Genomic DNA, 115343 nt, shown 5'->3' with positions numbered 1-115343 from the left:
ACTCTCATATCGATAAGATGTACAACAAACTGTAGCCTCTGTAGGTCCATATCCATTTAATATTTGGAGGTTCCCCCTAAATAGATGATCGTATTTTGCGAGTAATTCTGTTTTAATGGGTTCTACTCCCACAAGTAGCTTATTTAACACTATCTTCTGGTTATCTCTAACAAAATAATCATATATTTCATTTAATAAAGTAGGTGGAATATATGATAATGTAACCTGTTCTTCAAGAATGACTTGTACAAGTTTTGATACATCAAACTTCTCACCTTGATAAATAGTCATTCTTGCGCCATATATCAATGGGACAAATATCTCAAAAATAGTAACATCAAAAGAGATACTACTAGAGAATAGAACGTTATCAGTTATCCCTATATCTTGAGAGAAATCTTCATACATTGCACACAAAAAATTAGTCAAGGATCGATGTTCAATCATTACTCCTTTAGGTTGTCCTGTAGAACCTGATGTATAAATAACATACGCTAAGTTGTGAGGTTCTATCATCATTTGCATGTCTTCTCCTGGTTCTTCTTCAAAAGACATATCCATTAGATCTATTACATTACCTTGAAATTCTATCCCCTTTATAATAGAGTTTTGATGTACTAATACATGTGAGCACCCACTGTCTGTCAGCATATATTCCACTCTTCGTTTTGGTAAGTCGGTATCAATTGGTAAATACGCCCCACCTGCTTTTAAGACACCTAATATACCTATAACCATCTCGATGGAGCGTTCCATCATCACTCCAACAATGGTTTCTCTTTTAACTCCTTGGTCTAATAACCTTCTCGCCAACTGATTAGCTTTTATATTTAATTTATTATATGTAATTCCTTTTTCATTACATACAACGGCTATTTGATTAGGGTTCCGTTTTACTTGTTCTTCAAACATTTTATGCACTAATAAATGATTAGAATTTGAATTCTCTTTTTTGTTAAATTCATTCATTATACAATGTTCTTCTTCTACAGATAACATATTAATATTACGCAATCGTACTCTAGGGTTATTAGTTACTTCCTCAACTATATTTGTAAAATGTACCATTAACCTTTCTATCGTCTCCGCTTTAAATAACTTAGTACTATATTCTACTTTTAAATGAATGTTATTATCTATTTCCGTTGCTATTAATGACAAATCAAATTTTGAAACTGACTGCTTAAACGGATACGGTGTAAATTCTAATTCACCAATAGATATTGGATTCATATCCATGTTTTGAAAAACAAACATTGTATCAAATAATGGATTTCTACTTGTATCCCTATGCAAGTCTAAATCTTCTAGTACTTCTTCAAAAGGATAGTCTTGATTTTCATAAGCTTCTAATGTATTGAGTTTTAATCTACTCAAAAACTCAATAAACTCATCGTCATTTTCTAGATAATTTCTCATTACCAAAGTATTAATAAACATACCAATCATATGATTAGTATCAGAATGAGACCTTCCAGCAATAGGTGAGCCTACAATAATGTCTTCTTGACCTGTGTATCTAGATAAAAGTATGTTATAAATGGCCAATAAAATCATATATGGCGTTGTACCAGTTTCAGTTGCTAGTTTATTTACTTTAAAAGTTAAATCTGTTCCCAAATTAAAGGAACAAACCTTACCTTTAAAGCTTTGTATAGTGGGTCTTTGAAAATCGGTTGGAAAATTTAAAACCGGAAGTTCTCCTTTTAAAGTTGTTAACCAATAATTCTTTTGTTCACTAATTAGATTCTTGTAGTAAGGTCCATTTTGCCACATTACAAAGTCTTTGTACTGCACTCTCAATTTTGGAAGTTCATTTCCTTTATACAATTCTACAAACTCTTTTATTAATATCCCCATTGATAAACCATCAGATATTATATGATGCATATCTACTAAAAGGATATGCCTTTCTTCTGCTATCCTTAAAAGCAACACCCTTAATAATGGAGCTTTTGATAAGTCAAATGGACTTATAAACTCATGTATTAAATAGTCCATATCTTTTTCATTTACATGAACGTATTCAATATTGAATTCTACATTAGGCTCAATTTTTTGCACTAATTCCCCATCTAAAATTTGAAAAGAAGTTCTTAATATTTCATGTCTCTGAATTAAAGATTGAAATATATTTTCAAACTTATCTTTACAAATATCCCCTTCTACTTTAAGTATTGTGGGCATATTATAAGTTGTATTTGTACCATCTTCGAATTGATCTACTATAAACATTCTCTTTTGTGACGTAGAAGCTAAATAATACTCTTGTTGTTTTACAGGTTCTATGGAAATATAATCACTTTTTTCCATTTCTAATATACATTTTGAAAAATCAACCAAAACAGGAAACTTAAATAGGGATTTAATAGATAATTGCACATTAAATTCTTTATTAACGATAGAAATTAACTTAGCAGCCTTTAATGAATGACCACCTATCTCAAAAAAGTTATCCTGTATTCCTACCCTTTGAATTCCTAAAACCTCTTTCCAAATCTCAACTAATTTTCTTTCTGTAGAATTTGTCGGCTCTATATGACTTGATTTTAAATTATAAGTAGGTTGAGGTAATTTTTTTCTATCTATTTTTCCGTTTTGTGTTAACGGTATGTTTTGAATGGGTATGATCTGTTGAGGTATCATATAATATGGTAACTTTGTTGCTAAATATGCTCTTACCTCTGGAATAGGAATATCTTTTTCGGTAACTACATACGCACATAAATACTTTTCTCCACTTTCATCTTCTCGCTGCATTACTACGGCGGTTTTGATTGTCTCATATTTTAACAAACTTGCTTCTATCTCACCTAGTTCTATTCGATATCCCCTTATTTTTACTTGATGATCGACTCGGCCCAAGTATTCAATGTTACCATCAGGTAGCCATCTCGCTATATCTCCTGTTTTATATAATTTCTCACCAGGTTCAAATGGATGATCAATAAATTTATCTGCTGTTAATTCTTTTCGATTGATGTATCCCCTAGCTAACCCTATGCCAGAAATACATATTTCTCCTGGAACACCTATAGGTTGTATCCTGTGAAATGAATCCAATATATAAATTTTAGTATTTAACAATGGCGAACCTATCGGTACGTTTTGTGTTGTAATTTCTTTATCCGTCTCATATTGATAAGATGTACAACAGACTGTAGCCTCTGTAGGTCCGTATAAATTTAATATTTGGAGGTTCCCCTCAAATAGATGATCGTATTTTGCGAGTAATTTTGTTTTAATTGGTTCTACTCCCACGAAAAGTTTATTTAACAATATCTTCTGATTCGCCCTTACAAAATAATCATATATTTCATTTAATAAAGTAGGTGGAATATATGCTAACGTGACCTGTTCCTCAAGAATGACTTGTACAAGTTTTGGTACATCAAACTTCTCACCTTTATAAATAGTCATTCTTGCGCCATATACCAATGGGACAAATATTTCAAATATAGTAACATCAAAAGAGATGCTACTAGAGAATAGAACATTATCAGTTATCCCTATATCTTGAGAGAAGTCCTCATACATTGCACACAAAAAATTAGTTAAGGAACGATGTTCAATCATTACCCCTTTGGGCTGGCCTGTAGAACCTGATGTATAAATAACATATGCCAAGTTGTGAGGTTCCATCGTTATCTGCAAATCTTCTACTTGTTCTTCTTCAAAAGGAATATCCATTAGATTTATTACACTACCTTGGAATGCTACTCCCTTTATAATAGAGTTTTGATATGTTAGTACATGTGAACACCCACTGTCTGTCAGCATGTATTCCACTCTTTGTTTTGGTAAATCGGTATCAATCGGTAAATACGCCCCACCCGTTTTTAAGATACCTAATATGCCTACAATCATCTCAATAGAGCGTTCCATCATCACACCAACAATGGATTCTCTTTTAACTCCCTGGTCTAATAACCTTCTCGCTAACTGATTAGCTTTTATATTTAATTGCTTATATGTGATTTCTTTTTCATTACATACAATCGCTATTTGATTAGGATTCTGTTTTACCTGCTCTTCAAATAATTGAGGAGCTGTTACAGTCTCACAAAGTAATGTTTTATGAACTCTAGTCGTATGATTGAAATCATATAATATTTGATTCTTTTCTGTTTTAGACATTACATCTAGATCCATTGCAGATTTATTTGGATCTTTCATTAATATATCTAAAATATTATATAAATGATTAACTATTCTACTAACTAATCCTTCACTATATAAAGTAGAATTGTAATCTACTTGAACCTTTAACTGTTCTTCATTTTTCATAAACCTAATAACCATATCAGAGTTTATTTTATCTGTACTCTCATAACAATGAATATCATCTAACATTACTATTGTATTTAATAAGGGAAGATTATTACTCTCTCCATCTAGACTTAATAATTGAGTAAGTTTATTAAAAGGAAAATGACAATGTTCATTTGACTCTAAAATTGTTTCTTTAATTTTATATATTATTTCTTTGAAATTATCTTCTTGATTTATTTGAGTACGTAATAATAAAAAGTTGTTTTGAAAAACCGTCTCTTCTTGACCTTGTTTAAAAACTGGCATTCCAATTACTACATCATCCTTATCGGTATATCTACTTAAGAGATATTTCACACCTGATAATAAAATAGTGTACAGTAACATATCAGAATTATTGCTAATTGCTACAGCTCTCTTCGCAATATCCGATGGGAATTGACAATAATAACTTTCTTTAGAAACCTGAATATTATTTAAAGACAGACAATCACAAGGAAATCTACTTAACTCAACATCACCTGATAACTTGTCTAACCAATATTCTTTTTCTTTTTTAAATTTTTCACTAGATAATAAAACCTGCTGGGTAAATTTATCAAGCATTTTTTCTTCCCACCATTCTCTATGATATTGATACTAAATACTACATATTTAGTGGTTATGTCCCTCATAGACCCATCCGTTTTATCATGAGGGGGCACAATCATACTCGTCATTGGGAGTTTTCTTCCTCGGTAATAAAACTCTCCCAATGACGACCAATTGGATTGCTACTTTAGCGATAGAAGTTTCAGCATAAAGCATAGAAATACACTTTTCTCTTACTCAGATACATCTCTTAATTTTTTTACTTCACAGATTTTACCCTATCTAGTATTTTCATAATTAACTCGCCCACGATGTCAGCTTGATGTAGTAAAAACATATGACCACCATTAACTATTAGAAAATGAACCTCATTGCCCCATTCTACCCACTTCTTAGCCCCTTTTACTGTATAATTAGAGTCTGTTGTTCCACTAATAATGTATAGGGGCGCTTTCAACAATGTTGTGTCATTATTTATATAATTCTCAATGGCGCGAAAGTCTGATCGAATGACTGGAAGGATATAGTTTAAAAGCTCCTGATGTTGTAATACTTCATCCGGTAATCCTCCCAAAGACTTTATATAATCTATAAAGTCTTTATCATCTAAATGATTTGTTTTTCTTCTTATTTCCGGTGGATTCATAGCTGAGATAATAACATTTTTAGGATTTATACCTTTACTTTCTAAAATTTGAGCCATACGGTGAACTATAATTCCTCCCATGCTATGGCCAAATAATGTAACTTCTCCCTCTAAAATTGGTTGCATCTCCATTAAATATAAATTAACAAGATCATCTATGTTATCAACTAGTGGAGAAAGATTAGGACCATGGCCTGGAGGATCAAATGAAATAAGTTTTATATCTTTCGGTAAATAATTCTTTAAAGGTAAAAAAGAATTCGAATAGCCCCCAGCATAAGGAACACAAACCAAATATTTGTTACTATTCAATCCTGGCGATAAATCTTTCATTAATTTTCTCAAGTGACTTCTCCTTTATTAAATAAAATTTTCATCAAATAGTTGTTTAGTCAAACAAATTATCAATTTCTTCATCACTAAGGTTTAAGGTTTCAAAATCTGATGAAGTAAATTCTTTTGTTTGCATTTGACAACAGGATTGGATATATGTCTGCAGTCGTTCTAGATAATCTGAAAATAAATTTTCTACAAAATTCTTTTGAAAATGACTTGTACTAAATGTCACATGAATTTCTAACCTTTTATTTTTAACCATGGCCACAATATCTAATAATGCAGTAATATGATTATCTTTTGATTGTTCACTGCCACTTTGATAATCAACAATAGTAAACCATCCATCCCCGAGAGAATTATCTATCTCTCCTAAATAGTTAAAACGAATTGTATTTTGAGTTAAATCTTTGCAAGAAGGAAACTTCTCTTTAAGAATTCCATATCCAATTCCCTTATTAGGTCTTTTACGAACCTCTTCTTTAACACTCTTTATTTGATTAGCAATATTATGCGAAACTTGTAATACAATTGGATACATTGTCGTAAACCACCCTACTGTACGTGAAATATCAAGATGCTCAAATAATTCCTCTCGACCATGACCTTCTAACTCAAATTTAATTTGATCTTGGTTTGTATATTTACCTAAATTTTCTGTCAACACAGCGAGTAACAACTCCATTGGCTGTGTATTGTAAGGCACATTTGCAGTAGTTAATAGTTTTCTTGTATCATCTGCATTCAATGTAAAGGTAAGAGTAGTACAACTTTCAACAGTACTATTTTCTTTTTCTCTATTAATTTGAAAATTATTATCTAGCGTGTTATCTATGGATTCCCAATAATCTAATTCAGCACGTACTAAATTAACTCCTCGACTATTTAAAGCTTCAGACCAATCTTGGAAAGAGTTAGTTTTTAATGGTAGCGATGGAACTTCTCCTAAATACAAGCTATTCAAACATCGGTTTGCATCTTCAATTAAAATACGCCAGGACACAGCATCAACAATAAGATGGTGTGCAGTTAATAACAACAACTGTTGATCATTTGAAAGCTGGAATAAGGCCCCTTTAAATAATGGTCCTACATTCAAATTTAAACTTCCTTTTAACTCTTCACCTTTTATATGAACTTGATTCAAAGCCATTTCAATTGGAATTTCAGACAAATCAAACATGGTAACCTTAGAATCAGCAATGGACATATCTTCGTCATAATAGAAGTAATCCTGTTTATCCTCATACCTTAGCCGTAACAAATCATGATGATGCATGATCGTATTTAACATCTTATTAATATATTCTTCTTTAACCGGCCTCTTTAAAGACAGTAATACCGATTGATTCCAATGATGCGGGTTCTTAAACTGTTGATCAAGGAACCAACGCATAATAGGAGTAGGCTCTACCTTTCCTGTTACCAATGTTTGTGAGACTGTAACATCTTTTTGTTTAACTAACATTGCTGCCAATTCACTTACAACTGGATAATTTAGTACATCTTTAACTCTAACTTTCCATCCCAGTTCTTGTAATCTAGCGCTCACTTGGATCGCTTTAATAGAATCTCCACCTAAATGATAAAAATTACTATGCAATTCGATTCTATCAGTCTGTAATATTTCCTTGAGAACTTCACTAACCATTCCAGTAACATCTTCATCTACTTCTTCTAAATGAGTATGATTAGAACCGTTATTTAACATCGGATCTGGCAACGCTTGACGATCTACCTTTCCATTGATAGTAAGCGGTAGCTGATCCATATAGATAAAAAATGAAGGAATCATATAACTTGGTAGCATATGCGAAATAAAACTGCGTATTTCTATATTTTGAACACTGTCTTTCAAAACAATGTAAGCAACTAGATGATTTGAATTATCCTCACCTTGCCAATTCACCACTACTACATCTTTAACAGACTTGTGTTGTAACAGTGCATTCTCAACTTCCCCTATTTCAATACGATATCCTTTAACTTTCACTTGAGAATCCATCCGTCCTTGATACTCGATTAATCCATTTGGCAACATGACAGCTAAGTCACCACTTCGATACATCTTCTCACTCGAAATAAATGGATTGGATAAAAAACGTTGCGCTGTTAAATCCGGACGATTTAAATAACCTTTAGCTACCCCATCACCCGATATATAAATTTCTCCTTTTACACCAATAGGAACCGGCTGAAGATTCTTATCCAATAAATATATTTGAACATTATCAGCTGGTGTACCAATTGGTACGGATGCTCTTCGATCTAGATCTGGATCATAACGATGAATCATACATCCAACCACAGTTTCAGTTGGTCCATATTCATTAATTATTTCAACTTTACCGCTAAAAAGATCATATATCTTTTCGGCTACTGAGGTTTTCAAATCCTCTCCACCCACAATCAACCTGCGAAGAGATGAAACTCTTGGGGGTGAATAGTTATTTAACAATGCTAAATGTGAAGGCGTAACTTTCAACACTGTTACTACATTTTCCTTTAGGATTTTTGACAAAATAAACTCATCTTCCTTATCATGATATATTACTAACAATAAACCACTTATTAAAGGAGTGAATATTGAAGTTACTGTCAAATCAAAAGAAACGGATGAATATAATGCAAAAACATCATTTTCACTACTAATATAGTTCTTTTTAGCCCAGGAAATATAGTTAACCAATCCACGTTGAGTAATTACAGTTCCTTTAGGATTCCCCGTGGTTCCAGAGGTATAAATTATATATATTGGATCATTTGGTGCAGTTACTAGGGTTAGATTGGCATTATCTCCTTCATAAAGTTTCTGATCACATATATTAATTTTCTCACCTAAATATTCTAAATTACCCTCATTTGTATAGTCAGTTAAAAGTAATGTTGTGCCGCTATCATTCAAAATATAACGAATTCGGTCCTCTGGGTAGGAATGATCTATAGGCAAATATGTACCTCCAGCCTTAATAACTCCCCAAATTGCAATTACTATCTCAAGTGAATGTTTAGCTAGTATACCCACGACTTGACCATTCTCGACTCCTTTTTCTCGTAACTTTCTTGCTAACTGATTAGATTTCTTATTTAATTCAAGATAAGTCATTGATCTATCAGCATGTTGGATTGCTATTTTTTCTGGTGTCTGTTTTACTTGTTCTTCAAATAATTCTTGAATAGTTTTTTCTTTCGGATACACAAAAGCCGTATTGTTAAATTTCTCTAACATAAACTTTTGTTCTTCATCCGATAACAAAGATAATTCTTTTATCGATTGATCTTCATTACGTAAAACTTGTTCTATTAAAGCTAAAAACCTCTCATGCATACAATTGATTTGATCTTCTTCAAAATCCGCGACTTTATAATCATATTGAATTTCTAAACCTTCATCTGCCCATTCCTTAATAACTAACTGCAATGAATAGGCTTGGTAGCCACTATAAAACTCCACGTTTTCTAAAGAAAATCCATCGATAGTATTTTTAAGTTTTGTATTATAGTAATTCACACTATATTGAAATAAACCATCGTATCCTTTACTAGTCAATTGCAAGTCTTTTACCAATAAGTTATAAGGATAACGCTGGTGAAATAGACATTGTTTTATTTCATGATTTACTCTTTTAATGAAAGATAGAACACTCTCATCTTCATCCACATTTAACCGTAACGGCATTGTGCTAGTAAACATACCTACTATTTTCTTTTCTAGTACACCGGAACGATTTAGTACAGGAGATCCAATGATAATGTCTGATTGATCATACATTTTATGAATATAAATAAGCATAAAGGTTGAAAATAATGTATTCATAGATATTCTATGTTTTTGTATAAAAGACTGTAGAGCAACCGATTTTTCTTTTTCAATTAAAAATATCTTTCGTTTCCCTTCTAGAGAATGAGATGTTTTTGATAAAAAGAAATCTGGCAGATTCATAAATTTCTCATTCCAATAATTCTTATTTTTTACGTATCGAGGGGATTCCAGATATTTCTCCTCTGCTTGTAAATAAGACAGATAAGTAGATTCAACCGTATCATTTATATGCTCATCATTCTTTAACTTAGAGTAAAAATCGATAATTTGACTCGTCATAAGTTGGATTGTCCAACCATCAGCTATAATATGATGAAACTTAACAAAATAGGAGCTTTCTACATCACTTATTTTCAAGAGCACAAATTCAAACAGAGGGCCTCCTTCAAGTGGAATTTGTTTTTGAAATTCATCCTGGGCCCATTTTCTAGCTTCTAAACTTGGATTATGATGATTAGAAAAATCAATTAAACGTATTGGTGTAGGTTCAAATGGTGATATATATTGGTGGGGTTCTCTATGTTGTTGAAAAATCCGTAGACGTAAACCATCATTTTTCTTAATGAATAATTGAATTGCTTTTTCTAAAATTGTAAAATTAATTTCCCCATTAATAAGAACCATCCCTCCGATATTATACATAGATGTGTTTGGATAAATTTGTTCATTATACCAAACTCTTTTTTGTGGATGCGTAAGAGAATGCTTTACAATTGTTTGTTGCATATTTCCACTTCCCCTCTATCCACATCCGTTGGTGTTTCCGGAAATTGTATATTAATATAGTGAGGATAAGGATTTATATTCTCAAGATTATGTTCTAAAATTAATATTCCATTTTCGTTGCTAGTTTCCTTAAATCCAGCTAATCGGTACGTAACAAACATCATACGGTTACGGTCAGTCTGTCGAAACTCAGCCAAAAAGCGTTTACCTGCCTGTTTTGTTCTTTCCATTAGATATGTGAGGAGTATAGTACCAACGCCACGGGACATTACACGACAAGACATGAGAAGAAGTTTTAGGCAGTCGGCTTCCTCCGTCCTTTTTACAAGTGTTAAACCAATCTTCCCATAGGAGCCATATTTATCTGATAACTCACAAACTAATAATAAATAATCTGGATGATTACGATAATAGTTTAATTCATCATAATCATAGGTAATACCAGTCGAATTTAATTGATTCGTACGTACTGTTAACTCCTCTGCACGCTGCAAATCTTCCTCACGAGCCTCACTAATCACAAAATTCATCCCAAGTGAAGCTAAAAATTCTTCTTTTGGGCCTTCATATTCTTCTTCATCCTTCGTTCTCTTAAGATTTTCTAAATACATCAGTCTTCGACGACGCGAATCTTCTGTAATTCTTTTTGGTTGTAGTCGTGGCAAGTCTAATAAGGACTTATATTCATTTACATGTATACACAGAATATCATTATGAACACTCTGTACTTCTTCTAATTCAAAAGGTTGGTCATCAATGAACGCAAAAGTATCAATACCTATGTTTAAATTTTTTCTAATTTTCTCAATGGAACTAGATTTAGAGTTCCAATGAATCTCCGGATATAAAAAATACTCTTCTATTCCAAATTCCCGTAATTTAGCTATTGCATCTTCGTAGTTATTTTTACTAGCAACTGATTGCAGTATTCCACGTCGATCTAATTCACATATAATTTCATAAATTCCAGGTTTTAAAGTAACTGTACCACTCTCTAATAAAACACCATCCCAAATTGTACAATCTAAGTCCCAAACAACACATTTAATTTCCTTACTCATGATAATGCCTCCTTTGTTTTATTCATTTTCACAGTTCCCATCTCCATCACTATAAGCTTATCTGCCAAATGAAAATATTGATCGTCGTGAGTAATAGCAATAATACATTTACCCTTCGCTCGCATTTGAGGTAACAATTCTTCATAAAAGAAGCGTCTATAACCAGGATCTTGATCCGCTGCCCATTCATCAAATAAAAGTATAGGTCGATCTTCCAAATACGTAACCAGCAATGCCAACCTTTTCTTTTGTCCAGTTGATAGTTGCGTAGTAGTAAAACGCCCATTATCAATGCCAACCTTGTCACTCAGTTGGAGAAGTTCTAAATAATGATTGATTTCTGCTTTCATTCCTTCTGTATTAATTCCATATAGCCTATCAAAAACATGAAAATCACTAAGGATAGCTGAATAGTATTGATTCAATTCCTCTGGAGCTATTTCTTTTCCATTTAATAAAACGTTACCTTCATTAGGTTCATATAACCCAGTAATCAGTTTTGATAAAGTAGATTTTCCACTCCCATTACCACCAGCAATAAAGACTATTTCTCCAGAATTAAACTCCATGTCTATTGGACCAATACCAAAACCAGTAAAATCTCCATCTTTATTCTTATACTTATAACTTACATTTTGTAGCTGCAAACAAATTGGCACATCTAAGTACTCTTTTGTTGTCGCGATTTGCTCATTTGCCTTTATATGATCTACACTCTTCACCATTTGTTGAATACGTTGCCAAGAAATACGCACATTTACGAGCTGAGGGATACCGCCCAGTATTTCATTAACTGGACCTGTCATATACAGAAAAACGATTACATAGTTACTTATCGTCTCTTTCGGCATATTAACAAAAATTTCTGGAAATACGAAAACTACAATACCAATAACAAAAATGAATAATAGTTCTCCCAGAACAAACACATTTGCAAATTTAATATCTCCTATCGTTCGTTTAACACGATAATTATTACAGCTTTCATTCATAACTTCTCGAAAATCGTTTCGTTTTCCAGTATGAAGCCTAAGCTCTTTGAAACCATGCCTTAGATCACCAATCAAACGAAAATATACATTCTGAATATCTCTTGTTTCATTCCAAACTTTATCTGCTTGTCGTCCGATCAAAGAATATACCCCTGCAGTAATAAAGATGATACACAAGGATAGTAAAAAGGCATACATATTCATTACACCAAGATAGAGAAAACAAAATAGTAACGTTAATAAACTTGTTCCAGCAGTAACTAATAGATTGAGAGAACGAGAGATAACTTCCGTATCGTTATTTAATGTCGCCTCTATTCGGCCATTCTCAATCAACTCCAATTTGTAATAAGGAGTCTGTAACAACTTATCTGTTAATTCCATCCTTTTTTCATAAACTAGCTCGTTTGTATACGATACAATGCTAGTTCTAATAATACGTTGTGAAAAGATATACATAACGATTCCAAGTACAAAGTAAAACAACAAGCCATTTTCCAAATTATTTGATCTAACAAACGTTTCATTAATCACAAAAATGAGAAAGGCATTACCAAATCCTGATATTAATCCCAAAACAATTAAAGTCAAAAGCGATTTTCCCTTTTGTCTTGGAAAACAAAGATTTAAGAATGTATGGATAACATAGGCCAAACCCACCCCAGCAATTGCATATATTGCAAATACAACAGTTGAAGGAGCCCAAACTTTTATAAATGCCCACGGAAGCCCTCCAAACAAGAGATTTGGTAGTTGATAAAGTGCATAAATCATTAGCCCATATATCGCAACAACTAATACCATATGTAACCATGTTTTTCCCGTTGGTAATATAAACTTTCTTTTTCTAAAAATAATCTCCCTGATTAAATGAAATAACATGACCAATAACGTTAGTAAACACAAAGATGAGATCACAAATAAGGCTGTTCCTATTTGATCCGTTTTCTTATATTCATCATAGAGTAACGGTTTAACTTCTTTATCTATCATCATATTTAAAAGACTGCTACCGATATAGTAAGTGTAATTACTATTTAGATTTGCTAGTACTACGACCCCTATCTGTTCCTCATCACGGAAACCAATATACGATGAATAATTTGGGTTACTTCCACCATGTGAAATTTCCCCTCCACCACTTTGATAGACCTCCCATCCAGCTGCATATGAAGCTCCATTGCTATCTGGGGCAACCTTTCTATTCGCTTTATGAGAATCGTTAATCAATTCCTCCGGAAACATCCTAGGCTTTTCAACCCCAAGCTGTAATTTTAACCATCTTTCCATATCATTTATATTTGAAATAAAATATCCAGCCGGTGTATTCCCCCTATAATTAGGAGCGTCATAGGGTAATGATTGTAAGAAATTACGCTTGTAACCTTGGGCCATGTTATCTAATGGGGCCATCTCACGTCCAGCGTATGTACTCAATAAATCCAACTTTGATAGCACATGATCTTGAACATATCTTTCAAATGATTGATTAGTTGCCTTCTCGATTACTAAGCCTAATAGATCGTAGTTAACCGTAGAATATTCAAAACTGCTACCCGGCTCTCGGTTTAGTCCTATTGGCATAACATTTCTAATCGTTTTCTCAATAGAATCTTTGCCATTGGTTATAGGAATATATCCAATGGCCTTTTCCGGTATTCCACTAGTATGGTGTAATAAGTCATAAAGTGTAATTTCATAAGGTTTTCCTTTATACTCCATTTCAAACCATGAAACATATTTAGTTAAAGAATCACTAAGTTTAATTTTCCCTTCTTTTTCTAGCTGCAATACAGCTAATGCCGTAAAAGCTTTTGAAGTAGAACCTAGCTCGAAAAGCGTCTCATTCGTAACTTGACGTTTTTTGTCTGTATTGGCATAGCCATAATTCTTCTTATAAATCGTTTCGTTTCCTTTTACAATTACTACTGAAAGTCCAGGAATACCCGCTTGAGATATTTGTTCTTCTATATGCTTCTGTATTTTCTTCTCATTAAACTGTACCGTTTCCTGTGCTTCCACCTGTCGATAAGGGAGTACTATTAAAGTCATTAAAATGATAAACTTCAACCATATGTTTAACTTCATATTTTTAGCCCTCTTTTAGTTAACTTGGATTAACTTTTCAATTTTCTTTTTAAATGGTTGCACAACATTTTGACCAATACGTTCAATTTCATGCTCACTAATCTGAGAAGTAATAAGAAAATAATTTGCCCCTATTTCCCAAAAATCAGTTAACGTCGAGATAACTTCCTCATAGCTACCAACAATAGAAATTGAATTAGATGGGTTAACTAAACTTAGACCTCCCCAAAGATGATCATCTATCCACATACTATCTTTTGTAATTAAATCTTTGTATCGGCGAAGTCCAACAGAATCTGCATTATCTAAAAATAGCTTAGTCATCCGCTTTAAGGCTGCTGGTGTTCTCTCAAGTAATTCATATGCTTCTTCATATGCTTCTTCCGAAGTCTCACGAGCAATGATGTCTACTAAAATAGCACCTGGAATTTTCTCGCGCCCATATTGCTTAGCATAATTATTAACTGTTTGATAGTGTTCTCTAAGACTTTTGCGGTCTGTTGCATAAAGTATATAAGCATCACCATACTCTGCAGCTATTCTCATTGCCTCCTCGGAGGACCCCGCTACAAAGTAGCGGGCACTTCGAGAGAGATCTTCCTTTGGATAAATATCACTATTTTCTACTTGATAAAACTCACCTTTATAGCTAGTTACTCCTCGTCTTAATTGTTGTAACAGCTCAATATATTCTTTTGTCCTAGCATATCGAACATGGTGCGGTTCTGGTAATCCATCACGCGCAAGGACAAGCGAGGCACTACCAGTTACAATGTTAATATCTGCACGATTACCAATTAAACTATTTAAAGTATTCAATGCTTTTGCTGTTACGGTAGGAAGCATCTGGTTTGTATTTTGCGCAACCAAAATCTTTACAAACTCCGTATTCATTCCAATCATAGACGCTGCTATCATTGGATCAACAGATGTTGGTGCAATCGAAACCAATACCGAGTCAAAGTTATTATTCTCAGCTCTTTTAGCTTGATTAACATATTCCTCTAGAAGTTCTTTTGTTTGTGGTGTTGGAATAACAGGTAATCCCCAGCAAAACTCAACTTTTGACGGAACTACTTCTTTATTAATCATGTTGTTCCCCTCCCTTTACTACTTTCTACTTTTTAAAGCAGATAATGTATTTTTCATAACCGATTTCGCTTTCAATAACTCTTTTTTATTTGTTAAATTGTTATTTACTTCTTGATTACTTAAATATTTAGCAAGAGATTTAATTGACGTATGCTCATAAAGAACAACTATAGGTAAGTCTCGTTTAAAGGCCTCTTTTAATTTCACATTAATACGAACAAGATCTAAAGAACTCATTCCTAGATCGAAGAAATTATCGTAAATTCCTATTTCTTCGATTCCAAACATATCTTTTAATAATTCGTATAATTGTTGTTCAATTTCATTAGTTGGTGGTCTATACGTTGTGGAAACATCTGAACGATTCTGCTTTAATCTATTCTTACTTCCTTTTTCCAATAGTTCATTATAATAGTTGGCACCATTTAAAAGTTTCCAATGTAAATCTATTGGAGAAACCACGACTTGTTGTTGATTTCTATTGATGATACTACGGAATACTTTTAAACCCTCTTCTACAGTTACACCATCATGTAATACACTTTCCATATCCATATTAAATTGCTTTGCCCATATTTCAGCCGACTTAAGTGACATACCCACCTCTTGCCAATCTGGCCAATTAATAGCTACAGTGAACACTCCATCATGAGCCCGCTTATAAAACGCAAATGCATCTAAAAATTCATTCGCTGCATTATAACCACTCTGACCAAATTTCATATGATACGCCACATTACCAATTGATGAACATAATACGAAGAAATCAATTGGTTCATCTTTTAATAAAGCATCGAGTACTAGTGTACCTTTAATTTTCGGAGCTAAAATTTTATTATTAGATTCTTTTTCACGATTCATCATAATACCTAGATAATCAGCGACACCTGCTGCATGAATTACGCCATTAATAGAACCAAAACGAGATTTAGCCTTATCAATTGCCTGTTTCATATCATCTTGATTGGAAACATCAGAACTTAGGATCATGTATTCTGCACCTTGAGACTCCATTGTCAACAAATCAGAAATAACTCGGCTTACACGCTCGTCTTTATTTTCTAAGTACTGTTCCCATTGATTACGAGGTGGGAACTCTGAGCGGCCAATCAATATAAGTTTGACATTTGGTACTCTATTAGCTAAATCTTTTGCAATTTCAAATCCAATTCCACCAAGTCCACCAGTAATTAAATAAACGCCACCCTCTCGTAATCTATCAATTTCTACATCTTCTTCCTCAAAAGGACTTTGAATAATCGTTTGCGCCCATCGATGACGTCCTCGATAAGCTACAACTATATCAGTAGAATCCACAAAACTCTCCATTAAACCCGCTTCTTCAAACATTTGTTGAGAATCTGTATCCATATCAATGGTACGACATTTTATATTTTGAAACTCAAGATTGCATATTTTTGAAAAGCCTAGAATTGTAGCTTGCTCTGGCTTTAAGTTCAGCTCTGTACCTGTAACTTCAAACATACGGTCAGTAAAAATGTTTAACTGTAATGCTCCCTCATAATTAATTTTCCCAATTGCTTGTGCAATATAAAGTAACGAATAATATCCTTCATCCATTGATCGTTCAATTCTCTCTTGATCGAGAATAACCTCATTAACTGGATTAAAGCTCCAAGCATGTATAATCTTATTTGGTAATAAATCTTTTTGTTCTAATTCTGAAAATAGCATTTCATAATGCATTTTTTGAGATGGACATATCGTATATAAACCGTCGGATTTTTCAGAGAAAACACCACCTGTTTTAACTTCAATTACATCATGACCTTCTCTTTTTAATTTTTCTATCAGTCGATTGAATCGATTTAGATGATCATTGAAAATAAGCCATTTATATTTTTGTTCTTTCTTTATTTGTATAGATTTTAATGTTTTGCGTTCCCAAGAAGGCAAATAAAACCAGTCTTTAATATTAGCCTGTTTATTATGGCCTCTTGTTTCCTGAGTTAAACTCTGAGATTGAGTATTAAAAAATGGATCAGCTTTAAATCGTTTTTTCATGAAAGGATACGTTGGTAAATCTAATAACCTTTTATTCTCACTGTTATTAAAAGTATTCCAATTTATAGTTCCACCTTGCATCCATAACCGTCCCATTTGCTTGCATAAATGCTCGAAGTCATTTGATTTATCCAGAGGATGACGTAACATGTTTAAAGCCAATTGATCTTTACTTCTATTTAAATGTTTTAATACAAAAGTTGATAATGCATTACCTGGGCCAATCTCAAGGCAAATTACATTTTTCAAATGAAAAATTTCAGATAATCCCTTTGAAAATTGAACAGTACTTCGTAGATGCTGTGCCCAATAAGAAGGTGATGTGGCTTGATTTGCTGTAATCATTTCACCTGTAACATTAGATATATAAGGTATTTTAGGACTTGATAATTTTATATTTCCTACAGCTTGCTCAAATGCATCTAGAACTTCATCCATCATTCGAGAATGGAAAGCATGCGAAGTAAATAGACGCGTTGTCTTTACTCCATGATTTAAAAGTAATTCCTCAATCTTATTGATTGAAAGTACAGTACCAGAAATTACTGAATGTTGAGAGGAATTTACAGCTGCTATATCTACATCATCTGTTATATAGGTTTTTAATTCTTCAACAGATAAATTTACACTTAGCATAGCGCCTTCTGGTGCGCTATTCATTAACTTCCCTCTAATCATTACTAAATGTAATGCATCTTCATAAGACATTACTTCTGCTAAACAAGCTGCTACAAACTCACCAATACTATGGCCAAACATGACCCTTGGATAAACTCCCCAATTCATTAGAAGCTTGGCTAATGCATATTCAATAGTGAATAGTAGAGGTTGCGTCATTGAAGTTCTATTTAACTGTTCAGTTGCTTTATCCTCTGTCTCCTTTGTAGGATACAAAATATTTTTCATGTCTATTTCTAACCAATTTGAGAGTAAGGCTAAACCTTGATCAACGTGTTCACGAAATACAGGTTCATTTTCATATAAATCTCTACCCATATTGATATACTGTGATCCTTGACCTGAAAAAAGAAAGGCTAAAGGTCTACTCTCCATTGCGTTTGTTTTCACTAGTCCCGTATCACCAAGTTTTTCTATGGCATCCTCTATTCCATTAGCAACTACAGCAGTTCTATATGGAAATTCACGACGACCTTTTTGTAATGTATAAGCTGTATCAGATAGTGATATCTCTGGATTCTCCTTCAAATGCAATAATAGATCGTTAGTAGCTTTATCTAAGGATTCCTCTGTTTTTGCTGAAACAGTTAATAAGTTCCAAGATTGTTTTTCAAAATTCTTAGCATTGTCAGGAACAGACTCTAACACTATATGTGCATTAGTTCCACCCATCCCAAACGAACTAACACCCGCTCTTCTTACCTCTTCTTTCCATGGGATAAGTTCCGTATTTACACGAAACGGATTTTTTCCAAAATCAATGCTAGGGTTTGGGTTATTATAATGAAGGCTCGGCGGAATTTTCTTGTTTTTTAAAGCTAAGACCGTCTTTATAAATCCTCCAACTCCTGCTGCAGCATCTAAATGTCCAATGTTCGTCTTCACTGATCCAATTAAAACTCTACCTGGTTCTTGCTTACCAAAAGCTAACTTCAATGCTTCTACTTCTATAGGATCACCTAGTTGCGTACCAGTACCATGAGTTTCTATATATGAGATTTCTTCAGGCTTAACGCCAGCTATTTCATGAGCCGATTTTATAACAGCAGCTTGTCCATCAACCCCTGGCGCTGTAAATCCAGCCTTATTGGACCCATCATTGTTTACTGCAGCCCCCTTAATAACTCCATGTATTAAATTCCCATCTCGAAGAGCGTCCTCTAACCTTTTCAGTACTACAATACCAGCACCATTTCCACCCACTGTTCCTTGAGCATCCTTATCAAAAGCTCGACAATGACCATCTGGTGAGAAAATCATACCATCTTCATATAAATATCCTGTTTTTGTTGGATAAGTTATACTTACTCCCCCGGCCAAGGCTATGTCGCATCGTCCATCGATAAGATCTGCCCATGCGTTTTGAATAGCAACTAAGGAGGTAGAACAAGCTGTTTGTACTGTAATCGCTGGTCCTTTTAGATTTAATTTATAAGCCAATCGAGTAGCAAAGAAATCTTTTTCGTTTAACAACATTGCTTGGAAATCTTCTAATGTATTAGAAAATTCACTAGCAATAGAACGAAGCCAGTGGAAATTTGGTGATCCTCCAACATAAACTCCTGTATCCATATGAGAAGAATTAACCTCACCTGCTTGTTCTAGTGCTTCCCATGCGCATTCATGAAGTATTCGCAGTTGTGGATCCATCATTTCAGCTTCTTTTAGACTGTAATCAAAAAATTCATTATCAAATGCATCTACATCTTCTAAATACCCTTTAGATTTTATATAATTTGGTTTTTGAATCACTTCTTTTGGTATGCCCATCTCACTAAGTTCTTCATCTGTAAATGTACGAATGGATTCTATCCCTTGTTCTAAATTTGACCAGAATTGCTTAAGATTAGAAGCGCCTGGCATACGAACCGCCATACCAACCACTGCTACATCATTTTTATTCATAGATAAAAGATTTTCTTTCTTAACTTCTTCAGGTTGGTGTTCCATAGCATTATCACTTCTAAAGTAGGAAGCTTGATCATGAACCGTTGGGTATCGGAATAACATAGGCATTGTAAGTTCTTTTTCAAACTTGCTTCGTAAACGAGAGAACAATCGAACCATTTTTAAGGAGTTCCCTCCAACATCAAAGAAATTATCATACAACCCTACTTTTTCTACCCCCAAAACTTCCTTCCAAACATCAGCTACCGTTGTTTCAAGCTCATCTAGTAAATCATTTGGTTGTACTAACTTAGTAGGCTTAGGTAAAGCACGACGATTAACTTTTCCATTCGTAGTTAATGGCATTTCACTTAAAAGTACAAAATACATAGGTATCATATACGAAGGTATTTTGTCAGTAAGATAATAACGTAATTCATTTTGAGATATATCTTGATCAGTTAGTATATAAGCACACAGTTCTTGTTCCTCTCCAAAAGCAATAGATAAAACTACCGCTTCCTTCACATCCGCATGCTGTTGTAAATGATGTTCTATTTCTCCTGTTTCAATTCGATAACCACGTATCTTCACTTGATGATCACTACGACCTATATACTCCATTTCGCCATTTTCAAGAATACGGACTAAATCTCCTGATCTATATAATCTTTCACTTGGATTATAAGGATTCTGTATAAAACGTTCACTGTTTAGTTCAGGACGATTTAGATATCCCCGCGCAACTCCATACCCTCCAACATAAAGTTCCCCTTGCATTCCCTTAGGTGTAGGATTCATATGTTTGTCAAATACATAGCACGAATACGTAGGAAGAGGCACGCCTATAGCACTAAGATTACTGTGCATTTCTTTTTCTCCAATTTCCTTATAAGTAACATGTACTGTTGTCTCAGTTATTCCATACATATTTACTATGACCGTATTAGGTGAACGCTTAAACCAACTTTGCAGTAAACCTGGCTTCAGCATTTCCCCTCCAAATGTAATTAACCTAATTTTAAAAGCAAGTTTAGGCATCTCTTCAACTACTTGTTGAAAAACATAGAATGCAGATGGAGTTTGATTCAATACCGTTACTCCCTCATCTGCAATCAACTGAGCAAGTTTATACGTATCACGGATTGTTTCTTTTGTTGCCAGGACAAGACGTCCACCATAAGTAAGTGATCCAAATATCTCCCAAACTGACATATCAAAACAGAAAGAATGAAATAGTAACCACACATCATTACTAGAGAATTTAAAACTATTTGGTTGATGCATGACAAGTTGTATTACATTACTATGTTCAATCATAACCCCTTTAGGACGTCCTGTTGTTCCAGAAGTATAAATGACATATGCTAAATTATTTGGGGCAACATCTACTCTGTCGAAATCTTGCATCGGTGTCTTATTAAGTTCTTCAATAAAAAGTATTGTGCTATCAAATTTAACTTTATCCTCAAATAAATTTGAGGTTATTATTACATTTGAACCACTATCTTGAAGAATAAAATCAATGCGTTCCTGCGGATAATCAGGATCAATTGGAACATAAGCCCCACCTGCTTTTAAAATACCAAGTAGAGAGATAATCATATTAAATGAGTAATCCAACATTACAGCTACTGGCGAATCTAAAGTTACACCTTCTTTTAGAAGAGCAAATGCCACTTTATCCGCACGCTCATTCAATTCTCCATAAGTCATCTCACTATTCTCAAATGTAAGTGCCACTCTCTCAGGATGCTTTTCAGCTTGCATCTCAATTAATTGATGAAGTGTTGTGTGTGGGAATGTAGCACTTTGATTTTGACCACCTTGAAGCAAAAACTTTTCTTCTGCCTCATCTAACATCTTAAGAGTTTGTATTGGTTGTCCTTCATCTAAAAGCATTGAATCTAATAGTTGTATAAAATGGTTAGTTATACTGGTAATAATGGATTCATCAAATAGATCTTCAGGCCACATCATTGCAAGTTTAATAGAATCGAAACACTCTATTGAGACGGTTAAATCATAGTTGGTCATTTCATTTACTTCATAACCTGAAATTCTTACACTTTCATCAATTTCTTTCAGCTTTTCTATATTAAGAGGATAATTCTCAACTACCATAATAGTGTCAAATGACACGTTTAAATCAACAATTGGAGTCGTTTCATATTCAGTTCTTCTTTGGACATCACTTTGAATTCTTTGTAAAAGATCTGAAACAGTCATTCTCCCATCAGCACTTACACGAAGTGGTGGTGTATTTATAAATAAACCTACCATTTCATTCAGACCGTGCATTGGAATTGAACGCCCGGATACTGTTGTACCGAATATTACGTCCTCTGAATTTTTGTACCTTTGTAATAATAGACCCCAGGCTGTATAGAATAATGTAGCCAATGTTACACCTTGATTACTTGCAAAACTTCGAAATCTATCACTTTGCTCTTTATCTATCTCTTTTACATATGTTTTTGCTTTTTTTAGTTGATTAGAATTTTTATTGGATAAATTTATTTGTTCAGTTAATTCATTTAAATATTGTTCCCAAAAAAGCTTTTGTTTTGATTTATCTTGTTTTTGTTGCCATAGTATATATTCTTTAAATTTCTTTTTATTTATAGATGATGGTACATCTCCCTTTATTAACTCTCGATATACCTTAATAAACTCTTGTAAAATAATACCATTACTCCAACCATCAAACAAAATATGATGATGACGTAAAACCATTTCATATTCGCCTTCGTTCAAATGGCACAGTTCGATAGAAAAGGGAACTGTTTGTAAATCAAAGCTTTCTGTATCATTAGATACTTTGCCATCACTATAAATAATGTTCGGAGTATGCTCTTTTAGTATAAGTTGTACAGGTTGTTTAACTTTTTCCCATCGAAAAATTGTACGCAGCATTTCATTTTCCCGCGTTACATAATTCCACGCCTCTTCAAACTTTGGAATATTAATTTTTCCAGTTAAGCAAAGTCGAAGTTCTTCATGATATAGCTTTCCTTCGGGTTCTTTCAAATAATGATAAAGAATACCTTCCTGCACTGGTGTAAGGGCGATTACATCTTCAATATCTTCTTTATGAATCTTTACTGCTTTCCTCATTAACAGAACCTCCTACAAGTGTGGTATGGTGTGAATATTTATCGGAACCTAATAAGGCAAGTGCTTTTCTATCTATCTTTCCGCTATCCGTTAATGGCATTTCATTTGCACGTACAAAACGGTTAGGTATCATATAATCTGGTAAAAATAAGCGAAGATATTTTTTTAACCTCTCTAACTCAATATCATTTTCTGACTCATAGAAAGCTATTAACTTAACTACCATCTCTGATTCTTGTCTTACAATTACCGCACATTGTAAAACTCCTTCACAAGACATTAAACACGATTCTATTTCCCCTAACTCAATACGAAGCCCATTAACTTTAACTTGAAAATCAATTCTTCCATGAAACTCAATATTCCCATCCGATCTTATTAAAGCTAAGTCACCAGTTTTATATATACGGGTATCAAGGGAATATTGTACAAACTTTTCTGCCGTTAATTGCGGCCTATTTACATATCCACGTGCTAATCCTATACCTGAGATACATAATTCTCCTATATGGCCTTCCGGAAGTTTATTACCATATTTATCAACAACAAACATCTCAATATTCTTAATTGGTCGCCCTATTGGAACGCTCCCTTCTGTAATCTCATGTGTCGGACAATCATAAGCAGTCACATCAATGGTTGCTTCAGTAGGTCCGTACAGATTAGTAAGAAGTGTACCATTAGAGAAATTTAGCAACTTATTAAAACGGTTTACATGTTGAGACAGTAGTGCCTCACCACTAACAAATACTTGTTTCAACGATTTTATTCGGTTAGTTTCACCTGTCACATCAAGATAGTGTAAAAATGCACTTAACATAGATGGTACAAAATGCATAATTGTCACGTCATTACTTTCAGTTGTCTCAATAATAGCCTGTGGAAACTTCTCCATCCCCGGCGCAAGAATACATACTTTGGCTCCAACTATGGCCCACCAGAACATCTCCCATACGGATACATCAAATGTATAAGGGGTCTTTTGTAATATAGTATCCTTTGAACTAATTGGATAAGCCTCTTGCATCCACTCAATTCGATTTATTAAGGCCGAATGCTCAATCATAACACCCTTAGGTTTCCCGGTTGAACCGGAAGTGTATATTACGTACACAAGATCAGAGGGTTTGTTAATACACTCTAGATTTTCACTCTTTCCTTCATAGGAAATCGAATCTAAAGCCAACATATCAGCTTTCAAACTATCTTGAAATCGATGTAGGATTTGCTTTTGCGTAAGTATTAATTTAGCACCGCTATCTTCTATAATGAATTGTAATCGTGATGATGGATGATTCGGGGAAAGCGGAAGATATGCTCCGCCCGCTTTCAATATCCCGAAAATTCCGACAACCATTTCGATAGATCGCTCTACCATAATACCTACAACTGTATCTGGACCAACTCCACCTTCACGTAAAAGACGAGCTAATTGGTTACTTTTTTCATTTAATTCCTTATAGGTTAATGTTTCTTTTTTAAAAATAACAGCAACCTCATCTGGCGTACGGACTACTTGTTCTTCAAACAGCTTCTGTATACATGTACTCATCCGGGTTGTATCACTCCTTTTGTTACAGGTATTTTTTCAATGGCACGTTTCGCTTTTTTAGCAAATCCCTTACCAAGTAATAGCTGATGAATCTGATTACTCCCCTCAACGATCTCCATTGTTTTAGAATCTCTAAAGCACCTTGATATTGAATAATTATCATTACAACCAAGTGCTCCCATAATCTGTACAGCATTCGTTGAATGCCTTGTACCTGAGCGCGATGCAAAATATTTTGCAATCATAATCTTTTCAGTAGCATCAGCTCGATGCTCATTTTTGGCCTTACAAGCTTCTAAACTAAGTAGTATAGAAGCTTCTAAATCTACTCCCATATCCGTAATCATATGTGAAATCATGCCATGATCAATTAGAGAGTTACCAAATGAACTTCTATGTAATACATGATTCCCACAGATTTCTAAACAAGTACGTAATACACCAAGAGCAGCAAAGGCAATTGAAATACGCCCAAATTCTAAAGCATACGGTGCAAGGTAAGTAAAAGCAAATCCTGGTCTACCAATGATATTTTCTAAAGGTATTTCTACATTATTGAATTCAATTTCTGCCAAATATGCAGCTTTAAATCCAAGCATGTCTCTTATATGAGTAACATTTACACCCGCACTATCTTTTGGTACTAAACAGGCAACTGGTTGTTCACCATTTAGTTTTCCAAATACCAAAAACACATCAGCAGCTGCACCAAAAGTGATCCACTTCTTCACTCCATTAAGTATTAATTTATCCCCGTGTTGATCGAAGTTCGTTTTAATCATATTTAAATCTGATCCTGCTCCAGGTTCAGTAAGGGCTAATGCAGCTATTTGATTACCAGATGCAAGTAATGGTAACCACTGATTTTTTTGATTTTCTGTTCCCCATTTTAAAATCGTTTCTGTTACCATCGTATGGACATTAAATAATCCCGAAAGAGAGACACTGCCTCTTGCTATTGCTTCAGTAAATAACCCATACGTTACATAATCCCATTCTAATCCACCATACTCTGCTGGAAGTGTTCCACCTAAATAACCATTTTTAGCACAAGTCTTTATTATGTCTGATGGAATGCCCTGTTCAATCTCCCAACTATTAGCGTAAGGTTCTATATTTTCACAAACAAAATCCAAAAAATTCTGATACATTTTATATTGAGATGGCTCTAAGTATTGTTTCATGTCCATTACCGAACCATTTGCTTATTTCTTATAAAATTACCAATAGAATTTACAGACTTATAGTTATCCATATCTAAGTCATCCATAGTTACCTTTATGGCAAATTCTTTTTCAAGAAAAGTCATCAATTGGATTGCAAATAAAGAATTAACTAATCCTTCTTCAAAAATCTCAGTATCATCATTAAATTCAATACCTACATGATCTTGAATATACATATGAATAATTTGTTCTAAGTTTTTATCTTGCATTTTATACACCCCTATTTGTAATTTTTAATTTTAATAAGCGTAAAAACCTTTACCACTCTTTCTACCACATTCACCTGCATCCACCATCTTTTTAAGTAATGGACAACATCTAAACTTTGGATCTTGATATTCCTCATAAAGTACATTTAATGAATGTAATACTGTATCTAACCCAATTAAATCTGCTGTTTCTAATGGACCCATTGTGTGTCCAAAGCATTTTTTAAATATATCGTCTACCTGTTTAGGTGTTGCTACACCATCCATTACGACCCAAGCCGATTCATTCATGAATAAGTGGGAGATACGGTTAGAAACAAACCCAGTCTGATCATTAACCACAATTGCATCTTTATCTAATTGTTTGAGGAAAGATTGAGCTTTTTCGACCGTTTCATCTGAAGTTAAATACCCTCTAATAACTTCTATAGATGGTTTCATATATACCGGATTCATAAAATGCATTCCTATTATTTTATCTGGACGCTTTGTTACTCCTCCTACTTTTGTTATTGAGATACAAGACGTATTGACTCCAAAAATTGTATCCTTTTTACATATCTCATCTAATCTTCTATAGATCGGCTCTTTAATTTGCCAGTTTTCTGGAACATTTTCTACTATATAATCACATTCAGCCACTTCATCAAGATTAGTAGAGCTACTTATTAACGAAAGTACTTCTTCCTTATGCATTCTAGGAAATGCTTTATTAATTAGAGGAGCAAAGCGAACTGTCTCTAATATTTTCTCTTCCGCTATTTCTAACTGCTCTTCTGTAACATCAATTAATACCGTTTCTAGACCATGCAGTACTAAATCTACTGCCATGCCGATCCCCATTGTTCCAGCACCTACAATACCAATTTTCTTGAACATTTATCCATCATCGCTCCCTTAATATATTTATAATTTATATCTAAAAACTTTTACATTGAAGAACTCTTTGCAGGTAACGTTTTTGTTCTCTCTCTTTAATCTGTTTTTCAGTAAGTGCTGTTTTCATCATTTGGATTGCTTCTTCTACATCACTTTTCTCCACTGAATACCCCGAATTAATTTTTTCTTCCAATTGACTTTGGACCTTTTGAAATGGGAGTACTACCTTTTTCTGATAATCACTTAAATCTGTATTATAATTTTTTGTACTTACAACTACAGTTAAACACCCTGATATAACTTCTTCATAATCAGATTCTTGTAATGTAAAAGAATTTTTTGTATTTAGGATATCTTTCTCCCTTTCATAATTAAATGTCGATATAGCAGGGTTAATAGCTTGCAGAAGATACTTCAAGACTTCCTTTGGTCCCATTTCAATAGCTTTCATAGACCCTTGATTCATTAGATAGTGAATCATGTCCAACCATTTCACAGGCTTTATTAATTGTAAGTAAAGGTTTTCTCTTATATTTTCTACACCTTTATACATTGAACTATCATGATTCGCTATGACAGGTACTAATGGCTGTTTCATATCTATATTTTCTAGTACACTCTTATATTTTTCAGCAGCAGGTTGCATCATAGGAGAATGAAATGGCCCACTTAATTTAAGGGGGATTGCAATTCCCCCATGCTCTACTACCATTTCACAAGCTAACTGAACCGCAGAGTTTGTACCAGAAATTGATGTTTTATTTGGAGTGTCATAAGCCGATATATATACTTCCTGTCCCTTGGTTGACAATTCTGAACAAATACCTTCAACAATTTCTGGAGCAAGATTGTTAACCCATGCCATAGTTCCATCTATAGTCAATGCATAGCTACTCAAAATCGTACTACGTTCTTGTACTAATTTTAAGGTATCTGAAAATGCAATTGCTCCAGAAGCACATAGAGCTGTATATTCTCCCAAAGAATATCCAATCATTGCCTCTGGTTTATTGCCTATTTCCTGTTCAAAAACTCGAAAAGCTGCCATGCTAGTTGTTACTAAAGCAGTCTGTGAATTTTGTAACTTTTCAAGGTCAGCTTTGTATATCTTCTCCATACAAAGGGAAGCCATGTCTATTTTTAGAGTGTCACTTGCTTCTTCAAATATCTCACGTGCTACAGGGAAGTTTTCATAAAGGTACTTACCCATTCCAGAATAATGGGATCCTACGCCAGGAAACATAAATACAATATTCATCTTTTTATCTCCCTTTTTTTCATCTTAAGCTATCTTCAACTCTATCTAATAAAGCTCGTCCCTCTTCAGTTTTTCTTAAATTCACTAAATCAACTACATAGCGAATATCTGATACATCATTCCATCCTAAATCCAGTGCAAGATTCATATGCTTTAACGAAAGATCAATTCTATCAATTAATGAATAACCACATGAAAGTAAAAAGTGATGCCATGCATTTAAATCTCCTACAGTACGAGCTTTTTGTACAAACTCACTAGCTTTATTAAAATCTGAATAGTATCTTAGTTGATGGTATGCGGTAAAAACAAAATTATCTAATTCGTTATAAGGAAACACATAAGCTGTATAGGTTTGAAGATTTGTGAATCCAACTTTTCCCGCTAGTTTAATAGATGGAATACGAAAATCCTCTGTCTTCCAATGTGGTGTTCTTCCTTGTTTTAAACAGTCATCCAAGAATGCTCTTGCAGCCAACCAAGCATACCCTTTACCTCGCTGGAATAAATCATAAGTGTTAATTCCAATTTCCACATCAGTATCTGTCGAAAAAACCGATAAGCAACTAGTTACAACTTGTTCATGTACCATTACTACATAACCAAATCCATTTCGAATGAAATCCTGAGTTGACTCCCAAAAATCAACAATATCATCCCGTACCATTGCGAACTTTTTATCTGATAACATGTCGATTGTAATACGTTCCACCGTTACCTCATCAGGCATATTAGGTTTAGATAACTTATTATAAGACTCCGGATCAAAAGTAAATGTTACTCGAGTGTAAGGTTTAGGAATAAACATTTGCAATTGTTCCTCGACAACCTGTTTCCATTTTGATTCGGGTAATAATTCAACCTGAAAAAAGTCATCCCCTATCTGCTGAGCCTCAGGTGCAATTACTTCTTTAATAAAAGTTGGTAGACTTGAAACAAAATTACTTGTAGGATCACCTAATAAATAAAAAATTTCTTGTTCTGCCCATACAAGTGCACATCTAGGGTTATTAGGATTATCCACATAAATATGTCCCTTATTGTAACCATGAGCTATACCATTAAGTATTGGATGGTTCTTATAATCAACGAGAAGTGGAGATATTTGTTTGAATTCATCCTTTTCTTTTACCAATTCATAAATCATATTCTTAAAAGTCCTCCCTTTTGAGAACAAGTGTGAAGTGCATGCTGCGCAATAATTGGCTGAAGTACCTGCGAGGTACCTTCAATAATTTCTAAAACCTTTGCTTCCCTAAATAAACGCTCAACAGGATATTCTCTTGAAAACCCGTTTCCACCAAACACTTGGACAGCGTCTGTGGCTACCTTCATAGCCATCTTTGAGGCAAAATATTTTGCAATGGTTGTTTCAATTACAGCATCAGTATGTCTATCCTGACGCTTTTTCCCAGCCTCTTGGCATAACGAACGAGCTGCTTTTATATTTACACTTGCTTCTGCTAAAATTGTTTGAATTGCTTCATATTCACATATATATTTATTTCCTTGTTTTCTTCTTCTTGAATAAGCTACCATTGCTTCTAGTGCTTCTTGAGCAATGGCTACTCCCGCCCAGGCAATACTATATCTACCATGATCAAGAGCTGTGTTAACTACATAACTCCATCCACCCCCAATTGGTCCTAACAAATTTTCAGCTGGTACCTTTACATCTTGCAAATGAATCTCAGCTATATGCGAGGAATTACTTGCTAACAGTTTACTCATTTTATTTGTAGAAACACCCGTCATTGACCGTTCAACAATAAAAGCGCTAACTTTTCCCTCACTAGACGCAAAAACTAAAAAACAATCCGCAATGTCAGCAAAAGAAATCCATTTTTTGTGCCCATTAAGAATAAAATGATCATTAACTTGTTTATAGGAAGTTCCAACCGCTTTTGCATCAGAACCAACCTCTGGCTCAGTTAGGGCAAATGAAAATAATACGTTCCCCTTTGCCATCTCAGGTAACCATTTTCTCTTTTGCTCTTCAGTCCCCCACCTTTTAATTGACTCCCCTACTAAAGATACATGAACTGTAAGTAATTCACGAACCGAATTACAAGCTTTACCAATGATTTCAGTAAGACGACCATAATCTAAAGAATCAAGAGAAAGCCCACCATATTCTTTTGGTATCGTTGCACCCAATACACCATAACTTGAGATTTCTTGTATCACATCATAAGGAAGCTCTTCATTACTTTCAAACTCACTTGCTCGAGGCCGAAGCTTCTTTTCCGCAAACTCATCAACTACTCCCAGAATCTCTTCTGCATTACTCATACTGTGAAATTCCCATTCTTCTTTTTGTTAATTAGATCAACCATATTATTAATAGTAGAAAAGTTAATAATATCAAGTTCATCATTATCTACTACTATATCAAACTCTGTTTCTATGAAATTTAACATTTGCATAGCAAAGAGCGAATTTACATAACCTTTTTCAAATATGTTGTCATCATTAGCAACAATAGTTTCCTCTGCATTAAAAATAATAAGATTTTTTTTAATGTATTGACGTATTTTTTCATGATTATCCATGTAATTACTCCTTCTGAGACCTGGGAAATCAATTAACCTATATCCCAATTAAAATCAGTCTCTATTTTTATTTTTTCTTTCTCCTGAGTCGCAGATAAAACAAGTTCTTTTTCCTCACTTGTTAACATTTGAATATCTTTTAGACTAACATTAGGATGAGTTGTTATTTCTTCTAATAGAAGCTTAAATCGCCGTCCAAATTCTACTATTGTTGATTTATCAAATAAAGATGTAGCATATTCAAAAGTGAATTCATATATATCTTTATTTTCTTCAGCAATAAGAGTTAAATCAAACTTACTTGTTAGTGTATCTGTGTTTGTTTCCGTGCTAATTTCTAATCCATCCACAACTGTATGTTTTTCATCAGAATTTTGTAATACAAACATGACATCAAATAAAGCACTTCGGCTTAAGTCTCTAGAAAGATCTAATTTTTCCACTAACTGATCAAATGGATACACCTGATGTTCGAAAGCTTCTAACGTATCGTTTTTCACTTTTTTCAAGTGATTAATAAAAGATTGATCTGGATTTATTTGATAACGTAATGCAATTGTATTTACAAACAGCCCCATAAGAGGTAACAGATCAGCATGCGGCCTACCTGCAACTGGTGATCCTATAATGACATCCTTTTGTTCCCCATGCTTGTACAGAAAAATAGTGAAGGTAGCCATAAGTAACATAAAAGGTGTCGTATCAGTTTCTAGTGCTATTTTTTTTATTTTTCGAGTAATTTCCTTGTTTACTTGGAAATTATATTGTTCACCCTCAAAACTCTTTACAGGTGGTCGACCTCGATCATATGGTAATTCAAGAACTGGTATATCCCCTGAGAATAATTCTTCCCAGTATTTCTCATGGATATCAAATTCTTTAGAAGATAATAATTTTTGTTCCCACACAGCATAATCTTTATATTGCAAACGATTTTCCGGCAATGTTTCCCCAGCATATAGGGCCTTAAAATCATGCATAAAGATACTTAAAGACACGCCATCTGTTATGATGTGATGAAGGTCAATTACAAGTAAATAACTATGATCTTTTAACTCCTTTAGTCCAGCCCGCATTAACGGAACCTTAGAAAGATTAAATGGTTGTAACCATTCTTTATAATCTCCCTTTATCATTTCTAGCTCAAATGTTACCTGTTCTAATACTCTCTGTACTAACTGATCCCCCTGCCACTCAAACTGTGTTCTGAGTATTTCATGGCGTTTAATAAGCTTTTCAAAGACTAATTCTATCCTTTTCCGGTCCACCGTTCCTTTAAGAATAAAACAACTTGGTACATTGTATGTCATCTGTGCCCCATCCATCTCTTGTAATAACATCATTCTTTTTTGAGTCGATGAAACCGGGTATACCTCAGATTCCGGTACTATTTCTATATCTTGCAACCTATTTTCTTTTGAATTTTTAATAAAATGACTTAAAGTGCTTATTGTTGGATACTCAAAAAGATTTGCCAATGATAATTGTACGTTAAATTCTTTCCATATTTTAGCGTTGATTACAGTAGCATGAAGGGAATGACCACCAAGTGCGAAAAAATTATCTTCCACACCAATACAAGGATTACCTATAACTTCTTTCCATATATCAACTAGCTTTCTCTCCATATTATCGAGTGGTTTTACATAATTAGTAGTCTCCATCGATGGAGAAGAATCTATAATTACATTCTTTGTATTACCTTCTATAACAGAAAAAAGAAATGTCATTATTTGTTCAGCTAAATTTTGCTCGTATTCTGCAGCCTGGTGAATTTTATCTGAAATGTTTACTATTCCTTCTTTAGTTACTGATTTTGTTAAGTGCATTTTTATCAATGATCCACGAATTACTCCCCAATTGGCAGCTGCTGTCTTCATAGATTCAGCGATAGTTTGGAAGTCCGAGTGATAACGCTCACCAAGAAACGAAAGCATTTTTGAAAACTTCACTCGGCCATCTACAACTTGACCTAAATGTGAGAATAACGGGACATCATTAAAGTCTAAATATCCATCTGTCTCTTTATTTAAATCAAACCTACTTATTAGTTTCGTAGCAAAAAGGTGCATTTGTGAAAAAATATGTTTTTCATCTTTTATATGTTTTATCCAATTTGACAAATCGGTTGTAATCGATTGTATGTCTGTGATTTCATCTTCAGTAACTTTTAAAGTACTTACTTTTTGATAACCCTTATGAAAAAGTTCTGTTGAAAATTGTGCATTTTTAACCATAAAATATGGATCGGTAATAATTAAACAGTCTTCTTCGGGCTCATATCCTACAATAACAAATGAATGAACAATATGATTTTTTAGATAATTCTCATCCCAAGGAAGCCAGTATGCATTCATGGTTACCACCACAGGAAATCCCGAGTATAATTGTTCTAATATAATTTCAAATCCTTCATCGGATGAATCTGTATCAAATATAGTACTTTTTATACCATGATATTTTTCTAAATCACTTACAAAATAACCAGACTCTGTATATAAACCATCCCCTAGATTTCCATTATCGACAGGAGAAAAACCAAAATCCCATAATCTAGCGTACATTAAATAATGTTTACGCTTAAACCAATTAGCTAACGTAGCAATTACATCATCAATACAATTCTGTTCAGAACTTTTACAAGGCTCTACATCATATAAGATTGAAGAAGTATAATTTCCCATTTACTCACCTCTATATTTTTACCCACAGGAAAAACTATTGTAATTTGGTTATTTCTCTATACTAAGTTGACAGAGATATGTATATATTCTTTAAAAAGCTATCAATTATTATTAACGCATTTCATATAAAGAATCTTATTTCTCGAATCACTTTTTTATTTTAATCATTCTATAATAGGGAGGAGAATTCCCTAACTCATAGTCACCAGAATAAACACTAACATTCTAGAAAGCTAAGAGGGAAAGCTCCTTTAATCCCACAGTATAGCAAGTGTAAATTTAAACTCTTAAAAGTCGTGTTTACAATATGAAGTAATACTAATTATTTTTCTTTTCTGCTATATAAGCAGCTAGTTGTTTAATATTGCGTTTTGTATATGCGACTAAGTCGTCCGTATTAAGATTCTCGTTTTCTAAAGCAAGATCAAGCTCAATAGCTAGTAGAGAATTTCCTCCTAAGTCAAAGAAATCATCCTCTACACCGACAGCTTCAATCTTCAATATACTTTTCCATATTTCAACCAAACGAGATTCTAACTCATTACTAGGAGACATCATACTCTCCTCCTCATTCTTAGGTAAAGATCTAGGTGAAGGTAAGGAATGTCGATCAACCTTTCCACTTGGTGTTAATGGTATGTTTTCAACTTCAACAAAGAAAGTAGGTATCATATAACTCGGAACTAATTTCGCAAGATGCAATTTCAAATCAGAAATGGATACAGGTGATTTTGCTACGAAATAAGCTACAAGTTTTTTCTGCCCATCTTCATCTTGAATGTCTACTATCACTGCTTCTTTAATTGCATGATGTGAAGATAAAGCATCTAAAATTTCCCCTGGCTCAATTCGATATCCTCTAATTTTTAATTGTTCATCATTTCTACCGAGGAATTCTATATTCCCATCAGGTAACCAGCGTGAAAGATCTCCTGTCCTGTACATTTTCTCCCCTTTTACAAATGGGTCTGGTAAAAACTTTTCTTCAGTTAATCTCATTTGATTTACATATCCTCTTGCAAGCCCTTCTCCCGCAATATACAGCTCTCCTACCGCGCCAATAGGCTGAAGTCTCTGTTTTTGATTAAGTATATAAAGCCTTACATTCGGAATAGGCTTTCCAATAGGAATAGTATTATAGTTTTCACTTTCTTGAAGTGAAAATGTACTTGCGATAACCGTCGCCTCAGTAGGACCATACATATTTTCTATTTGAGTCGATAGTCGATGCTTTTTAAATTTATTAACCACCTCATGTGTCAAAGCTTCACCCGCAAGTAATATATACTTTACTTTATTTAAAACCTGGCAATTTTCATTATTAAGTGTATTTACGAATGCCCTAAACATAGACGGTACAAAATTTAATAATTTTACATCATATTTATCTATAGTTCTTAAAATTGCCCTTGGGTTTCGATGTTCCCCATTTTCCATTATTACTAATTTACTACCTACTATGGTCCACCCAAACAACTCTAAAACAGATACATCAAATATATAAGGCGTCTTCAGTAAATACGTATCTGATTCATCCATAGGATATAAATGAGTCATTGAAAATAAGAAATTCACAATACTACAATGTTCAATCATGACTCCTTTTGGTCTACCTGTAGAACCTGAGGTATATAAAATATAAGCTAAGTTATTTGGTTTTCCAGTAACCTCCAGGTTACTTGTATCACCAACGTACAAATTTTCTTGCTTTAAATCAATAATCTCTCCTACAAATGGAATTTCACCTACGTATTTAGATTCTGTAAGTACAAATTGAGGATTACAATCCCCTAAAATATGTTCCATTCGACGCTTTGGATATTCAGGATCAATTGGTACATATGCAGCTCCAGATTTTAGCGCAGCAAATATAGCTATAATCATTTCTACGGATCTTTCCACAACGATACCAATTTTAGTTTCCTGATCTACACCTTTTTGTCTAAGAATACGAGCAAGCTGATTTGCTCGATTATTGATATACGAATAACTGTACGGTATATCATTTGAAATAACTGCGATTTCTTCTGGTTTACTTTCAACCTGATCCTCAAAAAATTGATGAACTAATTTACCCTGAGTAAAATCTAATTTTGTATTATTAAGTTCATTTAACATCCTTGTGGATTCACTTTTACTTAAAACATTAACGTCTTCAATTTTCGCTTCAGGATTAGCTACCATCCACTCTAGCGTATTTATAAAATGCATCATAAACCGCTCTATAGTTTGCGGATAATATAGTCCTGTCGCGTATTCCAATTCTAATCGCAGACCCTCTTCTTCCGGAAATACTTCTATACTCATATCTACCTTTGAAGCTTGATGCTTAATTTCGTATGATTTAAATGTAATATCTTTTATTTTTTCTGATGTTCTTCCGATATTCTGCATTACTAACATGACATCAAATACAGGATTTCGATTAGTATGATAAGCCATGTCTAACTTATTTACTAACTCATCAAATGGGTATTCTTGATATTGAAATGCTTCTAGCGCATTTTCTTTTACTTCATTTAAGAATTGAATTATCGTCTTTTCCGCTTTAGGATGATTTCTCATAGGTAGAGTATTTACAAACATACCTATGAGAGGCTCAAGATCATGATGAATTCTTCCTGCAATTGGAGAACCTACTATAATATCTTCCTGTTGCGTATACACATGCAATACTATATTTAGTGACGAAAGAAGTACCATATATAAAGTAGCTTCTCTTTCATCCGCAAAGGATTTTAATTTATTAGAAAGTTCAGGTGTTAAATGGAATACTAATCTATCACCTTCAAAAGTTTGATTTAGCCCACGTGGCTTATCGGTTGGGAACATAAGAATTGGTAACTCACCTTTAAACTTCTCTACCCAATACTCTTCAATTTCTTTCAGCCCTTCATCATGTAAACGATTGGTTTGCCAATTGGCATAATCTTTGTATTGTATTTTAATAGGCTCTAAGGTTTTGCCTGAATATAAATCTATAAACTCTTTTTCTAACTTCGCTAAAGATACTCCATCTGCTATTATGTGATGAAGATCAAATAGTAACAGATATTGATTGAATTCTAATTTCATTAAACCGATGCGCATAAGTGGAGCCCTATCTAACTGAAAAGGACGAACAAATTCCTGTATTAGCTCTTCAATTGTTGATCTATCAGATTTATATAAATGTTCAATTCTAATATCTAAACTATCATGAATAAATTGAACTGGTTCACCTTTAATAAATTGGAATGAAGTTCTTAATGATTCATGACGTTCTACTAATTCTTTGACACATTGTTCTGCCTTTATAAAATCAAACTCACCTTCTATTAACATTGCACCTGGTATATTGTAGGCAGTTCCTATTCCAGCAAAGCGGTTTAATATATATAATCTTTTTTGTGAAGAAGAAGCTTGATAAAATTCTCTATCAGGTACGATCTCAATTTGAGAATAATTTTTCTTCCCTTCATATTTCTCTATATACTCCGCTAATAGCATAATTGTAGGCCTTTGAAACATTTCACGTATAGGTACATCTACACCTAAACGTTTATATATGTGTGAAACAACAGAAGTAATTTGTAACGAATTACCTCCTAATTCGAAAAAGTTATCATTCACACCTATTTTCTCTATTCCAAGTACTACTTTCCATATCTCAGAGAGCATTTGTTCAATTTCATTACGTGGTTCAATAAATAAAGCTGTGGATTGCTCCCAAATTGGATCTGGAAGAGCTTTCCGATCTATTTTACCGTTTGATGAGATTGGAAACTGCTCAATCGGGATGATGTATGCAGGAATCATATAAAAAGGTAAATACTCTCTAAGGAATTGGCGTACCTCTTCTACTTTAGCTGAAGAATTCATAACAACATATGCACATAAAACCGGAGCATCTTCTCCCTCTTTTTTACGTGTAATTACAATAGCTTCACCAATTTCAGGATAACGTAATAGTTGCTTTTCTATTTCTCCTAATTCAATTCGTAATCCACGAATTTTGACTTGATCATCCATACGACCTAAATATTCAAGGTTTCCATCTGGTAACCAGCGAGCTAAGTCTCCAGTACGATATACCTTGTCATCTATAATAGAAGAACCCTCTTTGTTGATTTGTATAGGAACAAATTTCTCCATAGTTAACTTAGGTTGATTTAAATAACCTCTTGCTAATCCTTCTCCTGAAATACACAATTCCCCAGGAATTCCAACGGGTTGTAATTGTTGATTATCACCCATAATATAAACTTTTTGATTAGCTAGAGGTCTTCCTATTGGTAATTGATTCATAAATTCTAACTCAGCGTGCTGAACATGATAACATGTAGAATCTACAGTTGTCTCTGTAGGTCCATAAGCATTTGTTAAATTTGGTCGGCAGTTTTCATTAAATAAACCAAGGAACTTCCGTGCTAATTTCGGTGGTAATTCCTCTCCAGCAATAATAAAATGTTTAAATGAATATTCTACCTCTTCATCTATAAAATTAGTTAATAATCGAAGATGCATCGGCGTTCCATCAGCAATATTTATTTGCTTTTCTTGATAAAAATTAATTAACTCCTGCCCATCAGTTCTTGCTTCCTCAGGTACTATAAATAAACTATTTCCTAATAGAAGCGCACCAAACATGTTTTGTACTGAAGCGTCAAACTCAAAAGGTGAAACTAACCCGATTCGCATAGAAGAACTATATTTATCATATATTTCATTTTTTAACCCAAATATTAAATTTACAACACTACGATTTTCAACCATAATTCCTTTAGGATTACCTGTAGTTCCAGAGGTGAAAATAACATATGCCAAATCGTAAGGTGTACTTACTGAAGGGAAACTAATCAACTCTGTTTCAAGTAGTTCATTAAAACTCACCATACTACAATCCTGGATTTCTCTTGTAAAATCTTCACTAATAACCTCTGGTTTTACTATACAAAGTGGAGATTTACATTCTTTTAGCATCGCCTCTATCCGTTTATACGGCAAATATATGTTAATAGGTAAATAAGCAGCCCCACTTTTTAAAATACCTAGCATTGCAATGACTGCATCAATGGATCGATCCATCATAAGACCAACAATGTGTCCTTTTCCAATTCCTTTTTTATGTAGAGAACTGGCAACCAGATCTACCTTTTCTTTTAATTTAGCGTATGTTATTTCTCTTTTGTCATCAGAAACAGCAAGTTTATTTGGATTATGCATGACTTGTTCTTCAAATAACTGTATCACCGTTAAATGATGCGGGTAATCTAACTCAGTTTGATTAAATGTCATTAACTCTCTTATATCATTATCACTAACCCAATCTAAATCTATATGCGGCGTATTCGGTTGTAGTAAAACTTGCTCTAACAAGTCTATAAAATGATGACCAAATCGCGTAACAGTAGATGTTTTGTATAGATGCTCATTAAAATACATATCACCTTCTATACACCCATTTACTTGACGGAAAGAGAATATAATCTCAGCATTGCTCTCACTTAAATAATTTAAATCTTGAATTTCCTCTAGCAAAATTGCAGTACGGAATGGATAATTACGCCCCTCTGGAAGGTAGTTACTCAAAACTGGTTGTAAACTTTCCAATGGGAAATTTTGATGTTCTAAAGCACTAACCATTACTGTACTAACATGCTGGAGAATTTGTCTAAATGTCATATGTTCCTCAAGACCATGTCTTAAAACTAACAAAGTATTAATAAGGTTAGTATCATTGTCTTGTTTTAAAACAGGTGTACCAATGGATATATCTTGCAATCTAGTATATTTATTTAACAGCAAAGTAAGTCCAGCAGTAAGAATCATGTGCAATTGAAGATCTGATCCATTTGCTAACTTTAAAATCTTCTCGGACAATTCCTCTTTTAGTTTTATGCTAACATTTGATAAATTCACCTGTTTGTTTGATGTCCGGTAATCATAAGGGAAATGGCAGTCAGCCAGTTCCCCTGATAAGTTTTCTAACCAAAATTCTCTTTCCTTTATTCGTTCATTTGCGGCAATTACTTTATCTTTATTCGCTATTCGTTCAACCATAGTTACTCACTCCTGACAATAATCAATTAAAAGTTAAAATCCCCAAAATCTACTGATACCTTAACTGGTTGCAGTTCTTGAATTTCTTGTTTAAATGAAATATCTTTTAATAAAATTTCAGGATGATCTACAATTTGTTCAAAAATCTCAACATAACGCTCACATAACTTTTGAACCGTGTCCCTAGTATATAAAGAGGTTGCATATTCCATAGTCAGTTCAATTGTATCTTCCAATTCAACCACTCTTAGCAATAAATCCATTTGCGCGCGCTTAAAGTCGTGATCATATGTCTTTAGTTCTAAACCATCGATAAACATATGATCTGCATCCATATTTTGCATAACAAATGAAACATCGAAAAGTGGGTTCCTATTATACGTTCCTTGAAGTCCTAATTGATTAACCAGGTCCTCATATTGACATTTTTGATGTTCAAACGCTTGTAAGACCTGTTCTTTTACTTCGAATAGGAATTGAGTAAACCTTTGTTCAGCTCTTGGATAGTTCCTTATCCCTAACATGTTTACAAATACTCCTATAATATCTTGTAAATCCGCATGCGGGCGACCAGTAATTGGTGAACCAATAACAACATCCTCTTGGCCAGTATATTTACCTAGCAAAATATTATATACAGAGAGCATTAGCGTATATAATGTAGTTTCTTCTTTTGCTAATAAACGCTTAATTTTCTTGGTAACATTTGAATCAATAGTAAAGGATATTTTACTACCTTTCAGATCTAATATTTCAGGTCTTGTATAATCAGTAGGCATATTCAAGACAGGTACACCATCTTTAAATTGCTCTAGCCAATACTGTTCATGTTTGAGAGCAATTTCTTTTTCTTTTTCACTCTGCTGCCATTCTGAGTAATCCTTATACTGTATTTTTAAGTTTGGTAATTTCTCTCCTGAGTAAAGCGCAAATAGATCTCTAACAAAAATATCATAGGAAACTCCATCGGTTACTATATGATGTAAATCAATAATTAAAATATGTTTTTGTTCTTCCAATCTAATTAATCCTACACGGAAATATGGAGCATTATTAAAATTAAATGGGCGAATAAATTCATTAATTATTTGTTCCACTTCAGATTCAAAGCCCTCAATTTGAGTAATATGGAAATCAGCATGATCATGAATAATTTGTACCGGTTTATCATTTTTCATTTCAATAGTAGTTCTAAATATCTCATGACGCTTAATTAATTGAGTGAACGCCTTTTCTAAACGTTCAATGTTTAATTTTCCATTTAAAAGAATAACGGAAGTATCATTATAAGCTGTACTTTCTGGATACAATCGGTGTAATACATAAAATCTCTTCTGAGCTGAAGAAAGCTGATAATGAGATTTAGGTTCAGCTGGAACAATAACATCAAATTCACTCTTATCTGCCCTTGAAATATAATTTGCTAGTTTCTCAATATTTGATAGAGTAAAGAGTTCTTTAATAGGAACTTCAACATTAAACTCTTTATGAATTTTTGAAACAATAGTAATAGCCTTAAGTGAATCTCCACCTAGTTCCAGAAGATCATCATGAACACCAACTTCTGAAACTTTAAATATATTTCTCCAAATTTTTGAAAGCTTTTCTTCTACCTCATTGCGAGGTGCTACATATTCAGTCAAGAGTTGTGGTCTAGAATGGTATAACGTAGAATCTAATTCTTCTTCCTTCTCATCATTGAAAGAATTTAATAACACCCATTGATCAATACGCGCTTGCAGTTCCCCTGGAGAATGAATCAGTACTTCCCCTTGTTTCCATGACAGTGCTATATTAAAGGCCTGAACTCCCTCTTCAGGTGTCATAGATAATTCATGTACACTTGCACCTATTTGCATATCTTTTTCTTCATCTTCCCAGTATTTCCAGTCACTCCAATTGACACTTATCCAAGGCAGTTTGGAATAACGATTTATATATTGTGCAAAAACATCCATGTATATATTTGAAGCAGCATATGAAACATAACCTAATCCACCTAAGACCGCTGAAATTGAAGACATTAGAACACAAAAATCTAAGTCTTTATTTCGTAAGCACTCTTCTAAATTGAGAAGACCATAAATTTTTGCAGAAAATTGCTCCTCACAGTCCTCTTTTTCAAGTTCCTGAATCAAATTAAAAGTCTTTCCACCGAGAATACCTGCACCATGAATTACACCATTAATCTTTCCAAATTTTTGTTCTGCCTTATGAATTGCTTCGTATAGTTGTGATTGATCTGTAACATCAGCAGCAAGTACATAAACTTTAGATCCCGTTTCTTCTATCTCTAAAACTTTACGAATTCTGTCCGAATACATCGTATTTTCCTTCAAATGCATATCCCACTCATCACGATTTGGCAGACCTGTACGTGTAAGAAGAACTAAGTTGGCTTGTACAGTTTGAGCCAAGTGTTTCGCAAGAATTGTACCAATACTTCCGAGTCCTCCTGTAATAAGGTAAACTCCATTTTTTCGTAAAGGCAGTTTCTCTTTAGCTGGCTGTTCTAGTTGTAAAGGCTCGTAAGTTTGAACAAATCTTTTATTTCCTCGATAAGCAATCATCTTATCATTCGTATTTGAAAGACATTCTTCTACTAATTGATTTATTAACCTGCTCTTCCATTCTTTGTTTAGAGGTAAAACAACATCAACACTTGAACAAGAAAGATAAGAATACTCTTGTGGAACAACTAATGACGTTCCAAGTACAGTTGATTTTTCTGGAATTAATTCTTCATCACCAATCACTTGTTGAACACCATTTGTAATAATTCGAATTGAGATTGAATCAGAGATATTCTTGTCTCCTAGTGCCTGAGTTAAGTAAAAAATTGAATAGAATCCTAAATTTTGTTTACAATTTACATATTCAATTGAGGCTTGTCTTTCCTCATCCGTAATTCCCCACATATGAACTATTCTTGTAGGTAAACCACATATTTCTTGTACTTCATCCAATAACTTAACGTAATCTGTACGTTCTTCAGGATTTATAATGAAGCGATCGTTATTCTCCTTATTAAAAGCAAAGCCAGGTTCTACTGTAACTACTCTCTCCCCTTTATTTAATAAGTCCTTAACTAGTTCATTACCTAATCCTTCTTGATCTACAAAAACAATCCATGTCTCATTCACATCATGATTTGGTTCAAACAATGTAGAACTTTTCCATTGCGGTGTATAGAACCATTCAGAAATGTTGTTATTCTTACTAATTTTAGATTGCTTACTATTAAGCTTTTGACCTAAATCATACGGATTACCTTGTAATTTATAAGATATTTTATTGAAAGAATACATTGGTAATGGGATACGTCTTCTCTTCTCATCTTTATAAAATTGTTCCCAATCTATAGAAATACCTGTTACCCACATTCGAGTGATGTGACTAAATAAGAAATACATATCTGATACATCTTGTTGAACAGATCGAACCGTATTAAATATTCTTTCATTAGCATTTTCATAGTCTAAAAGGCGACTAGTAAGCCTACTAAGGTCATTTCCAGGACCAATCTCTATGAATAGACTTGTATTGTCGCTATTCAACTCTTGAATTCCATCAGAGAATCGAACAGTTCCACGCATATGTTTTACCCAATAAACTGGGTTTGTTGCTTCTTCAGGTCGTATCCAAGTACCAGTCAAGTTTGATAAATAAGGTATTTTAGGTTCCCTGAGTGTTAATGTACTCACATAGGAAGCATACTCGTCCAGAATTGAATCCAGTTCGTGTGAATGTGCTGCTCCTTCTATTGTTACTCGCATACACATTAAACGCTTTTTCTTTAATTCATTTTCAAAATCTACAATTGCTTCTTCTGTCCCAGAAACTATACAAGCTGGACCATTAACTACCGCTAAAGAAATGGTATGTTGATATTCTTTTTCAAAAGAATTAATTAAATGAATTAATTCCTCTTCTGGAAGCGGAACACTAAGCATTACCCCTGCAGGGAGACTACTCATTAGCTGACCTCTTTTTACAACTAATTTAAATGCATCTTCCAAAGTAAATACTTCTGCTAAACAAGCAGCCACATATTCGCCAAATGAATATCCAATCATTGCTTCAGGTTTAATTCCCCAACCCATTAATAGTTTCGCAACTGAGTATTCAAACGCGAAAAGAATTGGTTGACTAAATTCCATTCTTTTCAATTTTTCCGTTGCCTCATCAATACTGAAAGTAGTTGGGTATAACACTTCTTTCATGTTTACATTCGTAACAGATTGAAGGATTGCAAAGCATTCATCCATAGCTTCACGGAAAATTGCCTCTTGTTCGTATAATTCTAACCCCATGTTTACATATTGCGATCCGTTCCCAGAGAACAGGAAGTTGATTTTAGGATGTTCCTCTTTTACATTTGCATATTGTACTCTTCTTCCGTCTGGCTGGTTTAATTGTTCAATTCCTTCTTGAGTACTGGAACAAACTAAAGCTCTCCTATGCTTGAATTCCTTACGTCCAATTTGCAATGTATAACTAGCGTCTGCCAAATTCAAATGAGGATTCTGTTCAAGGTGATTTCCTAAATTCAAAGTCATACGATCCAAAGCATCTTTCGATTTTGCCGAAATCATTAACATCTGGTATGGTCTACTATTTGAGGTTGCTTCAAGCTTTGGTGCCTCCTCCAAAATAATATGTGCATTTGTACCACCAATACCAAATGAACTAACACCTGCACGTAATGGTTTATTATCCTCTTTCCACTCATTTAATTGTTGATTTACATAAAAAGGTGTCTTTTCAAATCCAATTTGCGTGTTTGGTTTTGTGAAATTCACACTTGGCGGAAGAACCTGATCTTTCATCGCAAAGACCGTTTTAATTAGACCAGCAACACCAGACGCTGCATTTAGATGGCCTACATTTGCTTTAACAGATCCAATTGGTACAGATTGTTTTTCATTAGAGTTAAACACTTCACTAAGCGCCTTGATCTCAATGGTATCTCCTAGTTTAGTAGCAGTTCCGTGTGTTTCAATATAGGAAATGGACTCAGGTTCTACATTTGCTTCATGTTGCGCCATTTTAATAACTTCTACTTGGCCATCTACACTAGGTGCAGTGTAACCAATTTTCCGATTCCCATCATTATTAATCGCCGTTCCTTTTATTACTGCATGTATAGTATCCCCATCATTTATAGCTTCCTGTAAAGGCTTCAGAACAACAATCCCAACACCGTCTCCAAAAAGCATTCCATTTGCATTTTCATCAAAAGGACGACAATGACCATCTGAAGAAAATAGCATTCCTTCTTGGTAGGTATAACCTGCTTTTTCAGGTTGAGTTAATGTAATTCCTCCAGCTATAGCAATATCACAATGCCCCTGTAATAATGCTTGGCTTGCATTATGAATAGCCACCAATGATGTTGAACATCCCGTAAAGATATTCATACTTGGTCCTTTAAGGTTAAATTTGTAAGAAATTTGAGTACTAAGCGAGTCTTTGTCGTTAAGTAATGAAATTAAAAATTGCCCAGCTGGTTCATTTGCCTCTGATAGAGTAGATAACACTTGCCAATATAAGTTAGGAGATGCCCCACTATATACACCAATTAGGCCCGGGTAGGTCTCAATATTATATCCAGCATGTTCAAGGGCAGACCACGCACATTCATGGAATACTCGTAGTTGTGGATCCATTAATGATGCATCTTGAGGTGTATAATCAAAGAATGGAGCATCAAAATTATCAGTACCCTCCAAATACCCTTTCGCTTTAACATAATTAGGGCTTTTTACTTCCATAGGATTCACACCAGATTCAATTAACTCTTCATCTGTAAAAAATTGAATAGACTCTGTACCAGACTTTATATTATTCCAGAATTCATTTACATTCTGTGCTCCAGGAAAACGTCCATCTATTCCTATAATTGCAATATCGTTATCTTCTTTCGTTTTTCGATTAAAACGTTTTGTATGTTTAACTTGATTCTTTTGCTTATCTCCACTTAAGTATCTCGCTAAAGAACGAATACTTGGATACTCAAACATAACTCCAATTGAAATCTGTTTTTCTAATCTATTAATTAATCTCTCATGAATTTGAATTATATGAAGTGAAGTTGCACCAAGATCAAAGAAATTTTCATTTACATTTACAGTATCAACACTGTAAAACTCTTTCCAAATTCCTATAATTATTTCCTCTACTTCATCTTGAGTTCTGAACTTATCTCTCATTTTCGTTTGAGTTTCCAATTCAGAAATTCGTTTACGAGAATTCAGATTAATCCATTGATCAAAACGTTTATTTAAATCTCCTGAAGAAATAATTACCTGATTTAAACCACTTAAACCAAGCACACATTGGAATGTTTTTTGTCCTTCCTCAGATGTCATTTCAAGTGCTTCTATACTTTGAGCATTGAATATTTTATTAACCTGTTGAGCTCCCGTATACTGCCAATCTCCCCAGTTAATACTGGTCCATCGATTATTAGATGTATTACTCACTTTGTCTGAAAAACTATCTAAGTAAAGGTTTGCTGCTGAATAGGCTACAAAACCTAATCCACCCAAAATAGGTGAAAGTGATGAAACAAGATAACAAAAATCAAGATCATAATTACTCAATAACTTATCAAGAACTAGCACACCATGTACTTTAGGAAGAAATTGCTCTTCACATTCAATCCTACTTATCTTTTCCATTGGACACTGAGCTGATTTAACACGTAAGACACCTGCAGCATGAATTACCCCATTTATGCGACCAAAATTAGCCTCAGCCTGATGAATCACGTTTCTCATCTGCTCTTCATCAGCTACATCTGCAACAGCTGTCATTACTTTTGCTCCCAATGACTCCAACTTCTGAATATGGTTAATACGTTGACATAATTGTTCATTTTCAATCTGTGATTGAAGAATTTGATCCCATTCTTCACGATCAGGAAGAGCTGTTCTACTAACTAATATTAGTTTAGCCTTTACTGTACGCGCCAAATATTCTGCTAATTTAAGACCTACTCCTCCCATTCCACCAGTAATTAAATAAACCCCTTCCGATCGAATATTCGGGATTTTTGAAGCTAATTCATTTTCATTTATTACTAGCATTTCACTTACTTTTTCATCAGGTATAGGCTCATAGATTCGAATGTAACGAGTGTTATTTCGAATTGCTATTACAGTGTCAATAATGTCCGTTTGAATCTCAGAATATAAGTTTGATATTAATGCTTCTTCATTATCAGACAACATAAAATCTACACTACGGCATCTAATATTTGGATACTCTTGCGGAAATACTTTTATAGGAGCCAAAAGAGTAGATTTTTCTGCAATAATAGACTCGTCTCCTACTACCTTTTGCATATTATTCGTCATAACGTTTATATTGATAGGATAAAGTAAATTAAATTTACTAATTGTCTTTGCAAGTGATATTAATGAATAGAATCCAGTATCTAAGGTCTCGATACCTAAATCCTTATTATCCACATTCCATAGGTGAACAATCTCTTCTGGTAAACACTCTTGTTTTTGTAGCTCATTAAATAACTGATAATAATCTTCTTGTTTAGTAGGGCATATTGTAAATTCATTTAAACTAATCTTTTTATATGAAGGACCCACACCGACTGTTATAACACGATGTCCATCTCTTTCAAGCTTTTCTTTAAGAGCTAAGCCTATATGCTCATTGTCTAAAAATAACAACCAACTTTTAGTAGATTCTTTAGTTACATCTACAATTTCTTTTTCCATCCAACCTGGAGTATAGAACCACTCAGCTATATTAGAACGTTTCTTTATCGATGTTTCTTCACTATTAGTTATATTTTGCTGTTCAGCTGGATCTATCCAATATCGTTTTTTCTCAAAAGGATAAGTTGGTAAGGCAATACGTAATCTATATTCCTCTTCATACAGTTTACTCCAATTAATTTCTACCCCTAACTCCCACGCTTGTCCCAATACCTCTAACAAGTCGTTCTGTAAAATAATCTGATTATTATTATTTTCAGAATTTAATAACTCTCCAATATGTACAATCACAAAATTAGGATCTACATCCTTAACTTGTGTTAGAAGTTCTACTTTTTCTCCATGCGTCCATTCTGTCTGTAACTCTACATAGTTCTCAACTAATGGATTCAGGACATCTTCTGGCTTAAGAGATTTATTATAAATATCTGAAACCATTCCAGCTAAGCCTGTACCAATAATGTTAGAAGGACGTACATCACATTCAATTAATACATCAATAATCGATTGCAAGCAGACGAAGAAGGTTAAATCTTCAACCAAGCTATCATCTGTTCCTTTAAAGAATGCTTCTTTCAATGCTTTTCCAGTATACATTTGGGCATCAGTCATATTACGCTCAAATACTTGTAAGAATAATGGTTCCTTTTGGTATAGTTCTTTTACATTCTCAATAATTGATGAGTATTCGCTAGGTAACACAAATACCAAATCTGGATTTTCTTGCATTTTTACGTGAAAATCTTTAACTGTTTTTAAATTGTCTATGGCACTATCTATATCTTTACATAAGACCGCTCTTCTATACGGAAATGGTCGACGGCCAGTTTGCAATGTGTATGCTACATCTGCTAATTCAACATCTTTATTAGATTCCAGATATTGAACCATATTTACCGAAGCATTATTTAAAGCTTCTTTTGATCTAGCAGAAAGAACCATTAGTTTTTTCTCTCTAGTAGAAGCAGAACTTTTAACTTTAGGGGCTTCTTCTAATACAATATGAACGTTAGTTCCACCATATCCGAAAGCACTCACACCTGCTCGAAGAAGATCATTATCTTCACTTTGCCAATTTACCAAATCAGTATTGATATAAAATGGGCTATCTATAAAATCAATTTTCGAGTTAGGGCGCTTCACATTTAAAGTTGGCGGGAGTTGTTTATGTCTCATAGATAAAACTGTCTTTATAAGTCCGGTCACCCCTGCAGCTGTATCTAAATGACCTACATTACTCTTAACAGAACCAATTGCACAAAAAGATTTCTTGTCCACATCTTGAAACGCTCTCTTTAGTGCCTCTACTTCAATAGAGTCCCCTAATGGCGTTGCCGTCCCATGCGTTTCTATATAACTAATAGTAGAAGGATCAACTTCAGCAAAACTATGAGCTGCTTGAATTACTTCAGCCTGTCCCTCAACACTCGGTGCAGTATAGCCTACTTTTCGACCTCCATCATTATTTGCTGCTGAACCCTTAATTACACCATATATCGTATCTCCATCAGCAAGCGCATCTTCTAATCTCTTTAGTATTACCATACCTACACCATCACTAAAAACTGCACCCTGGGCTTCTGCATCAAAAGTACGAACTTTGCCATCCGGTGAACTTGTCATTCCTTCATGGTATTTATAACCATTCTTTTTAGGATACGTTATAGATACCCCACCTGCGGCTGCAATAGAGCATTCTCCAGTTAACAATGATCTACATGCAAGATGAATGCTCAAAAGAGATGTAGAGCATGCTGTATATAATGTAAAACTCGGTCCCTTAAGTCCCAGCTTATAGGATGTAAGCGTTGAAATTGCATCTTTATAGGAAAGAGTACCTGCCTCTGAAAACTCAACCACACTATCACTGTTTAATAATGGCGTGTGCTTCATCCAATTAAAATTAGTAGATGCTCCTACATATAACCCTATTAATCCTTCATAATCAAATGGATTATAGCCTGCCATCTCTAATGCTTCCCATGTCGTTTCCTGTAACATACGGATTTGGGGATCCATTATTTTCGCTTCCCTAGGTGTATAAGCAAAAAAGGATTCATCAAAATATTCTACTTCCTCCAAATACCCTTTTGCTTTCACAAAATTAGGATGTTGTAAAACATCTAAATTAACACCTTCTTTAATTAACTCATCTTCAGTAAATGTAGAAATTGAATCAACACCATTTTTTAGGTTATCCCAGAATTGGTTTATTTCATTTGCACCTGGAAATTTACCTGCCATTCCAATAATCGCTATTTCCAAACCAGTTTTACTATCATCTTGATGCTTCATTTTCACTTTCCTCCTATTTTGTTTAATTCGGATTTTCTATGCTTTACATACTCTTAGCTACAATACTTAGAGCTAATACTCCTATTTCATAAACTTAAGCAAAAGAAAAAACACATGAAATTACCCATAAAGTAGCTAAAGTGATTTACATACCTGACAGAAAACAAAAAATTTTAATTACGATTTCTATTCCTGGATTTCAATGATATTTTGAGCACTCATTTTTCATTCTAAAAACCTGATACTTTGGTAATAATTCTGTTAATATTACACTTTATGTAGTTAGTAACATATTCACAAGAAGTTTTCTTTAAGAAATTAATTTGTAGAGTAATAATTTTGTAGGGGATTTATGTTATAAAATTAAGCATACTTTTTCCAATATCATATAGAAAAAAACAAAAAAGTGACATACAGTGAATATTGAGAAATAAAATTCATTTATTCCATATCTAACCAAAATAGAACGAATTTTCAATTTTAAATTAGATTTTCTTGCATTTATAATTGCATTCTCTATAAATCATCAACGGTGAGCTTTTAAACTTTAAACATAAATGAAGTTATATACGAAATTTTTTGTCTAGATGAGGATCTATAAGTGAATTTATTCAAGAGGAATTATATATGCTACAGATTTAATATTCTTCATAAAGTTATATACATAAACTAAATTCCTTCAAACGTTTTAAGAAAATATTGAGTATGAACATCGTTAGTGGAACGGTTCCTACCGAAGCCAAACTTATTTCTAGGATTGCTGACTTACAATTATGCATTGTACGACTCCTAAGACAGCAAAATAAGTTCCATATGCTACAGTACTGTTTATCCTTCCGTTATGTTTCGCTATGCACATACAATATTTTCATCTTATACCCATAACTAATGTCCTGCAGACGCTTTATATTATCTTCAAACCCACTATTTCACTAAACTGTAAAATTAAAACCGTTAAATTTCCGAATAAACTGAAAACTCATGAGAAATTGACAAGAAATCTCAATAAGATCTTTTCAATATATCTTAACTTCAATCTCATGGAATCAGGACTCAATAATGATGCTATACAGGGGAGTATTCTATTAAGTAGAATTACAGAAACGATTCTGCTTATGCAGGATAAATTAAAAATTTTCCATTTGATCCTTTAACCTTTGTAAAAATCAGGTATTTAAATGTTATAAACAAAAAACGTAGGAATATTTAATTCCTACGTTTTTCATAAATAAATTTAATTTATTTATACAATTCCTCAAATTCGTCAATCTCAGCTTTACGCTTTAAAAATAGTTCCATATCTTTATTTTCTCTTTCTATTAACCCCAGAGCATGTGTATCATCCAAGGCTAACTCCTTATATCCCCATATATAATCTATAGTTGTATCTTTAACCTGTTTGTGTTCTGCACAATACCATTCTAAAGGTTGTAACGCATCGGATATTTTAAATAATTCTGCTGGATACCATGATGGCATATTTTCACGTTCTCCTAAGATTAAATATGTTAACTTACCACTTTGTAATTTACATATTCCATAAACAATATACTCTTTTTCAATGGTTAAATTAAATGTTTCCTCTGTTATCTTAGATAGGGCATTGCCGGTATTATATAAACAAGTTACTTTCATAACATATTCCCCTTATTTATTTTTATCTTTAAACTTAAAATTCAACCGTTTCACCTGCCCCCACATCAAATGCTTGATAATAACAAGCATAGCGTTTAAAAAGAAATTCATAATATTGCAGAGGTACAGAAACGAGTTGAGATATAAAGAATCAATATGAAAGAAAATCAAATTGATATAATATAAACCGCAGGAATTAAATATTTCCACAGTTTTATGTTTATCTAAGGTCCGTTTAATTATTTTACAACAATATAGAATTTACTTAGCATTTTTTCTTCTGCAAATACTTATCTTTCAATTTTTATATCCTTACACCATATTTCTAATTCCATAGGAGGCATAATTATATTACAGGTATATAATTTCAAGCCCTCTTTTTCTACTTCACCGATTTCAATATCATGAAGAAAATATGGTAACTGTTCATATGTAAATGTTTTTATTGGCTTTTCTTTTACATATCCCATACTATGTTTGTATTCTATTTTATAGCAACCACTGAATTGAAGAGTTACATCATCCCCATCTTTAAAAATCAAAATCACTTCATCGCCAATATAATTGCATTCTAATTTAGTAACCCACGCATCCCAGTAATTTAACTTATCAATTTTTTCTTGTATTCTTTGTACGTTCATATTTCCTCACCTCATTTTTTATATGGGATATGAGCATCTGGACTTTTAGCATCAACTATGTTTCCATTTAAATCTAAAGGATTTTTATTTTCATCGTATAAATGTACATGGTCATACTTTGTAACTTTATCCGGTGGATCTATCCTCATTCTTATTGTACCATTACCATCCCGAACATGAACAAACCCATTATTATCCGTGTATTTCCATCCGTCTGGAAGCTTTTCTAGAATTTCTTTTTTAGACATATTTGGGATATTGTGCGTGTTAATCTTACCAATAGTTTTTCCAGTAGACTTCGCAGCCTTCTCAAGATTTTTCGCTTTCTTTTCAATATCCTCAACAGTGCCAACTACCCTTCCGATAGTTTTTACAGTTTTTACAGTTCCACCAGTTAGTACTGATGCAACACCAATCGCGTAATCAGATGGTTTGTATTTGTCTTTTTCACCCATTTCATGGCCTTGTACCAATTGAATAATTTCTTTTGGCACATTAATAATTGGCCAAGCATCCAATGTGACATTCATGAATTTAGTCGTATCTCGATCAGCTTGTTCAAGCTCTCTCATTTTTTCTGGAGTAACACCAAAATCACGGAAAGCATTTGTTAAATCAATACTGCCAATACTTCCAGCAGGTATATCAATTTTATGACTTGCTATTTTATTAGCGGAGTCCATAAATGTATTTGCAAGATCTATTCCCATCTTGAAATCTGTGAAGAATCCTGGGACTTTCGCATCCAATGCTTGTAAGTCTTTCGCAATGATTGGAGCGTTTTTTCGTGTTACTTGTACAAGTTCCTCCATCCCAGGTTTTGCCTGATCAATGGAATGTTTCAGATTAATGGAGCTATTTACAACTGGTCCTAAATCTTTAACTACACCAGATAACCCTTTCGATAACTCTTGCATATTCAATGTGATTTGATGAATATCTTTATTAATCTCATTTTGACATTCAATCGCTTTGGCCGCAACCACATCTAATGCTTGATAATAACCAACATAGGCCTCAATAAGTGATTCATAGTACTGAAGTATAAAACTATATGTCTCTACACCAAAATCTAATAATTCTTTTCCATCAGCTCCAAGTAATTTTACAAGTTCTTTCCTTTGGGTAACGGTTAAATTTTTTATATCACCTTTCATTGCATTTACAAGTTCTTGTAACTTACCATGTGCATCTTTCATCACTTGTACTTTATACTGTACATCTTGCTTTGCGTTGTTTACGTTCCTTGAAATACTTTCCCAGTTCTCTGCATCATCTAACAAACGCTGTTCTTCTTTTTCTAAAATTCCAATTGTGTTATTTATGACTGTTTCGTCACTTTTTAAATAATCCAATACACCTTCAAATATCTTTACTTTTCCATCAAGCAAAGTAAGTGGACTTTTAGCTTCCTGATCAAAGATAATAGCATCATGAATACGTACGTATCCTTTTTCTCCTTGATAATTCACCTCGTACCAAGAGCCAATTTTTCCAGTAACTTCTATCACTTCGCCATTATTCACACGTTTTGCACGCAATACTTTTCTTAAATCTGGTTCTGGATATACTTTTTTAACAAGGGATTCTAATGTAATCCAACCTTTAACCATTTCTCCGTCTTGATTAAAGGAGAATTTCTTGTCTTTATATGTAAAATCTCCTATTTGTAATGCACCTGAAGGCTGTAGTAAGTACCAACTAAACTCTTGCTTCATCCAACCATTTTTTGATTCATGAGAAGCATCAAAATAATACGGTTTCCCCTCAACATTTGTAAATCCTGACTGTACAGAACCTAACGGACTAAAGTAATAAATTTTCCCGTCAATATGTTGGACTCCTGTTTGCATCACACCATCGGTTCCCAGATAATAATCTGATCCATTTGTATGTAACCATCCCGTTTGCATAAAACCATCAGTACCAAAATAATAACGTTTCCCATCAATTGCTTGGAAACCAGTTATTCTTTGCCCATCTTTTTTATAATACGTCCATTTCCCTTCTTCTTGTACCCATCCTTGTTTATTGTCTAAATAGAGTGCTTCTTTTAATTGATCAATCCATTTTAATCCATTCGCAAGAAGAGCTAAATCACTATCTAGTTGTTTATCAAATTTCTTTTGAATATTGGGTGGAAAGTATTTTTCAGGATCTTTATGATACTCCGTTATCATAAAATGAGACAAATTCGTTGCTTCCTTTGTTACATCCCATGAACGAACTGGTGATTCACCAATTACAACAGATTCAAATATCCGAACATAACCGACTTCTCCTTGATATTTAACCTGATACCATAACCCCTGCTTTGAAATGACCTCTAAGACATCCCCATCCTTTACAGGTTTAGATTTAAATAGAAATTTTGTTTCTGGCTTTGGATAGATTCTTTTAACAGCAGAACGAAGAGTAATCCATCCTTTTTCCATATCCCCGTACTTATTAATTTCAAATGGTTTTCCTTGATAGGTAAATGTTCCTGTTACATACTTCCCATCTTTTAAATAGCTCCATGAAGTTGCAGAAAAACTCCATCCAGTCTTTAATTTACCAGGCTCACTATAATATAAATCGTCTTTTCCTACCTGTTTTCTCCCTTGGAATAGCCTCCCATCTTTAAAAAAGGAATACTCTATTCCATCTAAAGTAATGTTATCTATTTGCTTACTTCCATCTTTTTGATAATAGTACCAATTCTCATTTTCCTTCACCCAGCCTACTTTATTTAAAACTTCGGCTGCTGCTGTAAATGTTGGTGCATAGGTAGAGAATAATAAAAATAATGATACTATAAGTCCTATGACTTTCTTCATACTCGCATCTCCTTATCAATTCATTAAAAACTTTTTAATTATATATTAGATTTTAAAGTTATTAAAAATATTCAATATAAATATGCATAATTGCATATTTATATTCTCGATAGTGCGATCCCAATCATATTGGGAAGGAATCTTTTCCGTACCCCTAAGTTATCTTTACCCCCAAAAAGAACCTGTTTTCCATGGAAAACAGGTTCTTTTTCATTATTACTTCTTCGCTATACAATCTTTTATTTTTTGTACTCAAATAATTAAGATTTTTAAATAAAAAGTTTCGAAGTGAAACCCTTCTTCCCTTTTGCTCAAAATAGATAGAGTATATTACAACAGTATTGGTTCTTTAATTAATGGTAAATACTCTATACTCATAGCATAATTTAATAACAAATTGATATACTCTTGATTTGGCTCTAAACAATGTACATTCTTCAAATATCCTTGCGTGTATAAACAAGATGGTATAGCTACTGATAGCTCTTCTACAGATTCTAATAAAGGCATTATGAGCTCTAAAGCTTTCTGTTCATCAGTAGTTAGATTTGTATTAAAAAACTTCTCTATATACTTCTCTTGTTTCATTAACAGGATATCGTATCCAAAAGCTTGTAAACTATTAATAAATTGGTCCCATTTAAGCTGATGTGGATTACAAATATGCATGGTTTTATTTACTGTATTGGCCTTATAAGATAATTCAGTAATAGCTAAACTTCCATAGTCTACAGGCGTCAAATCTACATACGTATTGACGTCAGGAGCTATGCTAGATAGGCATATCCCCTTTACTAATCTATAAAATGCGTTTTCATTAATATTGTATTGAAATTTACCTGTTTTAGAGTTACCCACTAAATTCCCCACACGGTATATTGTGGCACGAACTCCTTTTTCCATTGCTTCTCTGACCATTTTCTCGCCTTGAAACTTACTTTCCAGATACAGATTATCTAAATTTTGCCCTCTATCAAAATTAGACTCAAAGAATTCAAATTCTTTTGGATCACTTTCAGCCTGACCTACTACACTTAAAGTCGATATATAATGAAAACGTGCCTTTGTGTTCTTAGCTAATTCCAATAAGTATTTTGTAGATTGAACATTTACCTTTTGAAAATGCTCACGTTCTCCATAGTGTCTAACTTCTCCACCACAATGTATGATTGACTCTACCCTATTCTTTAAATGGTCCAATTGCTTTGAATCTAGACCTAGATTCATCAAAGATAAATCTCCTTCAATTAATTCTACTCTCTCCTTCAACTTTTGGAGGATTTCTTTACCGAAATAAAACTCCATTCTTTCTTTTAACTTTGCACCAATTACTTGACCCTCACTTTTTCTTACTAAACAGTAAATAGTCGTAGATGGTAACTGTAATAACCGTTCTAAAATATGTGCTCCTAAATATCCTGTTGCCCCTGTAAGGAAAACTGCCTTTGGATAATTCACCATATCTAACTCACATTCTTCTAATTTAGTTGTTTCATAAACAGGAGTCGTTTTCGTTTCATTTTCCATACATGCTACATTCATATTTTTCTCTTTCTTGAACGACATATCTTCCATCTCTTCAATATGAGAGGCTAATTTTTCTATTGTTCTATACTTAAAGAAATCTTGAATTTTCAAGTTAGGGTATAACGGTTTTAATTTGACTAATGCCGGCATAACTTTTAGAGAATGTCCACCCAAATTAAAGAAATCATCTTTTAACCCTATAGATTTTACGTTTAGAACTTCAGACCATACCTTTGCAATGTTTTTTTGCACTTTAGTTTGAGGTTTAAGTTTACACTCATCGTTTTTCTCATGATCAAACTCTATTTTTGGCAGTTTTTCAAAATCAATTTTCCCGTTCGCCGTTATTGGTATTTCTAACACATGAGAGTAATATTTAGGGACCATATATTCTGGCAATATATTTGATAAATGTAAAGCTAACTTATTTTTCTCTATCCCTATACCGTCCACTGTTTTATAATAAGCTTGCAGTAACATTCCATCTTTCGTTTGTGTTACCACAGCCTGACTTATCCCATCAAGTTGTAACATTGCATCTTCTATTTCCCCTAACTCAATTCTGTGCCCTCTAATTTTAACCTGCTTATCTTTTCTTCCCATAAATTCTATATTTCCATTTGGTAACCATCTTGCTAAATCACCAGTTCGGTATAATCTTTTGCTATTGTCTTCTGAAAATGGGTTTGAAATAAATGCCTGTTTTGTTTTCTCTTCCTGCTTCCAATACCCTTGGGCCAATCCTAAACTTTCAATATATAATTCACCCATGCCCCCTACCGGACAATGTTGCATAAATGAATTCAATATATGAACCTTTGTATTAGAAATTGGAATACCTATCGGTATGCTTCCTAAAAGATTATTTTCATCTTCTAAGACTGGTATGAAATAATACATTGCTGAGACAGTTGCTTCAGTAGGACCATACTCATTTACCAGCTGTACTTGGTTTTTAAAAGTATTTTGCCAACTTCTAATGGCATTTGTTGATGCAGCTTCTCCTCCCATTATTATAAATCTTAAAGAACATATCTTTTCGCTATCCAGTTTCGTTAATGACGTTGATAATTCATTGAAAAATACTGTTGGTAAGTCAGAAATAGTTGCTTGTGTTTCTTGAATGGCTTGAGCATATGCGACAGTTGAATAGCGCTGTTCATCACTTAATAAATATAGTTCCGCCCCATTTAACAAGGTAGAAAAAATTTCCGATACAGAAGAATCAAAACTATGGGAATAAAACTGTGTTACTTTATCATTTGAAGAAATCTGAAATACTTCATTTCTCCATTCAACTAAATTTAATACTCCTTTATGTGTTAATAATGTACCTTTTGGTTTACCCGTTGATCCTGAAGTATAAATTACATATGCCAAGTCATCTGGTTTGTTTAAAATTTTTACATCATCATTTATAGTCGTACGATATATATCCTCTATTATTGAAACCTTATAATTACTTACATTCAAATGACTTTTATATTTGTTACTCGTTATAATTCTACATGCCTCACTTTCACGAACTATATAATTTATTCTATCCTCAGGGTATTTTACATCGATTGGTATATAGGCAGCACCGGCTTTTAATATTCCAAGCATAGAAACGATACTATTCATACTTCTATCTAGAAATATGGCTACCTTATCCCCTCTTTTTATACCTTTTTCGAGTAAATGTTGAGCTACTTGATTAGAGCTCATATTTAATTGTCTATATGTTAAAGATTCCGTTTCAGTCGCTATAGCAATCCGATTGGATTGTCTATCTACTTGCATATAGAATTGCTCCTGTATATTTTGAAAATAAGGATATGGTCTTTCTGTATGATTTACCTTTTTATATAAAGATTCTTCTTCCCGTGATAGGAATGAAAGATTTTCATATGCTACTGTTCGTTGATGAATAAAGGCGTCCAGTATAGTAAGTAAATTTTGAGTAAACCTATTAATTGACTCTTCCTTGAAAAGATTAATATCATACTCAAATGAAATCCCTACATAATCCACTCCTTCTTCAACAGCTAAAGAAATGTCAAATTTACTAATATCTTGTTTATTAGGTAACAACTGAAGCTTATACGCATCATGTTGCTGCAGAATATCTTTCTGATAACTAAACATAGTAGAAAAAATCGGGTTATTTCCAAAGCTTCTATCAGGATTTATTTGTTCAATTACTTTATCAAATGGGTACGATTGGTTTTGGAATGAATTCAAACATTTCTCTCTCACTACTTGTAATAGCTGTGTTAAATTTTTTACATCATTCAATTGTGTTCTAACCGCTAAGGTATTTACAAAAAAACCTTGTATTTTTTCAAATTCTTGATGATTCCTTCCAACAACCGGTGTACCTACAATAATATCTTTTTGATCCGTTAGATAATGTAACAATTGAATATACGCTGCCAAAAATAGCATATACATAGAAACATTCTCTTGTTCACATACTTGTTTCAAAGACTCTTTCATTTCATTATCTAACTTCATTTCAAATACTGTACCTTTATTTGTACTTTGACGATTCCTACTAAAATCTAAAGGAAGATTTAATATAGGAAGAGGTGCTGCCAGTTCGGCCATCCAATAAGATTTTTCTGTATCCCATCGACCTAAATTTAACTGCGCCTGTTCCCACTCTGCATAATCTACATATCGATTAGAAATAGTTTGCAACTCAGGATTTCTACGTTTAGCAAAGGCACTATATACCCTCATTAATTCATCTAATAAATTCCTTACACTCCACTCATCTGTAATAATGTGATGTAAATTGATATATAAATAAGACTTTTTCTTATTCAGATTAAAAATTCTAATTCTAAAAAGAGGGCCCTTTTCTAAATAAAATGGTGTATGATCCGTTTGATTTATTGTTGTACGTATATATTCTTGTTGTTCTTTTTTAGACATATGTTCAATCTCATCGTGAATCAAATCAATCGCTATTGAGTTTAAGATGACTTGTCTAGGCTCCCCATTTCTTTCAATAAACACTGTTCGTAGCATCTCGTGTCGTTCAACTAAAAATCTTATGGTGTCTTGTAGAATATCCTTATTTAAACTCGGCTCAATACATATGTGTAGTGGTGTATCATATACTCTATTAATGGCGTTATACTTATTTAAAAACCAGATTCTTTTTTGAGCACTTGATAACTGATAACTTTCCTTATCTGCGACTTTTAATACTTGCATCTCCTGTTCTTCCCTATCATGATTTACTGCCATTAATTTATCGATGTAAGCAGATAGACTAGCAATCGTTGTATGCTCAAAAATATCTCTAATTTCAATTTTTAGATGAAACTCTTTTTGAATTTGATTTAACACTTGCACAGCAATTAATGAATGTCCCCCAAGTTTAAAAAAGTCATCCTCTCTGCTGATTCTATATTTCCCTAAATTTAAAATCTCTGCCCATGTTTTTACTAACCTTTTTTCCGTTTCACTTTTAGGTGGTACATATTGCTTCTGCATGTTTTCAAGTAAAGATGGGATTTGTAATTCTAATTTTTTTCTATCTAGTTTCCCGCTTGGTGATACAGGAAAACTTTCAAGGTGAAATACATAATTTGGCATCATAAAATCTGGTAAACTTTCACTTAAGAATGTTTTTAATGCCTCTTGTTTTAGTTCTGTATTGTCTTTTGATAAATAAAAGCTAACGATTTTGTCGTTTTGATAAGTGAATACTACAGCATCTCTCACCACTGGATGTTTAAATAATGTTCCTTCGATTTCATCAAGCTCAATTCGATACCCACGTATTTTCACTTGATTATCTTTCCTTCCGATAAATTCTAAATTTCCATTCGGTAAAAGACGTACTAAATCTCCAGTGCGATACATCTTTTTATCAAGATTATAGGATTTATCAAAAGAAATAAACGCCTCTTTTGTTTTTTCCTTTTGATTTAAATATCCGTTGGCAACTCCATCACCGCCAATAAATAACTCACCTACTACACCTGACGGACATAATGTATTGAACGGACTAACCACGAAAACTTCACTATTAGCAATTGGTTTACCTATTGGGATACTAGAAATTTCTTTTTGTATCTCACCATTTACTTCATACATGGTTGCACATACAGTAGTTTCAGTAGGACCATATGCATTAAGAACTGGAATCTTTAACCCTAATTTACTTTGCCATTTACGAACTGATTCAGCAGGTAAGGTTTCCCCTCCTACAAATACACGTTTTACAGAATTTAATTTAAGTAACATTTCTTTTGGCATATCAGCTATTAATTTAAAAAACGCAGTTGGTAAAACCACATTTGTAATATTATTCTTCTCAATTACATTTATAAATTCCTCTGCTGAACGTTTTTCGATTTCAGAAATTAAATGCATTCTCCCTCCACATAGCAAAATCGGAAATATTTCCATAATGGAGGCGTCAAAAATGATCGTTGCAAATTGCAAAAACACATCTTCTTTGCCTAAATGAAATGTATTGATTACTGAATATGATAAATTAACTACGCCTTTATGTGGTACAACGACTCCTTTTGGCAAACCTGTTGAACCTGACGTGTAGATAATATAAGCTGCATCTTCTATGGTATGTGTAGACGCAATATTTTCTATAGAATTAGTGTAATGAAAATCTTCTAGATAAATTGTATGAATCGCAAACCTTTCAACCAATCCCCTGTATTCTTTCTTCGTAATAATCATTTGACTTTCGCTATCTTTTAAGATGTATTCTATTCTTTTTTCAGGAAACTTTGGATCAATTGGTACATAAACTCCACCTGATTTTAAGATGCCTAGAATCCATACAATGGTATCAATCTCTCTCTCCATTGTAATACTTACACGTTGTCCCTTTTTCAAATCATTTTCACGTAAATAATTCGCTATTTGATTTGACTTTTGCTGTAATTCATAATAGGTAATGGATTTATCCCCCCTTGAAATCGCTATTTGATTTGGCGATTTTAATGCTTGTAGATCGATTAATTGATCTAGTGTTTTTGAATGAGGATATGTAAGAGCATTTGAGTTCATCTCTTTGTATAGACGATGATCTTTTTCTAAAAGCAAATCCAATGAATGGATAGGTTCGTTCACATTCTTCATTAGTTTTTGTAACAAATATACATATCTTTCAATTAAATCACTAATACTCTCTGGTTTATATAATGCTGAGTTATAGTCAACCTCAATTTTATTCTCTGTTTCCCCTTCGTATCTCATTATTCTCCAGGTCATATTAAAAGGATTTACTCTTTTACAATCTGTTAAAACTGTTGACTCCATATCAGGAATTTTTAATTCCGGTATCTTCATCGTATTAAATGCTGTGGAATATATCATATTATGATTTGTATTTGTATTTAGATTTAAATCTTTTACTATATGTGAGTAAGGATTATGTTTATACGTAATAGCTAGATGAATAGATTTATTAACTTTATTAAGTATCCCCTTAAATGTCTCTCCCTTTTCTATTGTTATACGTATAGGTAATGTATTAACAAAGTAACCAAAAGTATTTCGTTTTTCTGTATGTGGTCTAGTATTAATTGGAATACCAACAATTATCTCTTCAGCATTTGTCATTTGATGAAGTAAGGTACAATAAGTACTTAACATTACTCGATAAATACTTATATTATTTTTTTTAGCAAAACATTGTATTTGATAAAATAGATCCGAATTAATATTCTTGCTTATATTTTTATCCGTATATCTCTTTTCATTCATTTTATTAAAATCAATAGGAAACTCTGTAGGAGTCAATTCACCTTGTAAATAATCTTCCCAATACGATGATCCCTCTTTATATATTGCACTATCAATAAAACTCTCCTCATACTTTACGAGGTTCTGATAAGGAGATTCAAATTCTACATTCGTCTTCCCTTGAATTAATTCACCATACGTATTGGATAATTGTCGGATGAAAACTCCTAAACTCCATCCATCGTAAATAATATGATGAAACATTAAATGTAAAATAAATGTATCTTCACTGAATTTAATGATGTGGAATTTAAACAAAGGCCCCTCTTCTAAACTAAATTTCTCATTCACTATAGATTCTAAGAAATTTTTTAAAATAGATTTTTGTTCTGTGTTTTTAAAAGCAGTTAAATCCTTAATTGGTATATCAAATTCTACATTCTTTTGAATTAATTGCTTTATTTTTTCATCCCTCTTCTTAAATATTGTACGTAGCGCCGGATGTGATTGCACTATTACAGTAAGCGCTCTCTCCAAAACCTCTATCTGAAGTTTTCCTTTTAACTTTATTATAATCGGTTCATTGTTCATTCCTTTTTCTATTTCCATTTGATGAGCTATCCATAATGCTTCTTGGCCTACCGTTGCATCCAATTCTTCTACAATTTCATATTTCTCTTGTATTTCTTTCATATGAATTTCTCCTTTTATAAATATTTAAAAACGGATAATATTTACAGTTACAACTATATGTACATATTCTGCAATTTGTAAATCTATATTTTCCGACTAAATTCAACATTTATTTCACTTATTGCATAGTTATTAAAATTATGAATAAAACTCATATTTATACTGTAACAGTTCATACTTTTATTCAATTTAAGCATAAAAAATCATTTCACTAATAATTCTAATTTCTTTTTATACAGCAATCTTACATATTTTATTAAAGGAAATTGTTTAATTTATACTCCGAAAATAAATTCAAGAATATTCCAACTGGTCACTATATATACTTCTAATAACATAAACTGTAAAGGAGGAGTCCGTACATAATGGAATATAGATTATTAGGTAACACAGGATTAATAGTTTCAGAGATAGGATTTGGTTCTTGGGCAATTGGTGGAGATGAATGGGGTGCAGTAAAAGATAATGAATCCATTGATGCAATTGAGAAAGCAATTGACCTAGGGGTCAATTTTATTGACACTGCTGATGTTTATGGACTAGGTCATAGTGAAACGCTAGTTGCAAAAGCTATAAATAATCGCAGGCAGGATATCATTCTTTCTACAAAAGGTGGATTAATTGGTCATCATTATGACCCAAATCAACCAGCTATTTATGGAGATCCTCAAAAGATCATTGATGCGTTTGAGGCTAGTTTACTGCGGCTTAAAACGGATTATATAGATGTGTACTTTTGTCATATTTGGTGGGATAAACATGAAGAAACAGAAGCCTTTCTACAAGCTTTCCAAACCTTAAAAAAATCTGGCAAAGTGAGAGCCGTTGGTGTTTCTACTAATGATTTAGATTATATAAAACATTTTAATCAAGATAATGATTTAGATGTCGTACAATTAGATTATAGTATTTTGAATAAAGAACCTGAAAAAGACATCCTTCCTTATATTGAAAAACATAATTTAGGTGCTGTGATAAGAGGTCCACTTAAGATGGGGATTTTAACTGGAAAATTTAATCATGAAACTCAATTTCCAGACGATGATTTAAGAAAAGATTGGCCAAAAGAAAAGTGGTTTAAAGATAGCTTAAACAAAGTAGAGAAATTACGTTCACTTGTACGATCAAATCGAAGTTTAGCGCAAGTTGCTTTACGTTATGTTTTAAGTCACCCTGCCGTTTCAGTTGCTATTCCTGGTGCAAAAAATTCTACCCAGGTTGAAGAGAACTCTTCCCACTTAACTCGTCCATTATTATTAGATAATGAAATTGAATTCATTAAACAACTTTGATCAAATAATTATTCTTCCATAAAAAATTATGCTGATTTTTCTACCAAATCCATACTACTACTTCTTCTCCACTAGAACATATCTTTAGCACTTCCACCCTATTTTTTTATCTTTTCCCAACAATATCTACAGTTTATAAGGTAGTTGAACCCTTTTATTCAACTACCTTATAATACGTTCTACATTATATTAAAATATCTACTACACTAGTTGAATACATGCTAAGGCAACATGCAAACCGAATAAACAATTAATTCAGAAATATTTTTAGAAACTTCATTATCTCACAATTACTTTTTTTAAAATAAATCAAAAAATTTTTCTTTACTTTAAATTCCATAATTCATATAATCTTCTATGGAATTACATTTTTTTCTAAATAGCTCCTCATTTCTAAGTATTCAAAAGGGCAATTACAAATTATTATACCCTTATGTTTAACCAAGTAAAATAAAAATCCAGTTTTTCACAAGGAGAAGTGACTGCATGCAAGATATTTTAAAATTATTTCCGAGCGTTGACGGAAATGAAGAAAAACAACAACTATTATTAGAATCTATGCAGAAAATAATTAAAAATCTTGACCAATTAAAAAATGAAGAGCGAGCTACTTTAGGTAAATGTGAGGAAAAATCAGAAGGATACTACAATGACTTAATTCACCAAAGTCATATTCCGCTAGCTGGAATTACTATGTCTGAGGTTATAGAAGAGCTAAACCAATTTATGAATGGTCATCCGTATCCAAATAAATATTATTTGTCTAACGCTGTACCACTACCAAGTATACCTTCACTATTAGGGGTAATAACCATGGCCCTTTTAAATGGTAATGGCGTTTGGGATGTATATGGTCCAGGGGCAGCAGAAGCAGAAGTGAAAGTGGTATCCATGCTTTCAAAACTGATAGGTTATAATCCACATAATAGCGGTGGATATACCACATGGGGTGGACAAGGATGCGTGTTTTCTAGCCTGCGCTTAGCAATTTCCAAACAATTCCCATTAGCAAAAGAACATGGCGCTCCACAAAATGTATATTGCTTTGCTTCTGAAAATGCACATTATAGTTTATTAAAATCAGCTGAAGCAACTGGTATTGGGTCAAATCACTTAATAAAAGTGAAAACTGATCCTTATACAAATTCTATGGATATTGAAGATTTAGAGGCTAAAATGATACAAGTTATTGAAAATGGCGGTATCCCCCTTTATATTCTAGCTACTATGGGGTCAACAGATACATTTACCATTGATGATATAAAAAAAATTAAAGAAAGCGCTGAAGCAATACAGAAAACATATAAATTAAAACCTATTTATATCCATGCTGATTCTGCAATGGGCGGATTCTATGGTTTCTTTAATAATTATGATTTTGAAGAAAATCCACTCTCATTTGAACCTAATGTAAAAAATGCCTTACAATACGTACAAGATAAAATGCAATTTATGTCTCTTGCAGATAGTGTATGTTTTGATTTTCATAAATTAGGACAAACACCTTACGCTTCAAGCATTTTAATCGTAAAAAATCATACTGATTTACAACTGATGGACATTGAACAAGATGATACACCTTATCTTGGTAATAGATCATATGGGAGTTATCATACAGGCTATACCTTAGAATGTTCACGAGCTGGTAGCGCTATTCCCATGTATATCAATCTATTAGCCTTTGGAATTGAAGGATATCAAAAATTATTAGCAAATTATATTCGTGTAAATCTATTATTTAGAGAGAAGTTACGCAAGGCGCTACCTCAAGTCGCAATCACAAATGATTTTACATATGGACCAATTACAACTTTCCGTTTCTATATGAATGGAGATGGCCAAGAAAATTGGGAAAAAGAACGAATAGGCCTTGCAACAAAAGAAGAGATTGAGGATACAAACCGATTAAATATTGAACTATTTAATTACCTAGGGGAAAATCGCGATCAAGTATTTTTTGGTGATACAACTCGTTCTTGTGTAGTAGATGTAATAAACAGTTATGATAGAAATCCGATTTCTACATTGAAGTTCTTTTCAATCTCTCCATATACAACTGTTGAATGTATAGATGAGATCGTAGAATTTCTTTATAAACATATTTCGATTGCTACTAAACAGATTCATTCATATGTTTCATAACCATATTTGTTAGCGCTTTAATAGCTAAACTTAACTAGATGAAATAAAATTTTTAATCCTTTTAATTACTATTAACTATATCAGGAAAGAGGAAAAACATATGAATATTGAGCTACTTGATACACACCACGTGAAAGATGCAGCACATTTACTTGCACATTCTTTTGTGAATAATGAACCTCTTGTAAGCAATTTACAAATTCCTTTTGCTCCTTTTCACAAAATGTGCGAAGAAATGATGAAACAAGCTGTATCTCAAGCTATGTCTTTTGTAGCAATAGAAAATTTTCAAATTGTTGGAGTTCTTTTAACAAAAAAATTAACCCAGCCACTAATAGATACAGAGAAAGCGATTGAACTATGCCCGCAAATGGAACCTATTTTTCAACTTTTAGATACATTAGAGACAGAATCTATTGAGTTTTCTCATTTAAATAAAGAAAAATTGGTCTATCTAGATATGGGCGCTTGTCATCCAGATTGGATGGGAAGTGGTATAGTCACTACTCTTCTTTCACATGCCATTCAAGAAATAAGTAAAAGAGATTATGATTTTATTGCTGCTTGTACAAATAAAATTTCTCAAAAAATCCTAAAAAAACTGTGTACGACCTATGAAATGAATGAAATAGTGTATAGTAATTTTCTTTATAAGGAAGCATACCCATTTGCTAATACAACAACTTCCTTAACAGCTCAATTACTCTATATACCTCAATCTCAATTCGTCATTGAAGCTATATAAATTTGCGAAGAAGAATAGCTGTACTTTTGTGCAGCTATTTTTTATACAGAATAAGTTAGTAAAAGATATTCAAATTAACATAAGTGTCACCTTTCACAATTTCACCAAATCATTAAAGGAATCTCCTTCCCCCTATCGAATTATTGTAGAGGAAAGGAGAGGAATACATGGAAATTCTAGGATTAGATCCTCGCGCATTAGCGACCTTAGGTGCACTTGAATACACCAATCGTCGCAATAAATTAATCGAAGACTCGGAGAATAATATATACGAGTGTAAAGAAATAAAAGAAATACTTCAATCACTCCCTAAAGAGAAGCAGATTGAGGTTCTTGAGAATCAAGCTCACTTTGAAGCTGTGGCAAAGATGATTGAACAAAACAATTTAATTCTTTTAGAACAGATGAAAGCTCTACAGCTAATTCAGAAATAATAAACTTATGATTGATTAATTCTACATATGCTTCCATAAATAATGTATCTTTATTTATACCATCAGCCTCTGTTTTTACAGAGGCTTTTGTTATGCGTTGATTCATATTTTGAATTTGAATGGTTTCTTTCACATGTACGAATAGATTTTCTAATAAACCTAGTATAGACTCTAATTCTTGCTTTTTAATTCTCTCTATTACTACACTTATAAGCTCCCAAAGTGCTTCTGCCCCTATTTATACCTTCTGAGTAGCACTAGTTAAGTTAATAACCTTGTTTTGATGTAATAGGAAGCAAGCCCTTTAATCTCTATCTTTACTAGTTTCATTGCGCATGAACCTACTACCCTCATGAGGAGACCTGTGTAATATCTCATCCGTGTATTAAAATTATTATCCTGTAATGGGCGAACCATTACCCCAACGAAGGTTGAATCTATTTCAGATTGTACTTCCCATTCAAGGCACGTGGGGTATCTTTTTTTAAAAGGGTACTAATCTCTATCAATCTTTTATTAAAGAAAAGTGTATGTTCCACAATTGTTATGCTTTCCAGTCCTAAGAAACCTAGGCCGATGGTATATACGTTCAAAAACTGAAACTAAAACGGTTTCCCTGGAAATGCGTGTGTTACTCTCATTACTCCCTGACCGGTATTATAAACATAGAATGTCCAGTACTTATTTGGGTCCCTTAAATCATCGAACCAGCGGGCAGATGTAACTCCCGCGGGAACCCACTGATGAATAATGGTCGGCTCGTTTTCTCTCAGTCCACGATCAACCCAAGAACCTTCGCCAGGAGCTAATCCTGAAGGTGCTGGTCTTTGCCCTCCCTTGAAAAACAACTCAAGTATATTGAAATCTCCCTGTTGATTTCCCGGTTGCGCACTAAAACTAAGAGCGCCACCTCCCCGGACAACTAGTGGATAGCTTTGTCTAATGGAAGTTTCCTCCCCCACATATTGCCCAGGTTGTTGCGCATCTTGATAACCAGCTTGATAGCCGTCTTGATAACCAGCCTGGTATAAATCTGAATTAGGACCAGTTGTACGATTCGTTATACCATCGTCATAAGTATAAGGTGGATAATACGGGTTATACGGATAATACACAGACAATCACTCCTCAATTTAAATGTATTTTTCACGGTATTATATTTTGCTGTCTATGTGTTAGATGATTGTCTGTACAAAATTGGGGGATTGCCTAACAAAAAACTATCTCCTATATCAGAGAATTAAACATAAATCTTGAATGCTCTGTAACTAACTGAATCAGAAAATTTCAGAATGGTACAAAAGGTTGTTCTTCTAATATAAACAACGACATCAAACTACTTACGAAAATTACTGTCTTATTTCTATCAGAGGGCAGTGACTGGCAATATGTAATCCATTGTAAAAATATCAAATCCATTCCCTCATACGATTTTCCCTATTATTATGTTTTAGCCTATACACAAATTAAATTAAAGAATATATAGGTTAATGTATTAAATAAATTTACAAAAAGAAAGAGGTTAGATTTATGTATCAGAATCTATATCCATATAACTATTATAATAATCCAAATGAATTTCGTGCATTTGAGGTTGGACATTTTTATGACACGCAAAAAGATTTGAAAATAGAAATGACCCCTACTGGTCAAACACCTTTTCTATTTGTAATTCCTGCTGGAACACGTTTATTTGTACACAGAATTGACCATGAAGCAGGTCATGAGATGGTTACAGCAATATTCTCTTTTAAAGATAATGGGATGTGTACAATTAAATCTGTTAGAATGCCAACTGATATGCTTAACACCAGCGGAGCAAGGAGATTATAAATCTATAATACAACCACCAAGATAGGATAAGAAAAAGAGTATTCATATCATGGTTTTTTATAAAAAAATTATTACTTTTACATTCACAGCAATAATTGTAATATAGACCATTCTCTATCTGAATTTACTCATTTACAAAAAGGGTTGGAACTTTTAGATACCCAACCTCTTTTTTAAATAACACTCGATATCCACCATTAGCGTTTTTGACTTCTCCAGACCTCAACAAATAATCAATACTCTTCAAGTAACCTATAACCAGTATATTTTTTCATCATAACTATCACCAGTTTAATATATATTTCTAAATCATCTACTTTTACATTTTTGTTTCAGATATTTTTTAAATACTTTATTTAAACCAAAAAAGTACTCACGTATTAAGTGAGTACTTAAACAATATCCTTTTTTCTTTTTCTAATTGCTCTGTAAAGAGTAGCTTTTGATACATTTGTCATTTCTTCTATTTTTATTTTTTTGAGAAATGCTGCAACAAAATCTTTTAAACACTCAGGAATTAATACTTTTTAAAAATTCATTTTCTAATTCTACTATATTTTTTTTACGAGCTTTTATTTTTCTTACGGGCACCCCAACATATATATACCAATCATCTAAACTTTCTTTTACCATACTCATCGCGCCAACTGCCGCCCCTTCTCCTATTACTACATTGGGAAAGATAATAGAATGCGCACCAACAATGGCATGCTTTTTTAAAATAACTTTTCCAACTTTCACATTTTTATATTGATGTGGAACAGTCGGTCCCATTAATGTATTTCCGCTAAAATCATCAATTGCTGCATATACAATTGTACTTGATGAAATATTTGCAAAATCATGCATTTCAATCCCCATTTCTCCTCCAAATAACGCTGTATATGCCGCTATATGCGAATAACTTCCAATTGTAATTTTGCCACTTAAAATGCAAAAGTCATCGATTCTTACATTATTTCCAACAGATATAGCACCTGGATTATATATGCTGGTTTTTTTACTTATTAATACATTTTCCCCGACAGATAGAAAGCCAATTTCGCTCAACTCTTCTTGACTATAAAAACTATTCATCTGTGGAAACCCCCTTCTGCATTAAACACATTATAATTTTCTCTACGATTTCTTTTGTCATTCCTTCCCATAAAGGTAGACTAATTATTCGTTTTTCTATTTTATTTGTATTTGTTAAATCTGTAGACTTATATTTTTTAAAGAAATCTTGTTGATGACAAGATGGTGAAAAATATGATCTAGCTTCTATCTTTTGCTTTTTCAACTTTTCTATTATCTGCATATTGTTAATTTTTTCTGAACCGAGAATAGGCATAAATTGATGAATAACTGCTTTTGTCTTTTGAACTTGCCAGCCTTTTTTGATTAATCCCGTACTTTGTAATAACTGTTTATACCATTCAGAGATACGAGTTCGTTCTTGCATTTTTTGATCCCATTTATTTATCGTTGTAATCCCAATAGCTGCTGCATATTCAGTCATTTTACAGTTAAACCCCATCATCGTACATTCACGATTATGATCAAATCCGAAATTCCCCATTCTTTTAATTTGATTTATCTCTTCCTCATTATGGCTATATATCATACCACCTTCACCAATTCCGAAAGGCTTTGTTGCATGAAAGCTATATACAATCATACCACTAAAATTCTGACCGTAATGTACACCCTCATGCATTAATCCAAACCCTGGTGCCGCATCTACAACAACCGGAACACCCTTTTTCTCTAATTCTTCATAGTCTTTCAAGTCCATCCATGATCCGAATGTTGCATATGGAACAACAACTGCAACCTCTTCGTTTAATTCATCAATCTTATCCAAAAGTACCGTTTTATCCATACACCAATCATCTAATGAAATATCAATAAAATAAGGCTCCAAGCCACACCAAATAGCTGCCAATGGAGTAGCAGGGAATGTAAAACTAGGCATAAGAGCATACTTTCCTTTTTTTCTTTTCTTACATTGAATTGCCGCCATTAACCCTAGCGTTGCGTTTGCTACTGTTGTAACTGCTCCCCTGTTCTGAAAAAATTCCGACATAATTGTTTCTTCAAAACGTTGATTTATAGGTCCATAATTTGTATATATGTGGGATATATCAATTTGCTCTAATTTATCTAAGTACTCGTTTGCAGGTACAATTGACGCACGTAAAAAAGGAATATTCTCCATATGCATCTATTCCTTTCTATCATTTTCGGACAATATAGAGCATATCCGTTTCAGATAATCCGAATTTCCTAGCAATTTCTATTCCTTGTTTCTCAGCTATGTTATACAATTCTACCTTAAAGCCCGCATTTGTTAATCGTTGAATAAATCCCGATCGATTATAAATCCTAACATGATCTTCTTGACCAAAGGCTAATTTTCTCAATAATGGCGTTACAATAGATTTATCCTCTATAATAAAATCTACATTCATTACGATTGGCACTTGAATAATTCCCCATCCATTTGGCTTTAGTACCCTATATAATTCTCGCATTGCTTTTTCATCGTCAGGCACGTGTTCTAATACATGACTGCATAAAATAACATCAAAGGTATTATTTTCGTATGCAATTCTCGTAATATCAATTTCCTCCATTAAAGAATCCTTTGGTTCTAAATCCCCACATATATAAGTAATGTTTTTAAACTGGTTAAGCCATCCTCTTACCTTCTCTTCAGGTGCAATATGAAGCATAGTATAATTCCTACTTAACAAATCCGTCTCTGTTTCAATGTACGCACGATACAACCTGTCACGATCCATCGAATAGCAAACTGGACAGATACCTGTATCTTTATTCCACATCTCAAATTCATATTTTAGAAAATCATAATGTGCTGGCCAAGGAGAAAAACTTTTAAATTCTTGATTGCAATATTGGCAATAACAAATATTCTTCTCAAATATATGAGTAACTAGTTTAATTAACCCGTTTTTTATCTTTTCATTATAAATTTGATCTAGTTCTCCACTTCTTACTGCATCCTTAAGTATAAATCCCGCATTCTCCAAACAATAAGATAGGCTCTCTTTATAATCTTGTTCAGTATTTAAAAATCCACTATTATGTGCATCTGTAATTAATTCAATCCATTCTTCAATTGTCATTAATATAAAGTACATTTGTTTTTGATTTTGTCCACTATGTTGTCTAAAGTAGCTAAGAGGTTCCTCTATATAAACTACTTTTCCTTTCCTCATCATATCTAACCAAGTTGCAATGTCATTAATAGAAGAATACGCTTTCCCCTTAAAATAACCAAATTTCCCTCCAAAAAAATTGCGATTAAACAAAACCGTTGTCGGTTCTCCAACTACGTTTTTCAAGTTTTTCAACATATAATTCCCTAGTGTTTCCCCTTCAAAAATTGTAGTTTCTATGGCAATTTTCATATTCAATGTTGAGGGGGGTAATACCTCTCCATTCTCATCAATCAGTTCACGGTACGACGTCACAAATGCAATGTTTTCTAATTCAAAAAAGTATTTCATCATTCTCTCAATCTTTTCAAGATGAAATAAATCATCGTCTAATAAAAAATTTATATATTCACCAGTAGCAAGCTCTATACATTGATTAAAATTTTCAGCCACCAATGGATTTTCATTTTTAACATATGTTATACATTCATGTTCTTTTAAGTATGGCTGGATCATTGTTTTTACTTCATCATTTGTACTATCGTCAGAAATTATAATTTCAATATTTTCATAGGTTTGATTCAAAGCACTTTTGAGGGCTAATTCTAAGTAATGAGGTCTATTGTAGGCAGGAATTAGTATACTGACTTTTGGGAGGTGCGAGTTGATATTCATACGCTGTTTTTTCTTTTCAATATTTATTTTCTTTAGCTTGATTTTTTGATAGTAGTCCAATGAATATAATATGGATGATGGAACAATTCTTCTTGCATAGTCTAGAAAATTTGTAATAGCTCTGTCTAACTCCTCCTCGGAGGATAAGAAACCATATTTTTCTCCAGCTATAATAATACTATGAGAAAAATCCTCTAACCCATCCATCATTTTATTAGATTCATTTAACTGCTGATTTGAATGTAATCGAAAGTAACTGAGTGTCTCCGCTATATATACTGCTTTCCCTTTACTTAGTAAGGATAACCATGAAGCTACATCTACGTTGCAAAGATACCGCCTTTTATCAAATACACCATACGGTTCTGTTAAATCACTTTTACGAAATAAAACCGTTGTCGGTTCTCCTATATAATTCTTTTGATTCATAATCACCATTTTTCCTAATTGTGACCCATCTATAATTGTATCTGTATAAAATAAACGCATCGTTGAATAAACATCTGGCAATAGGTTTCCTTCTGCATCCATTACTTGGCGATGGGATGTTACAAGTTTAATTTCATTATCTAGGTCATTTAAAAAGTATTTCATCATTTTTTCAATTTTATTTACATGAAATAAATCATCATCCATTAAGAAGTTTATATACTCACCTTTCGCTTCATGAAATAACATACGTGAGTTCTCAAATTGTCCAAGAGTTGACCTATTTTTTATATAAATAATATTTGAATGATCATACAAGTACTTTTGTAACACTTTCTCTGTTTCGTCGTTTGTACTATCATCCCCTATTATAATTTCTATATTAGGATACGTTTGTTCTAATACACTACATAAAGCTTTTTCAAAGTAGTGTGGACGATTATACGTAGGAATTAATACACTTACTAAAGGCGTTTGATTTATTTCCTTTTCATTTGTACCATTTTCCATTCTATTCCTCCGCCTTTTTATTTATTTTCACTTTTGAAATAGACATGCTACTACAAATCTATTTATTAGACGAACTGGATCTGAAGGTGTTGCGAAAAACAAATAAATAGCTTTAAAAACAGCATCTATGTTGACATAGTGTAGAATAAACCTGGATAACTTTTTTCGTCCCATTCTATTTATTTGTAAAATGCGGCATTCTTTTTTCAATAAATGCCTTTACCCCCTCCTTCACATCCTCTGTTTGAAATACTTTTCCAAAGTAACGCGCTTCAATCTCAAGCCCTTCTTGTAAAGGTACTGCTGCCCCTTCGCGAATTGCCAACTTCATATAGGCGAGAGCTGGAAGAGAAAATTTACTTATATCCCTTGCAATCTCTTTTGCTTTATTTAACGCCTCTCCTCGAGGGGTAATGTAGTTAACCAAGCCTATTTCTTTTGCCTCTTTAGCTGTAATCGATTTCCCTGTGAACATCATCTCTTTTGCTTTGCCTTCTCCAATTAATCTAGGTAAGCGTTGGGTTCCTCCAGCCCCAGGAAATAAACCTAACGTAATTTCCGGTAATCCAATTAAAGATTGTTCTTCTATTATCCTTAAGTCACAAGCAAGTGCTAATTCACATCCACCACCTAGTGCTAACCCATTAACAGCAGCTATAGTCGGTTTAGGCAGATTCTCTAGTTGCTTAAGAGGTTGGTGCAATTCTAATGATTTCATCTCGGCATATTTTTCACCTTTGCCCATCCAATCTGGAAATTCTTTTATATTCCCTCCTGCTACAAAGGCCTTTTCTCCACTTCCAGTTATAATTACGACTGAAATATCATTATCAATTTCTATTTCCTCTAATACATCTACTAATTGTTGAACTACTTCTAAACTTAAAGTGTTGACTGGTGGATTTTGAATTGTAACGACTGCAATACTTCCTTTTTTATTACAAGTTACTACACGTTCATTCTTCATAAAAAATCCCCTTTTAAACTACCTAATTTTTCACAGCACCAAGCATCTTTACTTCACTCACCATCAGCCTAAATTTCCGGATATGGTTCCGCTTTTAGAAATTCATCAATTTATTGTATGAACTGTAGAAGCATAAAATGAGCAATCCTTTCTTGGCACCATTTTATAATCTCAACATATTTTTAAATTGTTCTTTTACTATATTAATTGGCTTCATATTTCTTTGGTTTCCGTTACGCAGTTTCTGAAGCTGGGGTGACTCGTAGGAAAAATGAGATAAGGAGACTGATATATGAGGTACATTAAAGGAGAACAATTTAAGCAAGACACTATTTTAGTAACCACTTGTATTTAAGTCTTCCTTAACTAATTTGTTGTAATTACAAATAATAAAGCGACAATGTAGTTATTTACGTTTAAAAGTTTAAACAAGTATAACCCCGTTCTAAATTAGGACGAGGTTATACTTAAAATCGTTTAATTTTTGATGTAGGATATTCTCTACCCAAAAATATAACAATAAATTCGTTTAAAAATGAATTCTTTGGCTCTTTATATATTTCTTCTTGAACGTTTATACATTTTCATTGTAACTAACCAGCTAGTAATTGTGATTCCTGCAAAAATTAATAGCAGATTACTATACAAATGAGTAGACAGATCAGCATTTATAGGTAATAATTTTCGATTTAGCAAATGTATCGATAATAATCCACCTACAATCGCAATACCCATTCCTTCTGATAGAAAGCTTGTGAAATTAAGCAAACTCATTCCAGCACCAGCTTCCTTTTGTTCCAAACTACTTGAAACAATGGTAGAGATAACTGTTTTCGTAAAAGAAAGCCCGCCAAAAACAAACATTACTATAATTGTTATGACCCAAGGCGTTGTTTCTATAAAAAGGGCTGCTATTAAAAAGCTTATAGAAAGAAATGCAACTCCAGTTGTTAATACAAATAGAGAACCTTTCTTATCAACAAGCACTCCCCCAATATAACCGAAAACAATAACACTCATTGCTCCTGGAAAAATAATCCCACTTCCAATTGTGGCAGTACTTAATTGGTAGACATCTCTCATCATATAAGGAACCATAGAAAGAAATCCTGCTACGGTTCCCAATATAAGTCCTCCACAAATGATTCCAATCATAAATGATATATTTTTGCCTAGCGAAGGATTAACAAAAGGATTAGACACTTTTCTAATATGTTTAACAAATATCAAGAAACATATAATGCTAACAACTAGAAAGGAAATTCTATAAGATGTCGTAAACATTATAAAAAATACAATACCAACGGACATAAATATTATTCCTTTAACATCAATACTCCCTTTTATTACATCTTCCTGTTTCAATAATTTTGCAAGGAAGGGAACAGTGATAATCGTTACAACAGGCAAAAGCAGTATATAAGACCAATGAGCATATTCGGCAATCACTCCACCAACAGAGGGTCCGACACCTTCTCCCATTGCTACAATGGACCCAATAAGCCCAAATGCTTTACCGCTATTTTCTTTTGGAATATAGCGCGCAATAACCACCATCACAAGTGCTGGAAATGCAGCTGCGCCAGCTCCCTGAATAAACCGAGCCAAAATAAGTACGGGAAAGAAAGAGTGTCCAACAAACCCGATAACTGATCCGAAGCAATTTACTATAATTCCAAATAGGAGTAGCTTTTTAATGCCTAACTGATCCGATAACTTTCCATATACAGCTGTTCCTATAGAAAAAGTTAATATGAACGCTGTGTTTATCCAGTTTATACTTGCTGGTTCCTTATTAAAATCACTAGCGATATCAGGTAATGAAACATTCAAAACCATTTCGTTTAAAACACTGAAAAAAGAAAGAACACAGAGCCATAATAAAATTTGATTATGGCGTAATATTGAATGTGAATGAGATGAATTCACACTTTACCCTCCAATAATAAGGGTAGACGTAGTTTATAGGGTCATTGATACGCTTTCCCTCTTTAAATGTACCCAATTATATTTATTGCACTTCATAAATAATTCCTCCCCAAAAATGATTTATATATTATATCACACATATATAATTTAAAATAAAACATATTCTACGATACGTTGTGCATAGATAATAAATTAATCCGACAATCCGGAAATAACATATTTGAGCATAAAGAAATAAAATTCCTTAAAGAGAAGCATGTTGAGCTTCTTGAGAGTCAAGCTTATTTTGAAGCTGTGGCAAAGATGATTGAACAAAACAATTTAATTCTTTTAGAACAGATGAAAGCTCTACAGCTAATTCAGAAATAACAAACTTATGATTGATTAACTCTACATATGCTTCCATAAATAATGTATCTTTATTTATACCATCAGCCTCTGTTTTTACAGGGGCTTTTGTTGTGCGTTGATTCATATTTTGAATTTGAATAGTTTCTTTCACATGTACGAATAGATCTTCTAATAAACCTGGTGTAGACTCTAATTCTTGTTTTTCAATTTCCTCTGTGACAGCACTTATAAATTCCCATAGTACTTTTGCACCTAGTAGTTCTGCTAATCGTTTTTCACGCATTTCAAATGTTTTCATGTTCAAGCAAATACACTCCTATTATTTATATATAATGATAAAAATATTATTTTTTTATGTAAAATTTCCTAAAACACTTTCCAAACTTAAATTTCTAAAAAATAACTACATAATCTTAAAAATCTAATATTATTCAACACACTTCGTGTTGTTCTGAATCAAAAAAAATTGTTTGTACTGTAACACCATAAAAATTCGCTAATTTTATTTTTATATTATCCCGTGGAATTCTCTGACCATTTTCATACATTTGCAATGTACTAACACTGATTCCCACAGCTCTTGCCACTTCTTCTCTAGATTTTTCATTTCTTAATCTAATTAGATTTTGGGCCACTCTTTCATAATTCATATCTTCTCCCCCTAAGACCACATTTCGTGTTGTTATTTTAAATATAAACCGCACAATTTGTGTTGTCAATAGATTCTAATTATCAACTTTTAAAAATTTTAATTATTTAACACATATTGTGTTAATATATTATCAGGTGATAGAATGAAAACGTTTGGAAATATAATTCGTGATTTAAGAAAACAAAGAGGAATTACGCAAAAAGAACTTGCTCACTCGCTTCAGCTAAGTGAAAGTACGATTGGTATGTACGAACGAAATGAACGTCAACCTGATTACAATACCTTGATACGTATAGCAGATTACTTTAATGTATCTACTGATTTTCTTTTAGGGCGAGATTTTAATGTTACAGAGGACGGAAACAAAATAGAATTAGATCAATGGTTAAAAGATATAAAGTTTGCACCATCCAAAAAGCGTGAAGAATTAAAACGTTTTTGGAAATTTTTAATGCAAGAAGAAGAGTAATCAAATACCCCTCCACCTTCACAGGGTGGAGATCTTGAGTTCGAGCCAATCCGAGTCCATAATTGTAGAAACTGTATCAAATTAACGTTTGATGCGGTCTTTATTTTCCGCTGACTTGCCGCCCAAACATGGTGGCGGTCAGCTGCAACGGGTAGTTATACGTCTCTCGTCTCGTTTTCAAAAACGAAATAGGAGGCGTTTTTTCTATGACACCAAATAATGAAGAAAGAATTTCAAAACATGGAGGAAAACATGTAAAGACAAAGTTACGAATATTCGCTATACAAACGATTGACGATTTGTTCGAAAGATCGATCTACACCCACTTTGCATCAGTATAAAAAAACATCCGATACTTTAGTATATCCTCGATTACAAAGGTCTTAGCAGAAAGATAGATACAATTACGACTGATGTGATCCGCAATTACATAGTATTTATGAAGAACGAAAAAATACAGCTTGAAGACCATAATTACAAACCTGATGATTGTAAAACAGTTGGTCTCTCTCCTTCAACGATTAATACACGGCTGAAGACATTACGAGTGATGTTCCGCTTTTTAGTTGATGAAAAATTGATTGAGCGTAATCCTATGCAGCAAATAAAAAGCGTAAACGAATCACAAGAGGAGATTGCTGTACTTACAGTTGATGAATTAAGACGTTTACTTGATACTCCAAATAAACGAAGCTATAGCGCTTTTCAACTATTATGAATCTCTTATAGACACGTTCTTGCGTATCAGCGAAGTGCTGTCACTTACAGTTCACGATATTGATTTTTCAATAGTAACTACCTCCGATTATTATTCAATTCTTTTTCCTACGTATAAATCTGACCCCTGAATTTCTTCGTAACGTTAATTTCAAAAAAGCTTCAAAACTTCTCATTTGTATATCTTGGAAGAAGCGCCGGTAGAAAGATGATCAGCTACTACTCTCATCTCTCACACTATTAAATCTAACCCTAAGTCGATTTTGTAGCGGAGAAACTGAAAAAACTCGCAAAAAGACGTGAACCGAGGTTCACGCCTATATTTCAATTATTCTTCATCTTCGTCATACATAAAATGTTTAGCTATCTACCACTTAGCCTACACTCTTAACTTTTGAAGAATTTAAGATACTTAACATCCTCATCTTCAAAACATCTTCCTTCTGATTTTTTGTTAGCAAAGTTAAAAAACTCTTTTGCTATTTCTAAATTACCCAATTCATACGCAACTTTTCCTGAAATAAATTCTTTTTCACCTGTATCAATACGCATAAATCCGGTTAAAAACATTTTATCTGACCATTTTTTTGCTGTCTTAAAATCCTTTACAATAAAACAAGTATCAATAATATCATTCACTAAATCATAACTTTCATTATAAATACCTTTCGGATTAGGCAATACACTCCAAGCCTCTTCTAATAATGTAATAGACTCATTATGATTATTGTTATCAAATTCATCATTACTCTGATTAACGAGACTTTCGAATTTCTCTTTTATAGGTGATTGTAATATAGCCATATTGCTCCTCCTTAAATAAGGTCTTTAATCAAATCAAAATATTTATCATCTTCTTTAAAAAATATCTTGTAACCTTCTAGCATGTATGCTTTTTATAAATATTCCTTAGCTTTTTCAAGTTCTCCACATTCGAACAAGCTCTCTTCAAGTCTCAATAAAATCAATGGATTCGAAATACCGTCTGGACAGTTTAAAGCATTATAAAAATTACTTTTTGCCATTTCATAGTCATCTTTAATAAGATAAGTGTCGCCTATTACTGTATATAACCAAGTACTTGCTTCCCAATCCGTCTTTGGTGCTGGCACCATATCTAAAGCCGCTAAATTTTTCTCCAATGCTTGATCAAATTGTTCTACTTCAAATAGAATATCTCCCTCTTCACATAGTTGTACAATTCGATTGTATATTTTGTCATCTAGTTCTAGTTCAATTCCCTTTACCTCCAATTATTTTTTAGTTGGTGGCAAATATCTCTCACCTAATTTAGTGCCTGCTGAACTATTTAAACTAAAATGATCCAATTCATAATTAACAGAATCTAGCATCCATTTTCTAACTTCCTTAGACTTTGCTCCATAATGCCTACCAATACTATTCCACCACGAGACAGCATCGGTTAGATGAGCCATATCTGATTTACCAAGATCATACCACACTCCATCACTTGCCTTAAATTGCATTTTACCGGCACGTGTTGTCCTAATTCTTGGTGGATTTTCATTTTTCATTTTTTCTATTACTTCACGGCCAGTTCTTGATTTCTTTCCAGGTGTCTTTCCTAAATATTGTTCTCTCAAACTTTTAACTTTTTTAGGTGACGATTTTTTTATAGTACTAGCAGATCCAATCGTAAATACGCGATTTTAAGTTCTCATGCGTCAATTCAAATATTAAGTATTTTATATAAATGAATATAAATTATTCTAAGGTATATCCTAACGCATCTGTCGATTTGTAACTATATATACTTGCATCAGCATCTATAACCTTATGTTCATTGCGAAAAATCTCTAACAATTCCAATTCATCATAAATAATCCCCATCGCGATGGCTCCTTTTATCCTTAATAAGGGACAACGGTTATATATAATTATTGCTTCTGAAGCTATTTTTTCCTCTTCAAAAACAGCTTTTATATAGTATATTTTAACATTTAATACTAAACATTTCCTTCCTTGTATGGTAATAATATTATTATGTTGTTTTATTAGGACATCAATCAGGAGGGAAAGTCTTTGAATGCGGATTTACGTGAATTTATTCAAAAAAGTCAAAATCATTTAAGTTCTTCTGCAACATCAACAAGGTTAAAAGAAGAACAACATGCGGTTATTTCTGAAATTGAAAAAATACTAAAAAAAGATACGGAACTAAAAAACTATATGTTAAATGGCAGAGTAAAAAAGCCAGAAAGTTTGAAAGAAAAAATCATAAGAAAAGCAGATTTTTTTAAAGCTGCTCAAGGTGATGCAGTTAAATTTATTGATCAAATTTTAGATGATATCATCGGAATAAGAATAATCTGTTTGTTAAATGATGATGAGGACCAAACATATAAAATTTTAAAGTCACATTTTTCAAAAGAACACGTTTTTACAGGGGGAAAGTACTTTATCGCAGATACAGAAGAAGACCCCACTTATCCCTATTTAGCCTATTCTTATGAAGATCAACCTGTCCAACAGAGAAATGGAAAAGACATCTACAAATTAAAGTTAAAATATATTACAGGTGAAGATACATTCACAAATATAGAACTGCAAATAAAGTCTTTAACGCATATGTTCTGGGGAGAATTAGAACATATGTTATTCTATAAAAATTACAAGTTCAACCTAGATAATGACTTCCACTCCAAACTAATGGGTTCTATTGATACCATTTTAGAAACCCTTAACGCTCAATTGAAAGATTTGAAGGGGCATCTTTCTAAAAATGATAAACTTAAAGAAACTAAAAACATGGTTACAAAAATTTTATATAATAAATTTCATGAATCTATAAAAAAAATTCATGACACTGAATTAGATTTAAGAGAAGTCTATGGTCTTATCTCACAATTATATTTTTATGAATGTAGTAATTACCAAGAATCTTTACAAATCACCCAAAAACTATTATCAAAAGTAACTGAAATACAATTTACAGATAATGAATTTGATTTTAGTACAACAACAGATACAGAAGGTTCAATCGAAGACTTTAAAATCCTTTTAGATAACTACATTGAAGAAGGAATATTAAATCAAGATACTCCTGCTATTTTTGAAGAATTGGCTAAAAATATTGAGATTTTATCTAAAGAAACAGATATTTTTTGGTGTTGTTTACTAGTTATTCATACAAAACTTTCAGTAGATCAAGAACATCAAGGAGACTTGCCTAGTCATTATCAAAATAGCCTAGTTCAACTAACATATATGCTGTTAAAAACTTATATGGGTAAGTATATTAATGATATTGAGATAGAAGATATCGATGAAACTCCTCTGAATTTATCTTTTGTAAATAATTGTATTTTAAAATCCCTTATTGAATGTTTTCATTCACATAAAAAAATGGATTTTTTCCTTGAAGATATACACCAAGAGAATATTATCAATATAATAAGAAAGTTTCTAGAATCCTTTGATGTTAATGAACCTATATTATCGTATGGCGCTACCCCTAACGAACTAGAAAAAATTTCTTCCACTATGGTGTTTATATTAAAATTACAAGTTCAATATTATTTGAATAGAAAAATAGATTTACAAATTATTAATGAAATAAAAAATAACGTTACCACTTTAGCAGACGTCGATTTTGATTTCAACATTGACTCTCAGCAGCTAGCTTTAATTTCTGAAAGTAAGACTAAAATTACAGATTTAAAACATTTACAACAGAAAATTTATTTCAACTAATAGGAGGACAAAATCATGTTGATAAAAAACTATTCTCAATTTAAACAACTGGATATGGATATATTTATGTTTTCACTTACAATTGAAGAAATACTCGAGAACTATAAAGTAGATATTTATGATGAGGAGAACGGAAATAATGGTTACCAACGTCCACCTATTCCATCACATTATAAAAACATTGCAAAGTATTTAATTGAAAACTCTGATTCAGTATTTCTACCATCCGCTATACTTGGGGCAATAGATTATGAAAATATATATTTTCAAAGCAGCGACGAACTAAAATTCCGAACAGAAATACGCATAGTTGACGGACAACATCGAATTAAAGGTTTTGAATATGCAATAAATAAATTGCAAGAAAACGGGGACATAACAAAATCAAATGAATTATTAAAAGTCGAACTTCCTATCATCTTGATGGCAATTAATCATTCTCACAATGATAAATTAAATGAAATAAATGCGTTTATCGATATAAACAGCAAAGGGAAACCAGTTAGTACAGATCTTGCAATCACTTTAAGAAATACAATATATTCACAGTCCACTGACTATTTAAACAATGCACATGAAAGAAAAGAAAGAATTGCTACTAAAACATCAAAATATCTTACTGAAATAGAAAGCTATTCAATGTGGTACCATGCAATTAAAAGAACCCCTAGCGATAAAGGAACAATTATTAGTTTAAACTCATTTAATAAATCATTATATCCTATCGTTGATCAAATTGATAAAAATTTACAAGAAACTGCAGGTTTTAGCAAAGCAATTCAAAAAGAAGATGTTGATAATGCGATAAAAGAGTTGCAACTTTTCATTTTACAAGCATGGGAAACTATTTATGACAAATGGCACGGATGTTTTGGACCAAATAGAACTTTTGAAAAAGGTTATAATATCCAAAAAGGTATAGGGGTACATTCACTCCATTTAATTTTATCCGAGTGTGTATTCGCAATTTTCAATAGAAATATTGAGGACAATTTACAAGAACCTCTTTCCAAGATTTTTATAGATTCCCTCGAACTCTTTAATAAAAAAATATATAAAAGCAGTGTAACGGAAGAGGATTGGCTTGCCGGAAAAAAATTCAGTGGTTACAATTCTGCTTCGGGATTTAAAAAAGTAAAGTATTATATCTTGCATGGAGAATTCCCTAACTGACAAATAAAAACCACAACCATATAGTTGTGGTTTTTATTTGTCGTTTATCTAAATTAACTATATTTATTTTGTCCCTAATAATGTAGTGTTTCCTTCCACATTTAAAAGATATTTTCTTGATTTTTTTCTAACTTAGATACAAGCTCAAATCCTTTTGTTTTCTTAAAATTTATATTATACTTAAAGTTAACCATAGAATCCGAACAATCAATAGTATTAAAGTTTAATGAATTTAATGTAGTTTTATCAATCTTTACAGAGAAAATGGCTGCCTTTACACCTATTAGGAAATTCACCTATATTGCTCAGCCGGAACAAAACACAGTTACCATCCTTAGCTACGTTGATTATACGGTAAATACAGTAATAACGGTTGGAGAATCTCCTAGGATTATTAGGATATAAAGTTTAATGCGTATTAATATTCAAGGGATACTCAGGTTTCAGCACCTTGCTTAATTTAACTTTACACACTCAGTATTTCATCTATACAATTAACCAAGTACTTTCTCTATATTCAAGGACTAATCTTTTACTTTTTAAGTAACGATTTATATACGGCTTCCCTCTCGTAAACACTTTAATACATATTACCTTATAACTCCTGAATATTTTCTATAATCTTTTCTATTACAACCCTCTTTAATTTTGTTTATCCATTAATGCATATCCTATTCCTTATGTCTGCCTAATCTTCCTCAAGAAATTCATGATACAAGTAAATAACCGTTCCATATGTAGAGTATTTAAAGGAAAAGAACGAGACTTACTGGGCTCTCTTTTTTTCTCATCCTTGTAAGAAGCTCTTTTACATCTAATTCTATTATATTCCTGCTAAATAACATGCTCACTAATAAGTAACATATTATATAACTATATAACAGCCTTAGCAAATCATTAAAGGAATCTCCTTTCCCCTATCGAATTATTTGTAGAAGAATGGAGAGGAATACATGGAAATTCTAAGGTTAGATCCTCACGCATTAGCGGCTTTAGATGCACTTGAATACACCAACCGTCGTAATAAATTAATTGAAGACTCAGAGAATAAAATATACGAGTGTAAAGAGATAAAAGAAATACTTCAATCACTCCCTAAAGAGAAGCAGGTTGAGGTTCTTGAGAGTCAAGCTTATTTTGAAGCTGTGGCAAAGATGATTGAACAAAACAATTTAATTCTTTTAGAACAGATGAAAGCTCTACAGCTAATTCAGAAATAACAAACTTATGATTGATTAATTCTACATATGCTTCCATAAATAATGTATCTTTATTTATACCATCAGCCTCTGTTTGTACAGGGGCTTTTGTTATGCGTTGATTCATATTCTGGATTTGAATGGTTTCTTTTACATGTATGAATAGATCTTCTAATAAACCTGGTGTAGACTCTAATTCCTGCTTTTCAATCTCCTCTGTAACAGCACTTATGAACTCCCATAGTACTTTTGCACCTAATAGTTCTGCTAATCGTTTTTCACGCATTTCAAATGTTTTCATATTCATAATGAACACTTCCTTCTCCTTATTTTTTAATGAGTTTAAGTTATCTAAATTATGACGTAGCTGCCATATTTGGCAATTTAAATATCTTCCGCCCTCTTGTAAATTATAGTTTACAAGAAGGCCCAAAAATAGATTCTACATTTGTCCCTAAAATGTCTGCTATTTTTATAGCTAGCTTAACACTGGGTTGTTTTTTATTATTCTCTATTTCAGAAATATAGGTGCGAGATAACCCCACAAGCCCTGCTAACATTTCTTGTGACATCAGTTTTTCTTTCCTCAACTCAGCTATCTTATTCATTTATCCAATCCCCTTCATTCTTGTATTCATTTGATTACAAAACAATTGTAAACCATGGTTTACTTTATCGTCAACAATGTTTTACATGTTTTTTCTTTATTTTAGTTTCTTTTTGTAAATTATTGTTTACAATTGTACTAGGAGGATTACACATGAAGAAAACTCTTGGTGAAATTATTAAAAATTATCGTTTAACAAATAAGCTATCCTTGCGCGATTTTGCTCAAAAATGTGATGTTAGTCATACTTATATAGACAAACTTGAAAAAGGCGTAGATTCCAGAACTGGAAAACCTGTAGAACCAACACTCTTAGTAATAGAAAAGATTTCAAAAGCAATGAATATAAGTACTAAATCTTTATTAGAAGAAATAGGGTTCATTGCAAAAGACTATAGGGAAGTAACTGATACAGAATTAGAAATAGGGTTTAATGCTATTAAAAATGCAACTCCTCAAAAACGTGAGGAATTGAAGAAATTTTGGGAGTTTATAATACAGAAAAAAGATTAATATATCTATAAGACCTTCACCTAATAGGGGAAAGCTCTTGAATTCGAATAACTCCAAGTTCATAGAAATAAAAATCGCGTTAAATCAATGTTTGATGCGATTTTTATTTGTTTACCCTCACTCTTTATAATCAAAGTAGTCACATCAATTGATCACTTCACCTACAAAATCTTTTTTTGCCGCACTTCTTGCAGTGTTAACAGTACCTACAATTTTATTTGATTAAGGAGTTAATCTTAGTATCCATATATACAATAAATAACGAAGTTCCATATACATAAAGTAAGTCATAATACAGAATCTTTAGCTTAGGCGCTAACTTAATTTATACGCTTATACTTCATCTAACGTAAGTAGGATAAATCGTTCTAGAAGGAGTATAAAACACCAAGCCATTATCTTGGTATCCCTAATCTTCGATATGCTTCTCTTTTAATAAAACCGCTCTATGTTTCAAAGCACATACTACAGCATATAAAAGTATTTATCACCGTCTCCATTACGGTCTTACGTTTAGGTGCAAGATTATCTGTATGTATCGTAATTTTGTAAGTATACATCAATATCTCTGACTGTTTAATTGGGAAAATATCTGTAATCTTGTACACTAAAATGTTCCCTACCCCATCTTGATAAAACTCTCATTTTATTTCACCTTGTAAACAGCAACATTTTAACAATACATGTAAACATCAACGAATTTCCATTTAACTTTCGAAAAAGAAATTTCATATCCATATAAAAACTTCAGAGTAGTATAAGCTCGTTCTAAAATCAATCCAGGTTCTCCTTTTTTGATATAATAATCATCAAAAGTATCCATAACTTGGTATATATTATAGTCATCAGGCTTACTAAAATAAAATCACTCAATTAAAATGTATTTCTATTCTATATCATCATCAGCAACTTTTCTTCTTATAATCCGGAAATCATAACCCAATTAGCAAAATGTTCGCTTCCATAATCATGAATCCATGCCATATCTTTAATATACCCTTTGAATTCTCTTTCAAATTGATCATAAAATTCTCTCATTTCTTATACTCTTTGAATAAAATTAAACTTTTATTTAACTGTTTCTTCTTTGTTTTCTCCTAAATCTTCTATTGAAAAATCTGATTCTAGAGTTGTATGTATTGTATTGCATTGAATTATCATAATTCATCAATACTGTTCCAATTACACGAAATATCTCTTCCATCTAAAAGTTTGCTTCTTATCCCTAATTCATCAACTCTTTTTAAATGTAGGTATACCTCCTTGTTTACTATTTTATATTAATGGAAACAAAAAGGTTGTCGTTTATCTAAGTATCCTATATTATATAATTATCAAATTACGTACGTAAAATGAGGTGTGGATAATGGACGCTAGTTTTAGCTATAATTTCCCTTCCGTACGAGGGAAACAAGCTGGTAAAGAGTACTATGTTGTAATGTGCCCAATGAGATTAATACCAAAAATTTTTCTTTTTGATGAAGAAGAAATTCCTCCTGAGCATCGATCTCAACGAATTTTAAATAAAACGAGAATTCCTGAAATTACAAATTATATTTTGAATAATCAACAGGACTATACTTTCTCTTCATTAACGGCAAGTGTTGATGGAAAAATGTCATTTGAACCTTTCTCAAATGAAGAACAATTTAAAAATATTGGTCGTTTAAGTATTTCACTTGATTCACGCTTTCTAATTAATGATGGACAGCATAGAAGAGCAGCAATTGAAGAAGCACTAAAAATCAGTCCAGAATTAGGAGATGAATCAATATCTGTTGTATTTTTCCATGATAAAGGTCTGATACGGTCACAGCAAATTTTTGCTGATTTAAATAGACACGCAGTTAATACAACATCTTCTATAGGAATTTTATATGATCATCGTGACCAACTTGCATTACTTACTAAAGAAATTATAACTAAAATTCCTTTATTAGAACGATATACAGATAGAGAAAAGGTTTCTCTTTCTAAAAATTCACCGAAACTTTTTGCTTTGAATCATATTTTTAATACAAATAAAAAATTATTAGGAAAGAAAAAAGGAGAGATAGTTTCAGAGCAAGAGAAAGAATTCTTAACTTCTTTTTGGAGAGAATTAACAAATTGTATTCCAGAGTGGCAGCAAATTCTACGAAAAGAAATAACCCCTCGTGAACTAAGAGCCACATATATTGTAGGGCACGGGATCTTCTTAGAAGCAATTGGACTTATAGGTCATACACTGCACCGAGAACATCCTATGAAATGGAAAAAGTACATTCAAAATCTGTCGTCAATCGACTGGAATCGTAGTAATAAAAAAGAATGGACAGGTCGCGCTTTTGGACAAACTGGTAGAATCAATAAAAATAATCAAACCATTCAACTTACTGCTAATTTGATTAAACAAAAGCTTTCTCTTCCTTTAACAGAGCATGAACAAGAAATTGAAAATAAGTTTAAACTAGGTGATTAATATGGGCTTTAACATACTAAAAGAAAACAATCTACAGGAGTTTGCTGCAGAAGCAAAAAATGAAATTAAAAATATCTATTTAAACGATAATCGTCCATGGGTAATTGGATATAGTGGTGGAAAAGATTCGACAGCTGTTGTACAACTTGTGTTTACGGCTCTTTCGGAACTTCCAAGAGAACAGGTAAATAAAAAAGTTTATGTTATTTCTTCTGATACTCTTGTAGAAACTCCATTAATAATTTCATCTATTGATAAAACACTACATCGTATACAAGAAAAGGCACTAGAGCTTGACTTACCTTTTGAAACACATAAAGTTAAGCCAGACATCAAAAGTACATTCTGGACATCTATTATTGGTAAGGGGTATCCCTCCCCTAGGCAGAAATTCCGTTGGTGTACAGATCGTATGAAGATTAACCCTGCTAACCGCTTTATTAAAGATAAAGTATCAAAATTTGGTGAAGTAATTATGGTACTTGGAGTCCGTGAAGCAGAAAGCCAAACACGTGCCGAGGTTATGCGATCTCATACTACAGATGGAAAAACATTAATGAGACACTCTACTTTACCGAATGCATATGTTTATGCACCTATTCGTAAATTTACTCTTGATAATGTTTGGGAGTATTTATTAAACGATAGTTCTCCTTGGGGAGATAATAATCATGAATTATTAGGGCTTTATCAAAGCTCTAATAGCGAATGCCCCTTAATTGTAGATAAAGAAATTAAAGAAAGTGCTGGATCATGTGGTAACAGTCGTTTTGGTTGTTGGACATGTACAGTAGTAAAAAAAGATAAAGCTTTGGCAGGTTTTATAGATAATGGTGAGGAATGGTTAAAACCATTATTAGAATTCCGAAATTGGCTATCTGAAATTAGAGATGTGCGTGAATATCGTCAAAAAACTCGTATGAATGGGCATATGTATTTTACTTCTATTGATGTTGACCAAATTGATAAAAACATATACACATTTATACAAGAAAAAGATTTAGGGAATTACCTTAGAAAACACCACATTGATTTATCAAATGCAGAAGATCTTAATTTAATTATTGAGACTGCAAATGGTGAATATAAGCAGCTTGGTTTAGGACCTTTCACACTTAACGCACGCAAAATGATTTTAAAACGACTTCTAGAAACTCAAAAACAGGTTAAAAATCCATATGATAAACATTTTCTACTAATCCAACCCGAAGAGCTTAAAATGATACGTAAATATTGGTTCGAAGACGGTGAATGGGAAGATGAATTACCAAAAATATATAAAAACATCAATGGTGAAGAGCTTGATTGGGAGTATGATGATCGACCACTATTTGAAGATGATCAAATTACTGATCTTGAATCATTATGTAAAAAAGAAAACATTGATTTAAATTTGTTGAAAAAGTTAGTTTCGATCGAAAAGAACTATTCCGGCTTTAAAGTACGTCGTGGTGTAATTGATAACTTCAAGAAGGCATTAAATCAAGAATATTTACACCTTTAAAATGAAAGGAAATACAAAATGAAATTCAATAAGTTAACCTTATCAAATATAGGGGCATATTATGGAAACAATGAATTTATTTTAACTACCTCTCCTCCTCATCAAAATGTTGTACTGTTTGGTGGGAAAAACGGGGCTGGTAAAACCACTCTTTTAAACGCAATTAAATTTGGACTTTTTGGCCCGTTAATGCTTGGTTATCGCACAGAAAATGAGGATTATAAAAAGAAAATCCTATCTTTCTTAAATAGAAAGGCAATAAGTAATAAGGAAAGTTTTTATCAAATAAAATTAGATTTTACAAAAATCGAAAACTATGAGAAATCAAACTATGAAATGATTCGTCGATGGGAACTAAAAAACAGTAACCTTAAAGAACAACTACAAATAATAAAGAATAAACAATATTTAAACGAACAAGACAAGGACATTTTCTTATCTAAATTACGTGAAGAAATGCCACCCCATGTTATAGATTTATGCTTTTTTGACGGTGAAGACATATCAAGAATTGTATTAGAAGACCGTTTGGCAGAGTATATCGAACACAGCTCTAAAGTATTATTTAACTTAGACTTATTTGAGCATTTAGAAAAAGATCTTTCTCAACTAGTTAATCAGGAATTTAAGGATAGTAATTCTGCAGAAGTAAACAATCAACTTTTAGAATTAAATGTAAGTTTGAAACAACAACAGAACAAGAAAGATTTCATTTATTCTAATGTCAAACAAATAGAAAATGAAATTGAAAAAACAAAAGCGAATATAGAACAAGCTAGAAGTGACTTTGAAATATATGGTGGACTTTTTCAAAAAGAGCGAGATCGCTATAATTTACGAATTAATGAGATTGAACATATTAGAAAAAAAAATACTGAAGAAATTAAATTATTTATTGCAACACTTCTTCCTTTCTATTTAAACAGGCATTTGTTAAGTAAAGTTCAACAACAAATGGAATATGAACAAGCTAATGAAACTTATGAACATGTAAATCATATGTTAGAAAAAGTAAATTTAAAATCTGTCTCTGAAGGGTTAAAACCTTATATAGGTACTGAAGAAAAGAATAATTTGGATATCACAAAAGTTGTAATTGCTGAACTAATGAAACAAATTAAACCTAACACAAAAAAAATTATTCATCGGGCTTCATTTAAGCAACGTAGTGAAGTTGAAAACATGATGAGCCAAATTAAAAATGTTGATATACAAACTTATTTGTCTTTATTCAAAGAAAATCAATCATTATTAGCTGAATCAAAAAAACTTCGTGATCAATTAGCAATAAATGATAAAAATAATGATTTTAACAATATTCTTGATTCTATTGAAAATTATTCAAATCAATTAGAAAAATTAAAACAACAAAAAGACAAAAAAGCTGAAGAAATAATTGAACTAACAAAACAAATCGAAAAAATCGAATCTGAAATTAAACAAAAAAGAAAACAAATTAATGACCATCAAAAGTATAATAACGTTTATAACATTTCAAATAAATTGATTACAATTAGCGAACAATTCCGTGCACTACAACGCCAAAAAAAATTACAACAAGTACAATATGAAGCAACAACTATGATGAACAAACTATTACGTAAAAAAGAATACCTTTCTACCATAAAAATCGATAGTAACTCTTTTCATGTTACATTATATAACAAAAATGGAGCAGAATTAAGCAAAGACACCTTATCTGCTGGAGAACGCCAAATTTTATTAATTTCTATTATTTGGGCCATGTTAAAAACTTCTGGTCGACGCCTTCCCTTAGTATTTGATACCTTACTAGGACGTTTAGATCAAGCCCACAAAGAAAGTTTATTAACACACTTTATTCCAGTATGTAGTGAACAAGTCATTATTCTATCGACTGATTCAGAGATTGATTTTAAACACTATGCAATGATTCAAACCAATTTAGCTAATCAATACACGATTGAGTATAATATCCTTGAAGAAAAAGTGGATATACAAAATAATTACTTTGAATTTAATGTTCAGGAGACTTATAAATGAATTTCAGACTAAAAACTTCTAAATATACTGCAGAAAAATTAAAACAGCTTCAAAGTGCAACAGGTTTGGCACCCAATGTTTTAGCACGTCTTGCTGTAAGTATGGCACTAACACTTCCAGATCCTGCAACAGGTCATGTGCCAGACCTAAATGGATTAGATTTTAATAGAAGTACACTTACTGGGGAAGCGGATGGAATTTTTAAAGCCTCTATTATTCAACATTACGGTCAAGAAATTTCTGAAGAAGAATATTTCCCTAATCTATTCAATTCGTATCTAGAGCGCGGAATCCGTATGTTAGTAAACGAATACCAACATGCTGGAAATTTTGAAAAATTAATTATGAATTTTCTTCAGCAATAGGGGTGTTAAAATATGCTTTATTTAGATAATAGCGCAACTACAAAAATTAATGAAAAAGTACTAGAAGCAATGCTTCCGTATCTAAAAGAAGAGTTTGGGAATCCATCAAGCAAATTTTATACTCTTGCCGCAAATGCTAAAAGGGCGGTTGAAAAAGCTCGTGAACAAGTCGCTAACCTTCTGGGTTGTGAGATAGACGAAATAATTTTCACAAGCGGGGCATCTGAAAGCAACAACATGATTCTAAAAGGTGTTACAGATTATTATGCTACCCAAGGAAATCATATTCTCACTACAAGTGTAGAACACCCTTCGGTTATAGAAACTTGCCGCTTTCTTGAAACAAAGGGTATTCATGTGACATATTTAGATGTTGATCAATATGGACGCATTAACCTTGAAAAATTAGAACAAGAAATTGAAGAAAATCCTCCTATCCTTGTTAGTATTATCTGGGGAAATAATGAAATTGGTTCTTTAAATAATATGAAGGCTATTTCAGATATTTGTTTGAGACATAATGTATTCCTACACACTGATGCTACTCAAGTTATCGGTAAAATCAATATAGATTTAACTCAATATCCTGGTATTACCTTTTTATCTGGATCTGGGCACAAATTAAACGGGCCTAAAGGAATTGGTTTATGTGTTGTTAAGAAACACTCAGATGGGTATCGAACTAAATTAACCCCTCTTCTACATGGTGGTGGTCAAGAATATGACTACCGTAGTGGAACACTTGCTGTTCATAACATTGTTGGAATTGGAAAAGCGTCAGAATTAGCTACTAAACATCAAGAAAAGAATACAGTATATCTAACAGAATTAGAAAAATATCTGATTGATATACTGTATAATAAATTAAATGGCAAAATAACTATTAATAACGATAATAAGGATAAAATTCCTGGTATACTAAGCATGCAATTACACGGGATTAATAACGAATTATTCATAAAAAAAATAGGCCATATTATAGCTTTATCTACTGGATCAGCTTGTAGCTCAACCAAACCTAGTCATGTATTAAGAGCTATTGGTTTAGACGATGAAAAAATTAGAACAACTATTAGAATTTCTTTGTCAACTGATATAAAAAAAGAGGATTTAGACATCTTTAAAGAGTTATAAAAAGACCCCCAGTTTTAAAAATGAACTATTTTCTAAACTGGGGGCTTAACTTTGAATTATTTATTATATGAATTTATATAGATCCCGAACTAATTATCTTTTTGAAAAGACATAAAAAACTATCGCTTTATTTTATTAGTTGCCAGAATGGCTTATCTTCCATTACTTCTAATTTATTATTAGATACTGATGTGACCAAACTTTGATGTTTTTCTAACTGTCTTATATGATTCATTATGCTATCCTCTTCTTCCTTACTTTCTGTATTAAATATCGATTGTACTTCTCTGCGCTTTAAATCCGTAACACAGTGCACAATCCAAGTAAGAAGATACTGAGAGTAGTCATTATCAGTTGTTGCGAAATGGCTTAGAAATTGGGTTGATAAGATAGTCCCTACTCCAAATTCACGCCCTTCTTTTAAAATTTTCTTAAGCGCCTCAAAATCTTTACTTAAGAAGTTATCAGCCTCGTCAACCAAAATCATTTTTGTTATTTCTCTGAAGTCACCATCTATACAACTATGACCCTTAGTTTGCATTTGAGAATAAAATGTATCTAAGGTAATCCCTACCACTAAATTTTGAATACCAGTATCGTACCCAGACAAATTAATAACTGTAACACCATCAATCAGATCATACAATGCTTGTGTGTTCTTAGAGTCTGGCATAAAAATCTCAAACTCGGCTAAATCCTTTAATGCTACTGAAAGGCTGTCCTCCTTAGCATCTTCCCTTTTTAAAAAGATTTCATAAACATCCGAAATAGTCGGCGCGGGTAAATCCCAAGTATCTTGTCTCACCTTACTAATACCTTTACATTCGTAAGCCTCCATAATTAAATCACGCAGAAGCCCTTTTTGTTTAACACCGAGACCAAAAGCTGTCGCTACTGTTTCTTTAATACTGTTTGCTGTATGTAGTGGAAGCATTGGTTTGAGTGCATTTCCTTTATATAAAGCTAACGGATTATATGGTAAATGAAATAGATCATATACCTTAGCATTAGTCGCCTTAATAAAATCATCCTTAATGTAATCACCTTTGTAATCAAAGATAAGAATATCTATTTGCGTTCCATTTACATTTTGTGATGAATTATTATATAGCTGTGTAATTAATGACTTTGTAAATTGAGTTTTACCTGTTCCCATAGTACCAATTATTCCAGTATTAGTATGCATCACTTTACTAGTCGTTGTCGGATACCAATACAATGGAATATTCTTATTTTCAAGTTTATGACCAAATAGGATTTTCATTGGATTATCATTACTTTTAACTCTCTCATTATCTTGACAATTATTTTGTTTCTCGCTATTTAAATTTTCATTTAGTACTGCATTATCTTGCTTACTATCTTGTACAAAGTGATTTTGTTTTGAATTATAGTTATGTCCTTCCTCTTGTTTCTCAACATTGTACTTATTTTGAAGTAACATCATCGGATCAAAATCCGTTTGACCATTATGAATCAGATCTCTCATTTTTTGGATATCTTCAACCAAATACTGATACCCACGAGACTCAGGTATCTCAATTTTAAGAACATCATTTACGCTTTTTTCAGACTTAGAATAAGCACTTCTTTTAAAGGCTATTATTGCACCCTTATGAATATAAGGATTTAAATCATTTGTAATTTCATACTCATCATTTATTAATTTAGTACGTATTTCCCCTTCTAATATCTCATCCCAATTCTTAGTTGGCCAAATATTATATAACTTCATTTTTTTAGCGCTTACTAATAATAATTGAACAAGGAAATCACGATATACTGCATTTCGGAATGTATCTTTATTTAAAAATTTATCAATTGCATTACGTGTTTTATGAACTTGTTCTATTGCTTTATCAATAACTGTTGCGTTTACATCTCCTATTTTCACTTCAACTGGATAATAATGCAAAATAACTCGCTGATTACGTAGTTCAATACCAATTAATAGAATATCATCACTATGAGAACCAGCTATTCCAAGGTTTTTGGCTGAGAAAAGACCTTCCCTTTGTTTAAGCCCAGCCGCACCCGATACACGTAAAATCTCTTCAAGTGATATTGGGATCCAAGTAATATCTTTATGATCAAAATAAGTCAAACTGAATTTAACAGCAGATAATATACTCATTTTCTCTCGACCAAAATGGGATTTATCCCCAATTAAACGCAACAACCAGTCCCCATTAATGCTATTAAATAAATTAATTATTTGTTTTGTATTAATTAGACTATTATCGGAGACTTTTTCTATTAAAAACTCCCTAATTAACATTTGATATTGATCTGATCTTTGAGTTACCGTAATAGCGTCATAACTACTAGAAGAACTATATTGATCACTATAATGTAAAATAAGCAGGTCTTTCTCTTTTTCTTGATAATTTTTAAAGAATGATAAGTCAAATTTAGGCTCAATAAAAGTTACCCAGTGTGAAGCCTTATAAATTTTAGTTAATTCTTGTAAATCGTGATCAGAAAAAGCTGTTATAATTACATCTTTACGATTATAGGGATTTTGATTTTTTGATGCTTGTGCTAATGTATTTAAAACACTTGCCAAATTTAATAAATCAGTTTTTTCTTTAGGTAAAAACTTAGTACCAAAGCCTGTACGATAAGAATCCCCCACAAATACTGAAGTAACCGAAGATATTAATCCTCCTAATGAAACTGATGTCTCAATACTTTCCATATTATCATAAGTTTCATCTGTATTTTGATTTATTTCATAGAATGAGATATGACAATATTCATATTCTCGTGCGTTTAACTCCCTTTTATAAAAATGAACTTTTTCACGAAATGTATTTAATAAGTCATCTTCTGTGTAGTCACCAGCTTCTAATGTTATATCAAAATGTTCTTTAATTTGTTCTTTGTTTTGGTAAAATGAAAACTCTTCAAAAGCATTATAGGAATCCCCTTCTCCATAAATATACAAATTAATTGGTAATAGTTGAGAAAGACTTTTTTTATCTTTTAACATTTTTGAATAATATTCAAATATACCCTGTAAGACTTCACGACAGTCGCCTAAATTCACAAGATTCAGTTTGATCGGGTTCATAAAACTTGAATTAAATAAATAGCTAAAGTGCGACGTAAATTCCTGAATTTTTTCCTTAACTAGCTTAGAAACAAAATTAGTCGATGCATTATATCGTGAATTTTTATGATTATAATAATATATCCATTCAGGTGAATGATATTGATCAACTGGCTTATAAATACCATGCTCGCCCTGATAAATATATGGTAGAAGATTTTTAGGAACAAGGCGTTTTAGAATTTCTTCCGGCAGCTCTTCATCCCCTACAGATTCCATTAACTGTAATTGATAAGCAATATTCAATGGATGTAATGGTGACAGCTTCAACTCTTTTAAACCATTTTGACTTTCAACTATTCCAATCCTTAACAAATTCTTTTCCTGAAGCGTTAATACTCTGCCATCTTCTATTTCCTCAACTGTTTTTATAATGCTGTTTATATATTTATGTGCTAATTCTCTTAAATCTTCATCCCAAAAAGTTAAACTAGGTAATAGATTTTTTTGTTTGAAATATTTTATAAATTCGTTATAAGCAGTTTTTACTTTTAAAGGAAGTTCTAATTTCTCAATAATTTTATTCTGATTATTTTCCTTTACATAAAACCCCTGTTCTTCAATAAAAATTTGTTCAAGGGCTAAATTCTCTTTGAATTTCGCATCACGAATAAAAAAGGCTTGATTCCCTTGTGACAACTTGCCTTCACAGTAAATAAAACTACGTTTATTTTTACGTTTTAACTGCTGCACTTTTAAAGCCGTAATATAGGTTGGTTTTTGTATATCTTCGCTAAAAGCCAATGGAACCTCCGTATCTGGCAACCTTAAAAGCATTCTTGTTAACAAATCATCTACTGTATTTTCTTCTATATTTTTTGTAAAAGTAACTTTTTCATCCATAGATTCAACTATTATCTCTTTTCCTTGTTTCAAAAAACATTTAACTTCTTGTTCACCTTTTGGATTAAATGTAATCGAACTCTCAAAACAAGGAACGCCTATATATTGTTCCTTTTTCTTCACTTCTATAAAGTAACTAGTTTCAACTGGTAAGAAAAATTCCTCGCTACACTCTACTACTGCAACTTTAAAATCATAAGCAACACCTTTTTCTTTATATTGAAATTTTGAAAAGGTTGTAGTACCGCTATGTGTTTTAATGGTTGCTATTATTTTCTTTCCCGAATTTGAAGTTACAATATTAAGTTGATTACATGAGTTTTCCTTCCGTACATGACGATCAAAACGAAAACTTAAGCGAATCTCCGACTCTCGATTCGTATTAAAAATAATTATATTTCGTTTACGTTCTTTAGATTTTGTCGTTCCATCGCCTTTTTCCCAATGTTTTAATCCTTTGGTTTCAAGTTTGAATTCTTCATACTCCAATTGCTTAATGTCTTTTTTCCTATCCTCTGATTGTTTTACATATATGTAATCTGCATTCTCCCAGTCTTCCTGACTAAGCCTTTCTGCACCTTCTGCATCAAAATGTTTCTCAAGTTCTTGTTCTGGATCACTATATTTATGAATACTTCCTATAAGTGAAAATTTTTCATAATTCTCCTTTAAGCGACCTTTACGCTCATTTTCATTTAACTGACTCAATTCGGAATCATAAAACAAGCCAAGCCTATTATATACACTTTTATTCATTTCACCAGATAATGCTTGAACAATTGGTTCATATTCAAAAATAGATGTATCAATACCAACTGTATCTATTTCAATTTTACTAAGTACAAACTGTATTATACTTTTATTAACATCGCTTAAATTACTAATTTGAACTTTTTCTACTATATCTTTCCTTAACGAATTCAATGATAAAGGCATACCTTTTTTCTGTAAATTTTCAGTTCCTCCAATGATACTATCTAATGTTGTATTATGAACAAATAGGATAGCCGTTTGTCTAAAGGAAGTATCTTCTGTTCCAACTTTATTTCTTAGAGTAGTGAGAAAATCAGCTGTAGTATCTTCTAAATTAGATGCAATTATCAAATCTATATTATTAAAAGTTAAGGCAAATGTTGAATAAGAAACTTTAGGCCAGTAAAATTTTTTTACTAAATTCTGCCTCCTTCCAGATTCTTCTAATGCTAGTATTAATTCTTTAACGTCGCTCAAATTCTCAAATTGTACGTTAAATTTATCTCCCGATTTAATTGGTTTTTCTTGAAAACATTTAATTATCTGATTTGACATATATTCATAAAATGTATTTAACATATTGAGCATCACCGCTATCACTCTTTTTCTCAAGTATATTTAATTTCTCATATAATTCTATAATACTTTTCTTAGAATCCCGATCAAAATGTATTCCTCGTTCTTCAAATTCCTTGAACAGATCTTTTAAAGCAATTTTTTCACGTTTATTAATACACATCTTAGTTAAAAAAATGAAGAAATCTTGTTTTAGATTTAGAGTGTATCCTAAAGGGCCTGACTGTTTTAAAAAATACCTCTTTGCAAACGCCTCAAACCCCTCATAAAATTGATTAGCAATTTTTTTTCTCCCAGATCTCTTAAATTGATAGCTAATTTGATTAAATAAAGACCTAACATGATTAAAGATTGGTTCATCATATTTGTTGCCCGATGGTTTATACTCATCCCAATCGATATCTGCTGTACGTTCTTTATATTCTTTGGTTAGATTTTGCATGTCTAAACGAAGTTGATCTCTTTTCTCTTCATTTAATCCTTCTATAAATTTACGAAAACCTTGATAACTCATAAATTTATTTTTTCCCTGTATACAATTAATCATTTCTAAGCAATTAACATGTGGGAAGAACCTTGATATTCTATGCTCAATTACCTTCCACCCCTCATTGTAGCTTTTTCGAGTCCTTGTTCGTTTCTTCTCCCAGTCAAGATTATAATATACTGGATAAGCTACTTTCTCCTCATCAAAGAATTGATCTAAGCGCAAGATAAGTTGAGTAATATAATAAAAATAATAGTATAATAATAAATTTTCAAAGTGACTTAAAAATAACTTTTCGTTTTCTAGCAGAAAGTACAGATCATGTTCAAATTGATCTCGAATACGATCAATATACAATTGATAACGAGCTGTTTTTTTATCCTCTTCCTCTAAAGATGGAAGTGATTTATAAACAAGTTTTAAAATAACATTTTCTGGTTCTTTATTATATCGCTCCTTTATTCCTTCTTTGAGTTTATCTGTTACAAGGATATTTGCTAAAAAGGAACCTAGAGCAATTTCTTGTTTAGTAGATCGTACATAATTTAAAAAGGCTGGATGCGCAATTACTAATTCATTATTATCATTAAAAAATAATGAATTAATTATAGAAAAAAGCATATCTTGATTATTATGTGTAATAACTTTTCTACTAATCTCATTCATTAATTGTTCTTTTTCTAAAGCTGTATATTTCTTCCCTGTAACTGTTCTCGAAAATTCACCTATGACCCCAGTAAAACTATTAATTTCATTATTGCCACCTACATAGGGAAATATTTTGTGTTCAGTACCTGAAGTATGTTGCAATCGTAATTTTTTCTCATCATCTTTTGAAAATTTAAATGTTTTACTTAATTGAACATAGTCAATGATTCTATACTCCATATTTTAGATCTCCTTAAACTCAAATTGCCCAAAATTTTCATGATATGTCAATTCATATTTTTTCAATTCTTTACCAATCTTTTCTGTAATTTTTACTAATTCTTGTTCCTTGCTATTTTCAATCATATTACTTACGAAATCTACAAAATTAATAAAATTATTTTTATCCTGTTTATTTGGCCTATATCCATCTTTGATCCTTACTAATAGCTCATACAATGGGTAGTCTATACGAATTTCATATTTTTTCGAATCATCTTCATTTGAATTAATAAAGTATAGGGTCATATCCGTTGAAAAACTATCTAAATATTCTTTATCAATTACTTTTAAATTATCAGTATATGGTTTTATCTTGATTGATTGACTAATTGTATATTTCAATTGATTTCTTCCTGGATATATATTAATACGCCCTTTTTCACTTTTTCCGTTCCACTCATAAATACCATTAATAACAATATCTTGATATAATCCAAGCAACTCAGGTATCACTCCTTTATTCCAATAATAAAGATTCTTTACATAGGAATAATAAACGTCATCTTGTATGTCTAAAGACCTATAATCTTTATTTGGACTAAAAGCATATAAACGCAATAAAGTTTGGATACCAATTTCCCTGTCATCAACACCCATGTTTCTTACAATATCCTGCAAAATAGTATCTGATACTACTTTCTTTTCAATGTAATTTTCAAATAATTCGTAGAAGCTTTGAGTATTATAAAAAGTGATAGTCAAAGTATCCAATGTTTCTGAGCGCTTATTAATCGGATCTAAGTACACTAAACTTTTAAATGTTTCTGAATAATCTCTTGAATTAAAGAATAAATTTGGCATTAATGCTAATAACATTTGCTTAGTATTTAACGCAGTCACGTACTGTTTGAATGTATTATTTACACTTCTTTGTTCCAATTCTGTATCTACTACTATGTGATAGAAAAAATCAAATAAAGTTCTTGATGAAATGATTGTTTTATATTTAAGTATCATCTCTGCAATAACTTTAACAATCGCCCTCTTTACCTTTTTATGCATAAGTAATTCATAATTATACTTGACTGGGCACCTATTGGATAAAGAGCAACTATGCAAACAGTTTCTTGTATAATTTTTATAAAATGGGTTCTCATCACTTTGATCAGTAATTCTATTTAAAGCACTTTCAATAAAATTTGAGACAGGGCCATCTTCACTTAAAGAAAATAAATGGTAATCACTGAAGTTTACAAATTGAAATTTACTCTCCTCTTCAAATGTATTTTCTTCAATTTTCGCTTCTAAAATGCCCTTTAGTAACACATATTCTTTTAAATTAGTAAATTGGTTAGCATATTCTGAATTCAAGAAATTATTTAGAGTACCTAAATTAATTGCAAGTAAGATATTTTTCGATGGATTTTCAGATGCAATAGCCTCGTCTGAAAAGTCTTTTAATACTTCAAATAATGTATCCATTGATGTTTTAGTCGGGGCACTGCTTTCAGTTGCATCATTATGAATATCAAAATGCTCACGAATTTCTGGATTCTGAGATATTAAATAAGATAATATATGAGATTTTCCATCTCCTACGCTACCACAGACTAAAATTAAGTGGTTAGTGGATGAAACAATACTTTTTTCTATTACATCTTTAAGTTTATCTTCCACTTCTCTTTTGATATGCATATATTGCTTAAAACGATCAAAAGACTCTATATTTTCAACCGCTTCCTTTGATGACTCTTTTAATTTACTAAGTTCAGTTATTAAACAGTTATGTAATTCACTCATGTTTCAACACCTTTATCTTTTTTATATTTTATTATTACTAGGATTAATTTAACGAGACTAAATTAGATATTTTAATTATAAAATAAAGTTATTGAATTCGTATAGCCAAATATAAGTAGTTTAATTAATTCCTAAATAACCTCCTAGCCCCAATTCCGATCATACACTACTTCATACTTACCATACTTTTATCCTATCTTCATTATCGATGTTACCCAAAAGAAAAAATATGTATCTTCAAGCAATGAAAGAGATGTGGCATTTTATATTAAAATTTTGATTTTACAAACTAGATACTTATAATCAGATAGCCCTGTTAAGATAATAATAGCTAGAAATACTATCACCTGCATGAATTTTAAAATGTTATTACTATACATAAAAGTATCTTTTACTTTCAGGCTTAATAAAATTCGATAATAAGAGATACTTTTGAGTAAAAAAGCAAACTTATAATACGTATCTATTTGTGTTCAGCAAATAAATACGCCTTTCCATTTTCACATTTTAAATTAGGGTCACTTAGTCTAACAGATATAGGTATAGAATTATCCTCCAGATCCGCCTATAACACACACATATAGGTATAATTGACACTTTTAATCATATATACACAATATACTAATATATACTATAAATGAATACTATTATCTCGGTAAGAAAAATAATCCCTGAAATTGTTCTACCTATAATATATTTACTCACTTCATATACCTTATTGTCTTCTTCAAAAAGAATCGGAGCTTCATTTCTATAAACTATGCCTTCTTTATTTAAGTCTCAATTTGTATTTTTCTGATCTAATGCATATAAAATTAGTCCAGCATTTATCATAATTAAAAACACCCACAAAGAGAAAAATAAGTGAGAAAAGAAAAGTATAGTTTATAAAACCTTAACTTTTCTAAAATTACATCCATTCTATACATATTCTTGTATTTACAGCAGGAAATCTTATAAACTGATACTTACTAGATCTCCATAATATATATTTCTTATTTATCTTTTTTCCTTTTATATATCTTCCAATAAGCTCTAAAAATATATAAATGTAGAAATAAATTTACTTATAGCGACCTTATTAGTTGTAATTTTCTATATTTTTAGATAAAATATATCCAAATTCTGCTATTATTAATATATATACTGCAATAGGATGAGGAGGATACAATGGATACTTTAGTCACAGAATATGAAGTAGTCGCTAATATGTTAAATGATTGGTATATTGAAATTCGTGCGAGACGCATTGATAATGCTCACCAGCTAAAAGAAGAAATTGATAATAGAATGAAAGATGTCTCGGATCAGAGCTTGCACTTATATTACTCTCTATTAGATTTTCGTTATAAATATATAGTAGACAATTTAAATATTTCAAAGGATTGCTTCGACAAAATAGAATCTTTTCAAATTCCACATGATAATATATTAACCTACTACTATCACTTCTTTAAAGCAATTCATGCAAGTACTGTAGGCAGCTATTCAATAGCAAGAAATAATTATGATAAGGCAGAAGAACTTCTAAATGAGGTATCTGATGAAATTGAGCAGGCTGAATTTTACTATAAAATTGGTGCTTTCCATTATGATATTTACGAATCACTCCAATCAATTAAGTATGTTAACAAAGCAAAAGAAATATTCTCTAAACATGAAGGCTATGAACGAAATATAGGATTCTGTGAAAACCTTTTTGGCATGGCATGTACCAATTTAAGAGAATGGGCATTAGCCGAAGAACACCTTGTAAAAGCAATGGATTTGTTCCAAAAAATTGGAGAAGAAAAATTTACTGTAATGGTTCGTCATAATTTAGGATTATTATATGCAGGGCAAAATATGTCTGAATTAGCTATTCGCTACCTCTCTGAAGTATCCGAAAAGAAACCTAACCACTATAAAGCCATTTTCATCGAAGGCAGAGAACACTCTAAACTAGGAAACCAAGAAACTGCTAATACTTTATTTGAAAGAGGATTACAACTCTGTACAGAACTAAACAATGAAGAATATCAGCATCGCTTTAAAATTTTAAGAGACATTAATAATAATGTCCCTGCCGAGAAATTAGAAGCTACCGTTCTTGCAGGAATTGAATACTTTGAAAGAGAAGATTTATACGAGTATATCTATGAATGCTGTAATGCTTTAGCAGAAAAGATTTTTGAACAAGGCCAGCATGCCAAAGCAGGTACATACTTCTATAAAGCAATGCAAGCTAAGAAAAAAGCCGATGCGAAAGGAGCTTTAAAATGAAAAAGCTAATTAAAGTGATGAGTATTGCTACTGCTCTAATATTTACATTGGGAATTACATCTCAAACAGATAGTCACGTAGTAAAAGTCGTTCAAAGTATGATGGCAGACGGAGACCATGGTGGTTGATGTCCTTTGACCCGGAATATATTCCTGGGTCTTTTTTATTGATACAAGATATAAGTCGTTAGTTTAAACTATATTGTTGGGAAGGAAGGCTTATAAAAAGAAGGGGAAAAATGATTAAATACCCAGGAATTTCACCTTGTATTAGATCCGTTGTAATATTTTTCAAAAAGCATCTGTTAATAAAAATTCTAATCTGTCTAAATAAATTAAAAATTCAGGTTTATTATAATCCCTAATAAAATCCCCTCAAATTAGAAGTGTAACATCCATGTTTACTCACAGTCTTTTACACATTCTACTTTAAGGGGAGAGTATCCTATATTCCTATATATTCTCATAATAATTTGATAAACTAAAGAAAATTTCTATGAAGCTATGAGTTAAGAAATTCTTTGTTTACAATTAGAAAACTATTTAACTATGTCATAAATACAATAAATATTACATTATTATAAAACGATATATTTATTATTAACTTTAACCTATAATGTATCGATATTAGTAAGCTTTATTATAATTTAATATGCAGATCGTTTTGGGTTTGCTAGTCCCCATTCTTTAATTTGTGCCACCACTCTCCCTCTCATCTATTCAATCAGTAATTTTATAAAGCTCCCGTTTAAAAATATTCCAGTTTGTACGAATATGAAACAAATTAATAGATTGACAACAACTAATCTTTAAGTTTCACATACATGTATTGTCTTAAAAATTTCTTAAATTATTAAATCAGCAAAAACAACATACTTAGAGCATTGAATAGAATGTCCTTAAATGTTGAACATAAAAAAAAAGCGGTGTGTATTTTCCGCCCACAAATTAGAGAACATAATCGTTTTAATATGTGTTATTTTTTTATAATATCTATATCATTTACTTTTTTAAACTCAATAACTGCGGTTTCTATGTTGGCACTGTACTGATTAAGATACTCATGTGCCTTATTTAGAGATTCAGGGTCGTTTGTTTCTTTAAACAAACTAATAGCTTTTGCTGCTAATACAAGGTAACGCGTAGCTATTTCCAAATCTGTATGGGCGGAATTGTATTCATCAGGTATTTTCATCTTTTTGATTTCTCTTTGTGATTCTTCTAGATTTTTTACAGTGTCCTGAATATTAAGTATATCTGTTAATATAGTATTTGCTTCTTCTTTCGAATACACTACATTACCCTTTTCATAGTAGTTAAAGGAGTTTTCAATAGCTTTTTGAAATTGTATAGCATCATGTTGGAAGCCTTCAACATTAGATACAATTTGTTCTTCATACGATTCTTTTGATATAGGTACGCAACCTTTAGTTAGCCAAATTAATACAAAAATACAAATTACACTTCCAAACATTTGTGAGATAGTAGCGTCTCCGTTACGAATCCCTGATATTATAACCCATACAAAAACAAGTATTAGCAGAATACCAACAATTAGTCCTAAATTCAATTTGAATTACCACCCTTTTGAAATGAATTTTTTAATATTATATATCTATATATAATATTATTATAATTAAAAAAATAGATAGTTCAATGTTCTTACTAAACATAGTTTGTAACGACTCTCAATTCAACACAAGGGGAGTATTATACGGAGAATATTTTAGAAATGGCATCAACCCGCTGAGAAATTAGAAGCTACGGCTCTTGTAGGAATTGAATACTTTGAACGAGAAGATTTATATGAGTATATCTATGAATGCTGTAATGCTTTAGCAGAAAAGATTTTCGAACAAGGCCAGCATGCCAAAGCAGGTACATACTTCTATAAAGCAATTCAAGCTAAGAAAAAAGCCGATTCGAAAGAAGCTTTAAAATGAAAAAGCTAATTACAGTGATGAGTATTGCTGCTGCTCTAATGTTTACATTAGGAAATACATCTCAAACAGATAGTCACGTAATAAAAATCGTTCAAAGTATGATGGCAGACGGAGACCACGGTGGTTGATGTCCTTTGACCCGGAATTCAGTTCCAGGTCTTTTTTTATTGAAACAAGATATAAATCATCAGTTTTAACTATATAGTTGAGAAGGAATGCCTAAAAAAAGAAGGAGGATCATGATGAAATATCAAACCTTATTTCCCTTATTAAAAAAATTTCTTTTTATCTTTATACTTTCTTTCAGTATGTTAATTTTCACACTCCCTGCCTCTACCATTGCACAATCCAATAGCAATGTAATTTCTGTTACAAACTACTATGTATCTCCAACAGGAAATGACCTCAATCCTGGCACATTAGATCAACCTTTCGCTACCATTCAAAAAGCTGCTAATGTCGCGAAAGAAGGAAGTACAATCTACATAAGAGGCGGAGTTTATAAACAAAAAGTTCGTGTCGCTCATTCTGGTGTCTCAGGCGCACCCATTACTTTTCAAAATTACCAAGATGAAAAAGTCATTCTTGATGGTTCTAATGTCAAGTTAGAAGATGATGGGTTATTTACAATAGAAGACAAAAACTATATTCAAGTAAAAGGATTAGAATTTCGTAACTTAAAGTCAACGAAAGTTAACGAAACCCCTATTGGTATTTATATCTCTGGAACAGGAAGTTACATTGATATTAGAAATAATTATATTCACCACATTGAAGCAAATGTTAAGGATGGAAATGCACACGGTATTGCTGTATACGGTACTTCATCTAGTGCACAAAATAATTTAAATCATATTGTCATTGATAATAACGAAGTAGCAAATTTGAAATTAGGATTGAGTGAAGCAATTGCTGTGAATGGAAATGTAGATTCTTTTGAAGTTACCAATAACAAAGTGCATGATAACAACAACATCGGAATTGTTCTAATTGGACATGAAGGCGTATCCCCAGTAGCTGCTTTAGATCAGGCACGAAATGGAGTTGTTCGTAATAACATTGTCCATCTCAATTCATCCATCAATAATACGAGTTATAATGAATATTCCGCTGATGGTATTTACGTGGATGGTGGGAAGGAAATTATCATTGAGCAAAATCAAAGCTATGAAAACGACCTCGGTATTGAAGTAGCTAGCGAACATGCAGGAAAAAGTGCAAGCCAAATTACGGTTAGAAACAATACGATATCCAATAATATCATGAGTGGCATTGCAATTGGTGGATATGATAGTCAGCAAGGATATGCAGAAAATAACACAATTACGAACAATGTAATTTATAAAAATGATACAAAAGATCAAGAGAGTGGCCAAATCGAATTAAATTACGATACTCGGAACAATGTAATTACCAATAACCAAATCTATGCAAGTAATAGCCGTATTTTTATTAGCAATAATTTTAATAAAAACACTGGGAACAAACTTGATTACAATCATTACTATGGTGAATTCGATCAAAGTAATGGCTTATGGCAATGGAAAAGAAAAACGTATAAAGGATTTTCATCTTATCAGGCAGGTATGAACCAAGAAGGAAATGAACAACATAGTGTATTTAACAAATTATCACCTGCATTCAAATTAATTGAAAAATAAAGCAAATCTACTAAAACAGCTGTATCTTAGCTTATTTCATCTCCCCTCTTCTATAAAAGTGAACGTAGAGGAGCTATCAATCTCCATTATTAACAATAGAATTGGCACCTTTTATATATTGCATACAGATGTTTGCGGCTCTCTTTTATCTACAAACCAGGTATTCGCAAATTAATGTTGATTTGTAATGAAATTTAAACAAAAAACCACAAACCCATAGTTTATGGTAAACAAAAAGACTCCACTTTGAAAAAGGTTTAATCAAAATGGAGTCTTGTTAGAAATCTGCATTTAGTTTTTATAAAAAAGATTGTTCAAAACTCATGAACATATCTATCATAATCATTTACTCATACATGAACTATTCTTCAAACCAAAACAGAACTTCAAGAGGTGCTTTTAAAACCTTCGCAATATCATAAGTAAGTTTGAAGGAAGGATTATATTTTCCATTTTCGAGATTGCCAATTGTTTCTCTTCTAACACCAACCTCCTTGGCTAAATCTTCTTGCGACATATTTAGCTTTACTCTATATTCTTTCATTCTAGTCTTAAGTGGCATCTTGCATTCCTTTCTTTTCTCTGCGCTCAAATATTTCTAAATTAATTATAAATGTGCCTAAAGGTATGGAAAATGAAATTATAACGAATAACCGAATTATATGTAAATTTTCTAATATAAAAACACTCAAAAGTAATATACTTCCTAGTACTACTGCTACGAAAAAAGCCCTTGTAGCAGCGATACGAACATGTAGCATAAAAAGCTCATCTGGTACTACTTTTGCATATGCGAAAAAGAAAAAGAAACCGAAAAAATAATATGCCCATGAAATATTGCCTAAAAGTGTAAACGGACCTAAAAAACCCAAAAAACCGAGAAATCCTAAATAAGACAATTTATTTTTCATAAAAACCTCCATGTGATATATTTCGCTCTTTATGTTATGAATATATCACATTAACTTGAAAATAAAAAGGACTGAAAACAGTACAATTTTTATAAACGATACTTCTATTTAATAAAGAATACAACTTTATTAAATAGTAATAGTAACACAAACACATATTATATGATAAATAAGAAGAATCTGACATAAGCTTGTTCAAAATGGATTCTTTTTTGTAAAATAGTATGCAATTTTTATAAAAAATTTGATCGTTTTGTTACCCATTATTTTGTTTCGTTCTCCGTCAATTTAAGTACCCTTCTTCACATTATATTTAATTGGGATAAATATAATGGCTTTTAACCACTATGTTTGTGATACTATATATATTAATAATATCAATACAATGGAGGTCTACAACATGAAAAACATAAAGGAATTTCTCAACAAATCATCTATTAAATACCCATTAGCTATAATTTCAGCTATAGCAATAATAAAAACAGGCTATGATTTAGGTTCTTTTATAATAAAATTTAAATATATTTAAATCGTAAAAAGGAAATTGATCTTTTTAACAAATGGTCCATTTCCTTTTTATATTTTATCGCATCTTTTTCAAAACATAGTGACTTTATTTAAAAGTGATAATTGGTTAATAATATGATTTCGTGATCTAGTTAAGAAACTATGTTTAAACATAAAATATCTTCATCTAAATCAATTCTTTTGTTATCAATAACCCTCAACATATAAAGAAAATCTTTTATTACCACAAAATTACCCAGAAAAAATACGACTTAACTCTTTTCTTATTCCAAACTAGTTATATCATTTCGTATAATAGAAATATACATATATCCTACTACACTTCAAGGGGGCCTTTATCTTGAACTATGGCTGGGCTGGAACTATTGAACAATTTAAGCAATTAGATGTACAGTTTTTTATTAAACAATTGTTAGCTCATGTTTATAAAAACAATACAAATGATCCAAAAATAGATTCTCAAAAGAGAGCATGGATTGATAGTTATAATAAACTACAAGATTTATTTAATCGATTTTCTAATTTAGATGCATCACTTATTTTTGAATATGAGATTTTACGCGGAGGCGGTCGTCGCCCAGATGTACTTTTACTGATCAATGGTTATCTGATAGTCCTCGAATGTAAAAGTTATAATAGCGTTTCACCTTCTGAATATATCCAAACATCTCTTTATATGCGTGATCTTGAACATTATCACTCAGCTATTCAACAATCTAACATGCAAGTCATAGGTGTTTTGCTGCTTACAAACTATGAAGGTGAACGCTGGGTTTTCCAAAAAGAATATCAAGTAACCCTCTCCACTGTTGATGGATTGGAAAGCATTCTTAAACGAATCATCAATAAAACAAAAGTACCAACTTTGACGCTAGAGGAAATAATCGATGGTGTCTATGAACCCTCACCTTCTATGCTAGAAGCTGCTCGATCCATTTTAAATAATGAACCGCTCCCTGACATTAAAGCTGTATCAAGCAGTAACTTTCCAGAAGTACAACAAACTGTACGCTCAATTATTGAAGAAGCTCAACGTACAAATACCCATCATCTCATTTTAGTATCTGGTGAGCCGGGAGCAGGTAAAACATATTTAGGTCTGACCATTGCACACGAGATGAAAAATGCAGTTTATTTATCTGGTAACGGCCCATTAGTAGACGTATTACAAGATACGTTGAAAAATAGAACCTTCGTACAAGGTCTATATGGCTATAAAATGGATTTTCTCGAAAAGAGAATGATTCCAAAAGAACAAATAATCATTTTTGATGAGGCCCAACGAGCATGGGATACAAAAAAAGTCGATCAATCACTCACTCGAAGAAATCGAGAAGTTCAAAACTTAAGTGAACCAGATATTATAATGAATGTTACAACAAACAATAAACCGTGGAGTGTAACAATTGGCTTAATCGGAGACGGACAGGAGATCTATTCTGGAGAAGAAGGCGGTCTCGCCCTGTGGAATCATGCGATCGCTGGAAAAAACGTGACTGTTCACTCTAAACATTCTAATTCTATATTCACAAATGCAGCACATTATAGAACACATTCTCAGCTACATTTAAACTCATCTTTCCGTGCTCATGCAGCTTTAAAATACTATAAAATTATTAATACCTTATTAGATGCTAATTTTGAACAAACAAAACAGCTTATTCATAAGCTACCAAAAGAACATTATCAACTTTTTATTACGCGTGATTTAGCCAAAGCCAAACACACTTTACATCAGCTTTATCAGGATGATACAAAAACAGTTGGCGTTGTCTGTGCTGGTGGCGCTGATCATCAAAAAGAAGTCCCTGTTCTACCAAGAGGTGAACGATATGAACGCCCTAGTAAGATCGCTCAATACTTTAACTATGCCGAATCCCAATACTATTGTAGAGCGCTCAACTACAGCTCAACTGAATTCCAAACACAGGGACTTGAACTAGATATGACGCTTGTTCATTGGGATGATGATCTATATCTACAAAATGGGACTTGGAAGGGGCAACACTATCAATGGGGTGTTGAAGATCCATTCCAAATTAAACTCAATGCATATAGAGTTATTTTAACAAGAGGTCGGGATGGAACAATTATTTACATACCACCAAAACCCATTCTAGATGAGACTTGGAACTTATTAAAAAACCATTTACATATTCCTGAATTAACGTTTTAAGGCTTATAATAAGAGACGATATTCTAGACTCCTTTAGAATATCGTCTCTTATTTTTTTATTTTTTAACAACCAGAGAATTGTTCTTACATGCCTTAAAACATTGCAAGAAGGAGTTTCTTTAAACAACTAGTATTATAAGAAATTGTCACTTAAGAAGTTGCTGTTTCTTTTATTCCCCTAAAAACTGAATCGCTTTGCGATACTTCTCCAATCGTTTTAGGTCTTTATCTGTTATCCTAGCTAGTCTTGAGCGATCAGAATTATGTTTTAAGTCTGCAAGTTTAACTGTGCGGGCAAGAGAATTTTCTTTTACTCTGCTCAGATACTCAAAATAAGGCGTGTATTTCTCTTTTGTCAGTACCTGCACTGCCTCAACCACGTTATAAGGTATACCAGCACTTAATAAATCAGCAGCTGTTATCTCAGTATCTTCAAGAACATCATGCAAATAAGCAGTAGCTTTCTCTTCGGCCGTATTTACAAATCTAGCAACTGCCTCAGGGTGTTTGATATAATCCATACCTGCTTTATCTACTTGTCCAGCATGGGCTTTTTTGGCTATCTCATGAGCTATTTTTATATAATTAGGTAACATCGCAAAAGCTCCCTTTCTTTAAACAAAATCTCCCCCTCTAGCAAGCTGTTCTAAAAGTGAAGGAGGAAAATATTGATATAATCCCTCAGCAAATCATTGAAGTTCATCTTGAAACAAAAAAAATTATAAAAAATGCCATCCTCTCTGTATATCTCTACAAAAAGAATAGCGTTTTTTGGTTATACGGATACAATTTTATTTTAATTTGAATTACGCCCTTTTCTCTTACGGGTATTTACTATATTAATGAAGAAAATTAGTCCGAAGATAAGGAATAAAAATGGGTGTACCCATGTTCTAAAATTAACAAGACTTATAATAAACATTATAATGCAAAGGATACAACCTATAATATCAATGCTAAAAGATAACTTCCCCTTTATTGTTTTCATTTTTAACTATTCCCTTCCAGATGCCACCTTTAATTTATAATTCTCAATATAATAATAACATACGTTTCGACTTTTAACTTTTTTACATTTAATAACTTTTTTGTTCTGGTGCAAAAAATACCGTTATTATGTGCAACCGGATAGCAAAATAGCAATAACCCCTGAAATTAAAATTAAACCTGAACAGATTGAAGAATCCACTACAAAAAATCTAACGAAGCAAAAGTAAACAACATATAGATTTGAATTATATTTCTCAACAACCAAAATTACTTAATGTGGCAAAATAATACTCGGGTTGGCACCCAATACCATATTACGCTGGTGCCAGTCGCAGTAAGGCACCTTTGGGTGTCCTTTCTTTTGTTTGAAACACATTCTGGCAAAATACCTGTATCTTTGTTGATTTACGACTCACATAAACCAACAAACTTCGTATATATAATTTGTTACCTTAAATAGGTTGACGATACGAACAGTTATAGGAGGATTTTGTGAATGGTAAAAACAGCATGTGTAAGTATGATTACTGGCATTCTTTTAATATGTTCAACAGGATGTGCCACTCAAACTAATTCCATTACAACTAAAACTCAATCAGTAGATGATGGCACATATACAACAAAAGAGATCACAGACGCATTTCCTGTAGGAACACCCATAACTACTTACATTCAAAAAGAAGAAAAACTGAACGTAAAACATCTCACCAATATTTCACTTACAGATGGCGGCGTCGGTAGAGTTCTGGAAGCAACAGATGGTTTTGTTGTTGTATGTGGGAATGAAAAAGGAGTTTTTGATGTGTTAACATTTAAAACTCTGGAAGATGTAAAGAAATATGAACAGAGTTTAAAGCGATAATTAATATCCTCCTTATGCCTTTTACACAGACATTGTCCTCTTGCTCTTGCTATGGCTTTTTCTAAGTACAGTATAATTGCGTCATGAATACACACACGTTATAATAGTCACCTAATTACATATTAAGAGGTGCAGAAAATGAATAAAACAGAATTAACAAAAGTAGTAGCAGAAAAAGCTGAACTTACACAAAAAGATGCTGCAGCAGCAACACAAGCATTATTAGATACAATAACAAATGCGTTAGCAAATGGAGAGAAAGTACAGATTCTTGGCTTTGGTACATTTGAAGTACGTGAAAGATCTGCACGTACAGGACGTAACCCACAAACAGGTGAAGAAATGCAAATCGCAGCTTCAAAAGCACCTGCTTTTAAGGCTGGAAAAGAATTAAAAGAGGCAGTGAAATAATTATATACATTGAAAGAGTCCTGATATTCATATCAGGACTCTTTCAATACCTTTTTGTTCATAAAACAAAAAAGTATCATCCAATATATATTAGATGATACCCCCTTATTTATAAACGTAGTATTTATTTATATACAGCTAGTTTTTGCAAAAAGATGAAAAAATAATAAAAAGCTTATCATTAAGTGCTAAAAGATAAGCTTTTTTGTCTATACTTATTAAATTTTATTTGATTTCTTCCATGCTAATACTGTAATAAGATATTGAATACCAAATAGGACAGCGAAAAGTATAATAAATCTTGCTATTACTGATAACCATCCAACGAAATCTTCAGGTAAGTTATATTTGTATGTGGTAGCACCTATTGCGACAAAACAAAAAATAAAGGTATTACTCATTTTTTCTTTTAATTTTTCTTTTAATTGTTCTTTATTATTAATATCCGTTTCATAGACACCAGTTAGAATAGATTTAATAACAACGAATATCATATAACAAATTATAATGGCTAATGAAGCAGCCCATTCTAAAAATGGACGGTGTAGATATGCTCCTCTTATTATAAGATCAACAAAAGCTATAAATAGGACAATAATTCCAGATTGAGCCCAAATTTTCATTTCAATTTGTTGAATTCTTTCATCTGGATGTGTACTGAGTGAAAACCATTTTTTTAGTTTTTCCACTTTAAAATTCCTCCCAAAATAATTTATCTAAACTTTTATCTAATGTTTTAGCTATATGAATGCAAAGGTTTAAAGAAGGGTTATAATTATTACTTTCAATAATACTAATGTTATGTCGTGTAACATTTACAATATCGACCAACCCTTGTTGGATCAGACCTTTTTCAACCCTTGCAATCTTCACTTTACTTACGGACATTAAATACACCTCACTTTTGACACTCCCACGGCTAAAGCCGCAAGTCCTATACCTTGCGGTGTAACGGATGGGATTCTTGAATGACTAAGCATTCGCAGTCCATTTCTGTTTTGAACAGCCTTCAAGATGAGGGTGTGCCATCACCCCTCCTAAGACAGACCATATAGGTTCTTAGGCTGATTGACTATTACCGCCAATCACAGTTGCGTAGCGGATATTCATCGCCCCAACGATATCACGATGTTTCTCAAACCCACATTGACACTTGTATTTTCTGTCTTGCGCCTTGTTCTTTTCAGAACATTTCGGACATGTTTGACTTGTATAAGAAGGATTCACATATTCGACCTTTATGCCAACTAATGTCGCTTTGTACTCGATGAATTGTGCTAAACGATGGAATGACCAAGTGTGTAGATTCTTTTCGTTTTTACGGCTTGTTCGTGCCGTCTGTCTAATGTTCGTTAGTTGCT

At 32.4% G+C, this 115343-nt stretch carries 70 protein-coding genes and 1 pseudogene (1 of these 71 running past the window's edge); 24 read left to right on the top strand and 47 right to left on the bottom strand.

Annotated features, from left to right (window positions below; genetic code table 11):
* The 22 genes from D1166_RS15780 to D1166_RS15675 all read right to left on the bottom strand — a co-directional run.
* Positions 1–4878, bottom strand: partial view of an amino acid adenylation domain-containing protein gene (locus D1166_RS15780; RefSeq protein ID WP_118043350.1) — the 5' portion only. The gene continues 1659 nt to the left of window position 1, outside the view; the window shows 4878 of its 6537 coding nt (coding positions 1–4878); it begins with the start codon at positions 4876–4878; its stop codon lies beyond the left edge, outside the window.
* Between the two features lie 244 nt (positions 4879–5122).
* Complete coding sequence (locus tag D1166_RS15775) at positions 5123–5854, bottom strand: thioesterase II family protein (protein ID WP_240523724.1); 732 nt, start codon at positions 5852–5854, stop codon at positions 5123–5125.
* A 43-nt stretch (positions 5855–5897) separates the two neighbouring features.
* Positions 5898–10394 carry a non-ribosomal peptide synthetase gene (locus D1166_RS15770; RefSeq protein ID WP_098213302.1) on the bottom strand — a complete coding sequence of 1499 codons (4497 nt, stop codon included), beginning with the start codon at positions 10392–10394 and terminating at the stop codon, positions 5898–5900.
* Positions 10376–11455, bottom strand: a complete 1080-nt coding sequence (locus D1166_RS15765) for an HAD-IIIC family phosphatase (RefSeq protein WP_000031545.1) — start codon at positions 11453–11455, stop codon at positions 10376–10378. Before D1166_RS15765 ends, D1166_RS15770 begins: the two co-directional genes overlap by 19 nt.
* Complete coding sequence (locus D1166_RS15760) at positions 11452–14535, bottom strand: cyclic peptide export ABC transporter (protein ID WP_098316006.1); 3084 nt, start codon at positions 14533–14535, stop codon at positions 11452–11454. Before D1166_RS15760 ends, D1166_RS15765 begins: the two co-directional genes overlap by 4 nt.
* Positions 14536–14550: 15 nt before the next feature.
* On the bottom strand, positions 14551–15627 hold the full coding sequence (locus tag D1166_RS15755; RefSeq protein WP_098213304.1) for an LLM class flavin-dependent oxidoreductase: 1077 nt from the start codon (positions 15625–15627) through the stop codon (positions 14551–14553).
* Between the two features lie 18 nt (positions 15628–15645).
* Positions 15646–23334, bottom strand: a complete 7689-nt coding sequence (locus tag D1166_RS15750) for a hybrid non-ribosomal peptide synthetase/type I polyketide synthase (protein ID WP_098316008.1) — start codon at positions 23332–23334, stop codon at positions 15646–15648.
* Positions 23309–24886 (bottom strand): zwittermicin A synthase ZmaJ, encoded by a 1578-nt coding sequence (gene zmaJ, locus D1166_RS15745; RefSeq protein WP_097880054.1) that lies wholly within the window; start codon positions 24884–24886, stop codon positions 23309–23311. The genes D1166_RS15750 and zmaJ overlap by 26 nt, the downstream gene beginning before the upstream one ends.
* Entirely contained in the window at positions 24883–26076 is a 1194-nt protein-coding gene (locus D1166_RS15740) for an acyl-CoA dehydrogenase family protein (protein WP_097850581.1), read from the bottom strand. Before D1166_RS15740 ends, zmaJ begins: the two co-directional genes overlap by 4 nt.
* Positions 26076–26321, bottom strand: a complete 246-nt coding sequence (locus D1166_RS15735) for an acyl carrier protein (protein WP_001152970.1) — start codon at positions 26319–26321, stop codon at positions 26076–26078. The genes D1166_RS15740 and D1166_RS15735 overlap by 1 nt, the downstream gene beginning before the upstream one ends.
* Positions 26322–26351: 30 nt before the next feature.
* A complete protein-coding gene (locus D1166_RS15730) occupies positions 26352–27200 on the bottom strand; it encodes a 3-hydroxyacyl-CoA dehydrogenase family protein (RefSeq protein WP_000473347.1) in 849 nt (282 codons plus the stop codon).
* Between the two features lie 40 nt (positions 27201–27240).
* Positions 27241–28458 (bottom strand): ACP S-malonyltransferase, encoded by a 1218-nt coding sequence (locus D1166_RS15725; protein WP_001028182.1) that lies wholly within the window; start codon positions 28456–28458, stop codon positions 27241–27243.
* 19 nt (positions 28459–28477) lie between these two features.
* Positions 28478–29605, bottom strand: a complete 1128-nt coding sequence (locus D1166_RS15720; RefSeq protein WP_098316010.1) for a GNAT family N-acetyltransferase — start codon at positions 29603–29605, stop codon at positions 28478–28480.
* Complete coding sequence (locus D1166_RS15715) at positions 29602–30750, bottom strand: acyl-CoA dehydrogenase family protein (RefSeq protein WP_097880057.1); 1149 nt, start codon at positions 30748–30750, stop codon at positions 29602–29604. The genes D1166_RS15720 and D1166_RS15715 overlap by 4 nt, the downstream gene beginning before the upstream one ends.
* The gene (locus D1166_RS15710) at positions 30747–31010 is read right to left on the bottom strand and encodes an acyl carrier protein (RefSeq protein WP_000368639.1); all 264 of its coding nucleotides are present in this window, start codon (positions 31008–31010) and stop codon (positions 30747–30749) included. Before D1166_RS15710 ends, D1166_RS15715 begins: the two co-directional genes overlap by 4 nt.
* Before the next feature lie 32 nt (positions 31011–31042).
* A complete protein-coding gene (locus D1166_RS15705) occupies positions 31043–33694 on the bottom strand; it encodes a condensation domain-containing protein (RefSeq protein ID WP_098316012.1) in 2652 nt (883 codons plus the stop codon).
* A 318-nt stretch (positions 33695–34012) separates the two neighbouring features.
* Positions 34013–39736 (bottom strand): non-ribosomal peptide synthetase, encoded by a 5724-nt coding sequence (locus D1166_RS15700; protein WP_098316013.1) that lies wholly within the window; start codon positions 39734–39736, stop codon positions 34013–34015.
* A gap of 26 nt (positions 39737–39762) precedes the next feature.
* A complete protein-coding gene (locus D1166_RS15695) occupies positions 39763–49773 on the bottom strand; it encodes a type I polyketide synthase (protein ID WP_098316015.1) in 10011 nt (3336 codons plus the stop codon).
* Positions 49774–51012: 1239 nt separating this feature from the next.
* Positions 51013–51408, bottom strand: coding sequence for a hypothetical protein (locus D1166_RS15690; RefSeq protein ID WP_097855527.1), 396 nt, complete (start codon positions 51406–51408; stop codon positions 51013–51015).
* Between the two features lie 290 nt (positions 51409–51698).
* Positions 51699–52049 carry a hypothetical protein gene (locus tag D1166_RS15685; RefSeq protein ID WP_088346306.1) on the bottom strand — a complete coding sequence of 117 codons (351 nt, stop codon included), beginning with the start codon at positions 52047–52049 and terminating at the stop codon, positions 51699–51701.
* 11 nt (positions 52050–52060) lie between these two features.
* Complete coding sequence (locus tag D1166_RS15680) at positions 52061–54868, bottom strand: N-acetylmuramoyl-L-alanine amidase family protein (RefSeq protein ID WP_097855526.1); 2808 nt, start codon at positions 54866–54868, stop codon at positions 52061–52063.
* Positions 54869–55198: 330 nt separating this feature from the next.
* Positions 55199–62797, bottom strand: coding sequence for a non-ribosomal peptide synthetase (locus tag D1166_RS15675; RefSeq protein ID WP_098316017.1), 7599 nt, complete (start codon positions 62795–62797; stop codon positions 55199–55201).
* Positions 62798–63162: 365 nt separating this feature from the next.
* Here D1166_RS15675 and D1166_RS15670 point away from each other — a divergent pair, with 365 nt between their 5' ends.
* From D1166_RS15670 to D1166_RS15655, 4 genes are all read left to right on the top strand, one after another.
* The gene (locus tag D1166_RS15670) at positions 63163–64089 is read left to right on the top strand and encodes an aldo/keto reductase (RefSeq protein ID WP_097855524.1); all 927 of its coding nucleotides are present in this window, start codon (positions 63163–63165) and stop codon (positions 64087–64089) included.
* Positions 64090–64575: 486 nt separating this feature from the next.
* Positions 64576–66231: a pyridoxal phosphate-dependent decarboxylase family protein gene (locus tag D1166_RS15665; RefSeq protein ID WP_001152296.1), complete on the top strand. Its 1656-nt coding sequence runs from the start codon at positions 64576–64578 to the stop codon at positions 66229–66231.
* Between the two features lie 100 nt (positions 66232–66331).
* Complete coding sequence (locus tag D1166_RS15660; protein ID WP_001019431.1) at positions 66332–66976, top strand: GNAT family N-acetyltransferase; 645 nt, start codon at positions 66332–66334, stop codon at positions 66974–66976.
* 167 nt (positions 66977–67143) lie between these two features.
* Positions 67144–67410, top strand: a complete 267-nt coding sequence (locus D1166_RS15655; RefSeq protein ID WP_000404243.1) for a hypothetical protein — start codon at positions 67144–67146, stop codon at positions 67408–67410.
* Positions 67411–68012: 602 nt separating this feature from the next.
* Here the strand turns inward: D1166_RS15655 and D1166_RS15645 are convergent.
* On the bottom strand, positions 68013–68372 hold the full coding sequence (locus tag D1166_RS15645) for a hypothetical protein (protein ID WP_255422512.1): 360 nt from the start codon (positions 68370–68372) through the stop codon (positions 68013–68015).
* A gap of 568 nt (positions 68373–68940) precedes the next feature.
* Between D1166_RS15645 and D1166_RS15640 the strand changes: the two genes are divergently transcribed.
* Complete coding sequence (locus tag D1166_RS15640; RefSeq protein WP_000284558.1) at positions 68941–69243, top strand: hypothetical protein; 303 nt, start codon at positions 68941–68943, stop codon at positions 69241–69243.
* Positions 69244–69753: 510 nt separating this feature from the next.
* On the opposite strand, the gene D1166_RS15635 is transcribed toward D1166_RS15640, so the two are convergent.
* From D1166_RS15635 to D1166_RS15600, 8 genes are all read right to left on the bottom strand, one after another.
* Positions 69754–70320, bottom strand: a complete 567-nt coding sequence (locus D1166_RS15635) for an acyltransferase (protein WP_001084201.1) — start codon at positions 70318–70320, stop codon at positions 69754–69756.
* Positions 70313–71443 carry an aminotransferase class I/II-fold pyridoxal phosphate-dependent enzyme gene (locus D1166_RS15630; RefSeq protein ID WP_000427938.1) on the bottom strand — a complete coding sequence of 377 codons (1131 nt, stop codon included), beginning with the start codon at positions 71441–71443 and terminating at the stop codon, positions 70313–70315. The genes D1166_RS15635 and D1166_RS15630 overlap by 8 nt, the downstream gene beginning before the upstream one ends.
* A gap of 19 nt (positions 71444–71462) precedes the next feature.
* Positions 71463–74021: a glycosyltransferase gene (locus D1166_RS15625; protein WP_097855523.1), complete on the bottom strand. Its 2559-nt coding sequence runs from the start codon at positions 74019–74021 to the stop codon at positions 71463–71465.
* 175 nt (positions 74022–74196) lie between these two features.
* Positions 74197–74988, bottom strand: a complete 792-nt coding sequence (locus D1166_RS15620) for an enoyl-CoA hydratase (RefSeq protein ID WP_098213316.1) — start codon at positions 74986–74988, stop codon at positions 74197–74199.
* Between the two features lie 552 nt (positions 74989–75540).
* The gene (tet, locus tag D1166_RS15615; RefSeq protein WP_098213317.1) at positions 75541–76917 is read right to left on the bottom strand and encodes a Tet(L)/Tet(K)/Tet(45) family tetracycline efflux MFS transporter; all 1377 of its coding nucleotides are present in this window, start codon (positions 76915–76917) and stop codon (positions 75541–75543) included.
* A gap of 33 nt (positions 76918–76950) precedes the next feature.
* Entirely contained in the window at positions 76951–77013 is a 63-nt protein-coding gene (locus D1166_RS32360) for a tetracycline resistance efflux system leader peptide (protein ID WP_106081929.1), read from the bottom strand.
* Between the two features lie 148 nt (positions 77014–77161).
* Positions 77162–77572: a hypothetical protein gene (locus D1166_RS15605; protein ID WP_098213318.1), complete on the bottom strand. Its 411-nt coding sequence runs from the start codon at positions 77570–77572 to the stop codon at positions 77162–77164.
* Positions 77573–77699: 127 nt separating this feature from the next.
* Positions 77700–77918 carry a helix-turn-helix transcriptional regulator gene (locus D1166_RS15600; RefSeq protein WP_098213319.1) on the bottom strand — a complete coding sequence of 73 codons (219 nt, stop codon included), beginning with the start codon at positions 77916–77918 and terminating at the stop codon, positions 77700–77702.
* Between the two features lie 144 nt (positions 77919–78062).
* Between D1166_RS15600 and D1166_RS15595 the strand changes: the two genes are divergently transcribed.
* The 3 genes from D1166_RS15595 (at position 78063) to D1166_RS31810 (ending at position 79107) form a co-directional block, all read left to right on the top strand.
* A complete protein-coding gene (locus tag D1166_RS15595; RefSeq protein WP_098213320.1) occupies positions 78063–78389 on the top strand; it encodes a helix-turn-helix domain-containing protein in 327 nt (108 codons plus the stop codon).
* Positions 78390–78595: 206 nt separating this feature from the next.
* The gene (locus D1166_RS31815) at positions 78596–78730 is read left to right on the top strand and encodes a hypothetical protein (RefSeq protein WP_255263875.1); all 135 of its coding nucleotides are present in this window, start codon (positions 78596–78598) and stop codon (positions 78728–78730) included.
* Positions 78731–78828: 98 nt separating this feature from the next.
* Positions 78829–79107, top strand: coding sequence for a hypothetical protein (locus D1166_RS31810; protein WP_229172724.1), 279 nt, complete (start codon positions 78829–78831; stop codon positions 79105–79107).
* Between the two features lie 386 nt (positions 79108–79493).
* On the opposite strand, the gene D1166_RS15585 is transcribed toward D1166_RS31810, so the two are convergent.
* The 4 genes and pseudogenes from D1166_RS15585 to D1166_RS31805 all read right to left on the bottom strand — a co-directional run bounded on the left by D1166_RS15585 (position 79494) and on the right by D1166_RS31805 (position 80957).
* On the bottom strand, positions 79494–79910 hold the full coding sequence (locus D1166_RS15585; protein WP_098213321.1) for a hypothetical protein: 417 nt from the start codon (positions 79908–79910) through the stop codon (positions 79494–79496).
* Positions 79911–79921: 11 nt separating this feature from the next.
* Positions 79922–80344: pseudogene (locus tag D1166_RS15580) on the bottom strand (tetratricopeptide repeat protein).
* A gap of 15 nt (positions 80345–80359) precedes the next feature.
* Complete coding sequence (locus tag D1166_RS15575; RefSeq protein WP_255263876.1) at positions 80360–80710, bottom strand: GH-E family nuclease; 351 nt, start codon at positions 80708–80710, stop codon at positions 80360–80362.
* A gap of 121 nt (positions 80711–80831) precedes the next feature.
* Positions 80832–80957 (bottom strand): hypothetical protein, encoded by a 126-nt coding sequence (locus D1166_RS31805; protein ID WP_255263877.1) that lies wholly within the window; start codon positions 80955–80957, stop codon positions 80832–80834.
* A 192-nt stretch (positions 80958–81149) separates the two neighbouring features.
* On the opposite strand from D1166_RS31805, the gene D1166_RS15565 reads away from it, so the two are divergent.
* Together D1166_RS15565 and D1166_RS15560 are read left to right on the top strand one after the other, a co-directional pair.
* On the top strand, positions 81150–82820 hold the full coding sequence (locus D1166_RS15565; RefSeq protein ID WP_098213322.1) for a nucleotidyltransferase family protein: 1671 nt from the start codon (positions 81150–81152) through the stop codon (positions 82818–82820).
* A gap of 15 nt (positions 82821–82835) precedes the next feature.
* Positions 82836–83993 (top strand): DGQHR domain-containing protein, encoded by a 1158-nt coding sequence (locus D1166_RS15560; protein WP_098213323.1) that lies wholly within the window; start codon positions 82836–82838, stop codon positions 83991–83993.
* Between the two features lie 1095 nt (positions 83994–85088).
* Here the strand turns inward: D1166_RS15560 and D1166_RS15540 are convergent.
* Together D1166_RS15540 and D1166_RS15535 are read right to left on the bottom strand one after the other, a co-directional pair.
* Positions 85089–85499, bottom strand: a complete 411-nt coding sequence (locus D1166_RS15540) for a hypothetical protein (protein ID WP_098213325.1) — start codon at positions 85497–85499, stop codon at positions 85089–85091.
* A 103-nt stretch (positions 85500–85602) separates the two neighbouring features.
* Positions 85603–85800 carry a helix-turn-helix transcriptional regulator gene (locus D1166_RS15535; RefSeq protein WP_098213326.1) on the bottom strand — a complete coding sequence of 66 codons (198 nt, stop codon included), beginning with the start codon at positions 85798–85800 and terminating at the stop codon, positions 85603–85605.
* Between the two features lie 152 nt (positions 85801–85952).
* Here D1166_RS15535 and D1166_RS15530 point away from each other — a divergent pair, with 152 nt between their 5' ends.
* The 6 genes from D1166_RS15530 (at position 85953) to D1166_RS15500 (ending at position 93798) form a co-directional block, all read left to right on the top strand.
* A complete protein-coding gene (locus D1166_RS15530) occupies positions 85953–86312 on the top strand; it encodes a helix-turn-helix domain-containing protein (RefSeq protein WP_118043349.1) in 360 nt (119 codons plus the stop codon).
* A 1366-nt stretch (positions 86313–87678) separates the two neighbouring features.
* Complete coding sequence (dndB, locus tag D1166_RS15520; protein ID WP_070184203.1) at positions 87679–88773, top strand: DNA sulfur modification protein DndB; 1095 nt, start codon at positions 87679–87681, stop codon at positions 88771–88773.
* A gap of 1 nt (position 88774) precedes the next feature.
* Positions 88775–90277, top strand: a complete 1503-nt coding sequence (dndC, locus tag D1166_RS15515) for a DNA phosphorothioation system sulfurtransferase DndC (RefSeq protein WP_070184204.1) — start codon at positions 88775–88777, stop codon at positions 90275–90277.
* An 18-nt stretch (positions 90278–90295) separates the two neighbouring features.
* Positions 90296–92299 carry a DNA sulfur modification protein DndD gene (dndD, locus tag D1166_RS15510; protein ID WP_098213328.1) on the top strand — a complete coding sequence of 668 codons (2004 nt, stop codon included), beginning with the start codon at positions 90296–90298 and terminating at the stop codon, positions 92297–92299.
* Complete coding sequence (locus D1166_RS15505) at positions 92296–92664, top strand: DndE family protein (protein ID WP_070184206.1); 369 nt, start codon at positions 92296–92298, stop codon at positions 92662–92664. Before dndD ends, D1166_RS15505 begins: the two co-directional genes overlap by 4 nt.
* Before the next feature lie 12 nt (positions 92665–92676).
* A complete protein-coding gene (locus D1166_RS15500) occupies positions 92677–93798 on the top strand; it encodes a cysteine desulfurase family protein (protein WP_098213329.1) in 1122 nt (373 codons plus the stop codon).
* Positions 93799–93925: 127 nt separating this feature from the next.
* Here D1166_RS15500 and dptH read toward each other — a convergent pair whose 3' ends face one another.
* The 3 genes from dptH to dptF are packed head-to-tail and all read right to left on the bottom strand — an operon-like array spanning position 93926 to position 102239.
* A complete protein-coding gene (dptH, locus tag D1166_RS15495) occupies positions 93926–99085 on the bottom strand; it encodes a DNA phosphorothioation-dependent restriction protein DptH (protein ID WP_165851666.1) in 5160 nt (1719 codons plus the stop codon).
* The gene (gene dptG, locus D1166_RS15490) at positions 99066–100457 is read right to left on the bottom strand and encodes a DNA phosphorothioation-dependent restriction protein DptG (protein ID WP_098213331.1); all 1392 of its coding nucleotides are present in this window, start codon (positions 100455–100457) and stop codon (positions 99066–99068) included. The genes dptH and dptG overlap by 20 nt, the downstream gene beginning before the upstream one ends.
* A 3-nt stretch (positions 100458–100460) precedes the next feature.
* Entirely contained in the window at positions 100461–102239 is a 1779-nt protein-coding gene (gene dptF / locus D1166_RS15485; protein ID WP_098213332.1) for a DNA phosphorothioation-dependent restriction protein DptF, read from the bottom strand.
* A 1170-nt stretch (positions 102240–103409) separates the two neighbouring features.
* Here dptF and D1166_RS15480 point away from each other — a divergent pair.
* Positions 103410–104501, top strand: coding sequence for a Rap family tetratricopeptide repeat protein (locus D1166_RS15480; RefSeq protein WP_098213333.1), 1092 nt, complete (start codon positions 103410–103412; stop codon positions 104499–104501).
* A complete protein-coding gene (locus D1166_RS31800; protein ID WP_000733477.1) occupies positions 104498–104629 on the top strand; it encodes a hypothetical protein in 132 nt (43 codons plus the stop codon). Before D1166_RS15480 ends, D1166_RS31800 begins: the two co-directional genes overlap by 4 nt.
* An 847-nt stretch (positions 104630–105476) precedes the next feature.
* Here the strand turns inward: D1166_RS31800 and D1166_RS15475 are convergent.
* Positions 105477–106070: a hypothetical protein gene (locus tag D1166_RS15475; RefSeq protein WP_001048487.1), complete on the bottom strand. Its 594-nt coding sequence runs from the start codon at positions 106068–106070 to the stop codon at positions 105477–105479.
* Positions 106071–106439: 369 nt separating this feature from the next.
* Here D1166_RS15475 and D1166_RS31795 point away from each other — a divergent pair, with 369 nt between their 5' ends.
* Together D1166_RS31795 and D1166_RS15465 are read left to right on the top strand one after the other, a co-directional pair.
* The gene (locus D1166_RS31795; protein WP_000733998.1) at positions 106440–106571 is read left to right on the top strand and encodes a hypothetical protein; all 132 of its coding nucleotides are present in this window, start codon (positions 106440–106442) and stop codon (positions 106569–106571) included.
* Between the two features lie 114 nt (positions 106572–106685).
* Positions 106686–108104, top strand: coding sequence for a right-handed parallel beta-helix repeat-containing protein (locus D1166_RS15465; protein WP_098316018.1), 1419 nt, complete (start codon positions 106686–106688; stop codon positions 108102–108104).
* 361 nt (positions 108105–108465) lie between these two features.
* Here the strand turns inward: D1166_RS15465 and D1166_RS15460 are convergent, their stop codons facing one another.
* Positions 108466–108666 carry a helix-turn-helix transcriptional regulator gene (locus D1166_RS15460; protein WP_001128812.1) on the bottom strand — a complete coding sequence of 67 codons (201 nt, stop codon included), beginning with the start codon at positions 108664–108666 and terminating at the stop codon, positions 108466–108468.
* Positions 108656–109015: a DUF3796 domain-containing protein gene (locus D1166_RS15455; protein WP_097855498.1), complete on the bottom strand. Its 360-nt coding sequence runs from the start codon at positions 109013–109015 to the stop codon at positions 108656–108658. Before D1166_RS15455 ends, D1166_RS15460 begins: the two co-directional genes overlap by 11 nt.
* Before the next feature lie 400 nt (positions 109016–109415).
* On the opposite strand from D1166_RS15455, the gene D1166_RS31790 reads away from it, so the two are divergent.
* Positions 109416–109544 carry a hypothetical protein gene (locus D1166_RS31790; protein WP_000789572.1) on the top strand — a complete coding sequence of 43 codons (129 nt, stop codon included), beginning with the start codon at positions 109416–109418 and terminating at the stop codon, positions 109542–109544.
* Between the two features lie 339 nt (positions 109545–109883).
* The gene (locus D1166_RS15450) at positions 109884–111719 is read left to right on the top strand and encodes a DNA/RNA helicase domain-containing protein (protein ID WP_097855497.1); all 1836 of its coding nucleotides are present in this window, start codon (positions 109884–109886) and stop codon (positions 111717–111719) included.
* A gap of 170 nt (positions 111720–111889) precedes the next feature.
* On the opposite strand, the gene D1166_RS15445 is transcribed toward D1166_RS15450, so the two are convergent.
* Positions 111890–112315, bottom strand: a complete 426-nt coding sequence (locus tag D1166_RS15445; protein WP_097855496.1) for an SNF5 family protein — start codon at positions 112313–112315, stop codon at positions 111890–111892.
* 890 nt (positions 112316–113205) lie between these two features.
* Here D1166_RS15445 and D1166_RS15435 point away from each other — a divergent pair.
* Together D1166_RS15435 and D1166_RS15430 are read left to right on the top strand one after the other, a co-directional pair.
* Positions 113206–113571, top strand: a complete 366-nt coding sequence (locus D1166_RS15435) for a hypothetical protein (protein ID WP_076775517.1) — start codon at positions 113206–113208, stop codon at positions 113569–113571.
* A 138-nt stretch (positions 113572–113709) separates the two neighbouring features.
* The gene (locus tag D1166_RS15430; RefSeq protein WP_001043941.1) at positions 113710–113982 is read left to right on the top strand and encodes an HU family DNA-binding protein; all 273 of its coding nucleotides are present in this window, start codon (positions 113710–113712) and stop codon (positions 113980–113982) included.
* Between the two features lie 218 nt (positions 113983–114200).
* Here the strand turns inward: D1166_RS15430 and D1166_RS15425 are convergent, their stop codons facing one another.
* The 3 genes from D1166_RS15425 to D1166_RS15415 form a co-directional block, all read right to left on the bottom strand.
* Positions 114201–114671 (bottom strand): DUF6773 family protein, encoded by a 471-nt coding sequence (locus D1166_RS15425; RefSeq protein ID WP_118043348.1) that lies wholly within the window; start codon positions 114669–114671, stop codon positions 114201–114203.
* Between the two features lies 1 nt (position 114672).
* Positions 114673–114870, bottom strand: a complete 198-nt coding sequence (locus D1166_RS15420) for a helix-turn-helix transcriptional regulator (protein ID WP_097862105.1) — start codon at positions 114868–114870, stop codon at positions 114673–114675.
* Between the two features lie 171 nt (positions 114871–115041).
* Positions 115042–115343, bottom strand: a 302-nt coding sequence (locus D1166_RS15415; RefSeq protein ID WP_133300464.1) for an RNA-guided endonuclease TnpB family protein, incomplete at its 5' end; no start/stop codon positions are given.

Origin of the sequence: Bacillus sp. ISO11 (assembly GCF_003458115.1) — a bacterium.
In the GTDB taxonomy this organism is placed as follows: Bacteria; Bacillota; Bacilli; order Bacillales; family Bacillaceae_G; genus Bacillus_A; species Bacillus_A cereus.
Note: the sequence above shows the minus strand (reverse complement) of the source record. Positions and strands in the feature narration are given on the sequence as shown.

Excerpts from the sequence above, each read along its gene's own strand:
- D1166_RS31815 (WP_255263875.1), top strand. The coding sequence starts at position 78,596 with ATGACACCAAATAATGAAGAAAGAATTTCAAAACATGGAGGAAAACAT.
- dptH (WP_165851666.1), bottom strand. The coding sequence starts at position 99,085 with ATGTTAAATACATTTTATGAATATATGTCAAATCAGATAATTAAATGT.
- D1166_RS15535 (WP_098213326.1), bottom strand. The coding sequence starts at position 85,800 with ATGAATAAGATAGCTGAGTTGAGGAAAGAAAAACTGATGTCACAAGAA.
- zmaJ (WP_097880054.1), bottom strand. The coding sequence starts at position 24,886 with ATGAGTACATGTATACAGAAGCTGTTTGAAGAACAAGTAGTCCGTACG.
- dndD (WP_098213328.1), top strand. The coding sequence starts at position 90,296 with ATGAAATTCAATAAGTTAACCTTATCAAATATAGGGGCATATTATGGA.
- D1166_RS31805 (WP_255263877.1), bottom strand. The coding sequence starts at position 80,957 with ATGGGGATTATTTATGATGAATTGGAATTGTTAGAGATTTTTCGCAAT.
- D1166_RS15625 (WP_097855523.1), bottom strand. The coding sequence starts at position 74,021 with ATGGAAAATGGTACAAATGAAAAGGAAATAAATCAAACGCCTTTAGTA.
- D1166_RS15680 (WP_097855526.1), bottom strand. The coding sequence starts at position 54,868 with ATGAAGAAAGTCATAGGACTTATAGTATCATTATTTTTATTATTCTCT.
- D1166_RS15445 (WP_097855496.1), bottom strand. The coding sequence starts at position 112,315 with ATGTTACCTAATTATATAAAAATAGCTCATGAGATAGCCAAAAAAGCC.
- D1166_RS15460 (WP_001128812.1), bottom strand. The coding sequence starts at position 108,666 with ATGCCACTTAAGACTAGAATGAAAGAATATAGAGTAAAGCTAAATATG.
- D1166_RS15760 (WP_098316006.1), bottom strand. The coding sequence starts at position 14,535 with ATGAAGTTAAACATATGGTTGAAGTTTATCATTTTAATGACTTTAATA.
- D1166_RS15435 (WP_076775517.1), top strand. The coding sequence starts at position 113,206 with ATGGTAAAAACAGCATGTGTAAGTATGATTACTGGCATTCTTTTAATA.
- D1166_RS15700 (WP_098316013.1), bottom strand. The coding sequence starts at position 39,736 with ATGGTTGAACGAATAGCGAATAAAGATAAAGTAATTGCCGCAAATGAA.
- D1166_RS15740 (WP_097850581.1), bottom strand. The coding sequence starts at position 26,076 with ATGGACATGAAACAATACTTAGAGCCATCTCAATATAAAATGTATCAG.
- D1166_RS15505 (WP_070184206.1), top strand. The coding sequence starts at position 92,296 with ATGAATTTCAGACTAAAAACTTCTAAATATACTGCAGAAAAATTAAAA.
- D1166_RS15500 (WP_098213329.1), top strand. The coding sequence starts at position 92,677 with ATGCTTTATTTAGATAATAGCGCAACTACAAAAATTAATGAAAAAGTA.
- D1166_RS15665 (WP_001152296.1), top strand. The coding sequence starts at position 64,576 with ATGCAAGATATTTTAAAATTATTTCCGAGCGTTGACGGAAATGAAGAA.
- D1166_RS15675 (WP_098316017.1), bottom strand. The coding sequence starts at position 62,797 with ATGAAAGAAATACAAGAGAAATATGAAATTGTAGAAGAATTGGATGCA.
- D1166_RS15770 (WP_098213302.1), bottom strand. The coding sequence starts at position 10,394 with ATGCAACAAACAATTGTAAAGCATTCTCTTACGCATCCACAAAAAAGA.
- D1166_RS15655 (WP_000404243.1), top strand. The coding sequence starts at position 67,144 with ATGGAAATTCTAGGATTAGATCCTCGCGCATTAGCGACCTTAGGTGCA.
- D1166_RS15560 (WP_098213323.1), top strand. The coding sequence starts at position 82,836 with ATGTTGATAAAAAACTATTCTCAATTTAAACAACTGGATATGGATATA.
- D1166_RS15750 (WP_098316008.1), bottom strand. The coding sequence starts at position 23,334 with ATGAGGAAAGCAGTAAAGATTCATAAAGAAGATATTGAAGATGTAATC.
- D1166_RS15540 (WP_098213325.1), bottom strand. The coding sequence starts at position 85,499 with ATGAATATGAAAACATTTGAAATGCGTGAAAAACGATTAGCAGAACTA.
- D1166_RS15465 (WP_098316018.1), top strand. The coding sequence starts at position 106,686 with ATGAAATATCAAACCTTATTTCCCTTATTAAAAAAATTTCTTTTTATC.
- D1166_RS15595 (WP_098213320.1), top strand. The coding sequence starts at position 78,063 with ATGAAAACGTTTGGAAATATAATTCGTGATTTAAGAAAACAAAGAGGA.
- D1166_RS15420 (WP_097862105.1), bottom strand. The coding sequence starts at position 114,870 with ATGTCCGTAAGTAAAGTGAAGATTGCAAGGGTTGAAAAAGGTCTGATC.
- D1166_RS15430 (WP_001043941.1), top strand. The coding sequence starts at position 113,710 with ATGAATAAAACAGAATTAACAAAAGTAGTAGCAGAAAAAGCTGAACTT.
- D1166_RS31810 (WP_229172724.1), top strand. The coding sequence starts at position 78,829 with ATGAAGAACGAAAAAATACAGCTTGAAGACCATAATTACAAACCTGAT.
- dptF (WP_098213332.1), bottom strand. The coding sequence starts at position 102,239 with ATGAGTGAATTACATAACTGTTTAATAACTGAACTTAGTAAATTAAAA.
- D1166_RS15755 (WP_098213304.1), bottom strand. The coding sequence starts at position 15,627 with ATGATTAATAAAGAAGTAGTTCCGTCAAAAGTTGAGTTTTGCTGGGGA.
- D1166_RS15480 (WP_098213333.1), top strand. The coding sequence starts at position 103,410 with ATGGATACTTTAGTCACAGAATATGAAGTAGTCGCTAATATGTTAAAT.
- D1166_RS15735 (WP_001152970.1), bottom strand. The coding sequence starts at position 26,321 with ATGCAAGATAAAAACTTAGAACAAATTATTCATATGTATATTCAAGAT.
- D1166_RS15695 (WP_098316015.1), bottom strand. The coding sequence starts at position 49,773 with ATGAAGCATCAAGATGATAGTAAAACTGGTTTGGAAATAGCGATTATT.
- D1166_RS15630 (WP_000427938.1), bottom strand. The coding sequence starts at position 71,443 with ATGGAGAATATTCCTTTTTTACGTGCGTCAATTGTACCTGCAAACGAG.
- D1166_RS15585 (WP_098213321.1), bottom strand. The coding sequence starts at position 79,910 with ATGGCTATATTACAATCACCTATAAAAGAGAAATTCGAAAGTCTCGTT.
- D1166_RS15690 (WP_097855527.1), bottom strand. The coding sequence starts at position 51,408 with ATGAAAGTAACTTGTTTATATAATACCGGCAATGCCCTATCTAAGATA.
- D1166_RS15600 (WP_098213319.1), bottom strand. The coding sequence starts at position 77,918 with ATGAATTATGAAAGAGTGGCCCAAAATCTAATTAGATTAAGAAATGAA.
- dndB (WP_070184203.1), top strand. The coding sequence starts at position 87,679 with ATGGACGCTAGTTTTAGCTATAATTTCCCTTCCGTACGAGGGAAACAA.
- D1166_RS15725 (WP_001028182.1), bottom strand. The coding sequence starts at position 28,458 with ATGAATATTGTATTTATGTTTCCTGGCGTAGGATCCCATTATTCTGGA.
- D1166_RS15670 (WP_097855524.1), top strand. The coding sequence starts at position 63,163 with ATGGAATATAGATTATTAGGTAACACAGGATTAATAGTTTCAGAGATA.
- D1166_RS15455 (WP_097855498.1), bottom strand. The coding sequence starts at position 109,015 with ATGAAAAATAAATTGTCTTATTTAGGATTTCTCGGTTTTTTGGGTTTT.
- D1166_RS15640 (WP_000284558.1), top strand. The coding sequence starts at position 68,941 with ATGTATCAGAATCTATATCCATATAACTATTATAATAATCCAAATGAA.
- D1166_RS31795 (WP_000733998.1), top strand. The coding sequence starts at position 106,440 with ATGAAAAAGCTAATTACAGTGATGAGTATTGCTGCTGCTCTAATGTTT.
- D1166_RS15720 (WP_098316010.1), bottom strand. The coding sequence starts at position 29,605 with ATGATTTATGAATTGGTAAAAGAAAAGGATGAATTCAAACAAATATCT.
- D1166_RS15765 (WP_000031545.1), bottom strand. The coding sequence starts at position 11,455 with ATGAGTAAGGAAATTAAATGTGTTGTTTGGGACTTAGATTGTACAATT.
- dptG (WP_098213331.1), bottom strand. The coding sequence starts at position 100,457 with ATGGAGTATAGAATCATTGACTATGTTCAATTAAGTAAAACATTTAAA.
- D1166_RS31790 (WP_000789572.1), top strand. The coding sequence starts at position 109,416 with ATGAAAAACATAAAGGAATTTCTCAACAAATCATCTATTAAATACCCA.
- D1166_RS15620 (WP_098213316.1), bottom strand. The coding sequence starts at position 74,988 with ATGAAGAATGAACGTGTAGTAACTTGTAATAAAAAAGGAAGTATTGCA.
- D1166_RS15715 (WP_097880057.1), bottom strand. The coding sequence starts at position 30,750 with ATGAGTAATGCAGAAGAGATTCTGGGAGTAGTTGATGAGTTTGCGGAA.
- D1166_RS15530 (WP_118043349.1), top strand. The coding sequence starts at position 85,953 with ATGAAGAAAACTCTTGGTGAAATTATTAAAAATTATCGTTTAACAAAT.
- D1166_RS15635 (WP_001084201.1), bottom strand. The coding sequence starts at position 70,320 with ATGAATAGTTTTTATAGTCAAGAAGAGTTGAGCGAAATTGGCTTTCTA.
- D1166_RS15685 (WP_088346306.1), bottom strand. The coding sequence starts at position 52,049 with ATGAACGTACAAAGAATACAAGAAAAAATTGATAAGTTAAATTACTGG.
- D1166_RS31800 (WP_000733477.1), top strand. The coding sequence starts at position 104,498 with ATGAAAAAGCTAATTAAAGTGATGAGTATTGCTACTGCTCTAATATTT.
- D1166_RS15705 (WP_098316012.1), bottom strand. The coding sequence starts at position 33,694 with ATGGGAAATTATACTTCTTCAATCTTATATGATGTAGAGCCTTGTAAA.
- D1166_RS15660 (WP_001019431.1), top strand. The coding sequence starts at position 66,332 with ATGAATATTGAGCTACTTGATACACACCACGTGAAAGATGCAGCACAT.
- dndC (WP_070184204.1), top strand. The coding sequence starts at position 88,775 with ATGGGCTTTAACATACTAAAAGAAAACAATCTACAGGAGTTTGCTGCA.
- D1166_RS15710 (WP_000368639.1), bottom strand. The coding sequence starts at position 31,010 with ATGGATAATCATGAAAAAATACGTCAATACATTAAAAAAAATCTTATT.
- D1166_RS15730 (WP_000473347.1), bottom strand. The coding sequence starts at position 27,200 with ATGTTCAAGAAAATTGGTATTGTAGGTGCTGGAACAATGGGGATCGGC.